The sequence below is a fragment of the Pseudomonas ekonensis genome, from assembly GCF_019145435.1.
Taxonomy (GTDB): Bacteria; Pseudomonadota; Gammaproteobacteria; order Pseudomonadales; family Pseudomonadaceae; genus Aquipseudomonas; species Aquipseudomonas ekonensis.
The window spans coordinates 55,089-165,955 of record NZ_JAHSTS010000002.1; the positions used below are offsets into that span (position 1 = coordinate 55,089).

Genomic DNA, 110,867 nt, shown 5'->3' on the forward strand with positions numbered 1-110,867 from the left:
CCGCGGCGTGCGCCTGGAACTGCTGAACGCCCCCGCCGATGCCTTCGTCGACGGCGAAATGATCGCCAGCACCCGCGAAATGCTGTTCAGCGCCCTGCGCGACATCGTCTACACCGAAAACGAACTCGATGCCCTGAGCATCGACCTGAGCACCTCCCAGGGTATCAGCGACTACGTCTTCCACCTGCTGCGCAACGCGCGCACCCTGCGTCCGGGCGTCGAGCCGAAAATCGTCGTGTGCTGGGGCGGCCACTCGATCAACACCGACGAATACAAGTACACCAAGAAGGTCGGCCATGAGCTGGGCCTGCGCAGCCTCGACATCTGCACCGGCTGCGGCCCGGGCGTGATGAAAGGCCCGATGAAAGGCGCGACCATCGCCCACGCCAAGCAGCGCATCCACGGCGGCCGCTACCTGGGCCTGACCGAACCCGGCATCATCGCCGCCGAGGCGCCGAACCCGATCGTCAACGAACTGGTGATCCTGCCGGACATCGAAAAGCGCCTCGAAGCCTTCGTGCGCGTCGGCCACGGCATCATCATCTTCCCCGGCGGCGCCGGCACCGCCGAAGAGTTCCTGTACCTGCTGGGCATCCTGATGCACCCGGACAACGAAGGCCTGCCGTTCCCGGTCATCCTCACAGGACCCAAGCACGCCGCGCCGTACCTGCAGCAACTGGACGCCTTCGTCACCGCCACCCTGGGCGAAGCGGCCAAGCGGCATTACCAGATCATCATCGACGACCCGGCCGAAGTCGCCCGGCAGATGACCCAGGGCCTCAAGGCCGTGAAGCAGTTCCGCCGCGAGCGCAACGACGCGTTTCACTTCAACTGGCTGCTGAAGATCGACGAAGGCTTCCAGCGCCCGTTCGACCCGACCCATGAAAACATGGCCAACCTCAAGCTCCACCGCGACCAGCCGCCCCACGAACTGGCGGCCAACCTGCGCCGGGCGTTTTCCGGGATCGTCGCCGGCAACGTCAAGGACAAGGGCATCCGCCTGATCGAGGAACACGGGCCGTACCGGATCCACGGCGACGCCGCGATCATGCAGCCGCTGGACCTGCTGCTCAAAGCCTTCGTCGCCCAGCACCGGATGAAACTGCCGGGCGGCGCGGCGTACGTGCCGTGCTACCAGGTCGTGTCCTGACAGGCTAAACCCGTGGGAGCGAGGCGTGTCAGCCACCCTTCTGGGTGGCTGACACGCCGTCATCGCTAACAGGCTCGTTCCCACACCGTTTTGCAGCGACCACCGATTGCGCATTCGCCGCCGATCCCCTGTGGGAGCCTGCTGGCGAAAGCGTCAGCCAAGACACCGCCGGATCAGGGCCGTAAAGATCCGGACAAACCAACAACAAGAGCGCCAGCCATGGACCACATCAACCACATCCTGATCGTCGACGACGACCGAGAAATCCGCGAACTGGTCGGCAATTACCTGACCAAGAACGGCCTGCGCACCACCGTGGTCGCCGACGGCCGGCAGATGCGCAGCTTTCTGGCCGCCAACACCGCCGACCTGATCGTGCTCGACCTCATGCTGCCCGGCGACGACGGCCTGGTGCTGTGCCGCGAACTGCGCGCCGGCAAGCACAAGGCCACGCCGATCCTGATGCTCACCGCCCGGGACGACCAGACCGACCGCATACTGGGCCTTGAAATGGGCGCCGACGACTACCTGACCAAGCCTTTCGCCGCCCGCGAACTGCTGGCGCGGATCAACGCCGTGCTGCGCCGCACGCGGATGCTGCCGCCCAACCTGCTGATCACCGAGACCGGCCGCCTGCTGGCGTTCGGCCGCTGGCGCCTGGACACCACCGCCCGCCACCTGCTCGACGAGGACGACACCCTGGTCGCCCTGAGCGGCGCAGAGTACCGTCTGTTGCGGGTGTTCCTCGACCATCCGCAGCGGGTGCTCAGCCGCGACCAGTTGCTCAACCTGACCCAGGGCCGGGAAGCCGACCTGTTCGACCGCTCCATCGACCTGTTGGTCAGCCGCTTGCGCCAGCGCCTGATGGACGACTCCCGCGAGCCGACCTACATCAAGACCGTGCGCAACGAAGGCTATGTGTTCTCCTACGCCGTGGAGATGCTCGCCGAATCCTGATCCCTGGCGTCGCCAAGGACGCCGTGGCAACCCGCCACTACCGATAAGCCTTGCTCTCTGACGCAAAAGCCCCGCTGATTCCTCGGGACAGGCAACACGTGCCCGTACTAAGCTGCACGTTTGATTTTTCAGGGACGATCCATGAAACGCCTCGCCGCCTGTCTGCTGTCATTGCTGGCCCTGACGGCCCACGCGGCGGAGCTGCGCCTGCTCACCGACAACCATCCGCCCCTGCACTTCCGGCAGGGCGACCGCCTGGTGGGCTTCGGCGTGGATGTGGTGCAGGCCTTGGCGCAGCAGACCGGCGACCCTATCCGTCTCGAGCAGGTACCGTTGCTGCGGGCGTTGCGCATGGCCAGCGACTCGCCGGACACCGGCGTGTTCACCGTGCTGCGCACCGACGAGCGCGACGACCGCTACCAATGGGTCGGGCCGCTGGTGGAGGTCGAAACAGCGCTCTACGCCCATGAGAACCTGCAAACACCGATCCGCAGCCTGCGCGAGGCCGATCACCTGGGGCGGATCACCGTGCCGCGAAAATGGCTGGCCTACAGCTATCTGCAAAAGCAGGACCTGAACAATCTCTACGGCGTGGAAACCCCGGAACAGATGATGCGCCTGTTCAGCCTGGGGCGGACCGACTTCGTGGTCTCCGACACCCTGTCCAGCGCCTCCCTGGCCCGCGAGCAAGGCATGGAGCCAGGCCGCCTGCAGTATCAGATGCCGCTGATGAAACAGGACACCTACATCGCCTTCTCCCGCCAGACCGACCCCCGTCAGGTCGCCCGTTGGCAACAGGCGCTGGACACCTTGCGCGCCGATGGGCGGCTGGAGCAAATGCGCCAGCGCTGGCTGGTGGACAGCTTGCCGCGCTGACCGGCGTTTGCTTTTGCGGTGGCCTGTCGGGCCTCATCGCCGGATCGCCGCCCGGGGCAAGCCCGCTCCCACAAGTTGCGTGGCGTATGTCAGATTCGAGAACCACTGAATACCTGTGGGAGCGGGCTTGCCCGCGATGAGGCCGGCCAGAACGACCCCAGGCTAAAGTCCCGCCAGCCTCGCCGCCAGCGCCTTGGCCTGCGCCGCCACATCAGTGACCGCCGTGCTCTCCCACCACATCCCGCGCAACGGCGGGCCCATGGCGAAGAGCCGCGCAGACACCTGCCCCTGCGCATCCACCACCGCGCCATCCGCCGCCGCTGCGATCCCCAGCGCCAACGGCCCCGGCCGCACCAGCCCGCGCGCCAGCAGTTGCCTGGGCAGCGGACGCGCCACCCGGCGCCAGTCGTATTCGATGCCGCTGGAGTTGATCAGCGCCTGCCCCGTCACCCAGCAAGCGTCAGCCTCGCCCCGGCGACGCAGGCAGATGCTCACCCCGCCCTCGGGCATCGCCTCCAGCCCTTTATAAGAGGCGGCCTGAATGCTCAGCCGCCCTTCACGCCGCAGGCGCTCGACCACCTCGGCGCTCAACGGCGGCGAACGGTGGTGATGGCTTTCCCACCACGGCCGCACATGACGCACGAACTGCCGGCGCTGCCCGTCGGTGGCCTGGCTCCACAAGCGGCCGATGTGCGCCCGCACCGTGTCCAGCGGCGCCTGCCAGTCGATGCCTTGAGCAATGGCGTCGCGGCAGTGCCGGCGCACCGCCCGCAGCAATTGGCGGGGGCTGCGGATAGTCGAGTCTTCGGCGAGAAAGTCCACCCAGGCCGGCGGCTGGCGGCGCACGTGAGGCAGAAGGCCGTGGCGGGAGAACACCTTGATCGGCCCACGGTGCCCGGCCTGTTCCAGGGACACCACCGCGTCGACCATGGTCAGGCCGGAACCGATGATCAGCACCGTGGCGTGGGGATCGAGCCGGCGCATCGCGCTCACGTCCCAAGGGTCGAGCGCTGCGGCGTTCAGCCCGCTGGAATGCGTCTGCGGCGTGCGGGCGGCGGGGAACAGGCCGGTGGCGATGACGGCACGGGCGCCTTGCAGGCACAGGCCGTCGCTCAACGCGACGAGCACCGAACCGGCCTCGACCTGCACGTCCACCGCCTCCGCCCGCACGTGCTCGACGGTCGAGCCGTGCGCCGTGCCCGTCTGCTGCGCGTCGGCCAGACGCTGCTGCACATACACGCCGAACAGGCCCCGTGGTGGAAACAGTTCGCTGACCGGCACCGATTGCCGCTGCGACTCCGGCCAGCCGCCGTCGGCGAGATGGGCGCTGAGCCACTGAGTCAGGTCATCGGCATTGTCCGGATCGACGCTCATGCGCGCCGCGTTGCCGTTGAGCGTGTGCCCCAGCTCCACCGCACTGTAGGCCTCGCCGCGGCCGAGCTCAGGCCGGGGCTCGACCACCAGGATCCGCCGCCGGCCCGGCAGGCGCAGCAGCTGCGCCGCCAGCAGCGTGCCGCTGAGGCCGCCGCCGATGATCACGATGTCAGCCTGACGGGTCGGGGAAGTCGCCTGTCCGTGTTCGGGGTGTGTCATCCGTTTCGCCGCTCCGTCGTTGAGGTCACGCCACCTTAAGGGATCGGCCGGGGAATGTCCTGCCGCTCAGATCACCACGTTGCGCACGAAGCGCGCCGCCACCTCGCCGTCGTTGCGGTAGCCGTGGGGCTGGTTGCTGGCGAACATGAAGAACTCGCCGGCGGCGATCCGCTGCGGGCGGTCGCCCAGCATCAGGGTCAGGCAGCCTTCGAAGACGAAGATCTGCTCGCTCCAGCCCTCGGCGTCCGGTTGCGAGGGGTACACCTCGCCCGGTTGCAGGCACCATTCCCATTGCTCCACCGCACGGGTGGCGGTGGCCTTGGACAGCAGCACCGCCTTGCTGCCGGGAATGTTGCCGGCCCAGGCCAGTTCGTTGATGCGGCCCGGATCGCGGTTGTCCGGCGCCTGGATCAGGTCGCTGAACGCCACGTCGAGGGCTTCGGCGATGCGGTCCAGGGTGGTCAGGCTGACGTTGTTCTCGCCGGCCTCGATGGCCACCAGCATGCGCCGGCTGACCCCGGACTGCTCCGCCAGGGTGGCCTGGCTCATGTCGATGGCGTGACGCAGGCGCCGCACGTTCTGGCTGACATGCTGGAGGACGGACGTCCGCGGAGGAGAATCTTTGTGCACTATATTGCTCACTCGGTGGGGTTGGGCAGTATACTGCGCAACGTTGGGCGCATTGTGCGTTCCCCTCCTCCTAGCGTGCAAGGTCATGATGTCGGTCAATTCCCCCCAAACCTCCCCGCGTCTCCCACGGTTCAGCAAAGCCGAAGCCGTGCTGGTTCTGATCACGATGCTTTGGGGCGGCACGTTCCTGCTGGTGCAGCATGCGATGACCGTCAGCGGCCCGATGTTCTTCGTCGGCCTGCGCTTCGCGGCGGCGGCCAGCATCGTGGCGCTGTTTTCATGGAAGCACCTGCGCGACCTGACCCTGTTGGAACTGCGCGCAGGCGCCTTCATCGGCGTGGCGATCATGCTCGGCTACGGCTTGCAGACCGTCGGCCTGCAAAGCATTCCCAGCAGTCAGTCGGCGTTCATCACGGCGCTCTACGTGCCGTTCGTGCCGCTGCTGCAATGGCTGGTGCTGGGGCGCCGGCCCGGGCTGATGCCGAGCATCGGGATCATGCTCGCGTTCACCGGCCTGATGCTGCTGTCGGGGCCGTCCGGGGCGTCGCTGAACTTCAGCCCCGGCGAAATCGCCACGCTGATCAGCGCCATCGCGATCGCGGCGGAAATCATCCTCATCAGCACCTATGCCGGCCAGGTCGATGTGCGCCGGGTGACGGTGGTGCAACTGGGGGTGACGTCGGTGCTGGCGTTCCTGATGGTGGTGCCGACCGGCGAGGCGATTCCTTCCTTTTCGTGGCTGCTGGTGTCCACCGCCCTGGGGCTGGGGGCGATGAGCGCGGCGATCCAGGTGGCGATGAACTGGGCGCAGAAGAGCGTGTCGCCGACCCGCGCCACCCTGATCTATGCCGGCGAGCCGGTGTGGGCCGGCATCGCCGGACGGATCGCCGGGGAACGCCTGCCGGCGATTGCCCTGGTGGGCGCGGGGCTGATCGTGGCGGCGGTGATCGTCAGCGAACTGAAGACCAAGGCCAAGGGCGCCGAGGCCGAGGCCGCGCTGGAGCGTGAGATCCAGGGTTGAATCATCGAGGGCGTCGGGCCAGCAGGCTGCCTCCCACAGGGGTTCCCGGCTGTCCGCAGGATCCCTGCCCAGCACAAAACCCTGTAGGAGCTTGCCTGCAAGCGATGGGGCCGGCACAGCCGACATCTTTGTTGCCTGATCTACCGCCATCGCCAGCAGGCTGGCTCCTACAGGTGTCCCAGGTGTTCGCAAGATTCATGTACACCACCAAAACCTGTGTGAGCATGCCTGCAAGCGATGAGGCCAGCGATCCGACACCGAGGCCATCACCGGCGCCATCACGTCCCCTGAAACAATGTGAAGCAGGAAATTTCCGACTACCTTGTAGGATTCTGAGACATCCTGGCGTTTGGTGATCGGGGAACTGGCACGTATGATGCTTCACAAACTTCCGCAGATTAGAAGCCTATGTCCCTGATAGTTCTACTGCTTCTGCCTTTTCTGGGCAGCTGTCTGGCCGCGGTGCTGCCGCACAATGCACGAAACGCCGAATCCCTGCTGGCCGGTCTGATCGCCCTGATCGGCACTGTTCAGGTGGCATTGCTGTACCCGCAGATCGCCGACGGCGGCGTGATCCGCGAGGAGTTCATGTGGCTGCCCAGCCTGGGCCTGAACTTCGTCCTGCGCCTGGACGGTTTCGCCTGGCTGTTTTCGCTGCTGGTGCTGGGCATCGGCACCCTTGTTTCCCTGTATGCCCGCTACTACATGTCGCCGGACGACCCGGTGCCGCGCTTCTTCGCGTTTTTCCTGGCGTTCATGGGCGCGATGCTCGGGCTGGTGATCTCCGGCAACCTGATTCAGATCGTGTTCTTCTGGGAACTGACCAGCCTGTTCTCGTTCCTGCTGATCGGCTACTGGCACCACCGCCACGACGCCCGGCGCGGCGCGTACATGGCGCTGATGGTCACAGGCGCAGGCGGATTGTGCCTGCTGGCGGGGGTGCTCATCCTCGGCCATGTCGTAGGCAGCTATGACCTGGACAAGGTCCTGGCCGCCGGCGACCTGATCCGCGCACATGCCCTCTACCCCATCCTGCTTCCCCTGATCCTCATCGGCGCCCTGAGCAAAAGCGCCCAGTTCCCCTTCCACTTCTGGCTGCCCCATGCCATGGCGGCGCCCACGCCGGTCTCGGCTTACCTGCACTCGGCAACCATGGTCAAGGCCGGGGTGTTTTTGCTGGCGCGGCTGTGGCCGTCGCTGTCCGGCAGCGAAGAATGGTTCTACATCGTCAGCGGCGCCGGTGCCGCCACGCTGCTGCTCGGCGCGTACTGCGCGATGTTCCAGAACGACCTCAAGGGCCTGCTGGCCTACTCGACCATCAGCCACCTGGGCCTGATCACCCTGCTGCTGGGCCTGAACAGCCCGCTGGCCGCCGTGGCGGCGGTGTTCCACATCCTCAACCACGCCACGTTCAAGGCCTCGCTGTTCATGGCCGCCGGCATCATCGACCACGAAAGCGGCACCCGCGACATCCGCAAGCTCAACGGCCTGTTCAGACTGATCCCGTTCACCGCCACCCTGGCGATGGTGGCCAGTGCGTCGATGGCCGGCGTGCCGCTGCTCAACGGCTTCCTGTCCAAGGAAATGTTCTTCGCCGAAACGGTGTTCATCAACGCCACCGCCTGGGTCGAGGCCACGCTGCCGGTCGTCGCGACCATCGCCGGCACCTTCAGCGTCGCCTATTCCCTGCGCTTCACCGTGGACGTGTTCTTCGGCCCCACCGCCACCGACCTGCCGCACACCCCGCACGAACCGCCGCGCTGGATGCGTGCGCCGGTGGAGCTGCTGGTGCTGACCTGCCTGGTGGTGGGGATTTTCCCGGCCCAGGTGGTCGGCCCGCTGCTGGCCGCGGCGGCCACGCCGGTGGTGGGCGGCACGCTGCCCCAATACAGCCTGGCGATCTGGCACGGCCTCAACGCGCCGATGATCATGAGCCTGATCGCCCTGTCCGGCGGCATCGTGGTGTACCTGCTGCTGCGCAACCAGCTCAAGCGCGGGCGCTTCAGCTTCCCGCCGCTGGTGGGCCGCTTCAACGGCAAACGCCTGTTCGAGCGCAGCCTGGTGGCGATGATGCGCCTGGCCCGGCGGCTGGAGCGGCGGATCGGCACCAAGCGCCTGCAGGCGCAGCTGTTCCTGATGGTGCTGGCGGCGGTGCTGGCCGGCCTGATCCCGATGCTGCACAGCAGCCTGAGCTGGGGCGACCGACCGAAGATTCCGGGTTCCATCGTGTTCGTCACGCTGTGGCTGCTGGCGATCGCCTGCGCCCTGGGCGCCGCGTGGCAGGCCAAATATCACCGTCTCGCCGCCCTGACCATGGTCAGCGTCTGCGGCCTGATGACCTGCGTGACCTTCGTCTGGTTCTCCGCGCCGGACCTGGCCCTGACCCAACTGGTGGTGGAAGTGGTGACCACCGTGCTGATCCTGCTCGGCTTGCGCTGGCTGCCCCGGCGGATCGAAGAGGTCTCGCCGCTGCCCAACAGCCTGCGCAAGGCGCGGGTGCGGCGGGTGCGCGACCTGCTGCTGTCGGTGGCCGTCGGCGGCGGCATGGCGCTACTGGCCTACGCGATGCTGACCCGCCAGACCCCGAACGACATCTCGTCGTTCTACCTCAGCCGCGCCCTGCCCGAGGGCGGCGGCAGCAACGTGGTCAACGTGATGCTGGTGGACTTCCGCGGCTTCGACACCCTGGGCGAGATCACCGTGCTGGTGGCCGTGGCCCTGACCGTCTACGCCCTGCTGCGCCGGTTCCGCCCGCCGAAGGAAAGCCTGCAGTTGCCGGCCCAGCAGCGCCTGCTGGCGCCGGACGTGGTCACCGACCTGGTCAACCCGCGTTCGGCCAGCGACACCGCGCTGGGCTTCATGATGGTGCCGGCGGTGCTGGTGCGCCTGCTGCTGCCGATCGCGCTAGTGGTGTCGTTCTACCTGTTCATGCGCGGGCACAACCAGCCGGGCGGCGGTTTCGTCGCCGGGTTGGTGATGTCGGTGGCGTTCATCCTGCAATACATGGTCGCCGGCACCCAGTGGGTCGAGGCGCAGATGAGCCTGCGGCCGCTGCGCTGGATGGGCACCGGGCTGCTGTTCGCCACGGTCACGGGGCTGGGGGCGATGGCCGCCGGCTATCCGTTCATGACCACCCACACCTGGCATTTCAATGTGCCGCTGCTGGGCGACCTGCACATCGCCAGTGCGCTGTTCTTCGACATCGGCGTGTATGCGGTGGTCGTCGGCTCGACCCTGCTGATCCTCACCGCCCTCGCCCACCAATCGGTGCGGGGCCATAAAACCGCCGCCGCCAAAGGAGCCGTCTGATGGAAGAAGTCATCGCAATCGCCATCGGTGTGCTCGCCGCCTCCGGCGTCTGGCTGATCCTGCGTCCGCGGACGTTCCAGGTGGTCATGGGCCTGTGCCTGCTGTCTTACGGCGTCAACCTGTTCATCTTCAGCATGGGCAGCCTGTTCATCGGCAAGGAGCCGATCATCAAGGACGGCGTGCCCCAGGACCTTTTGCACTACACCGACCCGCTGCCCCAGGCGCTGGTGCTGACGGCGATCGTCATCAGCTTCGCCATGACCGCGCTGTTCCTCGTGGTGCTGCTGGCGTCCCGGGGCCTGACCGGCACCGACCATGTCGATGGCCGGGAGCCTAAGGAATGATGGCGATGACTCACTTGATCGCCGCGCCGATCCTGCTGCCGCTCCTGACCGCCGCCATCATGCTGATGCTGGGCGAGCGGCACCGCCCGCTGAAGGCCAAGCTCAACCTGGCCTCCAGCCTCGTCGGCCTTGGGATCGCCGTGGCGCTGCTGGCCTGGACCCAGACCACCGGCGTGCCCGGCTCCATCGGCGTGTACCTGCCGGGCAACTGGCAGGTGCCGTTCGGCCTGGTGCTGGTGGTGGACCGGTTGTCGGCGCTGATGCTGGTGCTCACCGGGATCATCGGCGTCAGCGCCCTGCTCTACGCCATGGCCCGCTGGGACGGCGCCGGGTCGAGCTTCCACGCCCTGTTCCAGATCCAGCTGATGGGCCTGTACGGCGCGTTCCTGACCGCCGACCTGTTCAACCTGTTCGTGTTCTTCGAGGTGCTGCTCGCCGCTTCCTACGGCCTGATGCTGCACGGTTCGGGCCGGGCGCGGGTGTCGTCGGGGCTGCATTACATCTCGATCAACCTGCTGGCCTCGTCGCTGTTCCTGATCGGCGCGGCGCTGATCTACGGCGTCACCGGCACGCTGAACATGGCTGACCTGGCGCTGAAGATCCCGCTGGTGCCGGAGGCCGACCGTGGCCTGCTGCACGCCGGCGCGGGCATCCTGGCGGTGGCGTTCCTGGCCAAGGCCGGCATGTGGCCCTTGAACTTCTGGCTGGTGCCGGCCTACTCCTCGGCCAGCGCGCCGGTGGCGGCGATGTTCGCGATCATGACCAAGGTCGGCGTCTACACCCTGCTGCGCCTGTGGACGCTGCTGTTCTCCGGCCAGGCCGGGGCGTCGGCGTACTTTGCCGGCGACTGGCTGATCTACGGCGGCATGGCCACCATCGTCTGCGCCGGGATCGCGATCATCGCCGCCCAGCGCCTGGAGCGCATGGCCAGCCTGAGCATCCTGGTGTCGGCGGGGATCCTGCTGTCGGCCACCGGTTTCGCCCAGCCGAACCTGGTGGCGGCGGCGCTGTTCTATCTGGTCAGCTCGACCCTGGCGCTGAGCGCGCTGTTCCTGCTGGCCGAGCTGATCGAGCGTTCGCGCACCGCCACCGAAGTGCCGCTGGAAGACGAAAACGAACTGCTGCCGCGCCCGCAGGAAGCCGCCGCGCCGGTCAAGGGCACCAACCTGGACGACGACCAGCAAGCCGTGGTCGGCCAGGTGATTCCCTGGACCATGGCGTTCCTGGGCCTGAGCTTCATCGCCTGCGCGCTGCTGATCGTCGGCATGCCGCCGCTGTCCGGGTTCATCGGCAAGCTCAGCCTGATCGGCGCCCTGCTCAACCCGCTGGGCCTGGGTGCCGGTGAGCCGGTGTCGCCGGCCGCGTGGTCGTTGCTGGCGCTGCTGATCCTGTCGGGGCTGGCCTCGCTGATGGCCTTCTCGCGGCTGGGCATCCAGCGTTTCTGGTCGCCAGAGGAGCGCCCGTCGCCGGTGCTGCGCAAGCTGGAGTGCACGCCGATCCTGGTGCTGCTGGGCCTGAGCATCGCCCTGACGTTCAAGGCCGAGCCGCTGCTGCGCTACACCGAAGCCGCCGCCGACGCCCTGAACAACCCGCAGCAATACGTGATGGCCGTGCTCGGCACCCGCGCCGTGCCGAGCCCCGAAGCCAAGGCCGCATTGCAGGAGGCCCACCCATGAAGCGTCTGTTCCCTGCCCCCTGGCTGTCGCTGGCGCTGTGGCTGCTGTGGCTGGCGCTGAACCAGTCGGTCAGCCCCGGCAACCTGCTGCTCGGCGCCGTGCTGGGGTTCGCCGCGCCGCTGATGATGCGCAAGCTGCGCCCGCAGCGGATCCGCATCCGCCGCCCGGGCACCGTCCTGCGCCTGTTCTTGCTGGTCGGGCGCGACGTGATCCACTCCAACCTGGCTGTGGCCTGGGGCGTGCTCAACGCCGGCCGCCAGCCGCCTCGCTCGCGCTTCGTCAAAGTGCCGCTGGACCTGCGCGACGCCAACGGCCTGGCGGCGCTGTCGATGATCACCACGGTGGTGCCCGGCACGGTGTGGTCGGAGCTGGCGCTGGACCGCAGCATTCTGCTGATGCACGTCTGGGACCTGGACGACGAGGCGCAGTTCATCCAGCACTTCAAGACCACTTACGAGCGGCCGCTGATGGAGATTTTCGAATGAGCCCGTTGCTGTCGAACGCGATCCTGCTCACGCTGTTCCTGTTTTCCCTGGCGATGGTGCTGACCCTGGTGCGCCTGTTCAAGGGGCCGTCGGCCCAGGACCGGGTCCTGGCGCTGGATTACCTGTACATCGTCGCCATGCTGATGATGCTGACCCTGGGCATCCGCTACTCCAGCGACACGTACTTCGAGGCGGCGCTGCTGATCGCGCTGTTCGGCTTCGTCGGCTCGTTCGCGCTGGCCAAATTCCTGCTGCGGGGCGAGGTGATCGAATGAGCGCGCCATTGTCGTTGTGGGTGGAAATCCCGGTGGCGATCCTGCTGGTGCTGGGCGGCACCTTTGCGCTGATCGGGGCCTTGGGGCTGCTGCGCATGAAGGATTACTTCCAGCGCATGCACCCGCCGGCACTGGCCTCGACGCTGGGTTCGTGGTGCGTGGCGCTGGCGTCGATCCTGTGCTTCTCCGCGTTCAGCGAAGGGCCGGTGGTGCATGCCTGGCTGATCCCGATCCTGCTGGCGATCACCGTGCCGGTGACGACTTTGCTGCTGGCGCGGGCGGCGCTGTTCCGCAAGCGCATGGCCGGCGACGATGTGCCGGCGGAGGTGAGCAGCCGGCGGGGCGAGAACGAGGGCTGACCTCAGGCTGTGGCGTGTCTTCGCCGGCCCCATCGCCAGCAGGCTGGCTCCCACAGTTTTTTTGCGTTGAGCCAAGAATCCTAAGGCACCGCAATCCCCTGTGAGAGCCAGCCTGCTGGCGATGAGGTCGGCACAGGCTCCCTCAAACCCAGGCCACCGCCAGCAGCCCCGCCCCCAGCACCGTGCACAACGGCGAATAGAACCAGGTGTCGAGCCAGGCGAACCGCGAGGCCTTCACTTCCTTGAAGAAGCCCACCAGCTCAGAGTCGCCGATGGCCCGGGCGAACATCAGCAGCGCAATCGCGCTGATCACCCATTGCAGCGACCAGTGCTGCACCGTCGGCAGCCACCACCCCACCCGCAGGCACACCAGCGCGGCCACCGACAGCAGCGCCGCCGCCACCAGCAACGTCAGCCAGCCCGATGGCTTGAACGCCGGCCGCAACGTCGCCGCGCCTTCGGCCACCGGTACGTGCGGGACAACCGCAGCCGCCGCCCACTGCCCGCCCAGGGCCCAATACACATGCACCAGGCTGATCACCGCAAACACCGTGACCAGCCCTCGAGCCAAGACAAACGTCATGGTCGCGGTTCCTTGTTTTCGATTTGAACAAAATCATCCTAGACGGCATTTTTCCAAGTGCACGACCGTTCGACGTTGGGTAAAGTGCCGCCCATGAAATTCACCCGTTCCGATCGCTCACTGCTGGCCTGGATGCTCTATTGCTGCGTCCTGTTCAACGTGTTCGCCTGCAGCATCGGTCACGGGCAGATGGTCGGGATGCAGCTCAACGGCCTCGGCGGCCAGTTCTGCGCGGTCGATCCGGCCACCCAGGCGCCGCTCGCCGCCAACCCCTCAGAAGAGAAACTGCCGACCCTGGCCAAGGCCTTCGGCTGCCCGCTGTGCTCCACCGGCGGCATGGGGCCGGCGTTCAACTCCAGCCTGACCCTGGCGGTCCTGCCGGAACAGCACAGCCCGCCGCGGCCGCCCATCGTCAGCGCCGACCTCCCCGCCCGCTTCACCTGGCCTTCGGCCACCCCCCGCGCCCCGCCGCTCGCCTGAGTGCCCTTGCCTTTTTGATTCGTCAGCCCACTGCGCCAACGCGCGGCGTTCGCCTGTGCGCTGATTCCTAGACAAGCATTCAGGATTCAACGATGAAACAACTCACTTTGCTGGCGAGCCTGTGCGGCTGCCTGTCCGTCAACGCCTGGGCGCAATCGGCCGTGGACCTGGCGCCGATCACCATCGACGGCGAATCCGCCGCCGAACCCGGCCTGAGCCTGGACGGTTCCAGCGGCATGGCCTCGCGCCTGGGACTGAGCGTGCGCGACACGCCGGCCTCGGTGGCCGTGGCGAACCGCAACGACATCGAACGCCACGGCGCGCAGAACTTCCAGGACGCCGCCAACACCCTGCCCGGCGTCAACGCCAGCGCCCCGCCGGGCTTCGGCGGGTTCGTGTCCTACCGCGGCTTCACCAGCAGCCAGATCACCCAGATGTTCAACGGCGTCAACGTGTCCGGCGGCCTGGCGCGGCCGGTCGATGCGTGGATCTACGACCGGGTCGAACTGGTCGGCGGCCCGTCGTCGCTGATCAACGGCGCAGGCTCGGTCGGCGGCTCGCTCAACTACGTGACCAAGCTCGCCACCCGCGACGAGCAGGCCGTCGAGGGCCGGGTCAGCTACGGCACCTTCGACACCGCCGAAACCGCCTTCGGCCTCAACCATGCCCTGACCGAGCCCGGCGCCGACGTGCAGCACTACGCGCGGCTGGACGTCAGCCACAACACCGGCAACGGCTACATCGACCGCCAGGAACGGGATGCCTGGAGCGTGGCGTTCTCCCTGCTCAGCGACCTGACGCCTGACCTGTCGCACACCCTGGCCCTGGAATACCAGGACGAGCACGAAGACAGCCCGTACTGGGGCACGCCGGTGCTCAACCCCAAGGCCGGCGAGCTGAAGATCGACAAGCACAACCGTTTCAACAACTACAACGTCGAGGACGGCCGCTACGAGCAACGCACGATCTGGGTGCGCTCGATCATCGACTACCGGATCAACGACAGCACCACCCTGCGCAACACCCTCTATCACCTGGACAGCCAGCGCGACTACCGCAACCTGGAGACCTACCAGTACAACGCCGACAACAGCGCGGTGAACCGTTCCACCGCGTATCAGGTGCGGCACCAGGGCGAGCAGAACGGCAACCAGTTCGAACTGCGCCACGACAACACCCTGTTCGGCCTCGACACCACCTGGTCCGGCGGCTTCGAGTACAAGGTCAACCAGACCACCAACTCACCGCTCAACGTCAAGGGCGCGAGCACGGTCGACCCCGACAACTACCGGCCCGGGCACTTCTACGACATCCCCGGCACCAAGCCCGGCTTCGTCAGCGACAAAACCAACGAAGTCACCACCAAGGCCCTGTTCGCCGAAAACCGTCTGGCGCTGACCGACAAACTGGCGTTGCTCACCGGGCTGCGCTACGACGACATCGACCTGGACGTGACCAACCACCGCACCGTGACCGCCAGCAACCCCAAGCATCTCAAGCGCAGTTGGGAGCCGGTCACCGGGCGGGTCGGGCTGACCTATCAGTTCATTCCGTCGGCCAACGTCTACGTGCAGTACAGCACCGCCGCCGAGCAGCCGAACGGCACCCAGGACTTTGACGTTTCGACGGGCAAGCAGTGGGAGATCGGCAGCAAGTTCGACTACCTGAACGGGCGCGGCTCGGCGACGGTGGCGGCCTATACGATCGAGCGCAAGGACTTCGCCGTGACCGATCCGCAGGACCCGACCCTCAGCATTCCGGTGGGCCAGCAGACCTCCAAAGGCATCGAGGTCGCCAGCTCGCTGCGCATCACCGATAAGTTGCTGGCCGAGGGCAACTTCGCCTGGGTCGGTGCGCAGTACGACGACTTCACCGAGAAGAACGCCGCCGGGGTGGTGGTCTCGCGCAAGGGCAACACGCCGACCAACGTGCCGGACCGCGTGGGCAACCTGTGGCTGACCTATGACTTCTCGCCGCAATGGCAAGGCGGGGTCGATGCGCGGTACGTGGCGTCGGTGTACGCCGACACGGCCAACACCATGACCGTGCCGTCGTACACGCTGTTCGGCAGCTTCCTGAGCTACAAGGTCGATGCGCACACCACCGTCACCGGCCGGGTGCGCAACCTGACCAACGAGGTGTACGCCGAGTTCGCCCACGTGTCGCCGGCGTACTACCTGGGCACGCCACGCACCTTTGAACTGGCGGTGCAGACGCGGTTCTGAGGGCGTGACCAAAGCGGTTGAACATTGATGGCGCCGGCTGTGATCACAGGCCGGCGGCCACTTTGTCCGCCACGTCCTTGGGCAACCAGGCCTGCCACACCTGCGGGTGATCCTTCATGAACGCCACCGCCGCCTCCCGCGGCGGTGTGTGTTTCTCGCTCATGCCGGCCAGGGCCTTGTTCAGTGCGTCGATGGGGAAATCGACCTTGGCGAAGAACGCCGCGATCTCCGGGTATTCCTTCTGGAACGGCGCCGACACGCCGATCGACAGCTTCGAGGCCAGCGAACGGGTCGGTTTCGGGTTGGGGTTGTCGGCGTCGGTCAGGGTTTTCCAGGCCTCGGCGTCAAAGGGCGGTTCCTGCAGCTGGATCAGCTTGAACTTGCCGAGCAGCGGCGTCGGCGACCAGTAATAGAACAGCACCGGTTTGCCCCGGCGGATCGATGAACTGATTTCCGCGTCCAGGGCCGCACCGGAACCGCTGCGGAAATTGGTGTAGACATCCTGCAGGCCGTAGGCGATCAGCTTCTGCTTGTTCACCACTTCCGAGGTCCAGCCGATCGGGCTGTTGAGGAAGCGCCCCTTGGCCGGGTTCTCCGGATCCTTGAACACATCCTTGTACTTGATCAGGTCGCTGACGCTGCGCAGGTCCGGCGCCAGCGGCTTGATGCCTTTGGCCGGGTCGCCCTTGACCACGTATTCCGGCACCCACCAGCCCTCGGTGGCGCCCTTGACCGTGTCGCCCAGGCTGGCGACCTTGCCTTCGGCCTCGGCCTTGACCCACACCGGGCTGCGGCCGGCCCATTCCTCGCCGATGACCTGGATGTCGTTGTTGGCCAGCGCCGTCTCCAGGGTGATGGTGGTGCCCGGCAACGTGTCGGTGGGCAGGCCGTAGCCCTTCTCGACGATGATCCGCAGCACATCGGTGATCAGGCTGCCGCTCTCCCAGTTCAGGTCGGCGAAATGGATCGGCGCTTGCGCAGCGTTCGCCGCCGGCGCCGCCAGCAGGGCCCATGCGCACAGGCTGGCGAAAAACCACTGTCGAAATCCGTTCATGCGTTGCACCTCGTGCTGTTCGCAGCAATGGCAGGACGGCCTGACAGAAGACCGCAAGCCTCTGAATACTCAGTCAACTGACTGTAGACGAGGTTCCTGCTTTTTCAGGGCATGACACGGACGAAGATCAGTTTTCAGACATTTCCTGCAAGCGCTGCAGCTCGCGCCTGACCATGCTGGCGTATTCCGCCGGGCGCAGGCCGTAGATCTGCGAGGCCACCCAGCCGAGCCAGGCGCCTTTCAGCTCGGCCTTTGCGGCGTAGAGCCTGAGGGCCTCCCCACGGGCGCGGTCGAGGTGCTGCCCATGAAAGTCGGCGCGGCTCACTCGCTGGCCTTGAACGTCACCAGTTCGCCCTTGCGCCACTTGGCGGCCTTGGCGGTGACGGCCTTGAGGGTCTTGGTCAGGCCTTCGGTCAACTGCGCGTGGGCGGCGAACACCGTCACCACGTTGTGGCCTTCCTTGAACACGATGGCATGGCCGTCGGCGGTGGTGACGAAGGCGTAGTCGCCCAGGCCGTAGACCACCAGTTTGATGTCGCGAAAGCGGATGTCGAACTTGCCGCCTTCGCGGCTGGGCAGCACCGACGCGCTGAAATGGTCGCCGACCTTGAGCTTGAGCCCCGGCTTGTCGTCCACCACCAAGGCGCTTTCGGTGTCGATCTCCGCCACATAAATGCCTTCGGCGTTCTGCTCGGTGACGTACACGAAACGCGATTGGAACTGCTTGACCAGCTTTGCCCGCAAATCGCCCAACACGAACAAGGCATGCATATCGAGGTTACTGACTGCCAAAGAAACATCCCCACACTGGAAAAGAGTGCCGCACGCCGGAAAACGCGCACGGCAAAAAAGTGACGGCCGGGCCGACGGTGTTGCCGAATGAATCAGGTTAAAGCCTGAGCGGGGCAGCAGCCCCTTCATCGCGAGGTTCGGTAAGACTAACGGAGTGCCGCTCGCGGAATCTGCCCTGAAGTTCGCCGGACGTTGAAGGAAAACGCCTCGTCATGGGCCGGACAAAACCGACTACGAACTTTAGGGAAAAAACTTACTAAAAAAAGCATTTTTCCGACATATCGCCGGTAAAAAATTGCTTTAGATAAACAACGTTCGCCAACAGGCACCGGCGATTCTAGAGCACCGACGCTCGATACGACTACCCGTAACGGTAAACCAATGCCGATCCGACCACGAAAAGGACTTCACATGTGCAACCTGACCCACTTCGCCCTGCCCGCCCAGCCCCGCCACGACGCCCTCCCGTTCCCGCCGACGGCGGACGGGTACGGCCTGCAACGCAAAGAGCCCGTTACCGACGGGCCGCGCTATCGCGTGGTGCCCGCCGGTAACGGGTTCTTTCACATCAAGGAAACATCGACAGGGCGTGTGAGAGGATTCCGCAAGGATCACAACCAGGCTTGCGCCCTCGCCCGATCACTGGAAACGCAAGCGGGCCTTTGAGCCGGTCAGTGCAGGTGGCCTTCAAGCCCGGCGTTCAACTGCGCCAGCCAAGCGGCCCTGCACTCCTCGGCCTCGTCCCGGCTGGCGAACGCCGCCCCCCGGGGCTCGCCGTTGAGCAGCACCACCCAGCACACGCGCTGCCCCCGCGCCCGCAAGCCGGCGGGCACGGCACTGCCGATCACCGCCGCCACATCGACCCTGCACTGCATACTGACCTCCCGAAACCATTAGCTGCCTAACTATGCAGGCAGAGTAATGACTCAGGCCGCAGGGAAACAGCCGCCGGGATGCACAGCTTCATTGCAGGTGCGGCAACAATCCTCAGCGCGGCGCCTCAGGCTTGTAGCCCAGGCGCAATCCACCCCAGTGCCGGCCCTTGACGGTGATCGGCACCGACAGGTCGTGCATCAGCTCACCGGTGTCGCGGGTGTAGGTCTGCAACAGCACCGGCTGCTGGTGGCTGCCGCAGCGGATGCCGGTGCGGTCGGCGAACTTGCGCTTGGTGCGGTTGTTGACCGTGTCCGCCTGCTCGTCGCCGGTCAGCGGCTGGCTGAACGCCTGGTTGTGGGTCGGCACGTAGCCCTGCTGGGTGCAGGCGATGGCGAACACCAAACCTTCGTGGCGCGGCAGCAAGGGTTCCTGGATCGCCGGCAGCACCTGGTCGGTGTAGCGGTCGAACCGGGTCTGGTACTTCTCGGGTCGCGTGCCGGGGATCGGCTGATAGTGACGGTCGAACAGGTCGTCGAGGCTGATCCGGCCTTGATCGACATCGGCCTCGAAGCGTGCGGCGATCTGCTCGGCCCCTTCGCGGGCCAGGTCGTAGATGCGCTGGTGGTAGTCGTCCAGCCCGACCTCGGCCAGCCGTTCGCTGATGGTCTCGGCCTGGCCTTCCATCTGCACGGCGGCTTCGGCGAGGCGGCGGGTCTGCTGGTCGCTGACGGCCAGGTCGGCGCGCATCTGCTCGATGGCGGTGAACAGGCTGTCGAGCTGCTCGCGGTTGGTCTCGGCCCCCTGGGCGATCTCGCCCACCTGGGTTTCCACCCCGGCGGCCAGCCGGGCGATGTTTTCCAGGTGCTGGCCGGTGAGCTCGACCTGCTCCACGCCGGTGTGCAGGTCATCGGAGAGCTGACGGATCTGCTCCACCACCTGTGCGGTGCGTTGCTGGATGTCGGCGACCATTTCGCCGACCTCGTCGGTGGCCGAAGCGGTACGGGCCGCGAGACCGCGCACCTCGTCCGCCACCACCGCAAAACCGCGCCCGTGCTCGCCGGCGCGGGCCGCCTCGATGGCGGCGTTGAGCGCCAGCAGGTTGGTCTGGCTGGCGATGGACTGGATCACCAGCGTGACGCGTTGAATGTCGTCGCTGCGCTGGCTCAGGGCTTCGATCAGCTCGCGGCTGTCGTTGGCGCGCTGGCTGAGCTGATGCATGCGCGAAATGGAGTCGACCAGCACGGTGCGCCCCGCCGCGCTGCTGTGGTGCGCCTCGCTGGCGGCGCCCAGCGCCTGGCGGCTGAGCTGTGACGTGGCTTGTTCGGTGGCGATCATCACCTCGGCGTTGCTGACGATCTGCTGCGCCGCATCGAGCTGGGATTGCAGCTTGCCGGCCAGGGCCTTGACCGAAAACGCCACGCCGGCGGCGGACAGCGCGTTATGGCTGGTGGTGTAGGAAAGGTCGCGGGTCAGTTCGGCCATCGCGCTGCCGGTGTCGGCAGGCCGGGCCTCAGGAGTGGCGCGAGATCGCAAGCGCGGCAGCCATACGATCAGCACCGCCAGCGGCATGCCCGCATACAGCGGCCAGCCCCCCAGCGCCATGCCCGCCAGCAACAGCATCAGGGCGATGCTTTGCAGCGTCGGCGACAGCCAGCGGTTCTTCGGCAAAACAACTGGTGCAGGCAGAGCCTCAACCAGAGATCCATCTCTCGTCATTTCGTAACCCCACGCGTGTTCTCATTGTTGTGGCCGCATTAAACGCCACTACAACGCCATTATCCATGGTCCGTTAGTCGTGGGGTCTGTGGCAGGTCAATGGAACGGCGGGATTGTTACGGACGGCAAAACGCTTCGCGGGCAAGCCCGCTCCCACAAGGTCCGGGTATCACCGTAAACCTTGTGGAGGCGGACTTGCCCGCGATGACCGCGTCGGCGCAATCAGGCCTGGCGCTGGTGCTTGTCGATCTGCTCGTGGCGCTCTTGGGCTTCAATGCAGTACTTGGTGGTCGGGCTGATCAGCAGGCGCTTGAGGCCGATCGGCTCGCCGCTGTCGTCGCACCAGCCGAAGCTGTCTTCCTTGATGCGCTCAAGGGCTTGTTCCAGTTGCGGCAGCATGCGCTGGTCGCGGTCGATCGCGTTCACCAGCCAGGTGCGCTCTTCTTCCACCGAGGCGGCGTCCGCCGGGTCAGCCGGGGTGTCCAGGCTTTCGATGGCAATACGGTTCTGCTCAATGCGCTCGTGGGTTTCGACTTTCATGTTCTGCAGCAGCTCAGTGAAGAAAGCGTGCTGCTCGGCATTCATGTAGTCATCTGCCGGCATGGCCAGCAACTTGTCCTTTGTCATTGATATCTCTAATAAAAAACGTGCATTAAGGCGAATTAGGGAGCGTTCCGGCGAACCGCCTGCGGTCATCGGAAAGGCATCGTTTATTGCAAACGCCACCCGGCACTCAATTTACGAAGGGGCGGCAGTCTAAGGCCCGATTGAGGCCTCAGCAACTGGAAATACAGGGAATTTGTCCGACAAAGCCCGGAAACCGCCCGCAGACGGGGTTCGCAGCGGCCATCGGAGTGCGTTTATAGCAAGAAATTCAGTCGAGCGGCTGTATATAGAAGACAAACGGCGATCGGGCGTGGCGCTTTGTCGCACCCCGCCCTGATCGCGCAGGCCGGCGCGGTGCATCGATTCAGCAGCAAAACCATGGACTTAGGCTTCACCAAACGCCGCCCGGACTGGCTATCCTCAAGGCCGGCGGCCCCTCGCCGCAGCCGCGTGCCCTCATAAAAGAACAGCCAGAAGGATTGTCCATGCCGCCCACCGATCAGCCGGTCAACGCCGAGCGCCTGCTGCAGCGGATCACCGACGAACACGACTCCCTGCCTCGCCAGCTCAAGCGCATCGCCGCCTACATGAGCCAGCAAAGCGAGCGGATCATGCTCGACCGCATCAGCGACATCGCCCATGAGTGCGAAGTGCACCCGTCGGCCATCGTGCGCTTCTGCCAGCGCTTCGGCTTCAGCGGCTTCAGCGAGATGCAGGCGCTGTTCCGCGAGGCCTACACCCACAAGGCCACGCCGGTGCAGAGCCACCAGAAGCGCATCCGAACGCTGATCGCCGACAAGTCCCGGCCCACCACCGACAGCGACCTGGCCCGCGAGTGCATCGCCGCCACCCTCTCCGGCATCGAACGGCTGGGCCTGGAACTGGACAACGCCGCGTTCGAAAAGGCCGTGGATCTGCTGGCCGGCGCCGACCACATCCACGTCATCGGCGTGCGCCGCTCCTTCGCCGCGGCCGACTACCTGGCCTACAACCTGCGTCACACCCAAAAGCGCATCCAACTCATCTCAGGCCTGGGCGGCAGCTACCGCGAACAGATGCGCAGCGTGCGCGCCAACGACCTGGTGGTCGCCATCAGCTACACCCCCTACGCCAAGGAAACCCAACACTGCCTGCGCCTGGCCCGGCAACAGCAGGCCAATACCCTGGTCATCACCGACAGCCACCTCTCGCCGCTGACCAAGGGCGCCGGCGCGGTGCTGCTGGTCAACGAGGGGCGTTCTTTCGCGTTTCGGTCGCTGAGCGCGACGTTGTGTTTGTGCCAGGCGTTGTTCATTGCGCTGGCGTACCGGTTGGGGTTGAAGGTGGAGGAGATGCAGGAGCAGGTGGGATTCGAGGACTGACCGGCCCGCTCGCCGACCCGCCTGGGCAAGTCGGCGAGCGGCGCCGTTACTCCGTTGGAAGCGTGAGCTTCAACGGATAGGTGTTGACTCCCTCCGGTATGACAACCTTTTGCTCTTTGAAGAACTTATCGAGATCGATATCGATCCCTGAGTAACCGATCGCCACCGGATACTCGAACACCTGCTTGAGCGTCACACCCGTGGCAGAAGACTTGACGATAGATCCGGTCACGCCGGGCATGGCGGGAGTGACTGCCTCGATCTGCTGACGGATCTGTTCATTCACCTGATCCAGTTCGGCTTGCTTGTTATCGACCGCAGCTTCTTTGGCGGGCGTATCAGGCGTTTCGGTTCCCTTCTTGTTGTCGCCTGCCTCTGTCCCCTTGGCCGGAGCGTCGGCGCCCTTGCCTTTGGCAGCTTCTCCCTCACCCGCCGCCTGACCGCCAGCGGCGTCCGGCGGGGTGTCGGGAGCCTTGAGCTGACGCAATTGCTTCTCCAGCGCGGTCTTGCGCTCGTTCAGATCAGTCAGCGCCCGCGTGACTCCCGATACTTGGCCCCCGCCACTCTCCGTCGATGAAATGACAACCTCCAGCGAGCGCGTGAGGTAGACCTGTGTCACCAACACCAAAACAGGCTTGGTAGCATCCTTGTTGCGTGGGTCGCCGGCGTTCTCCAAGGCCTGCATCGCATCGCGCAGCCTTTCTCGTTGAGCCTTGCTGTAACGGTTTATGTAGATGTCAGCGGCCAAGCGCGCGTCCGAATACTTCACGCCATACGTTTCGGCCACCGGCACGGCATATGAAACCGAGTACGCTGACTTGCGGGCACCGCCGAAGAGAGCGGCGATAGAACTGTTGGTAATGCCCAACCCCAGTTGGCTTTCCGCCAGGGAAGCGAAGCTGAAGCCGGGGAAGGCGACCAGGCTGTTGATTCTGGTCGTCGTGCCCGGAACGACCAGGTCGGGGACACTCATCACCTTCGCCTTGTCGGTGGCGTCCACAACCGTTTTGGCGGGCTGGATGTGAGGCGCAGCCTTCTTCAGTTCCTCATCCAGCGACATTCGGTCAAACCAGACCGAACTCATGTAATAGTCAGCGGTTTTCAGCTTTGCGCCAGCGTTGACCACACGCACGACATACAGATCGCCGACCTCGACGCTGGCCCGAGGCGGAAAGATCGGCCGTATGCTGAGCTGCTCGGTACTGCGCGACCACTCCTGAGCCACGACACCTTTCTCCAGCCGATCACTGCTGCAAGCCACCAGGGCCACAGACAGCGCGCACAGCGTCACTTGCTCAAACGTCCGCATCGCATGATCCTCTTGATTCGCTTCGGGGCCGACTGACGCACACGACCCGATACCTCATCGGGCCATGACGTTCACGCTGCAAAGAGCGCAGAACCAGAAGGATCAGACACGTTGGTTTTTCCTTCCCTGGTCAGTGCTGGCACTTTGACTATAGAACCGGAACCACCCCCGGCAAGTCCGGCAAGGCCCTTTATTTTCGGGTGTTTTATCCCCGTGACGGCATACGGGTGTAGTCAACCGCCAGACCGAACCGCTACATTCGACCCCCATAACAAACACTCAGGGAGCTGCACATGAAACTGATCGGAATGCTCGACTCACCCTATGTCCGCCGCGTGGCCATCTCCGCCCAATGCCTGGGCATCGAGCTTGCGCACGAGCCGGTGTCGGTGTTCCGCCATTTCGAGCGTTTCCAGCAGATCAACCCGGTGGTCAAGGCCCCTACCCTGATCCTCGACGACGGCCAGACGCTGATCGACTCGACCCTGATCATCGACTACCTCGAAACCCTCTCCGGCCAATCCCTGCTGCCCGCCCACCCCGCCGCGCGCGTGCGTGCCCTGTACCTCATCGGCCTGGGCCTGGCCGCGTGCGAAAAGGCCGTGCAGCTCTACTACGAGCGCAACCTGCGCCCGGCACAAATCCAGTACCAACCGTGGGTGGAACGCGTCGAAGGCCAACTCGCCGCCGCCTTCACCGCCCTTGAGCTCGAACTGCAACGGCAACCGCTGCCCACCGACGGCGCACTGATGCAGGACGGCATCACCCTGGCCGTCGCCTGGAGCTTCACCGGCCTGGTGGTCCCCGACCAGATCGACGCCGCCCGCTTCCCGCACATCGCCCACTACACCGCATACGCCGAAAGCCTCGACGCCTTCGCCCGCACGCCGATGAACTGACCATGAGCGCCCCCGCCACCGCCGCCCCGGCGCTCAAGGAAATCTTCAACGCCGAACGCCTGCGGCACATCGCCGACGAGATGAGCGCCGTGTACCCGGCGTTCAAGGCCAAGGCCTTCCTCAAGCAGGCCAACGACGGCCTCGCCGAACTCTCGGTGATGCAACGCATGGCCCGCGTCAGCGAATGCCTGCACGCCGTACTGCCGCTGAGCTACGAAGACTCGCTCGCCGTCCTGCGCGACCTCGCGCCCCGGCTCAACAGCGCCTTCGTCAGCATGACCCTGCCACACTACGTCGCGAGCTACGGCGGCCACGCGTTCGACACCTCGCTGGACGCGCTCCACTACTTCACCGCGTTCGGCTCCTCCGAATTCGCCATCCGCCACTTCCTGCGCAGCGACCTGTCCCGCACCCTCGAACGCATGCACGACTGGGCCCGCGACGACAACCACCACGTCCGCCGCCTCGCCAGCGAAGGCAGCCGCCCGCGCCTGCCCTGGTCGTTCCGCCTCGAACCGGTGCAGGCCGACCCGCAACTGGCGGCCGGCATCCTCGACCGGCTCAAGGCCGACGACAGCCTCTACGTGCGCAAATCCGTGGCCAACCACCTCAACGACATCACCAAGGAACACCCGCATTGGGTGCTCGACACCGTCGAAGGCTGGTCACTGGACAACAAACACACCGCCTGGATCGCCAAACACGCCCTGCGCAACCTGATCAAACAAGGCAACACCCGCGCCCTGAGCCTCATCGGCGCCGGCGCGAAGGCCGAGGTCGAGTTGCTGGACGTCAAAGTGGAACCGGCGGTGGTGCAGCTGGGGGACACGATCACACTGTCGTTCACCGTGAAGTCCACCGTGCCCGAGGCGCAGCGGTTGGTGATCGATTACGCGATCGACTACGTGAAAGCGAACGGCGGGACATCGCGCAAGGTGTTCAAGTTGAAGGGGCTGGATTTGGCGGGGTTTGCGGAGGTTGAGGTGGTGCGGCGGCAGCAGATCAAGGATTTTACGACGCGCAAGCATTATGCGGGGTGGCATGGGGTGGAGGTGATGGTGAATGGGGAGCGGTTGGGGGGTGGGGGGTTTGAGGTTGGGGGGGATACAAGGAATTAACTATTTCTGCACTTAAAACACAAGAAAGGAGTTCAACCAATGAAAACCGTATACATATTAGGCGCCGGATTTTCCTTCGACGCTGGCGCACCACTGCAAAAAGACATCATACGCGAGGCGTTTAGACTCAACAGAGAAAACCAAGACAACTTCAACCAGGAAAAATTTAACGAATTCAAACAATTCATTATAGAGCAATTAAACTTCACAGAAGAACACTCTAAAAACGTGGATCTTGAAGATATTTTCACACCACTAGACCGTTGCCTCAGCGAAAACTCACAATTTAGAGGAATAAACCTATCACAAATAATGAAAACTCGAGATTCTGTATTTTATGTCGTCGGAAAAACAATTCAAACCCTACTAAATAAAACAGAAAAAACCAAAGACTACATCGACATCTTCGCACACCACCTCACAAAAGCCTCTTCAACCAGAGCCAATGAAAAATATCGAGACACTGACCCAGTTAGCATAATAAGCACAAACTGGGATATTTTACTAGACAACTCTATATATGAATCGATACAAACCAATGACAAGTATGACGGCGTTGTAGACTACTGCTGCTACATAAGTTCAAAAGATGAACATGACAAATCAGTAATCCCCGGACTAGAGAAACTTGGCCAAGGCGGCTTCAATGTAAAGCTTCTAAAACTCCACGGCTCGCTAAATTGGTTACAGTGCCCTAGATGCGCAAGGCTATATGCTAAATTTCGCGAAAAGTCTGCCATGCATAGCTTTGAAGAATCCTCATCCTGTCGTCACTGCGACAAGAACTTCCCTGAAGAACACAACAGACACATACTTTCTCCAAACATGATAATGCCAACATACTTAAAGGATCTATCCAACCCACAGTACAGAATCATTTGGCAAAACGCTGGAATAGAAATTTCCGAGGCAGATAGAATAGTTTTTATCGGCTACTCACTGCCTCACGCGGACTTTGAAATGCGCCAACTGCTTTCAAGAATGACCAGAAAAAATGCGGAAATTCAAGTAGTCGACTGGATTTCTCCGGGTGACGACCCTAAAAGTGATAAACGAACCGAAAAAGAAAACCACTGGAAAAATTTCTTTGGCAAGCGCGAAATAGGTTTTTTCTTTGACGGCGCCTCGAAATTCATAAAAGATCAATACAACTGTTAACCAGCACCTGCATTGATAAAGACCAGACAGATTTGTTTGCCGAAATCACTACATTCAAATAAATCTGTCAACACCTTAGAAAACACACCCTCGACCACTATATAAAAACGTTACTTGAAAGATTTTATCTCAGCCTCTCGCTTTCTATTCGGCAGATCTGCACTTGATGGTGCATCGCAGCAATACATTGGACAAACCGTCGAAATTTACTTTTTATTGCCACTTCAATAAGTAAACTTACATAAAATAGCAAACAAACCAAACACCTTAGCAGTACGAATTCATATCACAGATCCAACATCAATTGCAAACCAGCAACCCAATCCTCAGAAGCTGAATACCTTGCATAGTAGCCAGCTCTCTCCACCGGACTCAAACCCATAAAAAACAATGAGAAATATTTATCATTATAGTAGCCCTGCGCGCCCTGCATACTACCTCCCCACCAAGATGCCTTGTAGTTTTCAAATACAACCCACGGAGGAGGAACTGCAAACCTCCTCTCGCTAACACTTCCTAAAAAAGAACATCATTGGCAATTAACCAAACCGTTGCGACTTTAAATTCCCTTTTTGATACAGAAACAACTAACCGACTATTTTGGATTTCATCCAGATAGCACCACACCTCCAAACCATTCACATCAATTTCATCGCAAGCAGTAAAACGCTCATCAACCAGAGCCTGAAACTCACCGACCTCCGCCACATCCATAACAAAATCCGAATAGAACGCCTGCAGCCCAAGGCCAACTAACGATTCAAAAACAGGATAGCAACACTCCCCACGAGGAAACTCTTGCAATTCGGCCCTAAAAATCGCCTTAAGCTCTGAAATCGAATACCCAAGAACGTTTTCTTCGGAGGCAGACTTAAAAAACCGCTTAACAAAGTCAAACAACACTCACTCCTTCCCAGGACACTTAAACGCCCAAGCGTAAACCTTCATTCCCTTAATCTCCTCCCCAACAGCCCCCACACCAAGACACACCCCATCCTTGACGTAATTGAAGCTGCAATACCTAACCCCTTCCGTACAAGACTCAATCTCTGGATAGCCCTTCCTCACAAGGACGCTCTCCACCCCAAACTCACCCGAGTAAGTAGGGTTCGGTTTCCACCCACTGTTGATCAACGCCTTTCTGGCACTGACAAACGGCATCCCTTCTTTGATTGGCACATCGACTGCCTGAACAGAGAAGCTGACCACATAAAGGAGGCCGACAGGCAGTTTTCTAAGTTCCATTTAGCAGTCCACCTGAACTGGCCTAATAATTCTGGACACCTCAATCGGGCGCTATGATGGCGCCCAAATCTGAGGTGTTTGGATATGCGTAATTCTTATTCCAGTGAGTTCAAACTCAAGGCGGCCGGCATGGTATTGGACGAGGGGCTATCGGTTCCCGAGGTCTGCGCCAGTTTGAGTGTTGGCCCTACGGCTCTGCGTCGCTGGGTTGAACAGGTTCGTCAGGAGCGCCAGGGATCGACTCCGGTCGGGGCCAAAGCGATTACTGCTGATCAGCGAGAAATCCAACAACTCAAAGCCTTGCTCAGGCAAAAAGACCGGGATATCGAAATCCTAAAAAAGGCCAGTGCTCTCCTGCTATTGGACGCCAAAGATCACTCTCGCTGATCGATGAGCTGGGTGAGCTGTACGGCGTTAACGAATGCTGCCGCGTGCTGGGAATCGGCCGCAGCAGCTTTTACGCCTGGCGTCAGCGCCAAGGCCGGGTGCGTCCCGAACGAGAGAAGCTCAAAGCCTTGCTGGTCAAGCACCACAAGGCCTCCAGGGCCTCTGCCGGTTCGCGCACCTTGGCCAAGGTGCTGCAAGCCAATGGGCATCGTGTCGGACGGTACATGGCGCGCAGCCTGATGCGAGAAGCCGGCATCGCCAGTCGGCAGCGTCGGCGTCACAAGTACAAGTCTTCGGGCGTGGAAGCGCTGGTGGCGCCGCATGTACTCAAGCGCCAGTTTGAGGTCACGGCGATCAACCAGGTGTGGTGCGGCGATGTCACGTACATCAAGGTCGGCAAGCGCTGGCTGTATTTTGCCGCGGTACTGGATCTGTTCGCCCGCCGGATTGTGGGCTGGTCGTTTTCGATGATCTCTGATGCCACGTTGACCTGCGAAGCCTTGCGGATGGCCGTCGAGCTACGGGGACACCCCAAAGATGTGCTGTTTCACTCCGACCAAGGCTGCCAGTACACCAGCCATAAGTTTAGAAGTGAGCTGCTGAAACATGGGCACCGGCAAAGCATGAGTCGTAAGGGCGAGTGCTGGGATAACGCCCCGATGGAGCGTTTCTTTGGCAGTTTGAAATCGGAGTGGGTGCCCGAAACAGGCTATGGCTCGGAGCATGAGGCCCGAGCGGATGTACAGCGCTATGTCACGCGCTACAACACCACCAGGCCTCACAGTTACAACAACTATTGGTCGCCGGTCGCGATGGAGAAACTGACGGCGTAAACCGTAATCGGTGTCCAGGATTACTTGACCAGTTCAACCAAATCCCTTATGTGTTTTTCCAGTTCATCGTACTCAGTGCAGTGCTGACCCGATGGTGTCCAGCCAGCCGTTCCAAATCCCCCCCTGAACAGGCATGCTACCCCCACGCCACCGTTCAAACTCAGGGATATTCAGCTTCATGTGGAAAAGTTGGTTGCAACGTTTCATCGGCAAAACACCCGCCACGGCAGACACCCTAAGCCCCACAGCCGCAGCCGTCGCAACCCCAGCCACCCCATCAACGCCACCAGCGCCCTCTCCCGTCCGTGACTGGCAGTCACTGATCACATCGTGGAGCGGGTTCGACCGGGAGGCCGGCCTGCGGGCGGTGCGGTCTTCTCTGTCGGCGGAACGGTTGGCGGCGATCATCGTGCGGCTCAACGACTGGGTGCCTCAGGTTCGCGCAGTCGCGCGCGAGGCTTTCGAAGACTACCTGACGCCGCAGCATGCCGGTTGGCTGGTCGCTCAAATGCCCGCCATTCTGGCGCTTGAGCATCGTCATCGCGACGACCACCGTTCGACGATCAACAAGCTTGAAGCATTGCTGGCAACGCCTGAATGCGTCGAGCTCTGCGCGGCGGGTTTCGACGCCAGCCGAGGCTCGTGCGCGCGGTTGCTGTTTCGCGTGCTCGTTCAGACGAAGGTTGAGGATGAACGGGAGGCGTTTCTGGTGGCGTGCCTTCACCACGTCGATTTCAGCGTGCGCCGGCTGGCGCTCGGCAAGGCGATGGAGCTTGAGCCGGCGTCGGCCCAGCGGGCCATCGCGTTCGGGCTCGCCAGCAAGAGCAGCATCCTCAGGAGGCAGTCGTTCCTGGAAGCGATCCGCTTTCAGAGCGGCCGCACCCAATTGATCGAAGCGTTCTTGATAGATCCGTCGCCGGCGGCCAGGTCCACTGCGCTCTGGGCCGCCGGAAAGTACGGCGTCGACCCGACGCAGATGCTGCAGGCCCGGTTGGCGGGCGAGCTGCCTGCCACAAAGGCCCAGTGGCTCGGCCTCCTCGGGTTGGCGCAGGATCTGAAGATGCGCATTCCTGAACACTGGATGACCGCAGCCTTGAGCCAAAGCAGCGGCGCGGTGCGTTCGATCGTGTTGATGCTCGAAGGGGAAGGCAACCCTGAGAGGCTGATCGCTGCGGTCGCAGAACCGGCCCGGGCCGTTTTTGAGGCCGGCGTCCTGGGCTTACGCACTCAGCCTTGGAGCGTCATCGGCTCGCCCTTCACCCATCAGCTCGACACGATTTGGGCAACGCTGTCACCCGCCCGACGCCTCGCACTCCTTGAACTGATGCCCAAGTGGAGCCAGGCGGGGTATCTGCTCAAGCCGCTTGAACACAGCCCTTGCGAGCCGTCGGCGCTTGAGCAGCTCAGCGTTTGGGTCGACACCCAGCCCTACGCCATCAACGACCGCGAGACACCAAAGGATGAGCGTGACCGAATCGTTGAACAGTTGAGGGCAATGGAGGCCGCTCGGACATTGCCTGCGGGCTCGGTCTCCAGGCTGATTTGAAAGGGCGTCAGCCCAGAACGCGAAGAAGGAACACTCATGCAGGTTATCACCCTCGATCGAGACAGCGTGCATGCCGGGGATGACCTGCAGAGTCACAGGACTTCAATCAGGATCAACCCCGCCGCCACGCTGGGCGGCTTGTTCGAAGCGATACAAGGCATCGGCTACCTTCCCGGCATCAGCGGCGGACAGGCGACCTGGATCATTTGTTCGTCCGGCAGCCCCATCGGAGTTTTTGCTCAGCAATGGCCCGCCCCTCAGTGGGTTGTCCCGGCCGAGCGCACTGTCGGTCATTTTTTTGCGGGGGCCGAACCTTCGCTGCTGTTCAGGTATTGGTGCCAGGCGGATCCAGACGCTGTCTTTTCCCAGATCAACGCCGGAGATGAGCCGCCGTCCCGGTTCTAGGATTTGCTGGCATCAAGAAAAAGGGACCGATCCATTTGAAAATGAATCAGTCCCTCTTTAAACCCATTTACAAACCCGTTATTGACCCGCGTTGCCGCTATTGGGTTTCCGGGCATTCATCGGCCCATCGCGTCACCGTCATGTCTTTGAGTCGCTCACCGATGGTGTCGACGCGCAAGCAGGCGCTTTTCTTTGAATAGAACAGGATGCAGCGCGAGCTATCAAAAGAGCAGGTATCAAGTTCCAGGAATTTGCGTGCAGCCAACTCGCGTTCGACACCGCTGTACTCATAGCCATCGCGGGTGTGCATCGGGGTTGGTTTCCATCCTTGTTTGATCAACTTGGATCTGGCCGTCACCAAAGACTCACCGACGGCGATGCCTGCTGGCCCGCGTTTGTCGTTCATCGCCTGTGAACCACCGGCAAATGCCAAGCTGGTGCCCATGCCATACATTGCGAGGAGCAAGAGGATCGGGGTCTTCATTTTGCAGTTCCTCCCGCTGATTTGTAGCTCGCCAAAAACTTTGGATACTCGGCGTAGGGTTGGGGTGGATAGTGGTTCTTCTTGCCAGGCCCTTCCGGGAGCGCCGCCCATCGTGTTGCCGCCTTCGGCATTGCGCCGGGAATGTCTCCGGCCTTGATTTTGTCGATCACACCGAGCGTACGCAGAATGTCGACCGTGATGAGGTCTTGCGTATGGGGCGAAAAATCCGTCAACCCCATCTTTTCGCCATATTCGCGCCATGTGGCAACGTTGATTTGATACAAGCCCGATGCCGTCGTTTTTCCGCCGTATCCGGGGCCTGGATGGGTGGACTCGTCCGTGAACGTCCACTTTCCGGTTTTATGGCCCTCGGCCCAGCCATGACCGTATTTCGCGTGATAGTCACCGCCTTCGGCTTCGCCAATGGCGAACAAGAATGCCTTGACGTTTGTGTCCTTCAAATACTCTTCGTTCTCGGCCCGTCTTTTCTGTTTTTTTGCGTCCAGCTCTACCGTTTTCGGGGTGTTGTCTTTGACGGGCGTCACCGCTCTGCTAGCGACGGGGGACATCTTCCTGCCATTCCTGCTGACGACTTCAGGCATGCCTTAGTCCTCCAGAAACAGTTGGATTGTTTCAGGCAGGTGCGAACTCACTACATGCGTGTACCCCATCGCATCACTTACGCCGTGTTCCAGGCTGCCGTCAGCGCGTTGAATGGCGTAATCGAAATTGGCTAAAGGTTCGCCGGACTCTTGGTCAACCAATTGGAATTTGTCACTGAAGTGCACGGGCATCGGCATCAGGCCGCTGAAGGGCGCTGATACAACGGTGTCGCCAATAATGACCGTGCCGGAGCCACCCACAATGACGTTGCCGTGGCCACCGGTGCTGTCCAGAGTGGCGGCATTCAGTCCATTGATAAGAACCGTCGAGCTGACCGCTCCAGTGATCGGGCTGCCGCATGCGGATTTATCGCTCATCCGGGCGGCGGGAAGACCGTCGAAATTGACATTGGGAGAGCCGCTGACAATAGGATTGGTGCCATGCCCCGGGAGCGGGCAACTGGTGGGATCTGACACGCGGGCCGCAGGTTTTCCACTCATGGGAAGCTCCTTTTCGAAGATTCAGTTGTCCTTGGCCTGATTGGAATTGAAATTCCGGCCACTGAGAAAGCACGAAGATCAAGCGTGTGGGTGAGACAGGACACCCCGGGGGAGGAACGCAAAAAAATCTACCGCCCCTGTACATCGGCGTCGCACAGAATGCCTGAGGCAAAAGTTGCGCTCAACATTTCTTACAATTCTTTGATTGACTATGGAGCAGCCTTCGGACGAGTGCCTCGTAATGCCTGTGCGTACGGATTGGGTGAAGCTTGCTGCGCATAGACAAGCTCAGCACTAGACATAAGCCTGGAAGAACCGCCCAGGCCGAAAAGGCCCAAGCTCACCATCCACCTTCCCACCCACAATTTCCTCACTGACAAGACGCCCCACCACCGCCGCCAACACAACCCCAGGGTGCATGGCGCACACATAAACACCGCCCACATCGGGCAGATAACCAATGACGGGAACGCCATCGGCCGGCATGGGCCTGAGGCCGATGCAGGCCCACTCCGGTTCAAGGGACTCAGCCCCATGGAGTGCATTCTGGATGGCCTGGGCCGTTCGGCGGGCGATCGCTGCCGGTTGGTTTTCGGCGGTGTCGTCCAGGTAATCCTCTGCCGCCAGCAACGCGCCGTCCGCGCTTTGCCGCACTTCCATGTCGGGGCTGGAGATGAGGGTGTGCACGAGGTTGGGCGGTGCGGTGTAGCGGATGGAAATGGCGGGCGAGGCGTTGATGGGCAGGGGCGCGCCGAGCAGCTCTGTCAGTTTCGCGGTGGCTGTGCCGGCGGCCAATACGACGACATCGGCGTGGAGGGTGCCTTGGGTGGTTTCGACGGCGGTCACCCTTTCGGCCTGGGTCACGAAACCGAGCACCCGCGTCTGGGTGAGGATGTTCGCGCCGTGTGCCTCGGCGCCCGCGATCAGCGCATGCGAGGCGGCCACGGCGTCCAGCGCGCCTTCTTGCGCCGCGAACCCAGCGGATTGGGGCGGGTTCTTGAGGTTGGGTTCAAGGTCGAGGATCTGCGAACGGGTCACCCGGTTGGCCGGCGGTGCGTCGCCCGACGTCACGCCGTAAGACAAGGCGCCCGTCCAGCGTATTTGCAGGTCCGGCACCTGGGTTTCGAGCCGGCGGTATTCCTCGATGGCAGCCCTGCGCAGTGGCGCAATCGGGTCGGGTTCGGGGTGCGAGGTGTTGATCCAGGCGAAGGAGCGGCCGGTCACGCCCGAGGCGATTTCTTCGGCCTCGACCACGGTGACCTGAGCACCGCGCCGGGCCAAGTGATACGCCAGCGATGCGCCGACGATACCTGCGCCCACGACGATGATTCGTTTGCCCTGACCACTGTCCATATCAACCTCCGTTCTGTCGATGTGCCGATGGTAGGACAGAGGGGCCTGCAACCCAAGCAATCAGAGGCAGGCCCCGCCATCGTCGCAAAACGCCTCGGCCCTACCCCTTCGGCTCCACGTTATCCAATGCCTGCCCCACCGCCACTTCCCCCAGCATCACCAACTGCGCAATCCCTATCGCGGTTCGGCGATGACCAGCGTCCAGCACGGCGGCGAAGTTGTTGAGCATTTCGGAGGCGGCGCCGAGGTTTTCGCAGGCGTTGGCCAGCAGGGATTCGGTGTCGTAGGCCGGATTGGGCAGGTACATGGGTTCGGCCGCGTTTGCGCTGGCCATAATGGATGGGGCCGGGTTGAGGTAGTGGTCGAGGGCGCGTTCGGCGGCTTCGTTGAGTTTTCTGGAATCGATGGATTCGTAGGGGGATGCCGGATCGAGGATTGGCGGATTGGGTGTTGGTTTGATCATGGTGTAACTCCCGACGTAAGAACGATTAGGAGCCAGCACCCTCGCTACCAAACGATGGGTGGAGGCCATACGCAGGTTGGTAGACCGGTCGTCAGGAACCCCGGCGCACCCGAGGGTGCCCCGCGCATGACCACCATAAAACAGAGACGATGAAGTCTCCGCAAGACAGTAGTCTTGTGCTTCTGACGGAAGACGGGCTACCAAACCCGATCACTGTTTCCCAGTGACCCGAAAACGATAAAACCCGCACCCCAGCCGCACAAGCCGGCGGATTCTGGCCCACGCGTAGGCCGTGGCGCAAGGCATCGTGGGCATTGACCCATGACCGGATGCGTCACTTAAACAGCAGTGCCGGCAGCTGTTGAAACGGCCCGCCAACGAACCGTTTCAACGTGAAACCTGCCCCCCTCCAGGCGAAAGGGATCAGGCAAGCGGGAGGGTGCCGCAGCACTTAAACAGGGTCACCGGCAGGCCCCACCGGCACGACAGCGGCAACCGCTGCCACCGGTGCGATCACCGGCGCCTCCTGGGCTTTCTTCACCGCGACTTTCTTCAGTTCCTTGGCCTGGGTGGCGTACGTCAGGGCGGTGTTCCAGAAGCCGGAGCCGCCGCTGGCCAACAGGCCCAGGCAGACGACGCCGAAGTCGCTTCTCAAGAACGGGATGTCCGCCGGAATCGCTTCCCGGGACAACAGCACCGTGACCACGCCGCCGGCCACGGCCAGTATCTGCAGGTAGGATCGGCGCCGCGCCTCGACCTTCGCATCGTCGCTGGGCTGATTCAGCATCGGAATGAAGCCTTTGACGATCTCGACCAGCCGTTCGGTGGCGATGCTCATGCCCAGTACAAAACCAATCAGTGAAATCAGAGTGTTGTCCATAACGGTCTCTTCGTGCGCAGGGTTCATGGGGGGTGGCCCCGCAGGACCACTCCTTCACTATAGGCCGCGGCGCGGGGCATGCTTGGGCGGGCGCTCATTGGGTCACCACGATTTTGCCGATCATCTGCGGGTGCAAGACGCAGAAGTAGTCGAACTCGCCGGGCGTATCGAACACCCAGGAAAACGTGTCATCGGTGTCCAGCGCCCCCGAGCGGAACGCCTTGTGGGTTTCCGCCACGGTGTGGGGGATCTGGTCGTCGTTGACCCACGTCACTTTGGTGCCCACGGCCACGGTCAGGTCCTTGGGGCCGAACATGAACGCCTTGATGTCGATCTTCACGTCCTGCGCCCACGCCGGCATCGACAGCATCAGGCCCACCACGGCCAACAGTCGCGTTTTCATTTGCCTGCCCTCCCCTAGACCAGCGTCGAGTCGATCAGCGCCAACGGGTGCTCGCCCTGGGTCGCGCGCACGTCGGTGAGGCCCAGGTAGTTGCGCAACTGGTCGGCGGCGACGGTCATCGGCCCCGGCGACGGCGCGGCGCCCGGTGCCGGCTGCGGGTACGCCGTGCCGCGGGCGGTGTGGAAGGTGATGTTGCCTTCGACCTTCTGGATGACCTGGTGGATGTGCCCGTTCAGCACCGTGACCGAGCCGTACTTGCGCAGCATCGCGATGGCCTGGTCGCCGTCCTCGGTGCCCCAGCCCCAGGGCTGGTAGATCGTCCACAGCGGAATGTGGGTGAACACCACGACGGGCGTGCTGGTGGCCACGGCCCGCAGGTCGTCGGCCAGCCAGGCCAGTTGCTCGGCGCCGAGGCTGGCTTCGTGGCCGGCCTGGAAGTTGAACACGTTGACCAGCGCGATGAAGTGCACGCCGTGGTCGTCGAAGCTGTACCAGCCGTTGCCCTGGGTGCCCTTGCCGTAGCGTTCCAGGTAAAGCTTGCCGCCGCCCTCGTCGAGGGTGTCGTGCTCGCCCGGCACGTAGTGCACGGGGGACGGCAGGCCTTTGAGCAACTGCGCGGCGGTGTCGAATTCTTCGGCCTTGGACAGGTGCGTGATGTCGCCGGTGTGCAGGATCAGCGCGGGCCGCTTGGGCAGCGCGACGACTTTGTCGATGGCCGCTTGCAGGGTCTTGGCCGGTTCCGGGTTGGCTTCCTTGTTGAAGCCGATGTGCGAGTCGCTGATCTGCACGAAGTGGAAGGTGCTGTCCAGGGCCTTGGGGTCGCTGACGTTGCCCGCCGCGTCCAGCGCGAACGCCCGGGGGACGCCGCCGCTCAGGGCCCAGAGCACCCCGGCGCCGGCCCACGCCGAGCATTTGAGCAGTGTGCGGCGGTCGGGGTTGGCCGGGCCGTCGGTGCGCCGGGGGTGTTTTGATCGAATGTCCATCGGTGTGTCCTCGCTGGCGGGCTACAGTGATGTAGCCGACAGGGAATGAACCTTTCGGGGCGCGGGTTTATTCCGCGCCGAAAAACAAATTCTTTTCAGGGAATAAAAGGCGACGCATCACGGTTATAGGGGTGTGACGGTGCGGGAATCACTATGACGCGATTCGAGGAACTGATTGCGCCCCATCTGGACGCGGCCTATAACCTCGCGCGCTGGCTCACCGGCAACGACAGCGCCGCGCGCGACGTCGTGCAGGAAAGCGCCTTGCGCGCCTTCCGGTTCCTGCAGCGTTTCGCCGAGGGCAACGCCAAGGCGTGGTTCCTGACCATCGTGCGCAACGAAAGCTACACCTGGCTCAAGGCGTCGGCCGGGCACCGCTGGGTGACCATCGATGACGACCTGAGCGCCGACGAAACGGCGCCCGCCCACCAGCAGGGCCCGGAGCTGTCGGCGATCCACACGGAAAACGCGGCGTTGCTCCAGCAGGCGCTGTGCGCCCTGCCGCCGGCCTTTCGCGAGGTGATTGTGCTCAAGGAGCTGGAAGACATGCCCTACAAGGACATCGCCCTGGTGGTGGACATTCCCATCGGCACCGTCATGTCGCGGCTCGCCCGGGCCCGCGCCTTGCTCAAGCTCGAACTGCTGAAGTTGCACGATCATGAATGAATTCGACTGCACGGCTTGCCGCACCCAGCTGCACGGTTATCTGGATCAGGCACTCGACCCGGCGGCAGCGGCGCAGGTCTCGGCGCACCTGGCCACGTGCGCCGGGTGTGCGCAGTTGCATGACGAGTACCGGTCGCTCAAGGCCGCCGTGAAGCGCCACGCAGCGTATTACCCGGCGCCGCCCGGGTTGGCGGCCCGTGTGTCGGCGGCGGTCGAACCGGCCCCGCGCACCGCCGGGCGCTGGCGCTCATGGTTCGCGCCGGCGTTCTCCGCCGCCGCACTGGCCCTGGCGGTGGTGCTTTACGTGGCGACGCCGGGCGGCGAACAGCCGCTGATGGACGAGGCGGTCTCCAGCCATGTGCGCTCGTTGATGGGCGGGCACCTGAACGATGTGGTGTCCTCCGACCGCCACACCGTCAAGCCCTGGTTCACCGGCAAGCTCGACTTCTCGCCGCCGGTGGCCGACTACGCGGCGCAAGGCTTCCCGCTGCTGGGCGGGCGGCTGGACTACCTGCAGCACCAGACCGCGGCGGCCCTGACTTACGGCCGGGCCAAACACGTGATCAACGTGTTCATCCTGCCCACGCCGGGGGCCGATCAGCCGCGACAGGCGCAGACGCTCCGCGGCTTCAACGTGGTGTCGTGGCAGGCGGATCACATGCGTTTCGTGCTGGTGTCCGATGTGGAGAAAGGTGAGCTGGAGGCGTTGAGCCGGTTGCTGGGCAACGGCGCTTGAGCGCAAGTTTGCGCCGCACTGCCGTTTGCCCGACGTTACGGCTTGGCGCCAGCCAGAAAGTGCGCCACCAGGGCATTCGCGTGACCGTGGCCCATGCCATGGTCCGTCTTCAGCCAAGCCACCAGTTCCATGTGTTTCTTGCCGCTGACGCCGGCCAGCAGGTCGAGCCAATGGCTGATGGGCTGGCCGTACTTTTTCTCGATGGACGGGAAGTACGAGGCCGGGCCTTTGGGTTTGGTGTCATCGGTCATGGTGCGGGCTCCTGGGTTTGATGACGGATTGAAGTCCAGAACAGCCAAGGCGTCCAGCGGACGGCGCCGTCTTTCGGCCCATCGGTGATTGAAGGCATCGCCAAACGCTCTAACGGACTGTCATTTCTGTCAGGTCACTTTTGGCCGAGACGGCGCTACGTTGGCGACACCAACACAACTGGAGGTCGCCACCATGGGCTTGAATCGTTACCTGTTGCCTCTTTGCGTGTTCGCCCTGGCGGCAGCGCCCGGATTCGCGAGCAGCCAAGACATTCAGCTGACCTACAAACTTCCCGTTGTATTCAGATGCGTGAACAGCCCGACAGAACCGGGCTACAGCGTCTATGTCGTCGGCAACCTGCCGGACCTGGGGAACTGGAAGCCGGCAGATGCCAAACCGCTGACCCTCATCCCCAACTCAATGAAGAACGGCAACCCCAAAATCAACGACTGGACGGGCACCCACTACATTGACGGTTCCAAACCCGGCGATGAGCTGGAGTGGAAGTGCATCGTCCGTAGCGAGAAAGACAAAGAGGACAAGAATGTGGTTTGGCAGCCGGGGGTCAACAACAAGGTGACGTTAACGTTCGGCAATTCCATGAGTGTCGGCGATTTTGCTCCTGAACCCTGATGCGCAATCGCTTGAGCGACGCCAAAAGGCAGGGCCTGCTGCGCAGGCCGGCGGGAGCGAGCTCCCTCGCCACGCAAGCAATGTTCTGTGCCTGATCAGCCCGGCAATGTCCTGTGCCTTTTCAGCCCCGCAACAACCCCCGCTCCGCCTCGCACAGGCTCACCACATAATCCCAGACCACCCGCAACCGCACCGACTTGTGCAGCTCCCGCCGGGTGCTGATCCAGTAGCTGCGCTCGATGCTCTCGTCCGGCAGCAGCGGCACCAGTTCCGGGTCGGACGCGGCCATGTAGCACGGCAGCACGGCGATCCCCAGCCCCGAGCGCGCCGCCTGCTGCTGGGCGATCACGCTGGTGCTGTGGAACACCACGCGGGGGTTGCGGCAGAAGCTGTTGAGGAACATCAGTTCCTGGCTGAACAGCAAGTCGTCGACGTAGCCGATCCAGGCGTGGCGGCCGAGGTCTTCGCGGCTGCGCAGCGGCGGTGCGCCGTCTAAGTAGGCGCGGCTGGCGTAGAGCGCCAGGCGGTAGTCGGTGAGTTTGCGGGTGACGAGCATGTCCGCCGCCGGGCGTTCCAGGTGGATGCTGATTTCCGCCTCGCGGTTGAGGATGCTGACGAAACGCGGCACGGCCACCAGTTCCACCTCCAGCCCCGGATACCGCTCGAACAGCCCGCCCATGCGGCTGGCCAGGAACATGATGCCGAGGCCTTCGGTGACGCCGACGCGGATCTTGCCCAACGGCGCGGTGGACTGGGTGATTTCTTCCTGGGCCAGCAGCGCGACGTTTTCCATGGCTTCGGCGTGCTTGAGCAGCGCCTCCCCCGCCGGAGTCATTTCATAACCCTGGGCATGCTGGACGAACAGCGCGGTGCCCAGGCTCTTCTCGATGGCCTCGATGTGCCGGGCGACGGTGGCGTGGGTGGTGTTGAGCCGGCGGGCGGCGGTGAGCAGGCGGCCGCTGCGTTGCAGCTCCAGAAAGAAGCGCAGGTCATTCCAGTCGAACATCGCTTGTCCTTGTTGGCTACGCGGGAGGGTCGCTGTTTGAAAACGCACAGCGGTTGCGCAAAAACTAACATTCTTTTGACGAAAGCTAACAACTAGGATGACCGACAACAAAAACAAGAAGCGAGGTCAGGGAATGCAGACTTCCCTTGATGAGTACGACTACATCGTGGTCGGCGCCGGCCCCGCCGGCTGCCTGCTGGCCAATCGGCTGTCGGCCGATGCCCGGCACCGCGTCCTGCTGCTGGAGGCCGGCGGGCGCGACAACTATCCCTGGATCCACATCCCCGTGGGTTACCTGTTCTGCATCGGCAATCCGCGCACCGACTGGTGCTTCAAGACCGAAGCGCAAGCCGGCCTCAACGGCCGCGCCCTGAGCTACCCGCGCGGCAAGGTGCTGGGCGGCTGTTCCTCGATCAACGGCATGATCTACATGCGCGGCCAGGCCGGCGACTACGACGGCTGGGCCGCCGAGGGCAATCCCGGCTGGGCCTGGCGCGACGTGCTGCCGCTGTTCAAGCAGAGCGAAAACCACTTTGCCGGCGCCGCCGAGTTCCATGGCGACCAGGGCGAATGGCGGGTCGAGCAGCAGCGCCTGTCGTGGCCGATCCTGGACGCGTTCCGCGAGGCGGCCGAGCAAAGCGGCATTGCCCGCACCGACGACTTCAACCAGGGCGACAACGAGGGTTGCGGTTACTTTCAAGTGAACCAGAAGGCCGGGGTGCGCTGGAATGCGGCCAAGGCGTTTCTGAAGCCGATCCGGAACCGGGCCAACCTCACCGTGCTGACCGGGGTCGAGGTGGACCGGGTGCTGTTCGAGGGCGGCCGGGCCAATAAGGTCAGCGCGCGCCGGCAAGGCCAGGCGAAGGCGTTCAAGGCGCGCAAGGAAATCGTGCTGTGCGCCGGCTCCGTGGGCTCGCCGAGCATTCTGCAGCGCTCCGGGATCGGTCCGCGGCCGTTGCTGGAGCGCCTCGGCATCGGCGTCGCCCATGAGCTGCCGGGGGTGGGCGGCAACCTGCAGGACCACCTGCAATTGCGGCTGATCTACAAGCTGGAGAACGCCCGCACCCTCAACCAGATCGCCGCCAGCCCGTGGGGCAAGGTGGGCATGGGCCTGCGCTACCTGTATGACCGCAGCGGGCCGTTGTCGATGGCGCCGAGCCAGTTGGGCGCGTTCGCCCGCTCGGGCCCGGAGCAGACCTCGGCCAACCTTGAGTACCACGTGCAGCCACTGTCGCTGGAGCGTTTCGGGGAACCGCTGCACCCCTTCCCCGCCTTCACCGCCTCGGTGTGCGACCTGCGTCCGCAGAGCCGTGGCCGGGTGCAGATCCGCTCGGCGGATCCGCAGGCGGCGCCGCTGATCCAGCCCGACTACCTCAGCCATCCCGAAGACCTGCGCGTGGCCGCCGACGCCATCCGCCTGACCCGGCGCATCGTCAGCGCCCCGGCCCTGCGCGCGTTCAACCCGGTGGAATACCTGCCCGGCGCCGGCCTGCAGACCGAAGAGGAGCTGCACGAGGCGGCAGCGAAGATCGGCACGACGATTTTCCATCCGGTGGGCACCTGCCGCATGGGCCACGGTGCGGACGCGGTGGTGGATGCGCAGTTGCGCGTGCACGGCGTACCGGGCCTGCGCATCGCCGACGCGTCGATCATGCCGCGCATCACCTCGGGCAACACGTGTTCGCCTACGCTGATGATTGCCGAGAAGGCGGCGCAGCTGATCCTTTCCCCGGCCGTCGCCGCAGACCTTGCGGGAGCCAGCCTGCTGGCGATCTCCTGAAATACCGCTATCGCCAGCAAGCTGGCTCCCACAGGGGACGCTGCACCCGATTCACAGACATCGCGCATCACCCGGACACGCAACACCAGTGGAAACAACAAAAACAATCACTGTGAGGGACACCGATATGTCAGAACACGTTCAGCCGCTGGACGCCGTGGGCGCCACGCAGACCACCCCCGATACCCGCAAGGTCATCTTCGCCTCGTCCCTGGGGACGGTGTTCGAGTGGTATGACTTCTTCCTCTACGGCGCCCTGGCGGCGGTGATCAGCAAGCAGTTCTTCGCCGGGGTCAACGACACCACGGCGTTCATCTTCGCGCTGATGGCGTTCGCCGCAGGCTTCATCGTGCGGCCGTTCGGAGCGCTGGTGTTCGGTCGGCTGGGGGACATGATCGGGCGCAAGTACACCTTCCTGGCGACGATCATCCTGATGGGCGTGGCGACGTTCGCCGTCGGCCTGCTGCCGACCTACGCCAGCATCGGCATCGCCGCGCCGATCATCCTGGTGATGCTGCGCATGCTCCAGGGCCTGGCCCTGGGCGGCGAATACGGCGGCGCCGCGACCTACGTGGCGGAGCACGCGCCCATCGGCAAGCGCGGGTTCCACACCAGCTGGATTCAGTCCACCGCCACCCTCGGCCTGCTGCTGTCGCTGCTGGTGGTGCTCGGCTGCCGCTACTTCACCGGCGATCAGTTCGAGGTGTGGGGCTGGCGCATTCCGTTCCTGCTGTCGATCGTGCTGCTGGGCATCTCCACCTGGATCCGCCTGAGCCTTCACGAGTCGCCCGCGTATCTGAAGATGAAAGAGGAAGGCAAGACCTGCAAGGCGCCGATCCGCGAGTCGTTCGGCAAATGGGAAAACCTCAAGGTGGTGCTGACCGCGCTGTTCAGCATCAACGCCGGGCAAGCGGTGACCTTCTACGCCGCGCAGTTCTACGTGCTGTTCTTCCTCACCCAGTTCCTGAAGATGGACGCGGCGGTGGCCAATAGTCTGCTGATCGTCAGCGTGGTGATCGGCGCGCCGTTCTTCATCATTTTCGGCTGGCTGTCGGACAAGGTCGGGCGCAAACCGGTGCTGATGATCGGCCTGCTGCTCGCCACGGCGCTGTACTTCCCGATCTTCAAGTCCCTGGCCCACTACGCCAACCCGGCCATCGACCAGGCCAGCCGCCAGGCGCCGATCACCGTGTCCGCTGACCCTGCCACCTGCACCTTCCAGTTCGATCCGGTGGGCAAGGCCAAATTCGACAGCCCGTGCGACAAGGTCAAGACCTTCCTGGTCAAGCAGGGCCTGCCCTACAACAGCGAGGCCCTGCCGGCCGGCAGCGGCGTGCAGGTGAGCGTCGGCGACGTCAAGCTCGACGGCTTCGACGAAGCCGCCCTGCGCGGCGCCGTGACCCTGGCCGGCTACCCGCAGCAGGCCGACATGCAGCAGATCAACAAACCGATGATCGTCGCCCTGATCGTAGCGCTGATCATCATCTCCGCCATGTGCTACGGCCCGCTGGCGGCGCTGATGGTCGAGCTGTTCCCGACCCGCATCCGCTACACCTCGATGTCGTTGCCCTACCACATCGGCAACGGCTGGTTCGGCGGCTTCCTGCCGACCGTGTCGTTTGCGCTGGTGGTGTACACCGGGGACATCTTCTACGGCTTGTGGTACCCGGTGCTGATCACCGGGGTGAGCCTGGTGGTGGGCATGCTGTGCCTGCGGGAGACCAAGAACATCGATCTGAACAAGAACTGACGCCGGCGCTCGTCGGCGAGGGGCGCCCCTTCGCCGACGACGCTTCATCGGCTCGCCGCACCCTGCGCCTGCACCCGGACATTCTCGTCTACGCTAAACCTCACCAACGAAACCCTGCGACGCAGAAAAGCGTTCGTGGCGTGGGGGTACGCGCCTCTCGGATCGAGGATTTCCCCATGCCTGCCTCCGTGTTTTCCTTCGCCAAGTCGTCCATCACCCTCGACGCCCGCCCGGACCGCCTGGACCTGCGCGACCGGCTCTTCACCCCGCGCGTGCAGTCGCTTCCCGCCGCGTTCCCCTCGGATGACGACATCACCCACGAGCTGGCCGACTACCTGAACCGCGGCATGGTGCTGTACCAGGGCAACGAAGGGGCCTGCACCGGCTTCGGCCTTTCGGCGGTCATCAACTACCTGTTGTGGTGGCGCGACCGCAAATCGGTGCTGACCAGCCCGCGCCAGCTCTACCACCTGGCCAAGCTCTACGATGAGTGGCCGGGGGAGGACTACACCGGCTCCAGCTGCCGCGGGGCCTTGAAGGGATGGCATAAGCACGGTGCCTGCGAAAGCAGCCTGTGGCCCTACACCGTCGCGCCGAACGGCTCGGCGCCGGACTTCGAAGCGCCGGCCGCCAACTGGGCGCAGGACGCCGTGACCCGGCCGCTGGGCGTTTACTACCGCGTCGAGAAAGACGACATCACCGCGATGATGGCGGCGCTGTACGAAACGAAAGTGCTCTATGTGTCGGCCAATGTGCACAAGGGCTGGGACCTGCAGCACAAGGGCAACCCAGGCACCCAGGCGTTCCACAGCACCTCCCAACTGCCGGTCATCAAGTGGACGTCCAAGCCTGAAGGCGGACACGCGTTCGCCCTCCTCGGCTACACCCACGAGGGGTTCATCGTGCAGAACTCCTGGTCCACGGCCTGGGGCTTTTCGGGCTTTGCGATCCTGACATTCGAAGACTGGCTGGCCAACGGCACCGACGCCTGGACGGTGTCGCTGGGGGTGCCGATCAAGCACGGAACGGTCGCGCGCAATCTGCGGCCTGCCGACGTCCGGGGCGGTGGTTCGTCCCCGTTCATCGATGCGTTGCCGCCGGCCAGCGCCAAACGCGAAGGGTTCTCCCTGTTTTCGCTCGACCTGTTCAAGAAACCCCGCAAAGGGCCGCCCGCATTGTCATCGGACAACGCCCTTGAAATGACCGTCGTCATTGAAAACAACGGCACCATCGGTCCACGCCTGACCCATGTGAAAAATGTCATCGAGGGTGTGAAACACATCGTCTGGGATAACCCCAAGACCTGGTACAAAGATCTGCCCGCCACAAGCAGGCCTGATGTATTGCGTATCGCCATCTTTTCACACGGCGGGATCAACTCCGAAAGTGAGTCGATCAAACGCATTTGCGCTATGGCACCCTACTTTCTCGCGAACGGTATCTACCCGCTGTTCGTCACCTGGCGCACAGGGATTCTGGAGGTCACAGCGGGTCTCATCAAGGACGCCCTTCATGGACTGCTTCCGCAATCCTGGGATTTTGGAGACTGGCTGAAGGCGGCCAAGGACAACGTCATTGAAGGTACCGACCGCACCGTGGAACTGGCCACCAAGCAGTTCGGCAGCGATCAGTGGAACAAGATGAAGCAGAACGCCAGAGAGGCTGCGCAAACCGGCCTCACACCCCGTGGACTGGTGGAGATGGTCAAGAACCTGCAAGCGTTGGCGGAAGACAAGGACCTGGGTGCAAAAAAAGTCGAACTGCATCTGATCGGCCACTCTGCAGGCGCACTGATCAATGGCCATCTGATCAAGCTGCTGTGGGACAAAGGTCTGTACACCGAGACCTCGACACTGTTCGCACCTGCGTGCACGCTCGAATTCGCCAACCAGACCTACCGCCATGTCATCGAAAACGAAGGCTTGAAACGCGAAGACTTCCACTTGCACATCATGTCCGACAATCGCGAACAGGACGATAACGTTATCCACGTCTATCAAAAATCGCTGCTTTACCTCGTCTCCCGCTCCTTCGAGGAACTGCAACGCATGCCGCTGCTGGGCATGGCCAAGAGTCTCGACGCGGATTTTCACACGTTCAACGGCCCCAGCCCGAGAGAATGGAACCCCGCCGCCGAGAACATGACAGTGCAGTGGAACAACTTCTACTGGAACAACAAGATTCCATCGGGTTTCGCCTTGACGGGCAAAGGCCTGTCCCCGAAAGCCGCGCAGACTCTGCACATCTACAACGATCCGAAAATGACGTATGGGCCTGAGCCGGGAGACAAACACGACACGTCCCATGGCGGATTCGACAACGACCTGAAGGTCATGACCTTGGCGCTGAAGACCATTCTGCGGCTCGGCCCCGACGACAACCTTGCGCAGCCCTTCATCGACCTGAACTACTGAGCCAAGGAGAGCGCACATGACACCGCCAACCCTCGCGCCACCGGGCGCCAGCGAACTGCTGCACACCGTCGACGTCCAGGCCATCGATCCCTGGTTCCCCACCACGGTGATGCTGACCGCCGGGGAACGCTATTTCTTCCGGGCCTGGGGAGAGTGGTTCGACTGGGGCACCCGGCACAGCGCCAACGGTGAGCCGCAACCCAAACTCAGCCTGTTCCTGCCCCTCATCCGCTGCAAGGCGCCAGGCGCCACCTGGTTCACGCTGATCGGCGCCATCGACAAGAACGGGGACAGTTTCTTCCCCATCGGCGACGGCCAGCGCTGGCCCGACGGCTGGGTCGCACCGGCCAGCGGTCAGCTCAGGTGTTTCGCCAACGATGTGCGGATCATGTACTTCAACAACACCGGGGCGGTCACGTTGCAGGTCTGGCGCTGAAGTCGGCCGCTCAACTGATCACTTCGAACTTGACCTGATCGGGATAGAACGCCACGTAGTCGCGGATCGCCGCCACCGACACCTTGGGGTGCTCGTAGGTCCACACGGCGTTGGCGCCTTCATGGCCGGGCACCTGCAGGCTGAAATAGTTGGCGTCGCCCTTGTAGGGGCAGTAGCTGGTGTGGTCGGTGCGGGCGAAGTATTTCTCTTCGATGTCTTCACGGGGGACGTAATACACCGGCGGGTAGTTGGCCTCTTTGAGGACCAGCACGTGGGAGGATGCGGCCACCTGGATGCCGTGGAATTTCACCAGCAGGCAACCGGAAAGCTCTTCGAGGGAGATGACGGGGCTGGGGCCTGGACGTTTCATCGACTGCTCCTGACGGCGGCACAGGGATCGGTTCAGGTATAACCCATGCGGCCCGACCGCGCCGGATCCGCAGCCGAACGGCGCCTCACGCCCGAAAAAAACCGCAGCCTTCGCAGGCTGCGGTTTCTTTTTGCGCGGTTCAGGTCACGCGACGATGTCGCTTGCCAGCGCCTGCCCCACCACGCCCACGGCGAAGTCCACCGAACCCTGGCCGGTGAGGTCGATCATCAGGCTGGTCTGGTTGGTCTGCGCAAAGTAGGTGAGGATCGCATCGCCGGCATGGCCGGTGAAGCCGCTGACGAAGTTCAGCGTGGCCGTGCCGGTGGCGAAGCCGGCGATGCCCGACAGGTCGATCTTGTCCAGGCCGCTGGTGAAATCCATGATCCAGTCCGGCGCGGTCATGGTCGAGTCGCCGGCAGCGCCGAACACGAAGGTGTCGGCCCCTTCCCCGCCCCACAGCGTATCGCCGCCGCCACCGCCGTAGATCAGGTCGTTGCCGGCGCCGCCCACCAGCTCGTTGGCCGCCGCGTTGCCGATCAGCAGGTCGTTGCCCGAACCGCCGATGGCGTTTTCCAGGGTCACGCCGTAGGCGATGGACACGTTGCCCACCAGGCCGCCGACGTCGGAGAACGAACCTTCGTTGAGGTTGATCTTCTGGTTGTGGCTGAAGCCGGAGAAGTCCAGGGTGTCGTTGCCGCCGCCGTCCCACACCGAGAACACCACCTTGGCGCTGTTGGAGGTGGCGCTGTAGAAGTCGCGCTCGGCGTTGGAGTTGAAGCCGTAGACGGTGTCGCCGGCACGGGTCTGCAGGTTGGCGCCGTAGAGCTTCTGCACCGCCACGATGTCGTCCAGCAGCGGCGCCGACGCATAGGCGCCGCTGCCGTCCTTGCTGAAGTTCTGGGCGGTGTTGCTTTCGCTCCAGTAGCTCATGAGGCTGTAGCCGCGGGTGTCCTCGGCGTACTTGGCGTCGCCGTAGGTCGGGTTGCCGTTGCCGGCGTTGTAGGCGCCGGGGTGCGACAGGCCGAGGGTGTGGCCGATTTCGTGGGTCAGGGTCTGGCGCCCGTAGTTGTTGGTGCCCGGGGTCTTGTTGACCTGGTACTGATCGTTGATCAGGTACCAGGACTGACCGTCGTAGCTGCTGCCCTGGGGCAGGTAGGCGAACGCGGCGCCGCCGGTGCTGACGTCGTAGTTGCCGAACGTCATATGGCCGTCGCCGCCGTTGCCTTCGGTGAAGGTGACGTTGGCCACATCGGCCCACGATTGCATGGCGAGCACGGCCTGGGCTTTCTGCAGGGCGCTGAACTCGCCGAAGTTGCCCAGTTTCGGGTTGTAGTTGGCAGGCTTGTCGGTCAGGAAGGTGTAGCTGAGGTCGATCTTGCCGTCGCCGTTCTTGTCCTGCCAGGACATGCCCTTGCGCAGGATCTCGGCGGCGGCCTGGTCGGCGGTGAACGACGGTTTGCCGTTGACCTGACCGTCGCCGCGGTCGTACAGGTGGCGGAAGGTGTCGATTTCGGTGAAGGCGTTGCTGGCCTGGGAAGAGGCTTGAGGCATGGTGTACGTCCTTGTTTCAGAATTGTCGGTGTCCGACAGACCACGGCGATCTCCGGCGAGACCGTCCTGTCACTCGCCCCTGCCGTCGCGAAACGGCAGGCGCGGTGAACCTGACACAGCCCGAAACAGGGCGCCAATCAATTTCTCGATAGTCCCGCCCGCGTCCCCGCTCTTCCCTTCACCTCAGTTGCCGTCATCTCACTTGCCGTCGTGGATGTTGTAGTCGTGCGGCGCGGTGTACCGGCCCTTGGGCGGCGCCACGTTGTTCTTGGTGAAGTATTCGTACCAGTACATCGCCGTCGCCCAGATCGCTTCGGGGCTGGAGGCGCGCGACTCAAGGCCGGGCGTGAGGTCCAGGCCGGTGGCCGCGTACAGGGTCTCCAGCATGCAGGCCGTCGGCAACCCGATGCCGTCGTGGATCGGGTTGGGCGTGCGCGCCACGCCCCAGGAGAACGCCAGCCAACGCACGACGTGCTCCAGCGCATCGACATAGGCCCGGCCCTTCTCGAACAGTTCGCGCTTGCTCAGCACGTCCTCCTGCGAGCGGGGCCAGGCGATCACGGCGATGTTTTTCCAGCGGCCCTCGTCCGCCAGCAGTTGCACCGGCGACTCCACCACACCGTTGCGCTCGGTGGCGAACACACCGCCCTCGGGCTGGAACAACGGCACGTGCAGGAGCGTCGAGTGCGCCACGCCCTTGGGCGACAGCTTCAGGAACGCCGACGTCGACCAGTAGGACGGCAGCAGGTCGAAGCGCAGGTGCGACTGGCCGGTGCGCAAGCGCCAGGCCATCGTGTCGTTGGCGCCGGCCAGCAGCACATAGGACTGGCCGGGGTTCTTCTTGTCCGCCAGTTCGCCGACGGCGCGCTCCAGCCAGCCGACGTTGTCTTCCTTGGCCTTGCGCTTGAAGGTGCTGATCTGCGGGTTGGACCGCGCGACCTCTGTGAATTTGACGGGCATGTCGGTTCTCCATGAACGGGGCCATCAGGCATTGAGCAACGTGAAAGGGCCGGCGGACGACGCCGGCGTGGGTGGCGCGGTGATCGGGTAGTAGGTGACCTTCAGTTCCACGCCGAACCCCGAACGGGAGAACTCCACCAGCGCGACATGGTTGCCCCGCCAGCCCTGCGGCCGCGTCGGCTCGTCCGGCCGGAACGCCTTGTTGCCGAAAAAGGCCGGGGCCTTTTCAGGATCGGAATGCAACGGCCATTGCTGGCGGTCGCCGAAGATGCCGTGCAGAAAGTCGCCCGCCTTGGCCAACTGGTCCACCACCGGCGTCGGCACCAGGCTGGTGGGCGAGCAGACCACCTCGGTCAGGCAGGTGCGCGAGGTCTTCATGTTGCTGGCCTGCATCACCCGGCTCCAATGCACGTCGCCGGTGAGGAACACCACCTGGATGCCGTGCTGCCCCAACCGGTCGAGGGTGTCGATCATCATCTTGTACTGCACGCCGTAATTGGCCAGCTCGGCGTCGCCCAGCTTGTCCATGAAGGCGGGCTGGGCCGACAGCGTCTGCCCGGTGGCCAGCACGCCGATGCGCGGCTGGCCTTTGCCTTGGGAAGCGATCAGGTCATTGGCCCACAGCTTGAACGCGTTCTCGGCATCGATCGGCATCAGGCCCTGCGGGTGGTTGAAATCGGCCATGCGCTGGCTGCGCGTGTCGAGAAACAGCATGCACAGCGGCTCGATGTCCAGGCGCAGGCTGGTCTGCGCCACGGTGCCGCCCTGCTGGTAGTCGGCGTACATCTCACGGGCGGCGTCGGCCCACAGGTTGACGCCGCCGGCGGGTGTCGGCGCGGTCTGGGTGCCGTTCTTCCAGAACTGGCTCCACGGGTAGTTGTTCCAGAACTCGTGATCGTCCGGCAGGCAAAACGCCGGGGCCTTGCCCAACCCTTGCTGGAGGCCGATGCCGCCGGTCATCTCCGATAGCCAGTTGCGCCGGTACTTGCGCGAGATGGCCTGGCGCAGCGCGTCTTCGGTCTGGGGCATGGACTCCAGCGCCGGGGCATCGAGGTAGACCTGGTCACCGGCGAACAGGGCCATGTCCGGCTTGACCGGCAGGCGTTGAATGAACCGGCCGACGTCCACCGCGTCGGTTTCGCAGCAGTAGCACGAGGCGAGCAGGATCTTGAAGCTGCCCTGCAACTTTGCCGGCACGCTGGCCGGCAACGAGGTCACCCGCAGGAAATAGGGCGTGAAACCGGCCCCGGCGTCGACCCGCACGGGATGCTCGACCCCGGCGCCCAGCGCCTTGAAGGTGAACACCGCCTGAAAGTTGGAGTACGGGTTGCCCGGCTTGCGGTCACGGATCGGCGCAAACACGCCGGCAGCCACCGGCACGAAGGGTTGGGAACCGACCGTGAAACTGACGGTGGGTGGCTTGGGCACGTCAAACGCCCCCACCCACAGTTTGATCTCATCGGGCGCGCCAAGCAGGGGACGAGCGATCAGATAGGCCATGGCAACTCCTGGGCCGCAAGGCCTGAAGATCTTGATGAAAGACAGAGTCCGCCAGTGGCCGGACGACGCTGGCGCAAGGAAGGATGCCGGAGCAAAGCACGGAAAATACGGCTCGGCTGCATCATGCAAATGTCCTCTCCACAGGACGCTCCACGGAGACCGGAGCGCTTCATCGATGAAGCCTGCCGGGCCTGACCCATCCAGAGTCTCGTTTCGAGCGTTCGCCCCAGGGCACAGCCCTCGAACGAAACGGGCGCCGTCGAAACCGTTGCCGGGCGCCTTGATTGCTCAGTTAAGCAAGGGCCGGCAGGAACGCAAGGCCCGGCAACCTTTGGCAACACGCAGGCTGTACATCCATACAGACAAAAGTTGCCCATCCGCGCAACTCCAGCCATTCTGTGCGCCTCTTCGGACTTACATCGACGACGGTTTCCATGCGGCTGTACCTCTGCGAAAAACCTTCCCAGGCGAAAGACATCGCCGCCGTGCTGGGCGCCAAGCGCCGGGGCGACGGCTGCTGGCTGGGAACCGGCGTCACGGTGACCTGGTGCATCGGCCACCTGCTGGAGACCGCGCCGCCGGACGCCTACGACGCCCGCTACAAGCGCTGGGTGCTGGCGGATCTGCCGATCATCCCCGACCGCTGGAAAATGACCGTCAAGCCGCGCACCGCCAGCCAGTACAAGGCGGTGAAGCGCCTGCTCGGCGAGGCCAGCGAACTGGTCATCGCCACCGACGCCGACCGCGAGGGCGAAATGATCGCCCGCGAACTGGTGGAGCATTGTCGCTACCGCGGGCCGATCCGCCGCCTGTGGCTGTCGGCCCTGGACGAAGCCTCGATCCGCAAGGCCCTGGCCGCGCTCAAGCCGGGGGCCGAGACCTTCAGCCTCTACCACTCGGCGCTGGGCCGCTCGCGGGCCGACTGGCTGATCGGCATGAACATGAGCCGTCTGTTCACCCTGCTAGGCCGCCAATCGGGCTATCAGGGCGTGCTGCCGGTGGGCCGGGTGCAGACGCCGACCCTGCGCCTGGTGGTGGACCGCGACCGCAGCATCGCGGACTTCGTGCCGGTGCCCTACTGGGCCATCGACGTGCAGCTGCTGCACGGTGGCCTGCCGTTCACCGCCCAGTGGCGCGCACCGTCCGATGCCTGCGACGACCAGGACCGCTGCCTGAACCAGGCGCTGGCGCAGCAGGCGGCCGACGCGATCCGCAGCGCCGCCAGCGCCCGGGTGGTGAAGCTGCGCACCGAACGCCTGCGGGAAGTGGCGCCCCTGCCCTTCGACCTGGGCACCTTGCAGGAGGTCTGCTCGAAGAAGCTCGGCCTCGGTGCCCAGGAGACCCTCGACGTCGCCCAGGCCCTCTACGAAACCTACAAGGTCATCACCTACCCGCGCAGCGACTGCGGCTACCTGCCCCTGAGCCAGCACGCCGAGGCCCCGGGGATCCTGGCGGCGCTGCGTCAGGCCGACCCGAGCCTTGAAGCCCTGCATGGCCACCTGCAGCCGCAACGCCGCTCCCGCGCCTGGAACGACGCCAAGGTCAGCGCCCACCACGGCATCATCCCCACCGCCGCCGCGAAAAACCTCGAGCGGCTCACCGGCAAGCACCGCGCGGTGTACACCCTGATCCGCGCACGGTATCTGGCGCAGTTCCTCCCCGACCACGAATACGACCGCACCCAGGCGGATTTCGATTGCGCCGGCCAGGCCTTGCGCGCCGTCGGCAAACAGATCGTCGAGCCCGGCTGGAAACGCGCCTTGCCCGAAGCGTTGGCGGCAGCCAAAGGGCGCGAGGCACCGGCACCGCAAACCTTGCCGACACTCAGCCAGGGTGACGACTGCACGGTGGCGGACGTGAAGCTCAAGGACCTGTGGACCCAGCCGCCCAAGCCCTACACCGAAGGCGACCTGATCAAGGCCATGAAGAACGTCGCCAAACTGGTGGAGGATCCGCTGCTCAAGCAGAAACTCAAGGACACCACCGGCATCGGCACCGAAGCCACCCGCGCCTCGATCATCCAGGGCCTGCTGGACCGCGGTTACCTGGTGAAGAACGGCAAGGCGCTATCGGCGACGCCGGCGGCGTTCAGCCTGATCGACGCCGTGCCGCGTGCCATCGCCGACCCCGGCACCACGGCGATCTGGGAACAGGCGCTGGACATGGTGCAGGGCGGCGAGATGAGCCTGGAAGAGTTCGTCACCAAACAGGCCGCCTGGATGAGCAAGCAGGTCACCCGCTGTGCCGGCCTGAACCTGACCATCAGCGGCCCGCCGCCGACCGGCAAGGCCGCCGCGCCGTGGAAGAAAAAACGCAAGGGCAGCGGACGCAAAGCCGCCGGTGCAGGAAGACGCACGACAAAAGCGGCCGCCAAACCGTAAACCGCGCACTAGAGTTCCTGTAGCGATCATCAGGAACCCGCACCATGCCCAGCATTGAACTGCACGCCGCCCATCGCGACGACCACGACACCCTCGAAAGCCTCATGCAGTTCTACCTGTACGACTTCAGTGAATGGCTGCCGCTGAAGCTCGCCGAACACGGCTACTTCCCCCTCGGGCCGACACTCGAGTACTGGCGCCACCCGGCCACCCGCGCCTTCCTGATCCGGGCGGACGACGAACTGGCGGGCTTCATCAGCGTGGACGGCAACACGCACCGCAAAGGCGCCGAGCACAATCTCGGTTATCTCTTCGTTTGTCGGCGTTGGCGTGGCCGAGGCGTCGCGCAGTTTGTCGTCTCTGACCTCTTGAGCCGCGTCCCCGGCCAATGGCAGATTTTCCACATCGACGCCAACCGCCCGGCGCAGCGTTTCTGGGCCGGGGCGATCCCGGCGCTGAGCGGCGGCGCGTTCACCTGCGAACAACGGGTGATAGACGGCTACCCCTGCACGGTCTACGGCTTCCAAAGCCCCGCATCCACGGCCTGAGCGGCCCTTTTCCTCATTCCAAAACGACTTTGTCCGACAATATGTAGTGACCAAAAATAATCACTACAAAACCGTTGACGACGTCGTTCGGCTTTTGCATGATGCAGACGTCTCCCCGATCGGGAGCACTGGCAACACGCTTGAGCAAGCTCGTCTGACCGCCGAGTTGTTTTTTCCGGATACACGCTGCCCACAAGGCAGATTGAAGAAGCTGACCTGGCCTGAACGTCCAGTACAAGGACGGGAAACGCTGGCGAAAATTCTCAAGTCGCTTGTGGCGAACCCTGAAAAAGTCGTCAAGGAGCCTCCCGGTTTTCGCTGTTTCTCTTCGTTGTGACGCTATTGCGTAGCAGTTATTCAACACGACTACATGCAACAGACGCATGACCCCGTACTTATCACGGGCGACCGCTGACGTCCTGGTTTCGGTGCCAGGGATCAACTAACCGATGGGCTACCTGTATTAGCGAATCAACTTTGCAAGATCACCAAACTGGTCAAGGGGCATGAACATGAATCTGAACAACCAACCTACCATCGAAGAACTGGCTCGTCTTTTCGCAGCGAAGAAAGACACCCACGACAGCCATATCCTGTGGATCAGCAAGTCGGGGCAGGTACAGATCGACTGCCTGTCGCCCCACGCCGGTGAAGAAGAGTTCGACAAGAACAACCAGAATCTGCTGGCCCGCCTGAAGATGTACCGCCGCGGCCAGGGTTATGTCGGCAAAAAGGCCGCCGCCGACAAGGACTTCATCGGCAATGTCCTGCAGACGCTGAAACAGGCCTGGGACTCGATGCAGAACCAGACTGAGGCCCGGGTCATCGACCGGCTCTGCTGATCGACGAACGCCATGAAAAACCGCTCCCCTTCAAGGGAGCGGTTTTTTTTCGGGCGCCGGAAAGCGCACCTCGGACAGCGGCGCCGGCAGGACGACCGGCACCTGCGGGCCGACCGTGGTCTGCACCACCCGGATCATCGAGCGCACATCCTGTCCGGCCAGCAGTCTCGGCTCACGGGGATCGCTGCCGAAGAAGTTTTCCCAATGACCGATCAACACCATCCGCGGCCGGTGCCGCTCCAGCACCCGCTGCGGATAGTGGCGTACCTGTTTCCACGATGAGGCGCAGAGTATTTCGACATCGACGCCCTTGCCGTCGGCCAGCGCCGGCATGTATCCGAACGGCGGCGTGGCCGCCGAATCCTGATAGTGGATGCGGTAGACCGTGTTCTTTGCGGTGTCGTCCATCAGGTCGATGATCCAGGCCAGGCTCTGGCCGGGCTTCCACCGCCACAGCGACAGCTCGGGTTTCGTCAGGTCGGTGTGATAGTCGCCGGGGATCAGGTTAAGGCCGGCGACATGGCCGGCGTGCTCGCTCTGGATCGGCATCACCCGGATGCGGCCGCTCGGGGACGGGAACCACTGCCCCTCTTTCATCAATGGGCCGGGCTCGCCGAAGCCTTTCAGTTTCGCCATGACGTCTTGAACATCGACGACGGGAAACCGCTTCAGCTCATCGAACCCCTGGAGGATATGCTTGACCGTCGCCGAGCCGTAGATCGTCGCCCGGGGCGTGTACTTGCGGACGATGATCGGCACGTCCAGCAGATGATCGTAATGGCCATGCCCCACCAGCAGCATCCGCACGTCAGCGGCGTCGGGCACTTCACGCATGGCGTCATCGATCTTGCGCTCGTTGGCCAGCACCAGCGGCGAAGGCACGCCGCGCAGGCCGAACAAGCCGGGGTTGCTGAACGACGGCGCCAGCATCAGGCTCTCGCCCTTCCAGTGCAGCAGCCACCCGCCGACGCCGAGGAACTGGATCTTCGGCCCGGCAAGAGCATGATCGTCGGAGACCCGAAGGTTCTGGTCCAGCGGATCCCGGGTGCAGCCCGTCAACACCATCAGCACGATCAGCAGAATCACCGGCATCGCTGCATTCCTCTGTAGGCTGCCCAAAGCCTAGCGGAGGAAGGCTCAGGCGTCAGGCGTTCCCAGCAGCAGGTTCATGAACGCCACCGACGCGGCGCTGTGGTAGTTGTTGCGGCGGCGCAACACCGCCGCTCCGCGCTGCGGCGCCTCGCCTTCGGCGCGGACCTTGTGCAGCCCCCGATCCAGGGTCGCGATGGCTTCCGGCAGCATGGTCGCCATCGGCGCGTGGCGTATCACTTCCAGCAGCGTGCTCACGGAGTTGACCTCGATCTGCACCCGGGGCGTGATGCCCTGCCGACGAAAGTACTCGTCGGTCGACTGGCGCGTGATGAACCCCGGCGCCAGCAAGGCGAATTCCAGCTGCGCCACCTCGTCCGGGCTCAACGGCGACTCACGCCCGTACAGCGGATGGCCGCGCCCGACCATGATCCCCAACGTCTCGACGAATGCGGGAAGGCACTCGATGTCGGGATGGCGCGCCGGCGCGAAGGCGATTGCGATGTCCAGCGAGTCGTCCGACAGCCCCGCCTCGATGTCGTCCATCGACAACTCGAAGATCTCCAGGTGAATGCCGGGAAACCGCGCCGCGAAATCCCGCACCAACGGCCCCACCAGGTACGCCATGAACGTCGGGGTCATGGCCAGGCGCAAGGTGCCCCGGGTCAGGTCTTTCACGTCATGCAGCGCCCGTTTGCCCGCCTCCAGTTCCACCAGCACCCGCCGCGCGCATTCGATGTAGGCCAGGCCGGCGTCGGTGGGGCGGACCGTGCGCGAGGTGCGGTCGAACAGCGTCACGCCGAGGCTGTCCTCCAGTTGGCGGATCTGTTGCGACAGGGTCGGCTGCGACACGTGCAGCGCCTCCGCCGCGCGGGTGAAGCCGCCGTGGTCGGCCACGGCCAGCAGGTAACGCAGATGTCGCAGCAGCATGGGCATTCCATCTATAGGCAGGACTTATGCCGAGCATTGTATATCGGTCTTGGACGCTATGGATCGGTCGGCGCAAGATCACTTCCACACCAAGCCAACCCCGAAAGGAGTGACACCATGCAACAGTCCCACGCCTACAACGACACCCGCCTGGCCCTGACCACCCGCGTCCTGGACGCCAAGGCCCGCAAAGACCTGTCGTGGCAGGACCTGGCCGACGACACCGGCCTGAGCCTGGCCTACGTCACCGCCGCCCTGCTCGGCCAGCACCCGCTGCCGGCAGCCGCCGCACAGACCGTCGGCGACAAGCTGGAGCTGGACGCCGCCGACGTCGCCGCCCTGCAGATCATCCCGCTGCGCGGCAGCCTGAGCGGCGTGCCGACCGACCCGACCATCTACCGCTTCTACGAGATGATCCAGATCTACGGCACCACCCTCAAAGCCCTGGTCCACGAGCAGTTCGGCGACGGCATCATCAGCGCGATCAACTTCAAGCTCGACATCAAGAAAGTCGAAGACCCTGAAGGCGGCTCCCGCGCCGTGGTCACCCTCGACGGCAAGTTCCTGCCGCTGCGTCCGTTCTGATCCACCCGGCCCGCACCCGGCGTGCGGGCCTCCCTGACCCCCGATGGCCGACACCGTCACACCACTTGTCTGGAGGCTGCCCCATGCAAAAGATTCCGCTGCTCCTCGCCCTGCTCGCCGGCCTTGCCGCCCAGGCCCAGGCCCAGGCCCAGGCCGATGAAGAAGCCGTCGCCTACCGCTACGGCATGACGCTGGACATCGCCCAGGTCGTGAGCGTCACCCCGGTCGCGGACATCTGCGGCGTGGTGCCCGTCGAGATGACCTATCTCGATTCCCACGGCGAAAGACACATCCTTCAATACAGCGAATTCGGCACCGGCTGCTCGAACTGAGAGGACGACACCATGAAAAACCTGATCGAAGGCTTCCTGAAATTCCAGAGCGAAGCGTTTCCGCAGCGCACCGAACTGTTCAAGCACCTGGCCACCACCCAACAGCCCGGCACGCTGTTCATCACCTGCTCCGACAGCCGCGTGGTGCCGGAACTGCTGACCCAGCAAGAGCCCGGCGAGCTGTTCGTGATCCGCAACGCCGGCAACATCGTGCCCTCCTACAGCCCCCATCCGGGCGGGGTATCGGCGACGGTGGAGTATGCGGTGGCCGTGCTCGGCGTCACCGACATCGTCATCTGCGGCCACTCCGACTGCGGCGCGATGACCGCCATCGCCCGATGCAAATGCATGGATCACCTGCCCGCCGTCAGCGGCTGGCTGCAGCACGCCGAGTCGGCGAAGGTGGTCAACGAGTCCCGGCCCCATGCCGATGACGCGGCGAAACTGAGTTCGATGGTGCGGGAAAACGTGATCGCGCAACTGGCGAACATCCAGACCCACCCCAGCGTGCGCCTGGCCCAGGAGAAAGGCCTGCTCAACCTGCACGGCTGGGTGTACGACATCGAGACCGGCTCCGTCGACGCCCTCGGCAGCGACCGCCGCACGTTCGTCTCGCTGGCCGGGCACCCGGCCACCTGCGCGATACCGGCCACGTCCGCCGAAGCCGCCTGAACCCGACGCCCCGAACCTTTCGGGGCGTTCGGTTTGTATCGTTCTGTAGCCTGCGCAGCGCCAGACACAGTTCAACGCATCCACGGCAGGAGCCCGACACATCGCCGATACAGCCGGCGCCTCCAATAGGCCCCGACGCGGTATCCCTCCTCCCGACACAAGGAACACACGATGAACAAGTGGTTTGCAGGACTTGCCCTCACCGCCGCCATGGCCGGCGCCGCCTCGGCCATGGCGGCCGACGCCAAGCCCACCGTCGTGCTGGTGCACGGCGCCTTCGCCGACTCCAGCAGCTGGAACGGCGTGGTGAAGATTCTGGAAAAGGACGGATACCCGGTGGTGGCCGCCGCCAACCCGCTGCGCTCCGTCAAGGGCGACGCGCAATCGGTGGCCGACGTGCTGGCCGGGATCAAGTCGCCGGTGGTGCTGGTCGGCCACTCCTACGGAGGACCTGTGATCAGCGCGGCGGCCTACGGCAGCGCCAACGTCAAGGCACTGGTCTACGTCGCCGCGTTTGCCCCTGAGGCGGGCGAGACCGTGGCCGGGCTGGCCGGTCGTTTCCCCGGCAGCACCCTCGGCCCGACCCTCGCCCCGCCCGTGGCCTTGAAGGACGGCGGCAAGGACCTGTACATCCAGCAGGCCAGGTTCCACGACCAGTTCGCCGCCGACGTGCCGAACGCCGACGCGAAACTGATGGCCGCGACCCAGCGCCCGATCACCGAAGCGGCGCTGAACGAGGCGTCGGGCGAGCCGGCGTGGAAGTCGATCCCGTCGTGGTTCGTGTACGGCGACCAGGACAAGAACATCCCGCCCCAGGCGCTGGCGTTCATGGCCGAACGGGCCCACGCCCGGCAAACCGTGGTGGTCAAGGGCGCGTCCCATGTGGTGATGGTGTCGAACCCGAAAACCGTGGCCAGCCTGATCGAAGCGGCCGCCACCGCGAAGTGAAACGCAAGGGCCGCGCCCGTCATCCCGACGGGCGCGGCCCTTTGCCGTTCAGCGTTTGACGCCCAGGTCGACCTGGGTCATGCGGCTGCGCACGGTGAACACGCCGTCGCCGGACAGGATCGCGCTGCGGGCGAACAGGCGTCCGCTCTCCCAGTTCGAAAGTCCCAGTTCCGGTTTGTTCAGCGCGTATTGGCCGTCGACCCAGCGGGTGATGCCGTTGCCCACGAACGGCGCGTTGACCGCGTTGTAGAAGCGCTGCTGCTCGGCGGCGTTCTCGCTGATCAGCGACACGGTGAACTGCGGGCTGTAGCGGTTGAACAAGGCAATCGCCCGGTCCAGGCCATCGACGATCATCAGGCTGGTTTCCGGGGTCTCTTCCCACTCCCACTCGCGGCCCAGTTGCGCCTCGGGCAGCGGTTCGGCCTGGGCCTCGGTCCTGTAGCCTTCGGCGCGGCAGACCTCGACCGTCGCGTTGCGCCACTCATCCGGCAGGCCACTTTCACTGCCCTCGACGATGTGCAGTTTGCAGCCCTGGCCGCGCGCGGCGCCGGCCTGGCGCAGCGCATCAAGAAACAGCGGCACCAGTTCGGCGGCACGCTCGCGGTGGATCAGGCAGACGTTGAGGGTGTTGCAGACCTTGCGGTCCAGGGAATTGCGCACCACCGCCGCGAAGCGTTCGGCGTCGGCCTCGCGGTCGGCGATCAGCCACGCGCCGCCGGTGCCGTGCAGGCTGACGGCGGTGCCGGCCTGCCGGGCGATGCTGCCCAACTGGCTGACCGCCCGGCCCGAACCCCGGGCCACCGCCAACGACAGGCGCCGGTCGGCGAACATCGCCCAGCCGGCGGCGTGGTTGACGCTCTCCACCAGCGACACCGCCCCCGCCGGCAGGCCGGCATCGGCCAGCGCCGGGTTCAGCGCATGGGCGACGATGGCTTGCGCGGTGCCCAGCGCATCGCTGCCGATCCGCAGCACGGCGGTGTTGCCGGTGCGCAGCACGCCGGCCGCGTCGGCGAACACGTTCGGGCGGCCTTCGAACACGAAGGCGACGATGCCCAGCGGCGACACCACTTGCTCCACTTTCCAGCCGTCGTGCTCGACGCTGCTGATGACCTGGCCACGGGTGGCCGGCGCATCGCGCCAGGCCCGCAGGCCGGCGATCATGTCGCGGCGCATGCGCTCGTCGGCCAGCAACCGTGTGGTGGAACGGCCGCGGGCCTTGGCCCTTTCGATGTCGGCCAGGTTGGCCGCTTCGATCAGGGCCCAGCACTCGGCGGACTCCAGGCGTTGGGCGAACCGGTCGAAGAAGCGGCTGATGGCCTCGTCCGGCACCGCAGACAAGGCGCCGAAAGCCGCTGCCGCACGCTCGATCGCCACCGCCGCCGCTTGCTGGTCGGCCACGGGAATCAGCAGCAGCTCACCGCTGACCTGCTCCACGAGCAGGTGGTCACCGGGTCGGAAGCGCTCGGCCAATTCGGGGCTGACCACAGTGACGCGGTTGCCGGCGAAAGGGATGGGCGTGCCGGCGACGAGACGTTCGAGCGCGAGAGACATGAAGCGGATTCACCATATGAATGAGCGGGCAAAAAATGTATAGGAAGGCCCGCCACCAAGGCAACCCGCAGAACCCTGTGGGAGCGAGCAGGCTCGCTCCTACAGTCAGCGGATGGCGGCGTCGGTCAGAACACCGACCAGCCGATCCGCGCGCTGAGCATCTCCAGCGCCGCCATGCCCGCCAGCGAGTTGCCCGCCGTGTTGAGCTCGGGCGACCACACGCACACGGTGAACTGTCCCGGCACCACCGCGACGATGCCGCCGCCCACGCCGCTCTTGCCCGGCAGGCCGACGCGGTAAGCGAAGTTGCCGGCCTCGTCGTACAGGCCGCTGGTGGCCATGATCGAGTTGACTTGCTGGGTCTGGCGGCGGGTCAGGATCTGTTCGCCGCTGTGCTTGCAGAAGCCGTCGTTGGCCAGGAAGCAGAACGCACGGGCCAGGTCGATGCAGCTCATGCGCAGCGCGCAGTGGCTGAAGTAGCTGCGCAGCACCGCCTCGACGTCGTTGTGGAAGTTGCCGAACGACTGCATCAGGTACGCCATCGCCGCGTTGCGGGCCCGGTGCTGGTATTCGGATTCGGCGACCTTGCCGTCCACCATCACCTGCGGGTTGCCCGACAGCCGCCGGACGAAATCGCGCATCGACAGCGCCGGCGCGGCGAAGCGCGACTGGTTGATGTCGCAGATCACCAGCGCCCCGGCGTTGATGAAGGGGTTGCGCGGCCGGCCGCGCTCGAACTCCAGTTGCACCAGCGAGTTGAACGGCTGGCCGGAGGGCTCGTGGCCCAGGCGTTCCCAGATCGCCTCGCCGGAATGCTCGATGGCCTGCACCAGGCTGAACACCTTGGAGATGCTCTGCACCGAGAACGGCGTGTCGGCGTCGCCGGCGCAGTACATTTCGCCGTCGTTGCCGTACACGGCGATGCCCAATTGATTGGCCGGCACGGTGCCGAGGGCGGGAATGTAGTCAGCCACCTTGCCTTGCCCGATCAGGGGCCGGACAGCGTCAAGGATCTCGTTCAACAGCGCTTGCATGCCGGGTTCCGAAGTCTCGCCCCGTGGGATCGCGGGGACACCGTGGCTAGACGCTGCGGACCGCTGCCGGATCACAGCGCCCAATCAAATCCCCTGTGCGGTGTCCTCACTGACGCCATCGCCAGCAGGCTGGCTCCTACAGGTGATGTGCAGCACGCAAAACCTGTGGGAGCGGGCTTGCCCGCGATGAGGCCCGCACGGTCATTCACACCCAGGCCTGTATCGCAGTGTGTACCGCCTCGCCGCAGACACACGGCGCCCATACTTCTGCCTCCCCGCGACACATCACCGATACACCCCGGCGTTCAAATGAACCTGTCGACCGGCACTGCCGGTCAAGCCTTTGAACCCACTCGATGCATCGGAGAACCATCATGACCCCGCTTTCGAAAAAATCCCTCGCCCTCGGCCTGCTGATCGCCTCGGGCCTGGCCCTGTCCAGCGCCGCTTCGGCCTCCGAGGCCTTCAGCGTCAAGCAACTGGACCACGGCTACAGCCAGGCCAAGGCCGACGCCACGGAAAAAACGTCGGAAGGCAAATGCGGCGAAGGCAAGTGCGGCGCCGGCGAATGACGCCCGACGCGGGGCGCGCTGCTGCCCCGCATTCCCTGACAACCTGGAGCATCCGGACATGACCCCCTCTCTTTCGACCGCCGTCAAAGGCGTGCACCTGAACCTCGACCGCGCTGGCCAATGGCTCGCGCCGCTGACGCTGCGGCTGTTCATCGCCTGGGAATTCTTCGAATCGGGCCTGGAGAAGTTCAACGGCCAGAACTGGTTCGAAGACATCCAGGACAGGTTCCCCTTCCCCTTCGACCATCTGCCGGCGACCCTGAACTGGGAGCTGTCGATGTGGGCCGAGCTGATCGGCGCGCTGGCGATCCTGATCGGCCTCGGCACGCGTTTCTCGGCGGTCTCGCTGATCGTGGTCACCGTGGTCGCCACCGCCGCCGTGCACTGGCCGGCGGACTGGTCGTCGCTGAGCGAACTGGCCCAGGGCTACGCGATCACCAACAAAGGCTTCGGCAACTTCAAGCTGCCGGCCATTTACCTGGCGGCGCTGCTGCCGCTGGTGTTCGCCGGGGCCGGAAAGCTCAGCGTGGATGCGTGGCTGGCCAGGGTGTTCTGGCAACGCCACGCCCGCTGAGGGTCAGTGCGCCCGGTCCAGCCCCGCCAGCAGCGCGCTGTCGCGGCTGTAGATGTCCGGCGCGTAGAGCACGCGGCCGTGGCTGTCGACCTGGGCGGTCCAGTAGGTCATCAGGATCGGCACCGGGTTGGCCAGGCGGAATTCGTGGGTGGTGCCGGTGGCCAGCAAGGTGTCGGTGCGCGCCTTTTCCGCCGGGCTGAGCAGCAGGTCGCGCAGCTTCATCGGATGCTCGACCCGCACGCAGCCGGAGCTGAACGCCCGCGGCCCCTTGTCGAACAGCGCCTTGCTCGGCGTGTCGTGCAGGTACACCGAGAACGGGTTGGGGAAGCGGATGACCATCTGCCCCAGCGGGTTGCGCGGCCCGGCGTCCTGGCGCAGGAGGATGTTGCCGGGGTTGTCCCAGTCGATGTCGGCGGCGGCCAGCGGCTGGCCGTTGGCGTCGAGCACTTGCAGGTTCTGGCGGCTGAGGAAGGTCTGGTCCTTGCGGATCTCCGGCAGCTTGTCTTCCTTCCAGATGGTCGGCGGCACGGTCCAGGTCGGGTTCAGGGTCAGCCGGGTGACCCGGGACTTGAGCAGCGGGGTCTGGCGTTCGGCGCGGCCGACCTGGGTGCGGGTCTGCCACACCGGCAGGCCGCCCTGATAGAGGGTCAGTTCGGCGGCGGCGACGTTGACCAACAGGCCGTCCGGTTCCATGTCCTGGGCCAGCCAGCGGAAACGCTCGAGGTTGACCCGCAACTGTTCGCGGCGGGTCAGCGGGCTGATGTTGAGCTCGGCGATGGTCCCGGGGCCGACCACGCCGTCGGCCTGCAGCGAATGGTTGGCCTGGAAGCTCTTCACCGCCTCCACCAGCACGCCGTCGTAGGCGTTGCCCGGCGTGCCGGCCGCGCTGTGCAGGTAGCCTTCGCTGTACAGGCGCTGGGCGAGTTCCGGCACGCGCTTGTCCGCCATGTCCGGGCGCAGCAGCGGCCCGTTGCCCACCGCGCCCCAGTGCGGCAGGGCTTGCTGGCGCTGGGCGGCGTAGAGGTGACGCAGGTTTTGGTACTGCGCCAGGCGCGGACGGGCCCGGTCGAACGCCGCCGCGATGTCGTGCATGCCCGGCACGGCGATGTCCAGCAATTCGGCCTGCCGGTCGCGGGGCGTTTCGTCGGCGTGCCACAGGGGCTCGAAGTGCGATTGCAGCAGGCGGCCGTAATGCAGGTCCTGCAGGGCTTGCAGGTAGTGGCGGCTGATGTCGATGTCGGCGCACAGGTCGCCGTCCTGGGGTACGCTCCCCGCCACCGGATAGCGTTGGGGGTTGAGGCCGTCATCGGCCAACAGTTGCAACTGCGCATGCAATGTCGCGAGGCGCCCGCCGTCTGCCCACACGGGCAGCCAGTCCTGCTGCTGATAGAACGCCTGCAACTGCTGGAGCGCGGGGGCGTCGAGCCGGGCCGCCACGGCCGGACAGGCCTGGGGCAGGCTGACCAGCGACGCCTGCAACGGACTCTGCACCGGTGCCGGCGCGGCCACCGGCGCATCGACCGTCACGTCGGCGGGCAGCGTCGGCAGCCCCGGCAGCGGCTCCCCGGCGCATGCGACAAACGGCGCTGCGAGCAAACAAACGCTCAAGTAGCATGCATGTTTTTTGAACAACTGCTTTACTCCAATCCATGGCCGTCCGGAAATGACGGTCAACCTTACATCAGGTGCGGTGAACAGTCAGGCCCGATTCCCGGGCCTGCCGGGAACGACTGGACGTCAGGAGCCAAAGTGCCAGACATGTAGCAAGTGAGGACACTCTGTAAATGTTGACGTCTTTTCGCCGACTTCTGCTGACTGCCATCGTCCCGGCCTTGATCGCCGCCTCGATGACCAGCCCAGCCATTGCCGCCGGCACCGTCCGGCCATCCCTCTACAACAGCCTCGCGCACGCCGCACCGGAACTCAATCCCCAAGCGCTGAAAGGTGCCTTGAACGCCATGCAGTGCGCGGTCAACAGCGGCGCCCGGCAGTCGCGCCACCTGGCGATCATCGACTACTCGCAGCCGTCCACCGCCCGCCGCCTGTGGATCTTCGACCTGGCCCGCAAGAAACTGGTGCTGCGCGACCTGGTCGCCCACGGCTCCAATTCCGGGGAAAACTACGCCACCCAGTTCTCCAACCGCGAGGGCAGCTACCAGTCCAGCCTGGGGCTGTTCCGCACCCAAGAAAGCTACGAAGGCACCCACGGCTACTCGCTGCGCATGGACGGCCTGGAGCCGGGCTTCAACGACATGGCCCGCGACCGCGACATCGTGATCCACGCCGCCGACTACGTGAACCCGCTGTGGAGCAAGCGCCAGGGCCGCATCGGCCGCAGCCAGGGCTGCCCGGCGGTGCGCCCGCAGGTGGCCAAGCGGGTGATCGACAGCCTCAAGGACGGCCAGTTCATGTTCTCCTGGTACCCCGACCAGCACTGGCTCAAGTCCTCGCCGTACCTCAACTGCCAGCCGCAGCAGGTGGCCGGGATCATCAGCTCCGCCGGCAACTGATCCCTCTCTTCTCCTCAAAGGTTGAGGTCGGGTGTGCCGGCCTCATCGCTGGCAAGCCAGCTCCCACAGGGTTCAGCAGCGTTGCCGGCCCTGGCGCACACCGCAAACCTGCTGACTGTCTCGTCTGCGAAGGCACCGCAGAGCCACACCCTTTCATTACAGCTTTGTAATCAAGCTGTCGGTTTGCTGAGCGGATCGCCCGGTAGCCTGAAGTTGTCCCGGCACCTGTGCCGATCCACTTCACGCACCGAGCGACCCCGTCATGAAAACCTTTGCCCTTGCCTTCGCCGCCCTCCTCGCCACCGGTTCCGCGTTCGCCGCGCCCGCCCCCGACTCGACCGTGATCCACGATGAAAACGGCTACTTCGTTCATCTGGACATCGACAAAGTCTTGTCCAGCACCGATATTTCCCAGGCCTGCGGCGTGATCCCGGCCCGGCTCCACTACCTCGACCACCAGGGCCGCGAACATGTGCTGGACTATCAGGTGCATGGCAGCGGCTGCACCAACGACAATTGAGACCCGACATCCATGAACATCCTCGTCGTCGAAGACGAACCCAAAGCCGGCAATTACCTGCTCAACGGTTTGCAGGAACTGGGCTACAGCGTGAGCCTGGCGCGCAACGGCGCCGACGGCCTGCACCTGGCGCTGGAGCACGGCTTCGACGTGATCGTGCTGGATGTGATGATGCCGCAGATGGACGGCTGGGAAGTGCTGCGCCGGCTGCGCAAGGAGGCCGACACGCCGGTGCTGTTCCTGACCGCCCGCGACGACATCGCCGACCGGGTCAAGGGCCTGGAGCTGGGCGCCGACGATTACCTGATCAAGCCGTTCTCCTTCGCAGAACTGGTGGCGCGCCTGCGCACCCTGACCCGGCGCGGGCCGATCCATGAAGAGGAACAGCTGCAGGTCGCCGACCTGCAGATCGACGTGCTCAAGCGCCGGGTCACCCGCGCCGGCACGCGGATCGTCCTGACCAACAAGGAGTTCGCCTTGCTGCAGCTGTTCGCGACCCACGCCGGCCAGGTGCTCTCCCGTTCGCTGATCGCCTCGCGGGTGTGGGACATGAACTTCGACAGCGACACCAATGTGGTCGATGTCGCGGTGCGCCGCCTGCGGGCCAAGCTCGACGATCCGTTCGCGCTCAAGCTGATCCACAGCGTGCGCGGCATCGGCTACCGCTTCGACATTCAGCCATGAAAACCAACGGCACCTATTCGCTGACCCTGCGCCTGGCGCTGGTCTTCGCCCTGCTCGCCTTCGCGTCGCTGGCGGGCCTGGGGGCGGCGCTGTACAACGAACTCGAAGCGCAACTGATCCGCCGCGACGACATCCAGCTCGCCAGCCGGGTCGATCAGCTGCGCACCTTCCTCAACGACAGCAACACCCTGGAACTGATCAAGAACAAGCCGGCGCTGTTCCAGAACATGCTCGGCAACCGCGAGGCGTTGCTGACCATCGGCGCGCCGGGGCAGCCGCCGCTGCTGGTGGTCAACCCCGGCAACCTCGCCACCCCGAGCGTGCCCGCCGTGCCCATCGGCCACCCGATGGCGCTGAGCGACGTGAAGCATCTGCCGAACATCAACGGCGTGCCGTTTTCGGCGGTGGCGGCGACCATCGACTCCGGCGAGCTGGGCAACCTGCAAGTGCTCACCGGCCGCCTGATGACCGAACGCACGGCGATGCTCGCCACCTACCGGCTCAGCGTCTACGGCCTGGCGACCCTGGCGGCGGCGGTGCTGGCGCTGATCGGCTGCCTGCTGGTGTACCGTGGCCTGCTGCCGTTGCGCCGGCTGGCGCGGCACGCTCATGGCATCGGCGTCGGCAACCTGGGCGAACGCCTCGACAGCCACGGCACGCCCCGGGAACTGAAGCCGATGATCGACGCGTTCAACGCCATGCTGGACCGGCTCGCCAAGGGTTTTGCGCAGCTGAGCCAGGTGTCCACCGACATGGCCCACGAACTGCGCACGCCGATCAACAACCTGCTGGGCGAAACCCAGGTCGCGCTGCAGCAGAACCGCAGCGTCGAGGCCTACCAGCAACTGCTCGCCTCCAATGTCGAGGAGCTGGAACGGCTGGCGCGGATGCTCGACAACATGCTGTTCCTGGCCCGCACCGATCCGGCCAGCGCCATGAGCCAACGCCAGGAGCTGGACGCCGCCGACGAGATGCAGCGCATCGCCGACTACTTCGAAGGCCTGGCGGCGGACGCCGGCATCTGCATCGAGGCCCGCGGCAGCGGCGTGATCTGGGCCGAACCGATGCTGCTGCGCCGGGCCCTGGCCAACCTGTGCGCCAACGCGATCAAGTACGGCGCCGCGGATTCGACGGTGCAGGTCGAAGCCACCGCCGAAGCGGACGGCAGCCACCTGCGGGTGCGCAACCACGGCCCGACCATCCCCGCCGAACACCTGTCGCGGCTGTTCGAGCGCTTCTACCGGGTCGACCAGTCCCGTCAGCGCTCGGCCCAGTCCAACGGCCTGGGCCTGTCCATCGTCGCCACCATCATGCAACTGCATCAAGGCCGCTACAGCGCCAGCAGCGCCGACGGCGAGACCTGCTTCGAACTGTTCTTCCCCGCTCGCCAAACCCCGTAAATGCCCTGGCGGCAAGGGAGCTTGCGCCCTCGCCACGGAGCCTCAGCGCAGCCCCACCGACACCGACAGGCTCCGGGCCCTGCCGTTGACGGCGAGGGCAATGGCCATCAGCGTCGCGGCAACGCCGAAGGTCAAGTGCAAGCCTGCGGCGATCATCGCGGCCGGCGCCTGTGCCGGATCCCCGGCGGCCAGGGCGAACACCGTCCCCATCGCCGCCGCCCCGGTGATCAGCCCCAGGTTGCGCGCCAGCCCCAGCATCGCCGACATCACCCCGCGCAGGTCCTGACCGACGTCCACCATCAGGGCGCTGCTGTTGGCCGCCTGAAACAGCGCATACCCGGCGGTGACCCACGCGATCGGCACAAGATAACCGGGCAACCCGAGCCCCGTCGGCAACACCGCCAGCAACAGGCAGCCGCCGGCCATCGCCGACAATCCGCCCGCCACCATGCGCCGCGCCCCGAAGCGGTCCACCAGCCACCCCGCCGGCACGCCGCCGAGCGCCGCCACCAACGGCCCGACCGACAGCGCCAGGCCCACCGCCAGGCTGCCCAGCCCCAACCCCCGGCTCAGGTAGAACGGCCCCACCACCAGCGTCGTCATCATCACCGTCGCCACCAGCGCCGTCATCGCCAGACCGGCGGCACGGCGCGGATCGGCGAACAGCGCCATGCGCATCAAAGGCGCCGCCGCACGCCGCTCGACCGCGACAAACAGGCCAAGGCCCAGCAGGCTGATCGACAACAGCGCCAGCGTGGCGCCCGGCGTCCCCGTGACGGTCATCGCCAACGCATACGCCCCCAGGGTCAGCGCCAGCGCCATCGTCCCGGCGTGGTCGAACCGCACCCGCGTCTCCACCGCCCGATCCGCCGGCAGATGACGCCACACCAGCCAACCGTTGAGCAGCCCCAGCGGCACGTTGATCAAGAAGATCGACGGCCACCCCGCCTGCGCGATCAGCAGCCCGCCCAGCGACGGCCCCAACGAAGTGCCGATGGCCGACATCGTGCCCAGCAGCCCCATCGCCCGGCCGCTCTGCGCCTTGGGCACCGCATCGCCCACCAGCGCCGCCGTCAGCGCCAGCATCACCGCCGCGCCGAGCCCCTGCACCGCCCGCGCCGTGATCAACCACGCAAGTCCGGGCGCCAGCGCACAGCACAAGGACGCGGCAGTGAACAGGCTGATGCCGATCAGCATCAGGCGACGCCGTCCGATCAGGTCACCGAGGCGTCCTGCGCTGACGATCAACGTGGTGATCGCCAGCAGGTAGGCGAGGACGACCCACTGCACCTGCGCGAACGCGGCACCGAAGGCTGCAGCCAGCGTCGGCAGGCCGGCGTTGGCGATGCTGGTGTCCAGGGACGGCATCAGCATGGACAGGGAAAGGCCGGTCAGGGCCCAGCGGGGGGAACGGTGTAAAGGCTGCAGGGACATGGCAGGCGCTCTTCGTGAAGGTCATGGGCCGCAGCCTATGTCTGGACGACGCAAGGCGGAAGACGCATGCTTTGCACTCCATACCTGCATGAAACGCCATGTCATGAATGCACCGGACCTGAACCTGCTGATCACCCTCGACGTGCTGCTCAGCGAAGGCAGCGTCGCCCGCGCCGCCGAGCGGCTGCGCCTGAGCCCGTCGGCCATGAGCCGCGCCCTCGCCCGCCTGCGCGACACCACGGGCGATCCGTTGCTGGTGCGCGCCGGCCGCGGCCTGGTGCCGACGCCCCGGGCCCTGGCCCTGCGCGAGCAGGTCAGCCGGTTGGTGCAGGAAACCGAAGCGGTGCTGCGCCCCGTTCAGGCGCTGGATCTCAGCCAACTGCAACGCACCTTCACCCTGCGCAGCAGCGACGGTTTCGTCGAGACCTTCGGCGCCGCCCTGCTCGCCCGCATCGCCTCAGAGGCGCCCGGCGTGCGCCTGCGCTTTCTGCAAAAGGCCGACCAGGACAGCGCACCGCTGCGCGAAGGGCGAGTCGACCTGGAGACCGCGGTGGTCGGCACCCGCACCGACGACACCCTGCACAGCCGCATCCTGTTCGAGGACCGCTGGGTCGGTGTCGTGCGGGCGGGCCATCCGTTGGCGTCGGGCAAGGTCAGCGCCAAACGTTTCGCCACCGGCGCGCACGTCCATGTGTCGCGGCACGGGCGCGAGACCGGCCTGGTGGACGATGCGCTGCACGCGCAAGGGTTGGCGCGGGAGATCGTCACGCTGGTCGGCGGCTTCTCCGCCGCCCTGGCGCTGGTGCGCGACTCGGAGCTGGTCGCCACGGTGCCGGAGCGCCACACCGGCTCCCTGCGCGCAGACCTGCACAGTTTCAGCCTGCCGGTGACGTTGCCGCCGCTGACCGTTTCGATGCTCTGGCACCCACGGATGGACGCCGATCCCGCCCACCGCTGGCTGCGCGATTGCGTGCGCCAGGTCTGCGCCTAACGGGCGTCGCCGCCGGCGGGTTTGTAGAAGAGGAATTTCGCCGTCTCGGCGGTCTTGCGGTACTCGTTCGCCCAGCTCGGGTGAACGTTGCGGTCATGGAAATACAGCGCGCCGTGGGTGCGATCCGTGAGTTGGCGGTTGAGGGCCTTGGCGGCGATCTCCTTGGCCAGGGCGTACTCGGCGTCTTCCTTGACCTGGTCCGGCCTGCCGTCGCACCACCACGAGAACTGGCAGCTCTTGGTCTGCGAACCCTGCTTGACCACCTCGCAGACCGTGCCGGGAAACCCGTCGTGGCCGAGCCGGTTCATCACCACGCTGGCCACGCCTTCCATGTCGGCGGTGTCCTTGCCCTTGGCTTCCCAATAGATACTGCGCGCCAGGCAGGTGATGGGATCGTCAAGCGGTGCGGCCCCGGCCGGATCGACCGCCTGCACTTCGGTCGGGGTGATGGCTTGCGACTTGGGCGCCGGTGCGGCGCTGACCTTGTCGGCGGCCTTTTCCTCCAGCACCTGCGCCTTGGCTTCGGCCTTTTCCTGGATCGGGGCTTGTTCGGCGGCCAGCGCCGGGCCGCAGGACAGGGTCAACGCAAGACAGACAACCACGCCTTTGAATCCCATGATCGACACTTCCGGCAGCGCCCGGTCCGGGCAATGTGTTGTGCGGCTGAGACACCCGGATTGCGGGGCTCTCGCAGAGTGTAGACGGCAAAGTCCGAAGCCATGCGCCGCGGAAAAATCGCCCCGGCGAAGAAAAAGGCATTGCGCCCACCGGGGCCCTTTCGCGCATGATGTGCGCACTCAGCCCAAGGGAGATTTCCATGCGCTTCATGCCATCCGCTCTGCGCCTCGCCGCGTTGTCCGTGGGCCTGGCGTTCGCCGCCTCGGCCATGGCCACCGACGAGTCGCAACTGGTCGAGTCGATCAACAGCTACCGCAGCCAGCCACAGCGCTGCGGCACCCAAGCGTCCAGCGAACTGCCGCCGCTGTCGGCCGACCCGCGCCTGATCCTGCCGGCCAGCGGCGTCGTCGACCTGCAGCAGGCCATGGCCCGCGCCGGCTACCCGATGGTCAACGTGCAGGCGATCAGCCTCAACGGGCCAAGGGATGCGGCGGCGGCGATGAAGGCGATCCAGGAGAGCTTCTGCCAAGTGGTGCTGGATCCGCAGTTCGTCGACGTCGGCGTCAGCCGCAGCGACCGCGACTGGCGCATCACTTTGGCCCGGCCGCTGCTGTCCGCCCGCCTGGGCGACGGGCCGGGCGAAGGCCAGAAACTGCTGGAGCAACTCAACGCCGCCCGGGCCCAGCCGCGCCAGTGCGGCGGCCAGGCGTTCTCCGCCGCCGCGCCGCTGGCCTGGAATGCGGTGCTCGGCACCGTCGCCCAGGATCACAGCCGCGACATGGCCAACAAGAACTACTTCGACCACAAGGACCGCGACGGCCGCACGCCGGGCGACCGCGCCGAACTGGCGGGCTACGGCGGCCAGCAGGTCGGCGAGAACATCGCCGCCGGCCAAGACACCGTGCAGAAAGTGGTGGCCGGCTGGCTCGCCAGCCCCGGCCACTGCGCCAACCTGATGAATCCGCAGTACCGCGAACTCGGCGCCGCCTACGCGGTGGACCCGAAGAGCGACGCGGGCATCTACTGGACCGCGATGTTCGGCGCCGAGTGACGCCATCGCCGGCAAGCCGGCTCCCACAAGTTGCGAGGCGAATGCCGATTCCGTGTACGCCACAGAAACCTGTGGGAGCTGGCTTGCTAGCGATGAGGCCGGCACTGCCGACATCTCTGTTGCCTGACCTGACGCCATCGCCAGCAGGCCGTCTCCTACAGGTATCGCGGCTGTACACGACATCGGCGGCCACCCCAACCCCCTGTGGGAGCTGGCTTGCCAGCGATGGGGCCGGCACTGCCGACACCCCCGGTGCCTGACCTGACGCCATCGCTGGCAAGCCAGCTCCCACAGGTACCGCGGTGTCCGCAAGATTCATGTGCACCGCCAGAACCTGTAGGAGCTTGCCTGCAAGCGATGAGGCCGGCACTGCCGACATCTCTGTTGCCTGATCTGACGCCATCGCCAGCAGGCTGGCTCCTACAGGTGTCCCGGGTGTTCGCAAGATTCATGTGCACCGCCAAAACCTGTAGGAGCTTGCCTGCAAGCGATGAGGCCGGCACTGCCGACATCTCTGTTGCCTGATCTGACGCCATCGCCAGCAGGCTGGCTCCTACAGGTGTCCCGGGTGTCCGCAAGATTCATGTGCACCGCCAAAACCTGTGGGAGCTGGCTTGCCAGCGATGAGGCCGGCACTGCCGACATCTGCACCTGTCCCACCGCCATCGCCGGCAAGCCGGCTCCCACAGGTTTCCCGGGTGTTCGCAAGATTCATGTGCACCGCCAAAACCTGTGGGAGCTTGCCTGCAAGCGATGAGGCCGGCACTGCCGACATCTGCACCTGTCCCACCGCCATCGCCGGCAAGCCGGCTCCCACAGGTTTCCCGGGCGCATTAAAAAACCGGAGCCAGGCTCCGGTTTTTTTGCAGGGTCAGTGGGTTCTCATCCCCGCCGCATACATCAGCAGCTTCAGCACACTGGCCACCACCGCCAGCGAGGCGACGCTGCCCAGCCAGATCAGCAACAGCCAGCCCAGGCGCCGATGCCAGCGCTGCGGTTTCACGTCACGTCGCTCAATGGTAGCCATCGCCGATCCTCACTTTGCCGCGGAACACGTAGTAGCTCCAGAAGGTGTACATCAGGATCACCGGCAGGATGAACAGCGCGCCGATCAGCGCGAACAGCTGGCTGGTGGCCGGTGACGCCGCCGCCCACAGGCTGACCGACGGCGGGATGATGTTCGGCCAGATGCTCAGCGCCAGGCCGATGTAGCCCAGGAACATCAGCGCCAGGGTGAACACGAACGGCCAGTGGGTGTGGCGCCGGCGCAGCGAACGCAGCAGGCCGAACAGGGCCAGCAGGGCCAACACGACGAGCCCCGCGAACACCGTCAGGTGCGCATGGGTGAACCAGCGCCCCGTCAGTTCCGGATGCAGCTTGAGCGTCCATACGCCGATCACCACCACCATCGCCAGCAGCAGCCACGCCAGCGGACGGCTGTAGTGGCGCATCCGCGATTCGAGCATGCCCTCGGTCTTGACCAGCAGCCAAGTGCTGCCCAGCAACGCATACGCCACCACCAGGCCGACGCCGCAGGCGAGCGGGAACGGTGCCAGCCAGTCGAGGCTGCCGCCGGCGAACTGACGGTCCGCCACCGGGATCCCGGCCACGTAGGCGCCGATCACCACGCCCTGGGAGAACGTCGCCAGCAGCGAACCGCCGATGAACGCCAGGTCCCACAGATGCCGCTTCTCGGCCGGCGCCTTGAAGCGGAACTCGAACGCCACGCCCCGGAAGATCAGCCCCGCGAGCATGAACACCAGCGGCAGGTACAGCGCCTCCAGAATCACCCCGTAGGCCAGCGGGAACGCGCCGTACAGCGCCGCCCCGCCCAGCACCAGCCAGGTTTCGTTGCCGTCCCAGACCGGCGCGACGGTGTTCATCATCACGTCGCGCTCCTGCCCGTCCGGGATCATCGGGAACAGGATCCCGAGGCCCAGGTCGAAGCCGTCCATGATCACGTACATCATCACCCCGAAGGCGATGATCACGCCCCAGATCAATGACAGGTCGATGCCTTGAATACCCATGTCTCAACGCTCCTTATTCAGTGGATCCGGCTGGCGGATTCGAGGTGGACGTTGGCGGCCGAAAGCGGCCGGCGCGGCGCCTGCTGGCTGTCGTCCTCAGGATCGTGGTCGTGGTGCGGCTGCGGGCCCTTGGCGACCAGTTTCATCATGTAGCCGATGCCCACGGTGAACACCGAGAAGTAGATGACCACGAACAGCGCCAGCGAGGTGCTCATCTGCGCCACCGAGTGGTGCGACGCCGCGTCATGGGTGCGCAGCAGGCCGTACACCACCCACGGCTGACGCCCGACTTCGGTGGTGACCCAGCCGGCCAGCAGCGCGACCAGACCGCTCGGCCCCATCAGCAGCACCAGGCGCTGGAAGCCGCGGTGGCGGTAGACCGCGCCCTTGCGCCGCAGCGCAAAGCCGAGCACGCCGACCAGGATCATCAACATGCCCAGCCCGGCCATGACCCGGAAGCTCCAGAAGATGACGGTCGAGTTCGGCCGGTCCTCCTTGGAGAAGCTCTTGAGCGCCGGGATCTGCTTGTCGAGGCTGTGGGTCAGGATCAGGCTGCCGAGGTACGGGATCTCCAGCGCGTATCGGGTCTTCTCCGCCTGCATGTCCGGGATGCCGAACAGCACCAGCGGGGTCGGCTCGTTGCCGTGGTTTTCCCAGTGGCCCTCGATGGCGGCGATCTTCGCCGGCTGGTGCTCCAGGGTGTTCAGGCCGTGGGCGTCACCGACCACCGCCTGGATCGGCGCGACGATCAGCGCCATCCACAACGCCATGGAAAACATCTTGCGCACTTGTCGGGTGTCGTTGCCCCGCAGCAGGTGCCAGGCCGCCGACGCGCCGACGAAGAACGCCGTGGCGACGAACGCGGCGATGGCCATGTGCGCCAGGCGGAACGGGAACGACGGGTTGAACACGATGGCCAGCCAGTCCAGCGGCATCACCCGCCCGTCCACCACCGAGAAGCCCTGCGGCGTCTGCATCCAGCTGTTGGAGGCGAGGATCCAGAAGGTCGAGATCAGCGTGCCGATGGCGACCATCACCGTGGCGAAGAAGTGCAGGCCCCGGCCCACGCGGTTCCAGCCGAACAGCATCACGCCGAGGAACCCGGCCTCGAGGAAGAACGCCGTCAGCACCTCGTAGGTGAGCAACGGCCCGGTGACGCTCCCGGCGAAGTCCGAGAAGCCGCTCCAGTTGGTGCCGAACTGGTACGCCATGACCAGGCCCGAGACCACCCCCATGCCGAAGTTGACGGCGAAGATCTTCGACCAGAAATGGTACAGGTCGCGGTAGGTGTCGTTGCCGGTCTTCAGCCACAGGCCTTCGAGCACCGCCAGGAAGCTCGCCAGGCCGATGGTGATCGCCGGGAAAATGATGTGGAACGAAACCGTGAACGCGAATTGAATCCGCGCCAGGTCCAGTGCCTCCAGGTTGAACATGATGATGTCCTCATCAAGGCTGAAAAGCGGCGGCACACGGCCGGGCCGCCGCCAGGCGCGAACGCCTGCAGCCAGTCGAATTGCGAAAGGGTCGGATCGCTTCGGGCGGTTACGCCACCGACGACGGAATCAGGTTGCTCGCCTCGGCCGCCTCAAGGCGGATCGCCACGAACTTGGACGTCGGCGTGTAGGTGCGGTCGCCGTAGCTTTCCAGCGGCACCAGCGGGTTGGTCTCCGGGTAGTACGCGGCGGCCTGCCCTGCCGGGATGTCGTAGGCGATCAGGGTGAAGCCGCTGACCCGCCGCTCGCGCTCGTCGTCCCACAGCGCCACCAGGTCGACCTTCTGCCCCGGTTCGAAACCGAGCCGGCGGATGTCCTGCTCGTTGGCGAACACCACGTCGCGCATGCCGTACACCCCGCGGTAGCGGTCGTCGAGCCCGTACAGGGTGGTGTTGTACTGATCGTGGGAGCGCATGGTCTGCAGGATCAGGTGCGGCTTGACCGGCAGGTTGCGCACGCCTTCGCTGATCAGGTGTTCGGGCAGCACGCACGGGGTGAACTGGGCCTTGCCGCTGGCGGTGTTCCAGACACGGTCGGAAGCGTCGTTGCCCAGGTGGAAGCCGCCGGGGGTCAGCAGTTTTTCGTTGAAGCGCTCGAAGCCCGGAATCACGTCGGCGATCAGGTCGCGGATGCGCCCGTAGTCGCCCACCGCCCATTCCCAGTCGATGGGGTGCTTGCCCAGGGTCGCGGCGGCGATCCCGGCGATGATTGCCGGTTCCGACTTCAGGTGCGGCGACTTGGGTTTCAGTTGGCCGAACGACAGGTGCACCATGCTGAAGGTGTCCTCCACGGTCACGCCCTGGGGGCCTTCGGCCTGCACGTCGATGTCGGTGCGGCCCAGGCACGGCAGGATCAGCGCGTCGCGGCCGGTCACCAGATGGCTGCGGTTGAGCTTGGTGGAGATATGCACGGTCAGGTCGCAGTTGCGCATCGCCGCGTGGGTGCGCGGGGTGTCCGGCGTGGCTTGGGCGAAGTTGCCGCCCAGGCCGATGAAGACCTTGGCCTCGCCCCGTTCCATGGCGCCGATGGCCATCACCGTGTTGTGCCCGTGCAGGCGCGGCACCTTGAACTTGAAGCGCTTCTCCAGGGCATCCATCAGTGCCTTGGGCGCCAGTTCGTTGATGCCCATGGTGCGGTCGCCCTGCACGTTGCTGTGCCCGCGCACCGGCGACAGCCCGGCGCCCGGACGGCCGACGTTGCCGCGCAGCAGCTGCAGGTTGATGACCTCTTGCAGGGTCGGCACCGAATGCACGTGCTGGGTCAGGCCCATGGCCCAGCACATGATCACGCTCTTGGCCCGGGCGTACATGCGCGCGGCCAGTTCGATGTCGGCCAGGGTCAGGCCGGACTGCTCGACGATGTGCTCCCAGGAGGTGGCGTCGACCTGGGCCAGGTAGCTGTCGAGGCCCGAGGTGTGCCGGGCGATGAAGGCGCGGTCGAACACCGGCTCGCCGCCGGTGGCCAGGGCTTCGCGCTCCCATTGCAGGAGGAACTTGACCATGCCGCGGAACACCGCCATGTCGCCGCCCAGGGCGGGACGGAAGTACGCGGTGTTCGTCGCCTCCCAACCGTTGCTGAGCATTTCGATGGGGTTCTGCGGGTTCTGGAAACGCTCCAGGCCACGCTCCTTGAGCGGGTTGAAGCACACCACCTGAGCACCGCGCTTGACCGCTTCGCGCAGCGGTTCGAGCATGCGCGGGTGGTTGGTGCCGGGGTTCTGGCCGATCACGAAAATCGCGTCGGCGTGGTGCAGGTCGTCATACACCACCGTGCCTTTGCCCACGCCCAGGCTTTCGATCATGCTCACGGCGCTGGCCTCGTGGCACATGTTCGAGCAGTCCGGGAAGTTGTTGGTGCCGTAGGCGCGGACGAACAGCTGGTACAGGAACGCCGCCTCGTTGCTGGCCCGTCCCGAGGTGTAGAACTCGGCCTCGTGGGGCGACTTCAGGCCCTTGAGGTGGCGGGCGATCAGGGCGAAGGCTTCCTCCCAGGTGGTCTCCACGTAGCGGTCGATCCGTGCGTCGTAGCGCATCGGGTGGGTCAGCCGGCCCTGGTATTCGAGCCAGTAGTCGCTCTGCTCGGCCAGGGTCGAGACCGTGTACTTGTTGAAGAACGCCGGGTCCACCAGGCGCCCGGTGGCTTCCCAGTTCACGGCCTTGGCGCCGTTCTCGCAGAACTTCAGCAGGCCGGCGCCGGGCGCTTCGCCCCACGCGCAGCCAGGGCAGTCGAAGCCGCCGTTCTGGTTGGTCTTGAGCATGGCGCGGATGTTCTTCAGGGCGTTTTCACTGCCCAGCCAGTTCCTGGTGAGGCTGATCACCGCCCCCCATCCCGCAGCGGCGCCCTTGTAGGGTTTGTATCGGTCGACTTGTGACATGGGACTTCTCCATGACGGTGCACACAGGCTAGAACCTGATCTCGGTTGAACGGCGACGACTGTCTTTGAACTAAAACGCCGTCGTTTCATTTGCCGGGCCAAGGATAGGAACGGGCGCAAAACATTGTCTAATCGCTATTAACGACCACATTATCGAAACCATCTATCACGCCAAAAAACCCTTTGCTCATAGTGAGTTGCAGAACTAACGAAACGTAAGCACGACAAAAAAAGTTCATCATCGACAGCATCAATCAGCCGTTCATTAAGAGTGATTGGACGTGTTTTAAAGTTGCCCATAACCTGCGCCGACTCCCGCCGTTTTCCGCGGCGTCATCCAAGCGAGGCTGTCATGTCAGAGCGCGTCTTGATCGATGGTTTCAACCGCCGCGTCGACTACCTGCGTCTGTCGGTCACCGACCGCTGCGACTTCCGCTGCGTGTATTGCATGGCCGAGGACATGCAGTTCCTGCCGCGCCAACGGGTACTGACCCTGGAGGAAATCTTTCAGGTGGCGCAAAGCTTCGTGACGCTGGGCACCCGCAAGATCCGCCTCACCGGCGGCGAACCGTTGATCCGTCCCGGCGCGGTCAAATTGTGCGAGCAGATCGCCGCCCTGCCCGGCCTGCGCGAGCTGTGCCTGACCACCAACGGTTCGCAGCTGGGCAAGCTCGCCGCGCCGCTGTTCGACGCCGGGGTCAAGCGCCTGAACGTCAGCCTCGACAGCCTCGACGCGGACCGCTTCAAGCAGCTGACCCGCACCGGCGACCTGGCCCAGGTGATCAATGGCATCGACGCCGCGCGCAAGGCCGGATTCACCCGCACTAAACTCAACTGCGTGGTGATGCAGGGCCGCAACGACCATGAGATCAACGATCTGGTGCGTTTCGCCATCGACCGGGAACTGGACATTTCCTTCATCGAGGAAATGCCCCTGGGCGCCATCAGCGAACACAGCCGCGCCGAGTCGTTCTTCTCCAGCAGCCAGGTGCGCGAGCGGATCGCCGAACGCTACACCCTGATCGATTCGGCCGAGTCCACCCAGGGCCCGTCGCGCTACTGGCGCCTGGCCGAGGCGCCGCAGATCCGGCTGGGGTTCATCTCGCCCCACAGCCACAACTTCTGCGGCACCTGCAACCGGGTGCGGATGACAGTGGAAGGCCGCCTGCTGCTGTGCCTGGGCAACGAACATTCGGTGGACCTGAAGGCGGTGCTGCGGGCCCACCCGGGGCAACCGGAACGGCTGGAGAAGGCGATCATCGAAGCGATGAGGCTCAAGCCCTACCGCCACAATTTCGAAGTGAACGACGACGTCCAGGTCGTACGCTTCATGAACATGACCGGCGGCTGACCCGCCACCCCTTCAAGGCAGACGTGCATGATCATCCGACCCAAGGTCAACCAGTTCGCCATCCTCTTCACCCTCAAGGGATCGATCGCCAAGCGCATCGCGATGCGCGCACTGATGGTCACGCTGCTGGCGTCGGCCATCGTGCTGGTGGAAATCCTGCACCCGAGCAACTTCACCAAGGTCAACGCCACGCCGTTCACCTTGCTCGGGCTGTCGCTGTCGATCTTCATGAACTTTCGCAACAACGCCTGCTACGACCGCTGGTACGAGGCGCGCAAGGCCTGGGGCGAGGTGATCGTGCACATCCGCTCGGTGATCCGCGAGACCCACGTCATCCGCGAGTCCGCCGAGCGCCGCTCGCTGTTGCGCAACCTCTGCGGCTTCGCCCATGCGCTCAATGCGCGGCTGCGCCGCGAAGACGAAGCGGCGGCCAGCGCCGAGTGGGTCACGCCCAAACCCGATGCGCAGGTACCGGACTACAGCGGGCGGATCCTGCAGCAGATCGGCCAGCAGTGCTCGGACCTGCACCAGACCGGCGAACTGAGCGAGTGGCGCTACATGCTGCTGGCCAACCATTTGACCAGCCTCACCCAGGCCCAGGCGGTGTGCGAGCGGATCAAGAACACCCCGCTGCCCTTCCCCTACACCTTGCTGCTGCACCGCACGATCTACCTGTTCTGCATCCTGCTGCCGTTTGCCATGGCCGAACCGCTGGGCTGGCTGACGCCGCTGTTCACCGCCATCGTCAGCTACACCTTCTTCGGCCTGGACGCCATCGCCGACGAACTGGAAGACCCCTTCGGCCGCGACGAGAACGACCTGCCGACCGATGCGCTGGTGCGCAACATCGAGCGCGACATCCTCTCGGAACTCGGCGCTGCGCAGCTGCCGCCGGCGCTCAAGCCGGTGGACTATGTCCTGAGCTGATCGCCTCGTTCCTGCCTTGCGGTGCCCTCACTGACGTCATCGCCGGCAAGCCGGCTCCCACAGGGAATGGCGGTGCCTGCGGATTCTGTGCTCACCGCAAAAACCTGTGGGAGCCGGCTTGCCGGCGATGGCGCCGGTCAAGGCGCCGCGGAAGGTTCAGCACTCAACCCGGCCAGGTTTCAGAACAGTTCGCTGAAGGGAATGAAGCGCAGCGGGTCGCCCGCGCGGTGGGTCGTGTGTTCGGGGATTTCCGCCAGGCCGTCGGCCCAGGTCGCGCCCAGCAGCACGCCGGAGCTCTGGTTCGGGTACAGCACCGCCCGTCCCGCCTCCAGCCGCACCCGCAGGTATTCGCGGCGGCCGCCGGGCTTGGGCCAGTCGAAGCCGGCGGCCACCGAGACGCTCAGCGGCATCACCGCTTCCACACCCTGGATGCGCAGCAGATAAGGCCGCGCCAGCAAGCCGAACGTCACCAGCGCCGAGGTCGGATTGCCCGGCAGGCCGATCACCGGCACCGCGCCGAAGCGGCCCACCGTCAGCGGCTTGCCGGGCTTGATCGCCAACTTCCACAGCAGCGGTTTGCCGTCGTCGCGCAGCACCTGGCCGAGGCAATCGGCATCCCCCGCCGACACGCCGCCGGTGGTGAGGATCAGGTCCGCGGCCACCTGCAACTGCTCCAGCTTGAGCCGGGTCTGCGCCGGACGGTCCGGCAGGATGCCGGCGTCGATCACCTCGCAGCCCAGTTCACCCAACCAGTGACTGAGCAACGTGCGGTTGCTGTTGTAGATGCTGCCGGGGCGCAACGGCTGGCCGGGCTCGACCAGTTCATCGCCGGTGGACAGCAACGCCACCCGCGGGCGGCGCACCACCGGCAGGTGCGTCATGCCTTGCCCGGCCGCCACGCCCAGCTCGAACGGCCCCAGACGCTTGCCGGCGCGCAGCAGCACATCGCCGGCGCGGTTTTCCTGGCCTTGGGGGCGGATGTTCTGGCCGGCCTTCAGCGGTTGCAGAAAACGCACCCGGCCGTCCTCCAACACGTCGGTGTTTTCCTGCATCTCCACGCAGTCGGCCCCCGGCGGCACCGGCGCGCCGGTGAAGATCCGCGCGCAGGTGCCGGGCAGCAGCGCATCCGGCGCCAGTCCGGCATAGACCCGCTGGGACACGGCCAGCGGCTGGCGGTGCAGGTCGGCCAGGTTCAAGGCATAACCGTCCATGGCGCTGTTCGGCCACGGCGGCAGGTCCAGGGTCGCCACCAGGTCGCTGGCCAGCACCCGCCCCCGGGCTGCGTCGAGCGGCACCGGTTCGCTGTCCGGCAGCCGTTGCCCGTCGGCCATCGCCAGCAATTGGTCGAGGGCTTCCTCGACCGGCATCAATGGCGTGCGGCTCATCCGCGCGGCCCGCAGGCTTGCACCGGTTTGAGGTGGGGGACGAAATTGCACGGGCGGTGACGGTTGTCCAACTGCTCGGCCAGGATGCCTTCCCACGCGGTGCGGCAGGCACCGGTCGAGCCCGGCAGGCAGCACACCAGGGTGCCGTTGGACAGCCCGGCCAACGCACGGCTCTGCACGGTGGAGGTGCCGATGTCGAGAATCGAGATGGCGCGGAACAGCTCGCCGAAGCCGTCGATCTGTTTGTCCAGCAGACAGGCCACCGCCTCGGGCGTGCTGTCGCGGCCGGTGAACCCGGTGCCGCCGGTGATCAGCACCACCTGGATGCCGTCGTCGGCGATCCAGTTCGCCACCTGGGCGCGGATCTTGTACAGGTCATCCTTGAGCAGGTTGCGCTCGCTGAGGGTGTGGCCGGCCTCCAGCAGGCGGCTGACCAGCAACTGGCCGGACGTGTCGCTGGCGTAGTCGCGGGTATCGCTGACCGTCAGCACGGCAATATTCAGGGGAACGAACAGGGCATCCGATTTGGCACTCACGGGAATTCTCCGGCAGTTATCGATTCAACTGGGCCAGAGCCTAAGTGCCACTTATGAGAAGTGTCTAATCACTCTAACCAACCGCTCTATCGACCGGCTCTATCGGGCGTTTTCGGCCTGCTCCGCCCCTCGTCCGGCCCCCTGGAACCGGGCCCGATAGAGACCGTCGATAGCCCGTTAAAAACCTCCGATTGGACGCGCCGCGCGACGGATGGGATCGTGACGCCCTGCGCTGCCCGTGCGCGCTGCGCATCTGCGTCAATACTCATACCCACTTTCCCATCTTGCAGGTGCCGTCATGGACATCAAACAACTCAAGTTCCTGATCGCGCTGGACGAGACCCGCCACTTCGGCCAGGCCGCCGCCCGCTGCCACATCACCCAGCCGACCCTGTCGATGCGCCTGCGCAACCTGGAGGACGAACTGGACCTGGTGCTGGTCAATCGCGGCCAGCGCTTCGAAGGCTTCACCCAGGCCGGCGAACGGGTGTTGGCCTGGGCCCGCACGCTGCTGGCCGCCCACGACGGGCTGTTCGCCGAGGCCGCCGCATGCCGGGGGCAACTGGTGGGCAGCCTGCGCCTGGGCCTGGTGCCGCTGAGCAACTTCAATCCGGTCAATTACATCCAGGGCCTGTCGGGGACGTTCCCGGAGCTGAAGTACAGCCTGTCGTCGATGAGCTCGGACGAGATCATCGAGAACCTGGGCAACAACCAGCTGGACCTGGGGGTGTGCTACCTGGACCACGTCAACCCGAACTATTTCGAGTTCTTCGAGATCGGCGAGACCCGCGTCGGCCTGCTCTACGACACCCGTCACTTCCACTTCGACGGCCCGGAGATGAGCTGGGAAGACGCCGCCGAACTGCCGCTGGGGATGATCACCACCGGCATGCACTACCGCAAGTCCATCGACCTGAGCTTCCGCAGCCGCGGGCTCAACCCGCAGCCGATCATGGAAAGCGACTCGACCTATCAGTTGCTGCAGGCGATCCACCAGGGCTTCTGCTGCTCGATCATGCCGCTGGACAGCGGGCTGGAAGAGCCCATCGAACACCTGGCCTTCATCAACCTGCCGGACGCCAGCGTGTTGGCCCCGCTGGGGCTGGTGATGCGCAAGACCGAGCCGCGCTCGGCCATCGCCGAGAAGTGCTTCGCCGAGGCGCGCAAGATGTTCGGGATTCAAACGCCCGGGGTTTGAGTGCCCGCTCAAACCCTGGGTTGAACCGGCGTCCGTCATCGCGAGCAGGCTCGCTCCCACAGGGGATCACATGCTCACTGCAGGAGCGAGCCTGCTCGCGATTTGGCCGCATCGGCCGGCATCGACCTCAGCACCCGAAACCCTTCGCAAGTGACCGCCCTCAGGCTTTGCATGTGTTGATCGACCAATCCAATCACCGCATCGGAACAAGCGATTGGACGCACTTTGAGGACCTCCGTAGCCTGATCCCCATTCAGCGCTGCGAGGCCTTTTCCGATGGTGTGCCCGATTGAACCGACCGCAAACGACAGCGCCACCGACGCCCCGGCGCCGGTGGCCTACCGCGAATACCTCCCCGATGCCCCGTTGTCCCACGCCGCCCTGGCGGCGGAAATCGCCCTGGCCATCACCTACAACGGCCTGAACCAGGCGGTGATGATGGTCTCGCCGGGCGACATCGAGGACTTCATCCGCGGCTTCAGCCTGAGCAACGCGATCATCGACAGCCCCGACGAAATCTACGACATCCGCCTGAGCCGTTTCGACCAGGCCTGCCAGGCCGACGTGCAGATCTCCAGCCGCGCGTTCTGGGCGCTCAAAGATCACCGTCGGCAGATGGCCGGCACCAGCGGCTGCGGCCTGTGCGGCGTCGAGGCGCTGGAGCAGGCGTTGCCGCAGCTGGAGATCCTGCCGCCGGCCCCGCTGCCGCCGGCGGCGCACCTGGCCGGCATCCGCCAGCGCATCGAACAGGCCCAGCCCATGGCCCGCAGCAGCGGCGCCCTGCACGCGGCGCTGTACTTCGGCGCCGACGGCGAGCCGTTGCTGTGCCGCGAAGACATCGGCCGCCACAACGCCCTCGACAAGCTGATCGGCGCGATGCGCTTCGCCGGCCTCGACCCTCGCCAGGGTTTCGTCGCGGTCACCAGCCGTTGCAGCCTGGAGCTGATCCACAAGGCCGTGCGCGCCCGCCTCGGCACGCTGGTCAGCCTCTCGGCCCCCACCGCGCTGACCGTGCGCTGGGCGCGTCGGCACCGGCTCAACCTGATCCACATCCCCCACCGCAGCGCCCCGAGAATCTACAGCCCGATCCAGGAGCAACCCGAATGAGCGACACCCTCACCCACCTCGACGACCAGGGCCGGGCCAACATGGTCGATGTCAGCGACAAGGCACCGACCCGCCGCGAAGCCACCGCCCAGGCCTGGGTGCACATGCGTCCCGAGACCCTGCGGATGATCCAGGCCAACGGCCACCCCAAGGGCGACGTGTTCGCCGTGGCGCGGATCGCCGGGATCCAGGCGGCCAAGCGCACCCACGAGCTGATCCCGCTGTGCCATGCGCTGCTGCTCAGTTCCATTCACGTCGAGCTCAAGGCCTGCGAGCCGGACCGGGTGCAGGTCATCGCCACCTGCCGCCTCACCGGCCAGACCGGCGTCGAGCTCGAAGCGCTGACCGCCGCCAGCGTCGCCGCCCTGACGATCTACGACATGTGCAAGGCGGTGGACCGGGCGATGGTCATCGGTGACATCCGCCTTTTGAGCAAACAGGGCGGCCGCTCCGGCCACTTTCAATGGGAGAACCCGCAATGATCCTGATCAACTACTTCGCCAGCTACCGCGACCGCCTCAACCTGGGCGGCGAAAAGATCCCCGCCACCGACGCCTTGGCCTGCGTCGAGGACGTGCGGCAAATGCTCATGGCCCGCGGCGAGGCGTGGCGTGAGGTGCTCGGCGCCGGCAACCTGATGTGCGCGGTGAACCAGGAGCTGTGCCAGACCGACCAGGCGATCGAGGACTTCGACGAGATCGCGTTCTTTCCGCCGGTCACGGGGGGTTGAGGCATGGGGGTTCGAGTCCAGCGAAAAAGCTTCGATGCCGGCCAGTTGATCGCCGACCTGCACGCCAGGAATCCCCGGGTGGGCGCGGTGGTGAACTTCATCGGCTACGTGCGTGACCTGAACATCGGCCAGCCAGTGAGCGAGCTGTTCCTGGAGCACTATCCGGGCATGACCGAGAAGTCCCTGGAGCAGATCGCCGAGCAGGCCCGTGAACGCTGGCCGTTGCTGGCGGTGGAGATCGTGCACCGGGTGGGCGCGCTGACGGTGACCGAGCCGATCGTGTTCGTCGGCGTCAGCAGCAAGCACCGGCACGCGGCGTTCGAGGCCTGCGCGTTCATCATGGACGTGCTCAAGACCCGTGCGCCGTTCTGGAAACGGGAGACCACGCCCCACGGCACGCATTGGGTCGAGGCCCGGGAGAGCGACCAGTCGGCCGCGTTCCGCTGGAGCCTGGCCCATGCTTGAGTTCGGCATCAGGACTGGGTCGGCGCAATGTGCCTCGTGGCGAGGGAGCAAACGCTCTCGCCACAGATGCATGCCCTTCCCATTCCCACTGAAAAGAGCGCAGCGCCCGCTCACGCACTCCCTCGCTTCACAAAAGCCTGCTTAGATAAGCGCTCCGAACACCTCGTCCAGGAGCCGCCGGTGAGCCACACGCCCCCCAAGGATCTGCCCAAGCCCGCCCCGGTCAGCCTGCGCCAGGCCTGGCGCTTCTGGCTCAAGCTGGGCTGCATCGGTTTCGGCGGCCCGGCCGGGCAGATCGCGATCATGCACCAGGAACTGGTGGAGCGCCGGCGCTGGATCTCCGAGAAGCGTTTCCTGCACGCGCTCAACTATTGCATGCTGCTGCCCGGCCCCGAGGCCCAGCAACTGGCGACGTACATCGGCTGGCTGCTGCACCGCACCTGGGGCGGCGTGGTGGCCGGGGCGCTGTTCGTGCTGCCGTCGCTGTTCCTCCTGATCGGCTTGTCGTGGGTGTACATCGCCTTCGGCGACGTGCCGGCGGTGGCCGGGGTGTTTTACGGGATCAAGCCGGCGGTCACCGCCATCGTCCTGCACGCGGCCCACCGCATCGGTTCCAGGGCCCTGAAGAACGCCTGGCTGTGGGCGATCGCCGCAGCTGCCTTCGTGGCGATCTTCGCCTTCAACGTCCCTTTCCCGCTGATCGTGCTGGGCGCCGCGCTGATCGGCTATGTCGGCGGCCGGTGGGCGCCGCAACGGTTCACGGCCGGCGGTCATCGCAGCGGTGAGAAATCCTACGGCCCGGCCCTGATCGATGACGACACCCCGCCGCCCGAGCACGCGCGGTTCAACCCGGCGAAGCTGTTGCGCCTGGCGCTGGCCGGCGCCGCGCTTTGGTGCTTGCCGATGGCGGTGCTGACCGCGCTGTTCGGTTGGCACGGCACCTTCACGCAGATGGGCTGGTTCTTCACCAAGGCCGCGCTGCTGACCTTCGGCGGCGCCTACGCGGTGCTGCCCTACGTGTATCAGGGCGCGGTCGGCCATTACGGCTGGCTGACGCCCGCGCAGATGATCGACGGCCTGGCGCTGGGCGAAACCACGCCGGGGCCGCTGATCATGGTGGTGGCGTTCGTCGGCTTCGTCGGCGGCTATGTGCAGCCGGCGTTCGGCCCGCAGCACGCGTTCGCCGCCGGGGCGTTGGCCGCCGCGCTGGTGACCTGGTTCACCTTCCTGCCTTCGTTCCTGTTCATCCTGGCGGGCGGCCCGCTGGTGGAATCGACCCACAACGAACTGAAGTTCACCGCGCCGCTGACGGCGATCACGGCGGCGGTGGTCGGGGTGATCCTCAACCTGGCGTGCTTCTTCGCCTGGCATGTGTTCTGGCCCCAAGGGCTCGCCGGCCGGCCCGATGTCTTTTCGGTGCTGCTGGCCCTGGCGGCCGCGTGCGCGCTGTTCTTTTTCAAGCGCGGCGTGATCGAGGTGTTGATCGTTTGCGCCCTAACGGGGCTGGGGGTCTACCTGCTGCGCTGAGCCGGCGCCGGCGACAGACGTGCCGGAATCAGGCGTTTACTTGTGCGCGGATTCCCCCTTACTATCCAGCCACACCGGCCTGGCGGGGCACTCCCGCCGCCGACGTTTTCCGCCAACGGAAACACGCGTCATGAGCACGTCACCCCCACAACGACAAACGTTGAACGTCTCTTCTGCATGCGCGCTCCCTCACCGGGGGTGCGCATGAACCGCATCGTCAATCTCCCCATGGCCCTGAGCCGCTCCAAGCTGCGTCACTCCGCACGCCCGCCGGATATCGCCCTGCCCGTCTGATCGCGTCCGTCCGGACCGCGACAGCCCTCCCCTTGCCATCCGATATCCCTGCCGGAACGCCCGGGCCTTGGCCCGTTGCCGCGTCCGGCCCGAACCTGCGCGCCCGTGCGGCGCCACCGTGAGTGATTGACATGAAATTCGCAGCCATTGAAGACGCCCGTAGCTTTCTGGAACAGAACCCTGACATCGACATGTTCGAGCTGTTCATCCTCGACGCCAACGGCGTGCCGCGCGGCAAGCTGCTGCACCGCGAAGAACTGCTCGCCGTGTACGAAAGCGGCCGCCCCCTGCCCAGCACCATCCTCGGCCTGACCGTGCATGGCGAAGACGTGGAAAACTCAGGCCTGGTGTGGGACGTCGGCGACATCGACTGCCGCGCCTACCCGCTGCCGGGCAGCCTGGTGCGCCTGCCGTGGCGGCAGATCCCCACCGCCGCCGTGCAGGTCAGCATGCACCCGCAGCAAGGCATGCCGGCCAGCATCGCCGACCCGCGCCACCTGCTGATCAACGTCATCGAGCGCTTGAAGGCCGAGGGCTACCACCCGGTGATGGCGTGCGAGCTGGAGTTCTACCTGCTCGACGCCCGGCGCGACGGCAACGGCCGGCCGCAACCGGCGCTGGACGCCGACGGCGGCCGACCGCGGCACACGCAGGTGTACGGCCTGCGTGAGCTGGAGCAGATCGAGCCGTTCCTCGCCGACCTGTACAGCGCCTGCAAACTGCACGGCATTCCGGCCCGCACGGCGATCTCGGAATACGCGCCGGGCCAGGTGGAAATCACCCTCGAACACGGCGACGCGCTGGAGGCGATGGACCAGGCCGTGCGCTACAAGCGGCTGGTCAAGGCCGTGGCGCACAAGCACGGCATGCAGGCGACGTTCATGGCCAAGCCGTTCGACCACCTGGCCGGCACCGGCATGCACATGCACGTCAGCCTGGCCGACGCCGAGGGACGCAACCTGTTCGCCTCGGAGGATCCCGCCGGCACGCCGCTGCTGCGCACGGCCATCGGCGGCATGCTCGCCTCGCTGCTCGATTCGCTGCTGCTGTTCTGCCCCAACGCCAACTCCTACCGGCGCTTCCAGGCCAACAGCTATGCGCCGCTGGCGCCGACCTGGGGCGTGGACAACCGCACCGTCAGCCTGCGCGTGCCGGGCGGGCCGGCCCCTACCCGGCATGTCGAACACCGCATCTGCGGCGCCGACGCCAACCCCTATCTGGCGGCCGCGGCGATCCTCGCCGGCATCCACCGCGGCATCAAGGACAACCTCGACCCGGGCGAACCGGTGCAAGGCAACGGCTATGCCCAGGCCAAGGAACTGCTGCCGACCGACTGGCTGACGTCGCTCACCGCCCTGGAAAACTCGGCCTGGGCGCGGGATGCGCTGGGGCAGGATTTCCTCGGGGTGTACCTGGCGGTGAAGCGCGCCGAGTACCGACAGTTCATGGCGGAGGTGGGTGAGCAGGATTGGCGCTGGTACCTGACCGAGGCCTGATCCCCGCTGCCGAATCCCCCTGTGGAAGCCCACGCTCCCACAGGGCTGCAACCGACTTGAATTCCGTGTGGACACTGACATGACCGAACGCTGCAACTCCTACTACACCGCCACCCTCGACCGCGACACCGACTACCCCACTCTGCAAGGGCGGCACAGCGTCGACGTGGTCATCATCGGCGGCGGCTTCACCGGCGTCGCCACCGCCGTGGAACTGGCCGAAAAGGGCCTGAAAGTCGCCATCGTCGAAAGCCACAAGATCGGCTGGGGCGCCACCGGGCGCAACGGCGGCCAGGTCACCGGCAGCCTCTCCGGCGACGGCGCGATGCGCAAACAGATGCGCCGCACCCTGGGCGACGACGTGGACGACTTCATCTGGCACCTGCGCTGGCGCGGGCACGAGATCATCAAGGACCGGGTGGAGAAATACGCCATCGCCTGCGACCTCAAGCACGGCCACCTGCACGCCGCCTACAAGCCGACCCACCTGGACGGCTTGCGCAGCGACTACGAAGAGGCCGTGCGCCGGGGCATGGGCGACGACGTCAGCCTGCTCGACCGCAGCCAGGTGCGCGACCTGCTGCAAAGCGACCTCTACCACGGCGCCATCAAGAACACCCGCAACCTGCACCTGCACCCGCTCAACCTGTGCATCGGCGAGGCGCGGGCGGCGGAAAGCCTGGGCGCGCTGATTTTCGAGAACAGCGAAGTGCTGGAGATCCTCCACGGCGACAGGCCCGGCGTCAGGACCGCCCACGGCCAGATCGACGCCAGCCAGGTGCTGCTGGCCGGCGACGTCTACCACAAGCTCGAACCGGGGCAGCTCAAGGGCAAGATCTTCCCGGCCATGGGCGGCATCGTCACCACCGAGCCATTGGGCGACCTGGCCCGGCAGATCAACCCCGAGGACCTGGCGGTGTACGACTGCCGCTTCGTCCTCGACTACTACCGCCTCACCGCCGACGGCCGCCTGCTGTTCGGCGGCGGCGCCAACTACAGCGGCAAGGACTCGCGGGACATCGCCGGCGAACTGCGCCCGTGCATCGAACAGACCTTCCCCGCGCTCAAGGGCGTGAGGATCGACTACCAGTGGAGCTGCGCGATGGGCATCGTCATCAACCGCATCCCGCAGCTGGGCAAGCTCTCGGACAACGTCTGGTATTGCCAGGGCTACTCCGGCCACGGCATCGCGACCACGCACATCATGGGCGAGATCATGGGCCGGGCGATCACCGGGCAGATGGCGCAGTTCGACACGTTCGCCGCCTGCTCGCACATTCGCGTGCCGATGGGGGATCTGCTGGGCAATCCGATGCTGGCGGCGGGGATGTGGTACTACCAGATGCTGGAAAAACTGCGCTGACCCCATAGGCCCTATCGCCAGCAGGCTGGCTCCTACAGTGGATGTGCGGCGAACACAAAACCTGCAGGAGCCAGCCTGCTGGCGATGGGGCCCTCCCTGCGCCGCGACACCTCAGTCAGGCAACTGCTCCACCGCAATCCCCAACCGCCGGTAATCCTCGATGCTGCCCGACGCCACATGCCGCTCGGTGATCAATGTGTGCAGCCGCTCGCACGGCGCCACCACGAACGGCTCCACCGCACCGAGCTTGTCCGCCGTGGTCACGGCGATCACCTGCGCCGCGCTGTCGAGCAACGCTTGCTTCACCGGCACCTCATCAAAGTGCAGCGAGGTGATCCCCACCTGCGGATGAATCGCGCACACCCCGGTGAACGCCAGGTCCGCCTTGATCGAAGCGATCAGGCGCAACGCCTCCTGGCCGCCGGCGGACAAGGTCTTCGGGTTGAGCTGCCCGCCCGCCAGAATCACCTTCACCCCTTTGTATTCGGACAACGCGACCGCCGTCATCGGCGCAGCGGTCACGGCGGTGATGCAGATGTCCGCCGGCAGCGAACGCGCCACCTGCAGGGTGGTCGAGCCGGAATCGAACATGACGATTTGCCCGTCGCGCACCTTCTGCGCGGCGTATTTGGCCAGCCGGATCTTCACCTCGTCGATCTCGTCCAGGCGGGTGAGGAAATCCTTGCCGGTGTCCTTCGGCCGGGGCAGCGCCCCGCCGTGCACCCGCTGCACCAGCCCGGCGCTGTCGAGCTCGGCGAGGTCGCGGCGGATGGTGTCTTCGGACACCGCAAAGTGCTGGCTCAACTCGGAAGCCATGACCTTGCCGTCACGTTCGAGGATCAAGAGGATTTTCTGGCGGCGCAGGGACGGGAGTTCGGCGGCGGAATGGTCGTGCATGGTTTTGCCTGTTTATGCTTGTCGTTGCAGGTTTAGTAAGCGTAAACAAATTATCCGGCAAAAACAAACCGCGTTATCAATCACTTCGATCATTGGAATCACGCATTCGAATTTTTTCTTTTGCGCGGCCCTAGGCACAATGGCGCCGTCAAAAAACGCTTAGGATTAGCCCGCCATGAACCTCAATTTCGCTTTCGCCTGCATGATCGTCGTGTCGTTCGCCATCGCCCTCGGCCACGCGTGATTCAGACGGACGCCGCCAGGTGCTCGCGCAACCACTTGTGCGCCGGGTCGCGGTGCGAGCGCTCGGCCCAGAGCATCGCCATCTCGTAGCCCGGCACCGCCAGCGGCGGCTCGACCGCTTGCAGGGTTGAGCTGTCGCGGACCAGCCGCGACGGCAGCATCGCCACCAGATCGGTGCTCGCCAGCACCGATTTGAGCACCAGGAAGTGCGGCACCGACAGCACCACGTTCCTCGACAGCCCCGCCTCTGCCAACGCCTTGTCCGTCACCCCGAAAAAGCCCCCGCCCTCCGGCGACACCAGCACGTGCTCCAACGCGCAGAAACGCTCGCGGGTCAGTTCGCCCTGCAGACCAGGATGGCCGACGCGGCCGGCCAGCACGTAGCGCTCGGAGAACAGCGCCCGGCGGTGCAGGTCCAGCGGCGCGTCTTCGCTGGTGTGCAGCGCCAGGTCGATCACGCCCTGCTCCGCCTGCTTGACCAGACGCTGCGGCGACAGGTCCAGCACCGCCAGCCGCGTGCCCGGCGCCTGGGCGCGCAGGCCGCCCAGCGCCGGCAGCAGCACGGTCGATTCGCCGTAGTCCGACGCCGCGACTTTCCAGGTGTTGTGCGCCTGCGCCGGTTCGAACGGGCTGGCCGGCGCCACCGCCCTCTCCAACGCCTCCAGCGCCTCGCGCAACGGTTCGCGCAGCTCGTCGGCCCGTGCCGTCGGGCGCATACCCCGTGGCCCCGGCAGCAGCAACGGGTCGCCGAAGATCTCGCGCAGTTTGGCCAGGTGCACGCTCACCGAAGGCTGCGACAGGTTCAGCCGCTCGGCGGCGCGGGTGACGTTGTGCTCCGACAACAGCACGTCGAGGGTCAGCAGCAGGTTGATATCCAGCCGTCTCAAATTATTCACTGCTATACCTGATATGTCAGAGATTCATTTCCACTATACCGGCTGGATGCCGATCCTGCTTTCACCCAATCAAGGAGCTTTTCCCCATGAATGTGCTGATGGTCTACGCCCACCCCGAACCGCAATCGCTCAACGGCGCCCTCAAGGACTTCACCGTCCGCCACCTGGAAGCCGCCGGCCACACCGTGCAGGTGTCTGACCTCTACGCGATGAACTGGAAGGCCGCGATCGACGGCGACGACAGCCCCGGACGCGACCGCAGCGCGCCGTTCGATCCGTCGCGCGACTCCAAGCGCGCCTACCGGGACGGCACCCAAGCGGCCGACATCGCCCGCGAGCAGGAAAAGCTGCTGTGGGCCGACACCCTGATCCTGCAGTTCCCGCTGTGGTGGTTCTCGATGCCGGCGATCCTCAAGGGCTGGGTCGAACGGGTCTACGCCTGCGGCTTTGCCTACGGCGTGGGCGAACACTCCGAGAGCCGCTGGGGCGAGCGCTACGGCGAAGGCAACCTGAAAGGCAAGCGGGCGATGCTGGTGGTGACGGCGGGCGGCTGGGACTCGCACTACGGCCCGCGCGGCATCAACGGGCCAATCGATGACCTGCTGTTCCCGATCCAGCACGGGGTGCTGTACTACCCGGGCTTCGATGTGCTGCCGCCGTTCGTGGTGTACCGCACCGGGCGGATGGACGAGGCACGGTTTGCCCGCACCTGCGACGAACTGGGCTCACGGCTGGATGAACTGTGGAGCGCCCGGCCGATTGCGTTCCGGCAGCAGAACGGCGGGGATTACGAGATTCCTTCGTTGACGCTCAAAGAGGAGGTGGCGCCGCAGCTTACGGGGTTTGCCGCGCACCTGCGCTGATCGCTGAAACCGCCCTGAGGCTGACTGTTTTCAATCAGCCTCAGGGGCAAAGAACCTGATCACAGACTCCCTTTCCTGCTCATTGAGCAATATGATCCGTGCACAGTTCCAGCAGGTGAGCAGCGTGTCGGATTCGGAGAACAGCCTGTCGACCAATTGATTGGCCGACAGCCCGTTGCCGTCCGGCAAGTCCAGAGTGTTTTATGAAGCAACAAAGGAAACGCCCGTTCCGCAAAACCAGTTCTTATGAACGGGCGCGTCACATTTGCATCGGATCCATGAGCCCACGACAGCCTCCTCAACAAGAATTCAAACCCCGTAGAGATCGCTATGCGCCAACCCGTTAGAAACCTGACGATTGAAAACATCGATTCCATTACGCAGGCGTTCACTCAAGAACTGGCGACAATCGGCGGGTCGATTGTCGGAAAATCCGGAATCCCCCTCATGCTTGCCTTGAAGCGCGACCGATTGGGCCATGGCCCCTATCCAGACGTATCTTTGTTCGAGGCGGCCAACCGGATCATGTCGGATCTGGTGATCCTTCATGGCATCGCAGCCCTGCTCAAGAACAAACATTTTCCTTTCGACGAGTACATCGTCGAGTTCGGCAACGAGAACAGGAGAGCCTTTGACATTCAAGCCTTTTCCCCCATCGGCAGCCTCGCAGGAGAAGCCTTTAACGCTGCGCCCTCCTATTTCAACAATAAGAAAAACTCTGCACTCAAAAAACTACAAACCAAGGCAGCCAATGAACACTACAGAATCATCATGTTCAACGCAGAGGCCCCAGGAAAGACGATAACGCCGGATGTGGGTGGCGCGTTTCAAATCGCCGTCGATATCGCCACCGGAACGGTAGACATCACACCACCCACCGCCGGGTTGATGGATCGCGTTACAGAACAATCTTGAACTAGCGCAACCGGCCGATCGCCCGCCGATACTTCTCGATCCGCTCCAGATCCTCCCAACCCGGCGAGGCGATCCGCGACAGGTCGCTGTTCTCCTCCAGGTCCGCCAGCTTCACCGCCCGCCCGATGGGGTTCAGGGCCACCCGTTCGATGAAGTCCTCATAGGATTCGCCCGGCACCTTGGTCACCGATTCGATGGCCGTCAGCACCGCTTCGCTGAACCCTTCCTTGCGCAAATCGTCGAGGCTGACATCGCAGTCCTCGACCACATCGTGCAGCACGGCGACGATGCGTTCCTCCAGGCCGCTCATGCGCAACATGACCTTCAGCGGATGCAGAATGTACGGCGCCCCGCCCTTGTCCACCTGCCCCGCATGGGCCGTGGCGGCGATGGCGATGGCGCGCTCCAGCGTTTGAGTCATGGGATGTCCTCGGTTCAGACGCCGTACCGGCCGCCGACGTGGATGTTGCGTTTGAGCCAACTGCCGATGGCCTTCAACCGCCCCGCCGGTTTTGCCGGCTCGGCATAGCGCTGGAGGATCAACGAAACCAGGGCGGCCTGATCCGCCATCGGCTGCGCATCGATCAACTCGGCCACCCACGGGCAGCCGGCTTTCTTGAGATGCTCGCGCCACTCGCCGGGCCAGTCGTCCAGTTCATCCAGCGCCAACCACCGCACCCCGCCCTGCTCCGCATGCCCGCCGCCGATGGATTGCTCGAAACAGAACGGCGTGCCCGGGCGGGACAGGTCGAGGCTGAAAATATAGACGTCCTGGGTGAGGTGCTGCGTGGTGGGGGCGTTGTTGCGGCTGCCGATAGTGATCATGGGAGGTTCCGTCCTTGGGCGATGCGTTGCAGATGGGGTGCAGTCTACGGCGCAACAACAGCGGACGAAACTATTGGCGATGCCGAACGGCAGGCAGAAGACGGATGATCCCGAAGATCAAAGCCTGAAAAGTCCCGTAGGAAATCACCCTATGTGGCTTACGAATTGACCGTTGGCTTGATTTTTTTCCGTGCCTTCTTGGCTGCTCGCAAGCAAAACATCTTCTGGGCGAGTTCGATGTTGCCCGAACAATACATTTTCTTCGCGATGTCATTCTTGAGCTTGTAGAGCTTCAAGTGACCGACATCCCCCTGAATCAATAGATCGAGCGCTGGCTTGACCTCTGAAAAGTGGATCGCCGCATATTTCTTCCTAAGCGAACTCAACTGGATGGTGTTCTGTTCGATGGCCCAGGTCGGCACAACAAAGAACTCCCAGTTGTTCAGATCGCGAATATCCCGGGTTTCCTGCTCATCGTCCTTGAAATGCGCAAGGATAAAAAAATCAGACCAGCGGCGATATATCTCGATAGCCTTTCCATACGGCTTTGAAATGTAGTTGTTCCACACATACCCTTGGCGGGGCTCAAGATCGAACTGTACGTTCTTGCTGCCGCTGGAAGTGGACTTGACCTCGATCCCCCAGCCATATCGGGTGCTGTGGCAATGGGCCTGAAAGTCTGCGGAAAAGTCCGGAACACCCCTGCCGTAAGTCAGATCCACCACGTCCCAGTCCTTACGGGTCTTGTAATGTTCTGCGAGGGTGCGATCCGAGCAAAGCGCCAGGTAGACCAGGTATTCCGCGAGATTGCCGCGGGTGGTGGGTGCCTTCAGGTCGGCATAGCACCACTGCCATGCATCCAGCAGTGTCGCGCTGGCGATGCGCGTGTTGGAAAAGGGCGAATGCAGCTCAAGCATTGGGCTTTTCACTCTCCCTTAAACATCAGAAATTCGCCGGCGTGTTCGCACTAATAATCTCCGCCTCATCCGCCCCAATGTTCCGGAACTTGTGCGGCAGCGTGGTCGGAAAGTAATACCCGTCCCCCGCGCTCAGCACGCTTACCTGCCCGTCCACCGTCAGTTCCACGGTGCCGCGGGTCACCAATCCGCACTCTTCGCCTTCGGCGTGCACGATCGGCTCTTCGCCGGAGCTGGCGCCGGGCGCGTACTGCTCGCGCAGCAGGCGCATCTGGCGGCTGGGGACGGAGGCGCCGATCAGCAGCAGGCGCAGGCCGTGGCGGCCGAGGTCGGGCTGTTCGTTGGCACGGAAGACGTATTGGTGTTCGCGCGGGGGCTGGTCGAAGGTGAAGAAGTCGGCCAGGGACATCGGTATGCCTTCGAGCAGCTTTTTCAGCGAGCTGACGGAAGGGCTGACGCGATTCTGTTCGATCAGGGAAATGGTGGCATTGGTCACGCCGCTACGCCGGGCCAGCTCGCGCTGGGAGAGTTTGTAGCTTTCGCGTACTAGTTTGAGTCGAGAACCCGTATCCATGACAGCCTTATGTTGAGGTACTTAAGGGCAATGGGGGTGGGTGGCGGGTGACGCGCCGGGGGCGCGGATCACGTTGCTCCCGTGTCCCGGAACCGTGAAAGGCGGCTATTAAATCACGTTTGGTGGTGTTGCTCAGCAGGTTCGATGGACGGTGGGTGAAATGAGCCTGCCGGGGGTGAATCCGAAGTAAATGCAGGGCCTGTGGGAGCTGGCTTGCCAGCGATTTGGCGGCACTTTCAACATCATTTTTGCTGATAAGCCAGCTCCCACAGTGGGTCGGGGGGTGTCAGATGGGATTCGGCTGACCGCGACCTTTGTAGGAGCGAGCCTGCTCGCGATGGCGGTGGTTCAGCCAGTCACCTGTTTGAATGGGCTGACGTCATCGCGAGCAGGCTCGCTCCTACAAAATCACGGTTTCAGATGCCGAAGCGGTCGCGCAGCGAGTAGTACGCGGCGCCCATGGCGGTGAGCGGGGCCTGGAAGGTGCGGCCGCCGAACATCGGCATGTGCGGCAGGGAGGCGAAGGCGTCGAAGCGTTCGGCGTCGCCGCGGATCATTTCCGAGATCAGCTTGCCGGCCAGGTGCGAGCAAGTGACGCCGTGGCCGCTGTAGCCCTGCATGTAATAGGCATTCTTCTCGATGCGGCCGAACTGCGGCATGCGCGACATGGTCAGCAGGAAGTTGCCGGTCCAGCGGTAGTCGATCTTCACGTCCTTGAGCTGCGGGAAGGTCTTGAGGATCTTCGGGCGGATCAGGGTTTCGATGTCGTCCGGCTCGCGGGCGCCGTAGACCACGCCGCCGCCGTAGAGCAACCGGTTGTCGGCGGTGAGCCGGTAGTAGTCGAGCAGATAGTTGCAGTCCTCGACGCAGTAGTTGTTGGTGATCAGGCTGCGGGCCTGCTTCTCGGTCAACGGTTCGGTGACGCAGATCTGCGAGCCGCACGGCATGCTCTTGGCCGTCACACGGTTGTCCAGGCCCTGCGGCAGGTAGGCGTTGCCGGCGATCAGCAGGTACTTGGCGCGCACCTGGCCCTTGGCGGTGCGCACGGTGTTCGGTTCGCCGTAGCGGATTTCCACGGCGGCGGACTGCTCGTAGATCTTGCCGCCCAGGCGCACGATGGCCGCGGCTTCGCCGAGGGCCAGGTTCAGCGGGTGGATGTGGCCGCCCTGCATGTCCAGCAGGCCGCCGACGTAGGCGTCGGAGCCGACCTCACGGCGGATGTCCGCCGCGTCCAGCAGCTTCAGGTTGCGGTTGCCATAGCGCTCCCAACTGCGCTTCTGCTCGGCGAGGCCCTTGAGCTGCTTCTTGTTCATCGCCGCGAAGATGCCGCCGGGGCGGTAGTCGCACTGGATGTCGTATTGCTTGATGCGCGAACGGATGATGTCGGCGCCTTCGAAGATCATGCTGCCGAGGATCTCGGCGGTCTTGTCGCCGTAGCGCGCCTCGATCACATCGACGTCGCGGCTGTAGGAGTTGACCAGCTGCCCGCCGTTGCGGCCGCTGGCGCCGTAGCCGACTTTCGCCGCTTCCAGCACCGTCACTTTGTAGCCGGCCTCGGTCAGGAACAGCGCCGAGGACAGGCCGGTGTAGCCGGCGCCGATGATGCAGACATCGCAGTCCACCGCTTCTTCCAGGGTCGGGAAGTCGATGGTTTCGTTGCGGGTGGCCGCGTAGTAGCTGTTGACGTGTTGCTGTTTCATTTTCTTGTTCTCCGAGGGCCGCCGGCACGTGCCGGCGGCCGCCGCTGCAAAATAGGTCAGAGCTTGATCCAGGTCGCTTTCAGCTCGGTGTACTTGTCGAAGGCATGCAGCGACTTGTCGCGGCCGTTGCCCGACTGCTTGAAGCCGCCGAACGGCGCGGTCATGTCGCCGCCGTCGTACTGGTTGACCCACACGCTGCCGGCGCGCAGGCCGCGGGCGAAGGTGTGGGCCTTGCTCAGGTTGCTCGTCCAGACCCCGGCGGCGAGGCCGAAGATGCTGTCGTTGGCGATCTGCAGCGCCTCTTCGACGGTGTCGAAGGTGATCAGCGACAGCACCGGGCCGAAGATCTCTTCGCGGGCGATGGTCATGGCGTTGGTCACGCCGTCGAAGATCGCCGGCTGCACGTACAGGCCGCCGGTCTCTTCGAGGGTGCGCTGGCCGCCGGCGATCAGCTCGGCGCCCTGCTCCCGGCCGATGCCGATGTAGCGCAGGACGTTGTCCAGCTGACGCTGATCGACCACCGCGCCGACGGTGGTGGCCGGGTCGAGGGCGTGGCCGGGTTTCCACGCTTGCAGCGCTTCCACCAGCAGCGGGATGAATTGCTCACGGATCGAACGCTCCACCAGCAGGCGCGAGCCGGCGGTGCAGACCTCACCCTGGTTGAACGCAATGGCGCCCGCCGCCGCTTGTGCGGCTGCGCGCAGGTCCGGCGCATCGGCGAACACCACGTTCGGGCTCTTGCCGCCGGCTTCGAGCCACACGCGTTTCATGTTGCTTTGGCCGGCGTAGATCATCAGTTGCTTGGCGATGGCCGTGGAACCGGTGAAGGCCAGCACGTCGACGTCCATGTGCAGCGCCAGCGCCTTGCCGACGGTGTGGCCGAAGCCCGGCAGGACGTTGAACACGCCCTTGGGAATGCCGGCGTCCAACGCCAGTTGCGCGATGCGGATCGCGGTCAGCGGAGACTTCTCCGACGGCTTGAGGATGAACGAGTTGCCGGCGGCCAGGGCCGGGGCGAACTTCCAGCTGGCCATGATCAGCGGGAAGTTCCACGGCACGATGGCCGCGACCACGCCGGACGGCTCGCGGGTCACCAGGCCCAATTGGTCGTGGGGCGTGGCGGCGACTTCGTCGTAGATTTTGTCGATGGCCTCGGCGCTCCAGCGGATCGCGTTGGCCGTCGCCGGTACGTCGATGCTCATCGAGTCGCTGATCGGCTTGCCCATGTCGAGGGTTTCCAGCAGCGCCAGTTCTTGCTGGTGCTCAAGGATCAGATCGGCGAAACGGATCAGGATGCGCTTGCGTTCGGCCGGGGCCTTGTTGGCCCAGACGCCGGAGTTGAAGGTCTGACGGGCGACGTCAACGGCCAGGTTGGCGTCGGCCTCGTCGGTGCTGGCCACGGACGCCAGGAAACGGCCGTCGACCGGGCTCAGGCATTCGAACGTGGCGCCGCCGATGGCCGGGCGGTATTCGCCGTTGATGAAGGCGCGGCCTTCGAGGGTCAGGGACTGGAAACGCTGTTCCCAGTCGTTGCGGGTCATGGTCATGGCTGTGGCTCACACAGGAAATGGGGTCACCGATGTCCCTGTGGGAGCGGGCTTGCCCGCGAAGGCGGCGGACCGGTCACCCTCAGTGTCGAAGGTGACGGCCTCTTCGCGGGCAAGCCCGCTCCCACAGGGAATGGCGTGTTATTTCGGACTTGTGGTTTGCGCCGGTCACTGTGGATCCGGCGGTGGTCTTCAGACCGTGTGCAGGTACCAGTTGTACTCAAGGTCGGAGATCGAGTTCTCGAATTCGGCCAGTTCGCTTTCCTTGCACGCGACGAACACGTCGATGTACATCGGGTCGATGTACCGGGCCATGACTTCGCTGTCGTCCAGCACCCGCAACGCGTCGCGCAGGTTGTTCGGCAGGCTCTGTTCGTTCTGCTCGTAGCTGTTGCCTTCGGTCGGCGCCGGCGGCTCGATCTGGTTGGTCAGGCCGTGGTGCACGCCCGCCAGCACCGAGGCCATCAGCAGGTACGGGTTGGCGTCGGCACCGGCCACGCGGTGCTCGATGCGCACGGCGTCCGGCGAGCCGGTCGGCACGCGCACGGCCACGGTGCGGTTGTCGATGCCCCAGCTCGGCGAGTTCGGCACGTAGAACTGCGCGCCGAAGCGGCGGTACGAGTTGACGTTCGGGCAGAGGAAAGCCATCTGCGCGGGCAGGGTCTCCAGCACACCGCCGATCGCGTGGCGCAGCGCGGCGTTCTGCTCGGGATCCTCGCTGGCGAAGATGTTGTTGCCTTCTTTGTCCAGGATCGAAATGTGCACGTGCAGACCGTTGCCCGCCTGGCCCGGATACGGCTTGGCCATGAAGGTGGTGTCCATCTCGTGGTCGTAGGCGATGTTCTTCACCAGACGCTTGAGCAGGATCGCGTATTCGCACGCCTTGATCGGGTCGGACACGTGGTGCAGGTTGACTTCGAACTGCGCCGGGGCGCTTTCCTTGACGATGGCGTCGGCGGGGATGCCCTGCTCTTTCGCGCCTTCGAGGATGTCTTGCAGGCAGTCGACGTATTCGTCCAGGTCGTCGATCAGGTAGACCTGGGTCGACACCGGGCGCTTGCCCGACACCGGCGAGCGTGGCGACTGCGGACGGCCGTTCACGTTGTCCTGGTCGATCAGGTAGAACTCAAGCTCGAACGCGGCGCAGATGGTCAGGCCCAGCTCGTCGAACTTGCGCACCACGTTGGCCAGCACTTCGCGCGGGTCGGCGAAGAACGGCTCGCCTTCGAGTTCATGCATGGTCATCAGCAGTTGGGCGGTCGGACGCTTCTGCCAAGGCTCGATGCTGAGGGTGCCGGGGATCGGGTAGCAGATGCGGTCCGCGTCGCCGATGTCCAGGCCAAGGCCGGTGCTTTCGACGGTGGAACCGTTGATGTCGAGGGCAAAGAGCGAGGCCGGCAGGTTGATGCCTTTCTCGTAGACCTTGTGAAGACTGGTGCGCTCGATGCGCTTGCCGCGCACCACACCGTTCATGTCTGCAATCAGAAGGTCGACGTACAAAACCTCAGGATGTTTCTTAAGGAATGCGTTTGCTTCGTTGAGTTGAACGGCACGCAGAGGGACCGACATGATGCACCTATTTAGCTGTTAATTATTATGTTCACTGCTGTTTCGCGGAGCCAGTCAACCCGAACGGCAAAGTGAAGTCAATAGCGAACGCAGGGCCGTTCAGCGTTTATTTTTCGGGCTTTTTTTAACATCCTCATGCCGAAGCAGACGCCAGAGCGGCGGAAATCCTGAAGATTGGATGAACGGCGTTTAGAATTTTTTACATGGCAGTTGTTAATTAAAATAAACGCGGCTAAGCTCCGGAAAAGCTCGTTCAAGTGTCAAACTTCGAGGTGAATAAAAATGGCATTCAAGCCATTGATCGGCGTTACTGCGTGCGTCAAACAGATCGGCCTGCACCCCTACCACATCAGCGGCGACAAGTACGTGCGTGCTGTCAGCGTCGCGGCGCAGGGGCTGCCGGTGGTCATTCCTTCCCTGGGTGAACTGACGGAAACCGGCGACCTGCTCGGTCAGCTCGACGGCCTGCTGCTCACCGGCTCGCCCTCCAACGTGGAGCCCTTCCACTACCAGGGCCCTGCCAGCGCCCCCGGCACGGATCACGACCCGGCGCGGGACGCCACCACCCTTCCCCTCTTGCGTGCGGCCATTGCGGCGGGCGTTCCGGTGCTCGGCATCTGCCGCGGCTTCCAGGAAATGAACGTGGCCTTCGGCGGCAGCCTGCACCAGAAGGTGCATGAGCTGCCGGGCATGCTCGACCACCGCGAAGCCGACAGCCCGGACGTCGCCGTGCAGTACGCCCCGGCCCATGCCGTGACGGTGCTGGCCGGCGGTGTGTTCGAGGCGCTGGAGCTGCCGGGCGAGTTTCAGGTCAACTCCATCCACAGCCAGGGCATCGACCGCCTCGCCCCCGGCCTGCGCGCCGAAGCGGTGGCGCCGGACGGCCTGATCGAGGCGGTGTCGGTCGAGCACAGCCCGACGTTCGCCGTCGGCGTGCAGTGGCATCCGGAGTGGCAGGTGCTGGACAACCCGCCCTACCTGAAGATTTTCCAGGCGTTCGGCGCGGCGTGCCGGCAACGAGCGGCACGGCGCAATCAGCGCTGACACCCCCGTAGACGCAAAACCCTTTACTGCCCCCACGGGAGCGGCGGCTGTGCGTGTGCACATCCGTCACCTGTGAAAACAACGAAACCGCAATAACAACAAGTACCACCAGGCAGCCAGGACGGCGGCGCCGAACAAGCCGGATCGGCAGGAGTGTCGGCAATCGGATCGATGCAAAACCCTGTGGGAGCCGGCTTGCCAGCGATGAGGCCATCACCCTCGACATTGAGGGTGACTGACCCGCCGCCATCGCAGGCAAGCCAGCTCCCACAGGGGGATGCGATCCGGGAGGAATGACTCCAAACGATCTGCAATCCACTTTTGAGCCAGGCCATTTGGCCCGGCGACTGAAACCTGTTGGGAGTTTCACATGGCAAACGCCTCCAGCACTTACAGGAAGGCCCTTGAAGGTCATCAGCAACCGAAAAAGGTTCTGGTGAAAGTCGATCGCGTCACCAAGAAATTCGACGAGACCACCGCCGTGGACGACGTGTCCCTGGAGATCCATCAGGGCGAGATCTTCGCCCTGCTCGGCGGCTCCGGTTCCGGCAAGTCGACCCTGCTGCGCATGCTCGCCGGTTTCGAGCGTCCCACCGACGGGCGGATCCTGCTCGACGGCGTGGACATCACCGACATGCCGCCTTACGAACGACCGATCAACATGATGTTCCAGTCCTATGCGCTGTTCCCGCACATGACGGTGGCGCAGAACATCGCCTTCGGCCTCAAGCAGGACCGTTTGCCGGCCAGCGAGATCGACGCCCGCGTCGAAGAGATGCTGCGCCTGGTGCACATGACCCAATACGCCAAGCGCAAGCCGCACCAACTGTCCGGCGGCCAGCGCCAGCGCGTGGCCCTGGCCCGTTCGCTGGCCAAGCGCCCGAAGCTGCTGCTGCTCGACGAACCGATGGGCGCGCTGGACAAGAAGCTGCGTTCGCAGATGCAGCTGGAACTGGTGGAAATCATCGAGCGCGTCGGCGTGACCTGCGTGATGGTGACCCACGACCAGGAAGAGGCCATGACCATGGCCGAGCGCATCGCGATCATGCACCTGGGCTGGATCGCCCAGGTCGGCAGCCCGGTGGACATCTATGAGGCGCCGGTCAACCGCATGGTCTGCGAATTCATCGGCAACGTGAACGCCTTCGACGGCACCGTGGTGGAAGACCTCGAAGGCCACGCGATCATTCACAGCCCCGACCTTGCGCAGAAGATCTACGTCGGCCACGGCGTCAGCACCTCAGTGCAGGACAAGTCGATCACCTACGCGATCCGCCCGGAAAAGATGCTGGTCAGTTCCCTCAAACCCGAAGCCCGCTACAACTGGTCCGAAGGCAAGGTGCACGACATCGCCTACCTGGGCGGCCACTCGGTGTTCTACGTCGAGCTGCCCGGCGGCAAGATCGTCCAGTCGTTCATGGCCAACGCCGAACGCCGCGGCGCACGGCCGACCTGGGACGACAAGGTCTACGTGTGGTGGGAAGACGACAGCGGCGTGGTGCTGCGCTCATGAGCACTCTCAATCAGCGGTTCATGCGGTGGGTGCCCAGCGGACGCAAGTTCGTCATCGGGATTCCTTTCATCTGGCTGTTCCTGTTCTTCATGCTGCCGTTCTTCCTGGTGATGAAGATCAGCTTCTCGGAAGCGGCCCTGTCGATTCCGCCCTACTCGGAGATCTACACCTACGCCGAGCAGAAATTCCAGCTGTTCCTCAACATCGGCAACTACAGCATGCTCGGCGAAGACGAGCTGTACCTGTCGGCCTACCTCGGTTCGCTGAAGGTCGCGCTGCTCAGCACGCTGATGTGCCTGGTGATCGGTTTCCCGATGGCCTACGCGATCACCAAGGCCAGCAAGGAAGCGCAGAACGTGCTGCTGCTGTTGATCATGATGCCGACCTGGACCGCGATCCTGATCCGCGTGTATGCGTGGATGGGCATCCTCAGCAACAACGGCCTGCTCAATGCGTTCCTGATGTGGACGGGGCTGACCGATCACCCGATCGAGATCCTCAACACCAACACGGCGGTCTATATCGGTGTCGTGTATGCATACCTGCCGTTCATGGTGCTGCCGCTGTACGCCAACCTGGTCAAGCACGACGCCAGCCTGCTGGAAGCCGCGCAGGACCTGGGCTCGAGCAACTTCAACAACTTCTGGAAGATCACCGTGCCGCTGGCCAAGAACGGCATCATCGCCGGCTGCATGCTGGTGTTCATCCCGGTGGTGGGCGAGTTCGTCATTCCGGAACTGCTGGGCGGCCCGGAAACCCTGATGATCGGCCGCGTGCTGTGGCAAGAGTTCTTCAATAACCGCGACTGGCCGGTGGCGTCCGCCCTGGCGGTGGTGATGCTGCTGATCCTGATTGTGCCGATCCTGCTGTTCAACCGCAGCCAGGCCAAGGAAATGGAGGGTAAAGAATGAAACGCTTCCGTTTCTCCAGCCTGATGCTGGTGCTGGGCCTGCTGTTCATCTACCTGCCGATGCTGATCCTGGTGATCTACTCGTTCAACGCCTCGAAGCTGGTGACGGTGTGGGGCGGCTGGTCGGTGAAGTGGTACGTCGGCCTGCTCGACAACACCCAACTGATGGGCTCGGTGGTGCGCTCGCTGGAGATCGCCTGCTACACCGCGATCGCCGCCGTGGCGCTGGGTACGCTGGCCGCGTTCGTGCTGACCCGCGTCACCCGCTTCAAGGGCCGCACGCTGTTCGGCGGCCTGGTCACCGCGCCGCTGGTGATGCCCGAGGTGATCACCGGCCTGTCGCTGCTGTTGCTGTTCGTGGCCATGGCGCAACTGATCGGCTGGCCCCAGGAGCGCGGCATCGTCACCATCTGGATCGCCCACACCACGTTCTGCGCGGCCTATGTGGCGGTGGTGGTGTCGGCGCGCCTGCGCGAGCTGGATCTGTCGATCGAAGAGGCTGCGATGGATCTTGGCGCCAAGCCGTTCAAGGTGTTCTTCCTGATCACCATCCCGATGATCGCGCCGTCGCTGGCGGCGGGCGGCATGATGTCGTTCGCCCTGTCGCTGGACGACCTGGTGCTGGCCAGCTTCGTGTCCGGCCCCGGCTCGACCACGTTGCCGATGGAAGTGTTCTCGGCGGTGCGCCTGGGCGTGAAGCCTGAGATCAACGCCGTGGCCAGCCTGATCCTGCTGGCGGTGTCGCTGGTGACCTTCCTGGTCTGGTACTTCGGCCGCAAGGCGGAAGCCAACCGCAAGCGCGCGATCCAGGAAGCCATGGACCAGACGGCCAACGAGTCGTGGCAACAGCCGCAGCGCGCGGCGGCCACGGCCTGAAGAAAGTGGCGAGGGCAGTTGCGCCCTCGCCACAGATTCACCGAATTCCCGCAGTATGTTTTTGAACAAGAAAAATGGAGTTTCACCGATGAAAATGTTTGGCAGGACTCTGCTGACACTGTCCTTATTGGGCGCAATCGCCACGGGCGCCCAGGCCAACGACAAGGTGCTGCGCGTCTACAACTGGTCCGACTACATCGCCCCCGACACCGTCAAGAAGTTCGAGGACGAGACCGGCATCCAGGTGACCTACGACGTGTTCGACAGCAACGAGACCCTGGAGGCGCGTCTGCTGGCGGGCAAGTCCGGCTACGACATCGTCGTGCCGTCCAACAGCTTTCTGGCCAAGCAGGTGAAGGCCGGGGTCTACCAGACCCTGGACAAATCCAGGCTGCCGAACTGGAAGAACCTCAACCCGGTGCTGCTGAAGAACGCCGCCGCCAGCGATCCGGACAACGCCCATGCGTTCCCGTACATGTGGGGCTCGATCGGCATCGGCTTCAACCCGGACAAGGTGCGCGAAGTGCTCGGCGAGAACGCGCCGGTCAATTCCTGGGACCTGCTGTTCAAGCCGCAGAACGCCGAGAAGCTCAAGGCCTGCGGGATCAGCTTCCTCGACTCGCCGACCGAAATGCTCCCGGCCGCCCTGCACTACCTGGGCTATCCGGTGAACGACAAGGACGCCCGGCACATCGCCGAGGCCGAAGCGCTGTTCATGAAGATCCGCCCGTCGGTGGCGTATTTCCATTCGTCCAAGTACATCTCGGACCTGGCCAACGGCAACATCTGCGTGGCCGTCGGCTACTCCGGCGACGTGCTGCAGGCCAAGGCCCGCGCCGAAGAGGCCGGCAACAAGGTGACGATCGACTACAGCATCCCCAAGGAAGGCGCCGGCAGCTTCTACGACATGGTCGCCATCCCCCGCGATGCGGCCAACGTGGAGAACGCCTACCTGTTCATGAACTTCTTGATGCGCCCGGACATCATCGCCGAGATCACCAACAGCATCGGCTACAGCAACGCCAATCAGGCCGCCACGCCCCTGGTGGACGAAGCGATCCGCAACGATCCGGGCTCGTACCCGCCGCAGGAAGTGATGGCCACGCTGTATGCGGTGCCGGACCAGCCGATCGCCACGCAGCGGATCATGACCCGGGGCTGGACGCGGGTGAAGCTCGGCAAGTGAACCTCTGGGGCGAGCCCGCTGGCGTTGGCGTCAGTGAAGGCACCGCATGCTTCCACAGGGGAAACGGCAAGACTCACGACAACGTTTTTCCGTTCACGCAGCGCCTTACCACCGCTGCACCCTCTCTCTGAACGGCCTCACCTGGCATTCCTCGGTTCAGGTGAATTCAGGCGCCCTCGGGCGCCTTTTTTTGTCGGCTCAAGCCAGCGGCCATTCGGCCAAAACGCGATAGCGGCCCTTGTGGGATTCGAACAGGGCAAAGCGCTCGGCGCGCAGGAAGAATTCCGGCGCGGTGGCGGACTCGGGAACGGGTTCGCGAAAGTCGCGCATCAGCGTCAGGTGCGGCTGGAACTCCCTCGGCGGCGCTTCGAAACCGAACGGCAGCATCGCCTGTTCCAGTGCGTACACCAGCCGCAGCAGCGGCGGCGGTGCCTGTTCCGGTGCCAGCGACAGCACGCCGGCCTTGCGCCACACCTGCAAGCGATCCAGCGAAATCCTCAGCGCCGCCCCCGGCGTGCCCACCTTGGCGGCCGCTTCGCACACCGGCGCGATCTGCGCCAACGGCACCGCGCCGAGAAACAGCAGCGTCAGGTGAAAGTTGTCCGCCGGCACCGGTTTGCCGGCCCGCAGGCTCAAGGCGCTGCGCCATTGGGCAATGGCCTTGCGCTGTGCCGGCGGGCAGTCCAGGGCAAAGAACAGCCGCTTGAACGGTTGGTCACCGGGTACGTCGTCCTTCATGGCCCCTCTCCTTCGCAGGTCGTGATCCTGTGGATTCTACACGGCCGTTTTCTGGCGGCCCGCGACATGAAGGTTATAGTTCAGGGATGGCCATCGACCGGAGACCGCCATGCGCGAGATCCTCAGCAAAGAACCCTGGTGGGCCCGACCGCCGAATCCCGGGCAGGACGAAACCGAACTGGAATGGGGCTGGCTGGTGCACTACAGCGAAGGCGAGCCGCGCTTCGAATTCATCCACGAGCGGCCGACGGACGAACAGATCCGCTTGCGCAAGAGCTGCCGGATCACACCGTCGGCGGAGTAGCCCTGCACCGTTGCCCGCCGCAAAACCTGTGGGAGCTGCGGTGCGACGACTCGACTTGCCAGCGATAGGGCCGGCACTGCTGGCATCTCTGTCGCCTGACCTACCGCCATCGCTGGCGAGCCAGCTCCCACAGTTTCCGAGTCGTTCTCAGATGCAGGGGTTGGGCTTCAGGATTCGACGAGGTGCCTGAAGCCGCCGAAGATCATGCGCTGGCCGTCGAACCCCATCGGGTTGGCGTCCGGCTGCATGCGCGGGTCGTCCATCATTTTGGCCATGCCGGCGTCGCGGGTGGCCTTGTCCGGCCAGACCAGCCAGCCTGCGGATACGGTTTCGCCTTCCTTGAGTTTCACCGCCATCGGGAAAGAGGTGACCTTGCCGTCCGGCACGTCATCGCCCCAGCACTGCACAACGTCCCGGGCACCGTATTCCTTGAACAGCTTCGCGGCGACCGCGCAGTGCTTTTCATATTGCCCGCGGTTGGCGTTCGGCACGGGCGCCACAAAGATATCGATGTAAGCCATGGTCATTCTCCTTGAGGATCGGGTTGGATCTGCTGACTGGTCGATTCCGGCGGCCGCCATTCGACACGCTGGAGGCCCTGCCCGACCGACGGCTCCTGGCGGTCGCCCAGGCTGCCCTCGACCTGCCCGGCGATGTGCAGCGTGCCGGCCATGACGCCGGTCGTCGGGTTCTGCACCAGTTTCAGCCAGGCCTTGTCGAACGTGTTGCCCAGGCTGCTGCGGATCAGCGCTTCGCTGTCCGGCCGGTCGTTGGCCTGGATGATCGCGCGGATGCCGGCCACGCCCACGGAGATCAGCGCCCCGGCGAGTTTCCCCGCCGCGGCCGCCACCGCGCCGGCGGCGCCGCGCGGGGCCATTTCCGCTTCCATGCGCTGGCTGGCGCGCCGGGCCACCGGGGCCATGCCGGCATCGGTCGAGGCGATGCCCTTGGCGCCGCCGTCGGTGTGGATCTTGTCGATCAGCGCGGCGTAGGCCGGCAAGGTGTTCAACGGTTCGGTGCTGATCACCTGATACAGCGACGCATCCCGGGCCGGCGGCGGCCCGAGGGCGATGGCGGGAATCTTCTGCAGGCGCCCGTTGAGCTGGGCGACGGGCACGCCGTGACGCTGGGCGATGAGCGGCATCTGCTGCGCCATCTGCTGTGCATAGAACGCCGTGGACTGGCCGAGGATCGCGTCCGGGTCGATCTCCACAGCCACCGGCGCCAGCACCCTTTCCTGATACTGCTCAAGCAGATACGCCGCCAGACGCTTGGCCGACGCGTCCTGTTCGCCGCCGGCGCTGATCGTGTACCAGCTGACTTTCATCGACAGCCATTCCTGGGTCCAGTAGCTGCTGAACCACGGAATGAAATTTTCTTCAGTTTGCTGATAGACCCGAGTGCGCCAATGTTCCATCGAACCCCGGGCGAACAGCTTGGCCTGCTCGGTGGCCTGTTGCGAGGCGCTGAGGATTTCCCGGTCGATCTGTTGCCAGGTGGCGGGCGACACCGCCACCGCCGGCGCGCTGACCGGGGCCCGCGCCGTGGTGGCGCAGCCGGCCAGCAGAAACAGTGCGGCGACGGCCAGCGCGCGCAGGTTCACGGTGGTGTCCTTCAGGGAGCCGGGGCGGTATGCGTTTGAGTATAGGTGGGTCGGTCGGCGGTGAGGGGGGATGTGCAGGCCCTATCGCGAGCAGGCTCGCTCCCACAGGAGGCTGCAGGGCTGCTCAAACGCTGGGAACCAGCCTGCTGGCGATCGAAGGGCCCTCAGGCTCACCGCCACACCCGAACCATCATTGCCGTCGATGTTCACCATTACGACGATTGCCTTTCGCGCAAGGTTCGCCTGGCGCAGGATTCACCCAACCGCAACACATCGAGGAGTCAACACCATGAGCCACCCCGTCACCCTCGCCGTGAGCTTCCCGGTGTTCGGCAGCAACTACTACGACCAGCACGCGGTGCCGCGCAAGGCACAGGCACTGGTGTTTGATGAAGATTTCGAAGATCTGCTGATGCCCGCCGCCAGCCATCATTTCAGCAACGGCGTGGTGGGCCTCAACGATCAGTTCCGTTTTCTGAGCGACATACTCGCCACCCATTTGCTGGATCTCGAGGCCTCCGCGCCTGCGCGTGCCGGCGTCCGGGCGAGCGCTCACTTTTAATGCCAAAGGGCGTTCCCGGCCGGGAGCGCCCTTTTTGCGTTGACTCAGTCCTGGTCGTTGTAGTCGTCGCGGTCGCGGTGATGGCGACGCCATTCGCGCCGGTCGTCATCGCGGTCGTCCCAGCGCCGGTCGTGGTCGTAGTAGCGGCCACGGTCGCGGTCGTAGTACCCGCCATGGCGGTAGTCATCATCAAAGTCCGCGACACAGCCGCCCAACAGGACGGCGGCGGAAACGGTCAGCAGCAAGGTTGTTGCAGGCTTCATTCAGGGCTTCCCAAAACCAGGGTCAAGACGACGGAAACGGCCGGCGCTGCCCTCGCCTCTTGGCCCGGTGCGCGCCGCCGCAGATACGACCGGGCAAACCACGGATGATTCAGCGGGTGCCCGCCACCGTTTGTCGTCTCGTGCCTTGCTCAGCCCACCAGCGCGATCAATTGCTGGCGCTGCGCGTCGGTCAGCGTCAGCCCGAACCCGGCGCCGGCGTTGTCGGCCATGCTGCGCGGGTTGCCGGTGCCGGGGATCACGCAGGTGACCGCCGGGTGGGCCAGCAGAAACTTGAGCAGCAGCTGCGGCCAGCTCGTGACCTGCACCTGCGACGCCCACCCCGGCAGCGGCCGGCCCCGCAGCCGCTCCAGCAGTGCCCCGCCGCCGAA

116 protein-coding genes (2 of these 116 cut by a window edge) are annotated in these 110,867 nt (G+C 64.7%); 62 read left to right on the forward strand and 54 right to left on the reverse strand.

Annotated features, from left to right (window positions below; all coding sequences use genetic code 11):
- From ppnN to KVG96_RS13135, 3 genes are all read left to right on the forward strand, one after another.
- A protein-coding gene (gene ppnN / locus KVG96_RS13125; RefSeq protein WP_217892531.1) for a nucleotide 5'-monophosphate nucleosidase PpnN crosses the window boundary here: on the forward strand, positions 1–1,150 show its 3' portion. The gene continues 224 nt to the left of window position 1, outside the view; the window shows 1,150 of its 1,374 coding nt (coding positions 225–1,374); its start codon lies beyond the left edge, outside the window; its stop codon occupies positions 1,148–1,150.
- A 219-nt stretch (positions 1,151–1,369) separates the two neighbouring features.
- Positions 1,370–2,107 carry a response regulator gene (locus KVG96_RS13130; RefSeq protein ID WP_217892532.1) on the forward strand — a complete coding sequence of 246 codons (738 nt, stop codon included), beginning with the start codon at positions 1,370–1,372 and terminating at the stop codon, positions 2,105–2,107.
- 141 nt (positions 2,108–2,248) lie between these two features.
- Complete coding sequence (locus KVG96_RS13135) at positions 2,249–2,983, forward strand: substrate-binding periplasmic protein (protein WP_217892533.1); 735 nt, start codon at positions 2,249–2,251, stop codon at positions 2,981–2,983.
- Positions 2,984–3,145: 162 nt separating this feature from the next.
- On the opposite strand, the gene KVG96_RS13140 is transcribed toward KVG96_RS13135, so the two are convergent.
- Together KVG96_RS13140 and KVG96_RS13145 are read right to left on the reverse strand one after the other, a co-directional pair.
- Positions 3,146–4,576, reverse strand: coding sequence for an FAD/NAD(P)-binding protein (locus KVG96_RS13140; protein WP_217892534.1), 1,431 nt, complete (start codon positions 4,574–4,576; stop codon positions 3,146–3,148).
- A 66-nt stretch (positions 4,577–4,642) separates the two neighbouring features.
- On the reverse strand, positions 4,643–5,206 hold the full coding sequence (locus tag KVG96_RS13145; protein WP_085586392.1) for a helix-turn-helix domain-containing protein: 564 nt from the start codon (positions 5,204–5,206) through the stop codon (positions 4,643–4,645).
- Between the two features lie 85 nt (positions 5,207–5,291).
- Here KVG96_RS13145 and KVG96_RS13150 point away from each other — a divergent pair, with 85 nt between their 5' ends.
- From KVG96_RS13150 to KVG96_RS13180, 7 genes are all read left to right on the forward strand, one after another.
- The gene (locus tag KVG96_RS13150) at positions 5,292–6,227 is read left to right on the forward strand and encodes a DMT family transporter (protein ID WP_217892535.1); all 936 of its coding nucleotides are present in this window, start codon (positions 5,292–5,294) and stop codon (positions 6,225–6,227) included.
- A gap of 408 nt (positions 6,228–6,635) precedes the next feature.
- On the forward strand, positions 6,636–9,536 hold the full coding sequence (locus tag KVG96_RS13155) for a monovalent cation/H+ antiporter subunit A (protein WP_217892536.1): 2,901 nt from the start codon (positions 6,636–6,638) through the stop codon (positions 9,534–9,536).
- The gene (locus KVG96_RS13160) at positions 9,536–9,880 is read left to right on the forward strand and encodes a Na+/H+ antiporter subunit C (RefSeq protein WP_007986256.1); all 345 of its coding nucleotides are present in this window, start codon (positions 9,536–9,538) and stop codon (positions 9,878–9,880) included. The genes KVG96_RS13155 and KVG96_RS13160 overlap by 1 nt, the downstream gene beginning before the upstream one ends.
- Complete coding sequence (locus KVG96_RS13165; RefSeq protein ID WP_217892537.1) at positions 9,877–11,556, forward strand: monovalent cation/H+ antiporter subunit D; 1,680 nt, start codon at positions 9,877–9,879, stop codon at positions 11,554–11,556. The genes KVG96_RS13160 and KVG96_RS13165 overlap by 4 nt, the downstream gene beginning before the upstream one ends.
- The gene (locus KVG96_RS13170; protein ID WP_217892538.1) at positions 11,553–12,041 is read left to right on the forward strand and encodes a Na+/H+ antiporter subunit E; all 489 of its coding nucleotides are present in this window, start codon (positions 11,553–11,555) and stop codon (positions 12,039–12,041) included. Before KVG96_RS13165 ends, KVG96_RS13170 begins: the two co-directional genes overlap by 4 nt.
- Complete coding sequence (locus KVG96_RS13175; RefSeq protein WP_007910754.1) at positions 12,038–12,316, forward strand: K+/H+ antiporter subunit F; 279 nt, start codon at positions 12,038–12,040, stop codon at positions 12,314–12,316. Before KVG96_RS13170 ends, KVG96_RS13175 begins: the two co-directional genes overlap by 4 nt.
- On the forward strand, positions 12,313–12,675 hold the full coding sequence (locus KVG96_RS13180) for a Na+/H+ antiporter subunit G (RefSeq protein ID WP_217892539.1): 363 nt from the start codon (positions 12,313–12,315) through the stop codon (positions 12,673–12,675). Before KVG96_RS13175 ends, KVG96_RS13180 begins: the two co-directional genes overlap by 4 nt.
- Before the next feature lie 142 nt (positions 12,676–12,817).
- Here the strand turns inward: KVG96_RS13180 and KVG96_RS13185 are convergent, their stop codons facing one another.
- The gene (locus KVG96_RS13185; protein ID WP_085586379.1) at positions 12,818–13,258 is read right to left on the reverse strand and encodes a DUF3995 domain-containing protein; all 441 of its coding nucleotides are present in this window, start codon (positions 13,256–13,258) and stop codon (positions 12,818–12,820) included.
- A 93-nt stretch (positions 13,259–13,351) separates the two neighbouring features.
- On the opposite strand from KVG96_RS13185, the gene KVG96_RS13190 reads away from it, so the two are divergent.
- Positions 13,352–13,738, forward strand: coding sequence for a DUF2946 domain-containing protein (locus tag KVG96_RS13190; RefSeq protein WP_217892540.1), 387 nt, complete (start codon positions 13,352–13,354; stop codon positions 13,736–13,738).
- Positions 13,739–13,830: 92 nt separating this feature from the next.
- On the forward strand, positions 13,831–15,963 hold the full coding sequence (locus tag KVG96_RS13195; protein ID WP_217892541.1) for a TonB-dependent receptor: 2,133 nt from the start codon (positions 13,831–13,833) through the stop codon (positions 15,961–15,963).
- Positions 15,964–16,006: 43 nt separating this feature from the next.
- On the opposite strand, the gene KVG96_RS13200 is transcribed toward KVG96_RS13195, so the two are convergent.
- The 3 genes from KVG96_RS13200 to KVG96_RS13210 all read right to left on the reverse strand — a co-directional run bounded on the left by KVG96_RS13200 (position 16,007) and on the right by KVG96_RS13210 (position 17,788).
- The gene (locus KVG96_RS13200; RefSeq protein ID WP_217892542.1) at positions 16,007–17,017 is read right to left on the reverse strand and encodes an ABC transporter substrate-binding protein; all 1,011 of its coding nucleotides are present in this window, start codon (positions 17,015–17,017) and stop codon (positions 16,007–16,009) included.
- A 127-nt stretch (positions 17,018–17,144) separates the two neighbouring features.
- Positions 17,145–17,342: a hypothetical protein gene (locus tag KVG96_RS13205; protein ID WP_217892543.1), complete on the reverse strand. Its 198-nt coding sequence runs from the start codon at positions 17,340–17,342 to the stop codon at positions 17,145–17,147.
- Positions 17,339–17,788, reverse strand: coding sequence for a hypothetical protein (locus tag KVG96_RS13210; protein WP_170930065.1), 450 nt, complete (start codon positions 17,786–17,788; stop codon positions 17,339–17,341). Before KVG96_RS13210 ends, KVG96_RS13205 begins: the two co-directional genes overlap by 4 nt.
- Positions 17,789–18,220: 432 nt before the next feature.
- On the opposite strand from KVG96_RS13210, the gene KVG96_RS13215 reads away from it, so the two are divergent.
- A complete protein-coding gene (locus KVG96_RS13215) occupies positions 18,221–18,475 on the forward strand; it encodes a hypothetical protein (RefSeq protein WP_217892544.1) in 255 nt (84 codons plus the stop codon).
- 5 nt (positions 18,476–18,480) lie between these two features.
- Here the strand turns inward: KVG96_RS13215 and KVG96_RS13220 are convergent, their stop codons facing one another.
- From KVG96_RS13220 to KVG96_RS13230, 3 genes are all read right to left on the reverse strand, one after another.
- Entirely contained in the window at positions 18,481–18,684 is a 204-nt protein-coding gene (locus KVG96_RS13220) for a hypothetical protein (protein WP_085586365.1), read from the reverse strand.
- A 112-nt stretch (positions 18,685–18,796) separates the two neighbouring features.
- Positions 18,797–20,401, reverse strand: coding sequence for a methyl-accepting chemotaxis protein (locus tag KVG96_RS13225; protein ID WP_217892545.1), 1,605 nt, complete (start codon positions 20,399–20,401; stop codon positions 18,797–18,799).
- A gap of 222 nt (positions 20,402–20,623) precedes the next feature.
- On the reverse strand, positions 20,624–21,028 hold the full coding sequence (locus KVG96_RS13230; RefSeq protein WP_065260998.1) for a TraR/DksA family transcriptional regulator: 405 nt from the start codon (positions 21,026–21,028) through the stop codon (positions 20,624–20,626).
- A gap of 464 nt (positions 21,029–21,492) precedes the next feature.
- On the opposite strand from KVG96_RS13230, the gene KVG96_RS13235 reads away from it, so the two are divergent.
- Positions 21,493–22,368 carry a MurR/RpiR family transcriptional regulator gene (locus KVG96_RS13235; protein WP_217892546.1) on the forward strand — a complete coding sequence of 292 codons (876 nt, stop codon included), beginning with the start codon at positions 21,493–21,495 and terminating at the stop codon, positions 22,366–22,368.
- Between the two features lie 46 nt (positions 22,369–22,414).
- Here KVG96_RS13235 and KVG96_RS13240 read toward each other — a convergent pair whose 3' ends face one another.
- Positions 22,415–23,677, reverse strand: a complete 1,263-nt coding sequence (locus tag KVG96_RS13240; protein WP_217892547.1) for a hypothetical protein — start codon at positions 23,675–23,677, stop codon at positions 22,415–22,417.
- Between the two features lie 293 nt (positions 23,678–23,970).
- Here KVG96_RS13240 and KVG96_RS13245 point away from each other — a divergent pair, with 293 nt between their 5' ends.
- The 3 genes from KVG96_RS13245 to KVG96_RS13255 are packed head-to-tail and all read left to right on the forward strand — an operon-like array spanning position 23,971 to position 26,852.
- Positions 23,971–24,576, forward strand: a complete 606-nt coding sequence (locus KVG96_RS13245; RefSeq protein WP_217892548.1) for a glutathione S-transferase — start codon at positions 23,971–23,973, stop codon at positions 24,574–24,576.
- Between the two features lie 2 nt (positions 24,577–24,578).
- Positions 24,579–25,694, forward strand: a complete 1,116-nt coding sequence (locus KVG96_RS13250; protein ID WP_217892549.1) for a DNA alkylation repair protein — start codon at positions 24,579–24,581, stop codon at positions 25,692–25,694.
- Between the two features lie 39 nt (positions 25,695–25,733).
- On the forward strand, positions 25,734–26,852 hold the full coding sequence (locus KVG96_RS13255; protein WP_217892550.1) for an SIR2 family protein: 1,119 nt from the start codon (positions 25,734–25,736) through the stop codon (positions 26,850–26,852).
- A gap of 516 nt (positions 26,853–27,368) precedes the next feature.
- On the opposite strand, the gene KVG96_RS13260 is transcribed toward KVG96_RS13255, so the two are convergent.
- Together KVG96_RS13260 and KVG96_RS13265 are read right to left on the reverse strand one after the other, a co-directional pair.
- Entirely contained in the window at positions 27,369–27,752 is a 384-nt protein-coding gene (locus KVG96_RS13260) for a hypothetical protein (protein WP_217892551.1), read from the reverse strand.
- A 3-nt stretch (positions 27,753–27,755) separates the two neighbouring features.
- Positions 27,756–28,097: a hypothetical protein gene (locus KVG96_RS13265; protein ID WP_225927401.1), complete on the reverse strand. Its 342-nt coding sequence runs from the start codon at positions 28,095–28,097 to the stop codon at positions 27,756–27,758.
- Between the two features lie 84 nt (positions 28,098–28,181).
- On the opposite strand from KVG96_RS13265, the gene KVG96_RS27525 reads away from it, so the two are divergent.
- The 4 genes from KVG96_RS27525 to KVG96_RS13280 all read left to right on the forward strand — a co-directional run bounded on the left by KVG96_RS27525 (position 28,182) and on the right by KVG96_RS13280 (position 31,268).
- Positions 28,182–28,484, forward strand: a complete 303-nt coding sequence (locus KVG96_RS27525) for a transposase (RefSeq protein WP_225927402.1) — start codon at positions 28,182–28,184, stop codon at positions 28,482–28,484.
- Between the two features lie 17 nt (positions 28,485–28,501).
- On the forward strand, positions 28,502–29,317 hold the full coding sequence (locus tag KVG96_RS13270) for an IS3 family transposase (RefSeq protein ID WP_264082376.1): 816 nt from the start codon (positions 28,502–28,504) through the stop codon (positions 29,315–29,317).
- Positions 29,318–29,510: 193 nt separating this feature from the next.
- Positions 29,511–30,863, forward strand: a complete 1,353-nt coding sequence (locus KVG96_RS13275) for a hypothetical protein (protein WP_217892552.1) — start codon at positions 29,511–29,513, stop codon at positions 30,861–30,863.
- A gap of 36 nt (positions 30,864–30,899) precedes the next feature.
- Positions 30,900–31,268, forward strand: a complete 369-nt coding sequence (locus tag KVG96_RS13280; protein WP_217892553.1) for a hypothetical protein — start codon at positions 30,900–30,902, stop codon at positions 31,266–31,268.
- Positions 31,269–31,365: 97 nt separating this feature from the next.
- Here KVG96_RS13280 and KVG96_RS13285 read toward each other — a convergent pair whose 3' ends face one another.
- The 8 genes from KVG96_RS13285 to KVG96_RS13320 all read right to left on the reverse strand — a co-directional run bounded on the left by KVG96_RS13285 (position 31,366) and on the right by KVG96_RS13320 (position 36,937).
- A complete protein-coding gene (locus tag KVG96_RS13285; protein WP_217892554.1) occupies positions 31,366–31,752 on the reverse strand; it encodes a hypothetical protein in 387 nt (128 codons plus the stop codon).
- Positions 31,749–32,354 (reverse strand): lysozyme family protein, encoded by a 606-nt coding sequence (locus tag KVG96_RS13290; protein ID WP_217892555.1) that lies wholly within the window; start codon positions 32,352–32,354, stop codon positions 31,749–31,751. Before KVG96_RS13290 ends, KVG96_RS13285 begins: the two co-directional genes overlap by 4 nt.
- A gap of 3 nt (positions 32,355–32,357) precedes the next feature.
- Positions 32,358–32,855, reverse strand: a complete 498-nt coding sequence (locus tag KVG96_RS13295) for a PAAR domain-containing protein (protein ID WP_217892556.1) — start codon at positions 32,853–32,855, stop codon at positions 32,358–32,360.
- 294 nt (positions 32,856–33,149) lie between these two features.
- Positions 33,150–34,229, reverse strand: a complete 1,080-nt coding sequence (locus tag KVG96_RS13300) for an NAD(P)/FAD-dependent oxidoreductase (protein WP_367617497.1) — start codon at positions 34,227–34,229, stop codon at positions 33,150–33,152.
- 79 nt (positions 34,230–34,308) lie between these two features.
- Entirely contained in the window at positions 34,309–34,671 is a 363-nt protein-coding gene (locus KVG96_RS13305; RefSeq protein ID WP_085580065.1) for a DUF6124 family protein, read from the reverse strand.
- A gap of 451 nt (positions 34,672–35,122) precedes the next feature.
- Positions 35,123–35,551, reverse strand: a complete 429-nt coding sequence (locus KVG96_RS13310) for a hypothetical protein (protein ID WP_217892558.1) — start codon at positions 35,549–35,551, stop codon at positions 35,123–35,125.
- A 94-nt stretch (positions 35,552–35,645) separates the two neighbouring features.
- Positions 35,646–35,954: a cupredoxin domain-containing protein gene (locus KVG96_RS13315; RefSeq protein ID WP_217892559.1), complete on the reverse strand. Its 309-nt coding sequence runs from the start codon at positions 35,952–35,954 to the stop codon at positions 35,646–35,648.
- A 14-nt stretch (positions 35,955–35,968) separates the two neighbouring features.
- Entirely contained in the window at positions 35,969–36,937 is a 969-nt protein-coding gene (locus tag KVG96_RS13320) for a metallophosphoesterase family protein (RefSeq protein WP_217892560.1), read from the reverse strand.
- A gap of 153 nt (positions 36,938–37,090) precedes the next feature.
- Between KVG96_RS13320 and KVG96_RS13325 the strand changes: the two genes are divergently transcribed.
- Together KVG96_RS13325 and KVG96_RS13330 are read left to right on the forward strand one after the other, a co-directional pair.
- Positions 37,091–37,603 (forward strand): sigma-70 family RNA polymerase sigma factor, encoded by a 513-nt coding sequence (locus KVG96_RS13325; RefSeq protein ID WP_217892561.1) that lies wholly within the window; start codon positions 37,091–37,093, stop codon positions 37,601–37,603.
- Complete coding sequence (locus KVG96_RS13330) at positions 37,596–38,339, forward strand: anti-sigma factor family protein (RefSeq protein ID WP_217892562.1); 744 nt, start codon at positions 37,596–37,598, stop codon at positions 38,337–38,339. The genes KVG96_RS13325 and KVG96_RS13330 overlap by 8 nt, the downstream gene beginning before the upstream one ends.
- Before the next feature lie 35 nt (positions 38,340–38,374).
- On the opposite strand, the gene KVG96_RS13335 is transcribed toward KVG96_RS13330, so the two are convergent.
- A complete protein-coding gene (locus KVG96_RS13335; RefSeq protein ID WP_217892563.1) occupies positions 38,375–38,590 on the reverse strand; it encodes a DUF4287 domain-containing protein in 216 nt (71 codons plus the stop codon).
- Positions 38,591–38,783: 193 nt separating this feature from the next.
- Here KVG96_RS13335 and KVG96_RS13340 point away from each other — a divergent pair, with 193 nt between their 5' ends.
- Positions 38,784–39,224: a carbohydrate-binding module family 20 domain-containing protein gene (locus tag KVG96_RS13340; RefSeq protein ID WP_217892564.1), complete on the forward strand. Its 441-nt coding sequence runs from the start codon at positions 38,784–38,786 to the stop codon at positions 39,222–39,224.
- Positions 39,225–39,345: 121 nt separating this feature from the next.
- Here the strand turns inward: KVG96_RS13340 and KVG96_RS13345 are convergent, their stop codons facing one another.
- Positions 39,346–40,230, reverse strand: a complete 885-nt coding sequence (locus KVG96_RS13345) for a LysR family transcriptional regulator (protein WP_217892565.1) — start codon at positions 40,228–40,230, stop codon at positions 39,346–39,348.
- 133 nt (positions 40,231–40,363) lie between these two features.
- Between KVG96_RS13345 and KVG96_RS13350 the strand changes: the two genes are divergently transcribed.
- The 4 genes from KVG96_RS13350 (at position 40,364) to KVG96_RS13365 (ending at position 46,610) form a co-directional block, all read left to right on the forward strand.
- Complete coding sequence (locus KVG96_RS13350; RefSeq protein WP_217892566.1) at positions 40,364–42,010, forward strand: GMC family oxidoreductase; 1,647 nt, start codon at positions 40,364–40,366, stop codon at positions 42,008–42,010.
- A 127-nt stretch (positions 42,011–42,137) separates the two neighbouring features.
- Positions 42,138–43,760 carry an MFS transporter gene (locus tag KVG96_RS13355; RefSeq protein WP_217892567.1) on the forward strand — a complete coding sequence of 541 codons (1,623 nt, stop codon included), beginning with the start codon at positions 42,138–42,140 and terminating at the stop codon, positions 43,758–43,760.
- On the forward strand, positions 43,718–46,174 hold the full coding sequence (locus tag KVG96_RS13360) for a C1 family peptidase (RefSeq protein WP_367617489.1): 2,457 nt from the start codon (positions 43,718–43,720) through the stop codon (positions 46,172–46,174). The genes KVG96_RS13355 and KVG96_RS13360 overlap by 43 nt, the downstream gene beginning before the upstream one ends.
- 16 nt (positions 46,175–46,190) lie before the next feature.
- A complete protein-coding gene (locus KVG96_RS13365) occupies positions 46,191–46,610 on the forward strand; it encodes a hypothetical protein (protein WP_217892568.1) in 420 nt (139 codons plus the stop codon).
- A 10-nt stretch (positions 46,611–46,620) separates the two neighbouring features.
- Here KVG96_RS13365 and KVG96_RS13370 read toward each other — a convergent pair whose 3' ends face one another.
- From KVG96_RS13370 to KVG96_RS13385, 4 genes are all read right to left on the reverse strand, one after another.
- A complete protein-coding gene (locus KVG96_RS13370) occupies positions 46,621–46,980 on the reverse strand; it encodes a DUF427 domain-containing protein (protein WP_217892569.1) in 360 nt (119 codons plus the stop codon).
- A 144-nt stretch (positions 46,981–47,124) separates the two neighbouring features.
- Positions 47,125–48,531, reverse strand: a complete 1,407-nt coding sequence (locus KVG96_RS13375; RefSeq protein WP_217892570.1) for a serralysin family metalloprotease — start codon at positions 48,529–48,531, stop codon at positions 47,125–47,127.
- A gap of 198 nt (positions 48,532–48,729) precedes the next feature.
- Positions 48,730–49,491 (reverse strand): hypothetical protein, encoded by a 762-nt coding sequence (locus KVG96_RS13380; protein ID WP_217892571.1) that lies wholly within the window; start codon positions 49,489–49,491, stop codon positions 48,730–48,732.
- A 24-nt stretch (positions 49,492–49,515) separates the two neighbouring features.
- Positions 49,516–50,991: an alkaline phosphatase D family protein gene (locus tag KVG96_RS13385; RefSeq protein ID WP_217892572.1), complete on the reverse strand. Its 1,476-nt coding sequence runs from the start codon at positions 50,989–50,991 to the stop codon at positions 49,516–49,518.
- Between the two features lie 434 nt (positions 50,992–51,425).
- Here KVG96_RS13385 and KVG96_RS13390 point away from each other — a divergent pair, with 434 nt between their 5' ends.
- Both KVG96_RS13390 and KVG96_RS13395 read left to right on the forward strand, forming a co-directional pair.
- On the forward strand, positions 51,426–53,372 hold the full coding sequence (locus tag KVG96_RS13390) for a DNA topoisomerase III (RefSeq protein ID WP_217892573.1): 1,947 nt from the start codon (positions 51,426–51,428) through the stop codon (positions 53,370–53,372).
- A 44-nt stretch (positions 53,373–53,416) separates the two neighbouring features.
- Positions 53,417–53,920: a GNAT family N-acetyltransferase gene (locus tag KVG96_RS13395; protein ID WP_217892574.1), complete on the forward strand. Its 504-nt coding sequence runs from the start codon at positions 53,417–53,419 to the stop codon at positions 53,918–53,920.
- Positions 53,921–53,933: 13 nt separating this feature from the next.
- On the opposite strand, the gene KVG96_RS13400 is transcribed toward KVG96_RS13395, so the two are convergent.
- Positions 53,934–54,305: a hypothetical protein gene (locus KVG96_RS13400; RefSeq protein ID WP_085580026.1), complete on the reverse strand. Its 372-nt coding sequence runs from the start codon at positions 54,303–54,305 to the stop codon at positions 53,934–53,936.
- 127 nt (positions 54,306–54,432) lie between these two features.
- Here KVG96_RS13400 and KVG96_RS13405 point away from each other — a divergent pair, with 127 nt between their 5' ends.
- Positions 54,433–54,762, forward strand: a complete 330-nt coding sequence (locus KVG96_RS13405; RefSeq protein ID WP_085580111.1) for a hypothetical protein — start codon at positions 54,433–54,435, stop codon at positions 54,760–54,762.
- A gap of 30 nt (positions 54,763–54,792) precedes the next feature.
- On the opposite strand, the gene KVG96_RS13410 is transcribed toward KVG96_RS13405, so the two are convergent.
- Positions 54,793–55,854, reverse strand: a complete 1,062-nt coding sequence (locus KVG96_RS13410; RefSeq protein ID WP_217892575.1) for an MBL fold metallo-hydrolase — start codon at positions 55,852–55,854, stop codon at positions 54,793–54,795.
- Between the two features lie 45 nt (positions 55,855–55,899).
- Entirely contained in the window at positions 55,900–56,781 is an 882-nt protein-coding gene (gene cynR / locus KVG96_RS13415; RefSeq protein WP_217892576.1) for a transcriptional regulator CynR, read from the reverse strand.
- 117 nt (positions 56,782–56,898) lie between these two features.
- On the opposite strand from cynR, the gene cynS reads away from it, so the two are divergent.
- The 4 genes from cynS (at position 56,899) to KVG96_RS13435 (ending at position 59,318) form a co-directional block, all read left to right on the forward strand.
- Positions 56,899–57,366 carry a cyanase gene (cynS, locus tag KVG96_RS13420; protein ID WP_217892577.1) on the forward strand — a complete coding sequence of 156 codons (468 nt, stop codon included), beginning with the start codon at positions 56,899–56,901 and terminating at the stop codon, positions 57,364–57,366.
- Between the two features lie 83 nt (positions 57,367–57,449).
- Positions 57,450–57,698, forward strand: a complete 249-nt coding sequence (locus KVG96_RS13425) for a DUF2790 domain-containing protein (RefSeq protein WP_217892578.1) — start codon at positions 57,450–57,452, stop codon at positions 57,696–57,698.
- A 12-nt stretch (positions 57,699–57,710) separates the two neighbouring features.
- Positions 57,711–58,370, forward strand: coding sequence for a carbonic anhydrase (locus KVG96_RS13430; protein ID WP_217892579.1), 660 nt, complete (start codon positions 57,711–57,713; stop codon positions 58,368–58,370).
- A gap of 171 nt (positions 58,371–58,541) precedes the next feature.
- On the forward strand, positions 58,542–59,318 hold the full coding sequence (locus KVG96_RS13435) for an alpha/beta fold hydrolase (protein ID WP_217892580.1): 777 nt from the start codon (positions 58,542–58,544) through the stop codon (positions 59,316–59,318).
- A 48-nt stretch (positions 59,319–59,366) separates the two neighbouring features.
- Here KVG96_RS13435 and KVG96_RS13440 read toward each other — a convergent pair whose 3' ends face one another.
- Positions 59,367–60,869, reverse strand: a complete 1,503-nt coding sequence (locus tag KVG96_RS13440) for an aldehyde dehydrogenase family protein (protein WP_217892581.1) — start codon at positions 60,867–60,869, stop codon at positions 59,367–59,369.
- A gap of 125 nt (positions 60,870–60,994) precedes the next feature.
- Entirely contained in the window at positions 60,995–61,903 is a 909-nt protein-coding gene (gene glsB, locus KVG96_RS13445) for a glutaminase B (RefSeq protein ID WP_085580012.1), read from the reverse strand.
- Between the two features lie 374 nt (positions 61,904–62,277).
- On the opposite strand from glsB, the gene KVG96_RS13450 reads away from it, so the two are divergent.
- Positions 62,278–62,475: an HvfA family oxazolone/thioamide-modified RiPP metallophore gene (locus KVG96_RS13450; RefSeq protein WP_217892582.1), complete on the forward strand. Its 198-nt coding sequence runs from the start codon at positions 62,278–62,280 to the stop codon at positions 62,473–62,475.
- Between the two features lie 58 nt (positions 62,476–62,533).
- The gene (locus KVG96_RS13455; RefSeq protein ID WP_217892583.1) at positions 62,534–63,049 is read left to right on the forward strand and encodes an HvfX family Cu-binding RiPP maturation protein; all 516 of its coding nucleotides are present in this window, start codon (positions 62,534–62,536) and stop codon (positions 63,047–63,049) included.
- 3 nt (positions 63,050–63,052) lie between these two features.
- On the opposite strand, the gene KVG96_RS13460 is transcribed toward KVG96_RS13455, so the two are convergent.
- Complete coding sequence (locus KVG96_RS13460) at positions 63,053–64,681, reverse strand: L,D-transpeptidase family protein (RefSeq protein ID WP_217892584.1); 1,629 nt, start codon at positions 64,679–64,681, stop codon at positions 63,053–63,055.
- A 152-nt stretch (positions 64,682–64,833) separates the two neighbouring features.
- On the opposite strand from KVG96_RS13460, the gene KVG96_RS13465 reads away from it, so the two are divergent.
- The 4 genes from KVG96_RS13465 to KVG96_RS13480 all read left to right on the forward strand — a co-directional run bounded on the left by KVG96_RS13465 (position 64,834) and on the right by KVG96_RS13480 (position 68,163).
- Positions 64,834–65,559, forward strand: coding sequence for a murein L,D-transpeptidase catalytic domain family protein (locus KVG96_RS13465; RefSeq protein ID WP_217892585.1), 726 nt, complete (start codon positions 64,834–64,836; stop codon positions 65,557–65,559).
- 262 nt (positions 65,560–65,821) lie between these two features.
- Positions 65,822–66,079, forward strand: a complete 258-nt coding sequence (locus KVG96_RS13470) for a DUF2790 domain-containing protein (RefSeq protein ID WP_217892586.1) — start codon at positions 65,822–65,824, stop codon at positions 66,077–66,079.
- A gap of 12 nt (positions 66,080–66,091) precedes the next feature.
- A complete protein-coding gene (locus KVG96_RS13475) occupies positions 66,092–66,763 on the forward strand; it encodes a heavy metal response regulator transcription factor (RefSeq protein WP_217892587.1) in 672 nt (223 codons plus the stop codon).
- The gene (locus KVG96_RS13480) at positions 66,760–68,163 is read left to right on the forward strand and encodes a heavy metal sensor histidine kinase (protein ID WP_217892588.1); all 1,404 of its coding nucleotides are present in this window, start codon (positions 66,760–66,762) and stop codon (positions 68,161–68,163) included. Before KVG96_RS13475 ends, KVG96_RS13480 begins: the two co-directional genes overlap by 4 nt.
- A 42-nt stretch (positions 68,164–68,205) precedes the next feature.
- Here the strand turns inward: KVG96_RS13480 and KVG96_RS13485 are convergent, their stop codons facing one another.
- Complete coding sequence (locus KVG96_RS13485) at positions 68,206–69,597, reverse strand: MFS transporter (RefSeq protein WP_217892589.1); 1,392 nt, start codon at positions 69,595–69,597, stop codon at positions 68,206–68,208.
- Between the two features lie 103 nt (positions 69,598–69,700).
- Here KVG96_RS13485 and KVG96_RS13490 point away from each other — a divergent pair, with 103 nt between their 5' ends.
- The gene (locus tag KVG96_RS13490; RefSeq protein ID WP_217892590.1) at positions 69,701–70,588 is read left to right on the forward strand and encodes a LysR family transcriptional regulator; all 888 of its coding nucleotides are present in this window, start codon (positions 69,701–69,703) and stop codon (positions 70,586–70,588) included.
- Here the strand turns inward: KVG96_RS13490 and KVG96_RS13495 are convergent.
- Positions 70,585–71,205, reverse strand: a complete 621-nt coding sequence (locus KVG96_RS13495) for a cell wall hydrolase (RefSeq protein WP_217892591.1) — start codon at positions 71,203–71,205, stop codon at positions 70,585–70,587. The genes KVG96_RS13490 and KVG96_RS13495 overlap by 4 nt on opposite strands.
- Before the next feature lie 200 nt (positions 71,206–71,405).
- Here KVG96_RS13495 and KVG96_RS13500 point away from each other — a divergent pair, with 200 nt between their 5' ends.
- The gene (locus tag KVG96_RS13500; protein WP_217892592.1) at positions 71,406–72,257 is read left to right on the forward strand and encodes a CAP domain-containing protein; all 852 of its coding nucleotides are present in this window, start codon (positions 71,406–71,408) and stop codon (positions 72,255–72,257) included.
- An 871-nt stretch (positions 72,258–73,128) separates the two neighbouring features.
- Here KVG96_RS13500 and KVG96_RS13505 read toward each other — a convergent pair.
- The 4 genes from KVG96_RS13505 to KVG96_RS13520 form a co-directional block, all read right to left on the reverse strand.
- Entirely contained in the window at positions 73,129–73,284 is a 156-nt protein-coding gene (locus tag KVG96_RS13505; protein WP_085579991.1) for a DUF2474 domain-containing protein, read from the reverse strand.
- Complete coding sequence (cydB, locus tag KVG96_RS13510; protein ID WP_217892593.1) at positions 73,271–74,287, reverse strand: cytochrome d ubiquinol oxidase subunit II; 1,017 nt, start codon at positions 74,285–74,287, stop codon at positions 73,271–73,273. The genes KVG96_RS13505 and cydB overlap by 14 nt, the downstream gene beginning before the upstream one ends.
- A 17-nt stretch (positions 74,288–74,304) precedes the next feature.
- Complete coding sequence (locus KVG96_RS13515) at positions 74,305–75,720, reverse strand: cytochrome ubiquinol oxidase subunit I (protein WP_217892594.1); 1,416 nt, start codon at positions 75,718–75,720, stop codon at positions 74,305–74,307.
- A gap of 109 nt (positions 75,721–75,829) precedes the next feature.
- Complete coding sequence (locus KVG96_RS13520; protein WP_217892595.1) at positions 75,830–78,154, reverse strand: FdhF/YdeP family oxidoreductase; 2,325 nt, start codon at positions 78,152–78,154, stop codon at positions 75,830–75,832.
- A 352-nt stretch (positions 78,155–78,506) separates the two neighbouring features.
- On the opposite strand from KVG96_RS13520, the gene moaA reads away from it, so the two are divergent.
- Both moaA and KVG96_RS13530 read left to right on the forward strand, forming a co-directional pair.
- Positions 78,507–79,505 carry a GTP 3',8-cyclase MoaA gene (gene moaA / locus KVG96_RS13525; RefSeq protein ID WP_217892596.1) on the forward strand — a complete coding sequence of 333 codons (999 nt, stop codon included), beginning with the start codon at positions 78,507–78,509 and terminating at the stop codon, positions 79,503–79,505.
- Positions 79,506–79,532: 27 nt separating this feature from the next.
- Positions 79,533–80,432: a bestrophin family protein gene (locus tag KVG96_RS13530; protein ID WP_217892597.1), complete on the forward strand. Its 900-nt coding sequence runs from the start codon at positions 79,533–79,535 to the stop codon at positions 80,430–80,432.
- Positions 80,433–80,611: 179 nt separating this feature from the next.
- Here KVG96_RS13530 and KVG96_RS13535 read toward each other — a convergent pair whose 3' ends face one another.
- Both KVG96_RS13535 and moaB read right to left on the reverse strand, forming a co-directional pair.
- A complete protein-coding gene (locus tag KVG96_RS13535) occupies positions 80,612–81,817 on the reverse strand; it encodes a molybdopterin molybdotransferase MoeA (RefSeq protein WP_217892598.1) in 1,206 nt (401 codons plus the stop codon).
- The gene (gene moaB / locus KVG96_RS13540; RefSeq protein ID WP_085583371.1) at positions 81,814–82,353 is read right to left on the reverse strand and encodes a molybdenum cofactor biosynthesis protein B; all 540 of its coding nucleotides are present in this window, start codon (positions 82,351–82,353) and stop codon (positions 81,814–81,816) included. Before moaB ends, KVG96_RS13535 begins: the two co-directional genes overlap by 4 nt.
- Before the next feature lie 298 nt (positions 82,354–82,651).
- On the opposite strand from moaB, the gene KVG96_RS13545 reads away from it, so the two are divergent.
- From KVG96_RS13545 to KVG96_RS13580, 8 genes are all read left to right on the forward strand, one after another.
- Complete coding sequence (locus KVG96_RS13545; protein WP_217892599.1) at positions 82,652–83,551, forward strand: LysR family transcriptional regulator; 900 nt, start codon at positions 82,652–82,654, stop codon at positions 83,549–83,551.
- A 276-nt stretch (positions 83,552–83,827) separates the two neighbouring features.
- The gene (gene fdhD, locus KVG96_RS13550; protein ID WP_217892600.1) at positions 83,828–84,658 is read left to right on the forward strand and encodes a formate dehydrogenase accessory sulfurtransferase FdhD; all 831 of its coding nucleotides are present in this window, start codon (positions 83,828–83,830) and stop codon (positions 84,656–84,658) included.
- Positions 84,655–85,140, forward strand: a complete 486-nt coding sequence (moaC, locus tag KVG96_RS13555) for a cyclic pyranopterin monophosphate synthase MoaC (RefSeq protein ID WP_217892601.1) — start codon at positions 84,655–84,657, stop codon at positions 85,138–85,140. The genes fdhD and moaC overlap by 4 nt, the downstream gene beginning before the upstream one ends.
- Positions 85,137–85,388, forward strand: a complete 252-nt coding sequence (locus KVG96_RS13560; protein ID WP_217892602.1) for a MoaD/ThiS family protein — start codon at positions 85,137–85,139, stop codon at positions 85,386–85,388. The genes moaC and KVG96_RS13560 overlap by 4 nt, the downstream gene beginning before the upstream one ends.
- Positions 85,389–85,391: 3 nt before the next feature.
- Positions 85,392–85,853, forward strand: coding sequence for a molybdopterin synthase catalytic subunit MoaE (gene moaE / locus KVG96_RS13565; RefSeq protein ID WP_217892603.1), 462 nt, complete (start codon positions 85,392–85,394; stop codon positions 85,851–85,853).
- 180 nt (positions 85,854–86,033) lie between these two features.
- Positions 86,034–87,380: a chromate efflux transporter gene (gene chrA / locus KVG96_RS13570; RefSeq protein ID WP_367617490.1), complete on the forward strand. Its 1,347-nt coding sequence runs from the start codon at positions 86,034–86,036 to the stop codon at positions 87,378–87,380.
- Positions 87,381–87,805: 425 nt separating this feature from the next.
- Complete coding sequence (locus KVG96_RS13575; RefSeq protein WP_217892605.1) at positions 87,806–89,170, forward strand: glutamine synthetase family protein; 1,365 nt, start codon at positions 87,806–87,808, stop codon at positions 89,168–89,170.
- A 79-nt stretch (positions 89,171–89,249) separates the two neighbouring features.
- Positions 89,250–90,533, forward strand: a complete 1,284-nt coding sequence (locus KVG96_RS13580) for an NAD(P)/FAD-dependent oxidoreductase (RefSeq protein ID WP_217892606.1) — start codon at positions 89,250–89,252, stop codon at positions 90,531–90,533.
- Positions 90,534–90,644: 111 nt separating this feature from the next.
- Here the strand turns inward: KVG96_RS13580 and KVG96_RS13585 are convergent, their stop codons facing one another.
- Together KVG96_RS13585 and KVG96_RS13590 are read right to left on the reverse strand one after the other, a co-directional pair.
- Positions 90,645–91,430, reverse strand: a complete 786-nt coding sequence (locus tag KVG96_RS13585; RefSeq protein ID WP_217892607.1) for a DeoR/GlpR family DNA-binding transcription regulator — start codon at positions 91,428–91,430, stop codon at positions 90,645–90,647.
- A gap of 245 nt (positions 91,431–91,675) precedes the next feature.
- Positions 91,676–92,569 carry a LysR family transcriptional regulator gene (locus KVG96_RS13590; RefSeq protein ID WP_217892608.1) on the reverse strand — a complete coding sequence of 298 codons (894 nt, stop codon included), beginning with the start codon at positions 92,567–92,569 and terminating at the stop codon, positions 91,676–91,678.
- Between the two features lie 86 nt (positions 92,570–92,655).
- Here KVG96_RS13590 and KVG96_RS13595 point away from each other — a divergent pair, with 86 nt between their 5' ends.
- Both KVG96_RS13595 and KVG96_RS13600 read left to right on the forward strand, forming a co-directional pair.
- Positions 92,656–93,432: an NAD(P)H-dependent oxidoreductase gene (locus KVG96_RS13595; protein ID WP_217892609.1), complete on the forward strand. Its 777-nt coding sequence runs from the start codon at positions 92,656–92,658 to the stop codon at positions 93,430–93,432.
- A gap of 330 nt (positions 93,433–93,762) precedes the next feature.
- Entirely contained in the window at positions 93,763–94,347 is a 585-nt protein-coding gene (locus KVG96_RS13600; protein ID WP_217892610.1) for a hypothetical protein, read from the forward strand.
- A 1-nt stretch (position 94,348) separates the two neighbouring features.
- Here the strand turns inward: KVG96_RS13600 and KVG96_RS13605 are convergent, their stop codons facing one another.
- The 7 genes from KVG96_RS13605 to KVG96_RS13635 all read right to left on the reverse strand — a co-directional run bounded on the left by KVG96_RS13605 (position 94,349) and on the right by KVG96_RS13635 (position 101,479).
- Entirely contained in the window at positions 94,349–94,768 is a 420-nt protein-coding gene (locus KVG96_RS13605; RefSeq protein ID WP_217892611.1) for an HD domain-containing protein, read from the reverse strand.
- A 14-nt stretch (positions 94,769–94,782) separates the two neighbouring features.
- Positions 94,783–95,172, reverse strand: coding sequence for a hypothetical protein (locus tag KVG96_RS13610; protein ID WP_217892612.1), 390 nt, complete (start codon positions 95,170–95,172; stop codon positions 94,783–94,785).
- A 158-nt stretch (positions 95,173–95,330) separates the two neighbouring features.
- Entirely contained in the window at positions 95,331–96,089 is a 759-nt protein-coding gene (locus KVG96_RS13615; protein WP_217892613.1) for a hypothetical protein, read from the reverse strand.
- Positions 96,090–96,114: 25 nt separating this feature from the next.
- On the reverse strand, positions 96,115–96,663 hold the full coding sequence (locus KVG96_RS13620) for a cupin domain-containing protein (RefSeq protein ID WP_011333561.1): 549 nt from the start codon (positions 96,661–96,663) through the stop codon (positions 96,115–96,117).
- 416 nt (positions 96,664–97,079) lie between these two features.
- Positions 97,080–98,363 (reverse strand): NAD(P)/FAD-dependent oxidoreductase, encoded by a 1,284-nt coding sequence (locus KVG96_RS13625; protein ID WP_217892614.1) that lies wholly within the window; start codon positions 98,361–98,363, stop codon positions 97,080–97,082.
- Between the two features lie 56 nt (positions 98,364–98,419).
- Positions 98,420–99,910 carry an aldehyde dehydrogenase gene (locus KVG96_RS13630; RefSeq protein WP_217892615.1) on the reverse strand — a complete coding sequence of 497 codons (1,491 nt, stop codon included), beginning with the start codon at positions 99,908–99,910 and terminating at the stop codon, positions 98,420–98,422.
- A gap of 192 nt (positions 99,911–100,102) precedes the next feature.
- Entirely contained in the window at positions 100,103–101,479 is a 1,377-nt protein-coding gene (locus KVG96_RS13635) for a glutamine synthetase family protein (RefSeq protein ID WP_217892616.1), read from the reverse strand.
- A 282-nt stretch (positions 101,480–101,761) separates the two neighbouring features.
- Between KVG96_RS13635 and KVG96_RS13640 the strand changes: the two genes are divergently transcribed.
- From KVG96_RS13640 to KVG96_RS13660, 5 genes are all read left to right on the forward strand, one after another.
- Positions 101,762–102,523 (forward strand): gamma-glutamyl-gamma-aminobutyrate hydrolase family protein, encoded by a 762-nt coding sequence (locus KVG96_RS13640; RefSeq protein ID WP_217892617.1) that lies wholly within the window; start codon positions 101,762–101,764, stop codon positions 102,521–102,523.
- A gap of 370 nt (positions 102,524–102,893) precedes the next feature.
- Positions 102,894–104,036 carry an ABC transporter ATP-binding protein gene (locus KVG96_RS13645; protein ID WP_085583328.1) on the forward strand — a complete coding sequence of 381 codons (1,143 nt, stop codon included), beginning with the start codon at positions 102,894–102,896 and terminating at the stop codon, positions 104,034–104,036.
- A 29-nt stretch (positions 104,037–104,065) separates the two neighbouring features.
- Positions 104,066–104,947, forward strand: a complete 882-nt coding sequence (locus KVG96_RS13650) for an ABC transporter permease subunit (protein ID WP_217894225.1) — start codon at positions 104,066–104,068, stop codon at positions 104,945–104,947.
- Entirely contained in the window at positions 104,944–105,822 is an 879-nt protein-coding gene (locus KVG96_RS13655) for an ABC transporter permease subunit (protein ID WP_217892618.1), read from the forward strand. The genes KVG96_RS13650 and KVG96_RS13655 overlap by 4 nt, the downstream gene beginning before the upstream one ends.
- A gap of 88 nt (positions 105,823–105,910) precedes the next feature.
- Positions 105,911–107,008: a polyamine ABC transporter substrate-binding protein gene (locus KVG96_RS13660; protein ID WP_217892619.1), complete on the forward strand. Its 1,098-nt coding sequence runs from the start codon at positions 105,911–105,913 to the stop codon at positions 107,006–107,008.
- Between the two features lie 198 nt (positions 107,009–107,206).
- Here the strand turns inward: KVG96_RS13660 and thpR are convergent, their stop codons facing one another.
- A complete protein-coding gene (gene thpR / locus KVG96_RS13665; protein WP_217892620.1) occupies positions 107,207–107,746 on the reverse strand; it encodes an RNA 2',3'-cyclic phosphodiesterase in 540 nt (179 codons plus the stop codon).
- A gap of 109 nt (positions 107,747–107,855) precedes the next feature.
- On the opposite strand from thpR, the gene KVG96_RS13670 reads away from it, so the two are divergent.
- Positions 107,856–108,050: a PIN domain-containing protein gene (locus tag KVG96_RS13670; RefSeq protein WP_085583318.1), complete on the forward strand. Its 195-nt coding sequence runs from the start codon at positions 107,856–107,858 to the stop codon at positions 108,048–108,050.
- A 167-nt stretch (positions 108,051–108,217) separates the two neighbouring features.
- Here KVG96_RS13670 and KVG96_RS13675 read toward each other — a convergent pair whose 3' ends face one another.
- Both KVG96_RS13675 and KVG96_RS13680 read right to left on the reverse strand, forming a co-directional pair.
- Complete coding sequence (locus KVG96_RS13675) at positions 108,218–108,571, reverse strand: DUF1428 domain-containing protein (RefSeq protein WP_217892621.1); 354 nt, start codon at positions 108,569–108,571, stop codon at positions 108,218–108,220.
- 2 nt (positions 108,572–108,573) lie between these two features.
- Positions 108,574–109,653, reverse strand: coding sequence for a hypothetical protein (locus tag KVG96_RS13680; RefSeq protein WP_217892622.1), 1,080 nt, complete (start codon positions 109,651–109,653; stop codon positions 108,574–108,576).
- A gap of 289 nt (positions 109,654–109,942) precedes the next feature.
- On the opposite strand from KVG96_RS13680, the gene KVG96_RS13685 reads away from it, so the two are divergent.
- Positions 109,943–110,215 (forward strand): hypothetical protein, encoded by a 273-nt coding sequence (locus KVG96_RS13685; RefSeq protein WP_217892623.1) that lies wholly within the window; start codon positions 109,943–109,945, stop codon positions 110,213–110,215.
- Between the two features lie 44 nt (positions 110,216–110,259).
- Here the strand turns inward: KVG96_RS13685 and KVG96_RS13690 are convergent, their stop codons facing one another.
- Both KVG96_RS13690 and KVG96_RS13695 read right to left on the reverse strand, forming a co-directional pair.
- Complete coding sequence (locus KVG96_RS13690; protein WP_217892624.1) at positions 110,260–110,478, reverse strand: hypothetical protein; 219 nt, start codon at positions 110,476–110,478, stop codon at positions 110,260–110,262.
- Between the two features lie 149 nt (positions 110,479–110,627).
- Positions 110,628–110,867, reverse strand: partial view of an aldo/keto reductase gene (locus KVG96_RS13695; protein WP_225927404.1) — the end only. The gene runs 714 nt beyond the window's last position; the window shows 240 of its 954 coding nt (coding positions 715–954); the start codon falls outside the window, past its right edge; the stop codon is at positions 110,628–110,630.

Bases quoted from the DNA above. Each gene is read 5' to 3' on its own strand.
- KVG96_RS13405 (WP_085580111.1), top strand. From the start codon at position 54,433: ATGAATCTGAACAACCAACCTACCATCGAAGAACTGGCTCGTCTTTTC.
- KVG96_RS13595 (WP_217892609.1), top strand. From the start codon at position 92,656: ATGAATGTGCTGATGGTCTACGCCCACCCCGAACCGCAATCGCTCAAC.
- KVG96_RS13390 (WP_217892573.1), top strand. From the start codon at position 51,426: ATGCGGCTGTACCTCTGCGAAAAACCTTCCCAGGCGAAAGACATCGCC.
- KVG96_RS13645 (WP_085583328.1), top strand. From the start codon at position 102,894: ATGGCAAACGCCTCCAGCACTTACAGGAAGGCCCTTGAAGGTCATCAG.
- KVG96_RS13185 (WP_085586379.1), bottom strand. From the start codon at position 13,258: ATGACGTTTGTCTTGGCTCGAGGGCTGGTCACGGTGTTTGCGGTGATC.
- KVG96_RS13640 (WP_217892617.1), top strand. From the start codon at position 101,762: ATGGCATTCAAGCCATTGATCGGCGTTACTGCGTGCGTCAAACAGATC.
- KVG96_RS13150 (WP_217892535.1), top strand. From the start codon at position 5,292: ATGATGTCGGTCAATTCCCCCCAAACCTCCCCGCGTCTCCCACGGTTC.
- KVG96_RS13180 (WP_217892539.1), top strand. From the start codon at position 12,313: ATGAGCGCGCCATTGTCGTTGTGGGTGGAAATCCCGGTGGCGATCCTG.
- KVG96_RS13280 (WP_217892553.1), top strand. From the start codon at position 30,900: ATGCAGGTTATCACCCTCGATCGAGACAGCGTGCATGCCGGGGATGAC.
- KVG96_RS13305 (WP_085580065.1), bottom strand. From the start codon at position 34,671: ATGATCAAACCAACACCCAATCCGCCAATCCTCGATCCGGCATCCCCC.
- KVG96_RS13230 (WP_065260998.1), bottom strand. From the start codon at position 21,028: ATGACAAAGGACAAGTTGCTGGCCATGCCGGCAGATGACTACATGAAT.
- KVG96_RS13575 (WP_217892605.1), top strand. From the start codon at position 87,806: ATGAAATTCGCAGCCATTGAAGACGCCCGTAGCTTTCTGGAACAGAAC.
- KVG96_RS13195 (WP_217892541.1), top strand. From the start codon at position 13,831: ATGAAACAACTCACTTTGCTGGCGAGCCTGTGCGGCTGCCTGTCCGTC.
- KVG96_RS13690 (WP_217892624.1), bottom strand. From the start codon at position 110,478: ATGAAGCCTGCAACAACCTTGCTGCTGACCGTTTCCGCCGCCGTCCTG.
- KVG96_RS13385 (WP_217892572.1), bottom strand. From the start codon at position 50,991: ATGGCCTATCTGATCGCTCGTCCCCTGCTTGGCGCGCCCGATGAGATC.
- KVG96_RS13500 (WP_217892592.1), top strand. From the start codon at position 71,406: ATGCGCTTCATGCCATCCGCTCTGCGCCTCGCCGCGTTGTCCGTGGGC.
- KVG96_RS13585 (WP_217892607.1), bottom strand. From the start codon at position 91,430: ATGCACGACCATTCCGCCGCCGAACTCCCGTCCCTGCGCCGCCAGAAA.
- KVG96_RS13655 (WP_217892618.1), top strand. From the start codon at position 104,944: ATGAAACGCTTCCGTTTCTCCAGCCTGATGCTGGTGCTGGGCCTGCTG.
- KVG96_RS13135 (WP_217892533.1), top strand. From the start codon at position 2,249: ATGAAACGCCTCGCCGCCTGTCTGCTGTCATTGCTGGCCCTGACGGCC.
- KVG96_RS13285 (WP_217892554.1), bottom strand. From the start codon at position 31,752: ATGAAGACCCCGATCCTCTTGCTCCTCGCAATGTATGGCATGGGCACC.
- moaA (WP_217892596.1), top strand. From the start codon at position 78,507: ATGTCAGAGCGCGTCTTGATCGATGGTTTCAACCGCCGCGTCGACTAC.
- KVG96_RS13535 (WP_217892598.1), bottom strand. From the start codon at position 81,817: ATGAGCCGCACGCCATTGATGCCGGTCGAGGAAGCCCTCGACCAATTG.
- KVG96_RS13380 (WP_217892571.1), bottom strand. From the start codon at position 49,491: ATGCCCGTCAAATTCACAGAGGTCGCGCGGTCCAACCCGCAGATCAGC.
- KVG96_RS13435 (WP_217892580.1), top strand. From the start codon at position 58,542: ATGAACAAGTGGTTTGCAGGACTTGCCCTCACCGCCGCCATGGCCGGC.
- KVG96_RS13155 (WP_217892536.1), top strand. From the start codon at position 6,636: ATGTCCCTGATAGTTCTACTGCTTCTGCCTTTTCTGGGCAGCTGTCTG.
- KVG96_RS13620 (WP_011333561.1), bottom strand. From the start codon at position 96,663: ATGGATACGGGTTCTCGACTCAAACTAGTACGCGAAAGCTACAAACTC.
- KVG96_RS13615 (WP_217892613.1), bottom strand. From the start codon at position 96,089: ATGCTTGAGCTGCATTCGCCCTTTTCCAACACGCGCATCGCCAGCGCG.
- KVG96_RS13165 (WP_217892537.1), top strand. From the start codon at position 9,877: ATGATGGCGATGACTCACTTGATCGCCGCGCCGATCCTGCTGCCGCTC.
- KVG96_RS13625 (WP_217892614.1), bottom strand. From the start codon at position 98,363: ATGAAACAGCAACACGTCAACAGCTACTACGCGGCCACCCGCAACGAA.
- cynR (WP_217892576.1), bottom strand. From the start codon at position 56,781: ATGCTGCTGCGACATCTGCGTTACCTGCTGGCCGTGGCCGACCACGGC.
- KVG96_RS13265 (WP_225927401.1), bottom strand. From the start codon at position 28,097: ATGGAACTTAGAAAACTGCCTGTCGGCCTCCTTTATGTGGTCAGCTTC.
- cydB (WP_217892593.1), bottom strand. From the start codon at position 74,287: ATGGGTATTCAAGGCATCGACCTGTCATTGATCTGGGGCGTGATCATC.
- KVG96_RS13250 (WP_217892549.1), top strand. From the start codon at position 24,579: ATGAGCGCCCCCGCCACCGCCGCCCCGGCGCTCAAGGAAATCTTCAAC.
- KVG96_RS13210 (WP_170930065.1), bottom strand. From the start codon at position 17,788: ATGCATGCCTTGTTCGTGTTGGGCGATTTGCGGGCAAAGCTGGTCAAG.
- KVG96_RS13635 (WP_217892616.1), bottom strand. From the start codon at position 101,479: ATGTCGGTCCCTCTGCGTGCCGTTCAACTCAACGAAGCAAACGCATTC.
- KVG96_RS13610 (WP_217892612.1), bottom strand. From the start codon at position 95,172: ATGATCACTATCGGCAGCCGCAACAACGCCCCCACCACGCAGCACCTC.
- KVG96_RS13660 (WP_217892619.1), top strand. From the start codon at position 105,911: ATGAAAATGTTTGGCAGGACTCTGCTGACACTGTCCTTATTGGGCGCA.
- KVG96_RS13340 (WP_217892564.1), top strand. From the start codon at position 38,784: ATGGGCTTGAATCGTTACCTGTTGCCTCTTTGCGTGTTCGCCCTGGCG.
- KVG96_RS13480 (WP_217892588.1), top strand. From the start codon at position 66,760: ATGAAAACCAACGGCACCTATTCGCTGACCCTGCGCCTGGCGCTGGTC.
- KVG96_RS13215 (WP_217892544.1), top strand. From the start codon at position 18,221: ATGTGCAACCTGACCCACTTCGCCCTGCCCGCCCAGCCCCGCCACGAC.
- KVG96_RS13475 (WP_217892587.1), top strand. From the start codon at position 66,092: ATGAACATCCTCGTCGTCGAAGACGAACCCAAAGCCGGCAATTACCTG.
- moaE (WP_217892603.1), top strand. From the start codon at position 85,392: ATGGGGGTTCGAGTCCAGCGAAAAAGCTTCGATGCCGGCCAGTTGATC.
- KVG96_RS13130 (WP_217892532.1), top strand. From the start codon at position 1,370: ATGGACCACATCAACCACATCCTGATCGTCGACGACGACCGAGAAATC.
- KVG96_RS13430 (WP_217892579.1), top strand. From the start codon at position 57,711: ATGAAAAACCTGATCGAAGGCTTCCTGAAATTCCAGAGCGAAGCGTTT.
- KVG96_RS13245 (WP_217892548.1), top strand. From the start codon at position 23,971: ATGAAACTGATCGGAATGCTCGACTCACCCTATGTCCGCCGCGTGGCC.
- KVG96_RS13520 (WP_217892595.1), bottom strand. From the start codon at position 78,154: ATGTCACAAGTCGACCGATACAAACCCTACAAGGGCGCCGCTGCGGGA.
- KVG96_RS13160 (WP_007986256.1), top strand. From the start codon at position 9,536: ATGGAAGAAGTCATCGCAATCGCCATCGGTGTGCTCGCCGCCTCCGGC.
- KVG96_RS13335 (WP_217892563.1), bottom strand. From the start codon at position 38,590: ATGACCGATGACACCAAACCCAAAGGCCCGGCCTCGTACTTCCCGTCC.
- glsB (WP_085580012.1), bottom strand. From the start codon at position 61,903: ATGCAAGCGCTGTTGAACGAGATCCTTGACGCTGTCCGGCCCCTGATC.
- KVG96_RS13240 (WP_217892547.1), bottom strand. From the start codon at position 23,677: ATGCGGACGTTTGAGCAAGTGACGCTGTGCGCGCTGTCTGTGGCCCTG.
- KVG96_RS13220 (WP_085586365.1), bottom strand. From the start codon at position 18,684: ATGCAGTGCAGGGTCGATGTGGCGGCGGTGATCGGCAGTGCCGTGCCC.
- KVG96_RS13560 (WP_217892602.1), top strand. From the start codon at position 85,137: ATGATCCTGATCAACTACTTCGCCAGCTACCGCGACCGCCTCAACCTG.
- thpR (WP_217892620.1), bottom strand. From the start codon at position 107,746: ATGAAGGACGACGTACCCGGTGACCAACCGTTCAAGCGGCTGTTCTTT.
- KVG96_RS13425 (WP_217892578.1), top strand. From the start codon at position 57,450: ATGCAAAAGATTCCGCTGCTCCTCGCCCTGCTCGCCGGCCTTGCCGCC.
- KVG96_RS13440 (WP_217892581.1), bottom strand. From the start codon at position 60,869: ATGTCTCTCGCGCTCGAACGTCTCGTCGCCGGCACGCCCATCCCTTTC.
- KVG96_RS13200 (WP_217892542.1), bottom strand. From the start codon at position 17,017: ATGAACGGATTTCGACAGTGGTTTTTCGCCAGCCTGTGCGCATGGGCC.
- KVG96_RS13455 (WP_217892583.1), top strand. From the start codon at position 62,534: ATGACCCCCTCTCTTTCGACCGCCGTCAAAGGCGTGCACCTGAACCTC.
- KVG96_RS13400 (WP_085580026.1), bottom strand. From the start codon at position 54,305: ATGCGTCTGTTGCATGTAGTCGTGTTGAATAACTGCTACGCAATAGCG.
- KVG96_RS13450 (WP_217892582.1), top strand. From the start codon at position 62,278: ATGACCCCGCTTTCGAAAAAATCCCTCGCCCTCGGCCTGCTGATCGCC.
- KVG96_RS13255 (WP_217892550.1), top strand. From the start codon at position 25,734: ATGAAAACCGTATACATATTAGGCGCCGGATTTTCCTTCGACGCTGGC.
- KVG96_RS13325 (WP_217892561.1), top strand. From the start codon at position 37,091: ATGACGCGATTCGAGGAACTGATTGCGCCCCATCTGGACGCGGCCTAT.
- KVG96_RS13355 (WP_217892567.1), top strand. From the start codon at position 42,138: ATGTCAGAACACGTTCAGCCGCTGGACGCCGTGGGCGCCACGCAGACC.
- KVG96_RS13290 (WP_217892555.1), bottom strand. From the start codon at position 32,354: ATGCCTGAAGTCGTCAGCAGGAATGGCAGGAAGATGTCCCCCGTCGCT.
- KVG96_RS13370 (WP_217892569.1), bottom strand. From the start codon at position 46,980: ATGAAACGTCCAGGCCCCAGCCCCGTCATCTCCCTCGAAGAGCTTTCC.
- KVG96_RS13600 (WP_217892610.1), top strand. From the start codon at position 93,763: ATGCGCCAACCCGTTAGAAACCTGACGATTGAAAACATCGATTCCATT.
- KVG96_RS13675 (WP_217892621.1), bottom strand. From the start codon at position 108,571: ATGGCTTACATCGATATCTTTGTGGCGCCCGTGCCGAACGCCAACCGC.
- KVG96_RS13330 (WP_217892562.1), top strand. From the start codon at position 37,596: ATGAATGAATTCGACTGCACGGCTTGCCGCACCCAGCTGCACGGTTAT.
- KVG96_RS13190 (WP_217892540.1), top strand. From the start codon at position 13,352: ATGAAATTCACCCGTTCCGATCGCTCACTGCTGGCCTGGATGCTCTAT.
- KVG96_RS13375 (WP_217892570.1), bottom strand. From the start codon at position 48,531: ATGCCTCAAGCCTCTTCCCAGGCCAGCAACGCCTTCACCGAAATCGAC.
- cynS (WP_217892577.1), top strand. From the start codon at position 56,899: ATGCAACAGTCCCACGCCTACAACGACACCCGCCTGGCCCTGACCACC.
- KVG96_RS13490 (WP_217892590.1), top strand. From the start codon at position 69,701: ATGAATGCACCGGACCTGAACCTGCTGATCACCCTCGACGTGCTGCTC.
- KVG96_RS13630 (WP_217892615.1), bottom strand. From the start codon at position 99,910: ATGACCATGACCCGCAACGACTGGGAACAGCGTTTCCAGTCCCTGACC.
- KVG96_RS13365 (WP_217892568.1), top strand. From the start codon at position 46,191: ATGACACCGCCAACCCTCGCGCCACCGGGCGCCAGCGAACTGCTGCAC.
- KVG96_RS13485 (WP_217892589.1), bottom strand. From the start codon at position 69,597: ATGTCCCTGCAGCCTTTACACCGTTCCCCCCGCTGGGCCCTGACCGGC.
- KVG96_RS13515 (WP_217892594.1), bottom strand. From the start codon at position 75,720: ATGTTCAACCTGGAGGCACTGGACCTGGCGCGGATTCAATTCGCGTTC.
- KVG96_RS13410 (WP_217892575.1), bottom strand. From the start codon at position 55,854: ATGCCGGTGATTCTGCTGATCGTGCTGATGGTGTTGACGGGCTGCACC.
- fdhD (WP_217892600.1), top strand. From the start codon at position 83,828: ATGGTGTGCCCGATTGAACCGACCGCAAACGACAGCGCCACCGACGCC.
- KVG96_RS13175 (WP_007910754.1), top strand. From the start codon at position 12,038: ATGAGCCCGTTGCTGTCGAACGCGATCCTGCTCACGCTGTTCCTGTTT.
- KVG96_RS13310 (WP_217892558.1), bottom strand. From the start codon at position 35,551: ATGGACAACACTCTGATTTCACTGATTGGTTTTGTACTGGGCATGAGC.
- KVG96_RS13395 (WP_217892574.1), top strand. From the start codon at position 53,417: ATGCCCAGCATTGAACTGCACGCCGCCCATCGCGACGACCACGACACC.
- KVG96_RS13295 (WP_217892556.1), bottom strand. From the start codon at position 32,855: ATGAGTGGAAAACCTGCGGCCCGCGTGTCAGATCCCACCAGTTGCCCG.
- KVG96_RS13670 (WP_085583318.1), top strand. From the start codon at position 107,856: ATGCGCGAGATCCTCAGCAAAGAACCCTGGTGGGCCCGACCGCCGAAT.
- KVG96_RS13685 (WP_217892623.1), top strand. From the start codon at position 109,943: ATGAGCCACCCCGTCACCCTCGCCGTGAGCTTCCCGGTGTTCGGCAGC.
- KVG96_RS13320 (WP_217892560.1), bottom strand. From the start codon at position 36,937: ATGGACATTCGATCAAAACACCCCCGGCGCACCGACGGCCCGGCCAAC.
- KVG96_RS13580 (WP_217892606.1), top strand. From the start codon at position 89,250: ATGACCGAACGCTGCAACTCCTACTACACCGCCACCCTCGACCGCGAC.
- KVG96_RS13605 (WP_217892611.1), bottom strand. From the start codon at position 94,768: ATGACTCAAACGCTGGAGCGCGCCATCGCCATCGCCGCCACGGCCCAT.
- KVG96_RS13235 (WP_217892546.1), top strand. From the start codon at position 21,493: ATGCCGCCCACCGATCAGCCGGTCAACGCCGAGCGCCTGCTGCAGCGG.
- KVG96_RS13350 (WP_217892566.1), top strand. From the start codon at position 40,364: ATGCAGACTTCCCTTGATGAGTACGACTACATCGTGGTCGGCGCCGGC.
- KVG96_RS13470 (WP_217892586.1), top strand. From the start codon at position 65,822: ATGAAAACCTTTGCCCTTGCCTTCGCCGCCCTCCTCGCCACCGGTTCC.
- moaC (WP_217892601.1), top strand. From the start codon at position 84,655: ATGAGCGACACCCTCACCCACCTCGACGACCAGGGCCGGGCCAACATG.
- KVG96_RS13315 (WP_217892559.1), bottom strand. From the start codon at position 35,954: ATGAAAACGCGACTGTTGGCCGTGGTGGGCCTGATGCTGTCGATGCCG.
- KVG96_RS13345 (WP_217892565.1), bottom strand. From the start codon at position 40,230: ATGTTCGACTGGAATGACCTGCGCTTCTTTCTGGAGCTGCAACGCAGC.
- KVG96_RS13170 (WP_217892538.1), top strand. From the start codon at position 11,553: ATGAAGCGTCTGTTCCCTGCCCCCTGGCTGTCGCTGGCGCTGTGGCTG.
- KVG96_RS13545 (WP_217892599.1), top strand. From the start codon at position 82,652: ATGGACATCAAACAACTCAAGTTCCTGATCGCGCTGGACGAGACCCGC.
- KVG96_RS13505 (WP_085579991.1), bottom strand. From the start codon at position 73,284: ATGGCTACCATTGAGCGACGTGACGTGAAACCGCAGCGCTGGCATCGG.
- KVG96_RS13495 (WP_217892591.1), bottom strand. From the start codon at position 71,205: ATGGGATTCAAAGGCGTGGTTGTCTGTCTTGCGTTGACCCTGTCCTGC.
- KVG96_RS13140 (WP_217892534.1), bottom strand. From the start codon at position 4,576: ATGACACACCCCGAACACGGACAGGCGACTTCCCCGACCCGTCAGGCT.
- KVG96_RS27525 (WP_225927402.1), top strand. From the start codon at position 28,182: ATGCGTAATTCTTATTCCAGTGAGTTCAAACTCAAGGCGGCCGGCATG.
- KVG96_RS13465 (WP_217892585.1), top strand. From the start codon at position 64,834: ATGTTGACGTCTTTTCGCCGACTTCTGCTGACTGCCATCGTCCCGGCC.
- KVG96_RS13225 (WP_217892545.1), bottom strand. From the start codon at position 20,401: ATGACGAGAGATGGATCTCTGGTTGAGGCTCTGCCTGCACCAGTTGTT.
- KVG96_RS13530 (WP_217892597.1), top strand. From the start codon at position 79,533: ATGATCATCCGACCCAAGGTCAACCAGTTCGCCATCCTCTTCACCCTC.